Origin of the sequence: Corynebacterium sp. SCR221107 (assembly GCF_027886475.1) — a bacterium.
Lineage (GTDB): Bacteria > Actinomycetota > Actinomycetes > Mycobacteriales > Mycobacteriaceae > Corynebacterium.
The window spans coordinates 1,611,323-1,726,665 of sequence record NZ_CP115670.1; the positions used below are offsets into that span (position 1 = coordinate 1,611,323).

At 59.2% G+C, this 115,343-nt stretch carries 93 protein-coding genes and 1 tRNA gene (1 of these 94 cut by a window edge); 27 read left to right on the top strand and 67 right to left on the bottom strand.

Annotated elements, in window-relative coordinates:
• Nucleotides 1-21 precede the first annotated feature (21 nt).
• The 7 genes from PAB09_RS07030 to metH form a co-directional block, all read right to left on the bottom strand.
• Nucleotides 22-642: an MBL fold metallo-hydrolase gene (locus PAB09_RS07030; RefSeq protein WP_271035314.1), complete on the bottom strand. Its 621-nt coding sequence runs from the start codon at nt 640-642 to the stop codon at nt 22-24.
• A 117-nt stretch (nt 643-759) separates the two neighbouring features.
• Nucleotides 760-1,854, bottom strand: a complete 1,095-nt coding sequence (locus PAB09_RS07035; RefSeq protein ID WP_271033009.1) for an S-(hydroxymethyl)mycothiol dehydrogenase — start codon at nt 1,852-1,854, stop codon at nt 760-762.
• 197 nt (nt 1,855-2,051) lie between these two features.
• Entirely contained in the window at nt 2,052-2,897 is an 846-nt protein-coding gene (gene hisG, locus PAB09_RS07040) for an ATP phosphoribosyltransferase (RefSeq protein WP_271033010.1), read from the bottom strand.
• Between the two features lie 39 nt (nt 2,898-2,936).
• The gene (locus tag PAB09_RS07045; protein WP_271033011.1) at nt 2,937-3,200 is read right to left on the bottom strand and encodes a phosphoribosyl-ATP diphosphatase; all 264 of its coding nucleotides are present in this window, start codon (nt 3,198-3,200) and stop codon (nt 2,937-2,939) included.
• A 28-nt stretch (nt 3,201-3,228) separates the two neighbouring features.
• The gene (locus tag PAB09_RS07050) at nt 3,229-3,912 is read right to left on the bottom strand and encodes an HAD family hydrolase (protein ID WP_271033012.1); all 684 of its coding nucleotides are present in this window, start codon (nt 3,910-3,912) and stop codon (nt 3,229-3,231) included.
• Between the two features lie 241 nt (nt 3,913-4,153).
• Nucleotides 4,154-6,064: a heavy metal translocating P-type ATPase gene (locus tag PAB09_RS07055; RefSeq protein WP_271033013.1), complete on the bottom strand. Its 1,911-nt coding sequence runs from the start codon at nt 6,062-6,064 to the stop codon at nt 4,154-4,156.
• Between the two features lie 335 nt (nt 6,065-6,399).
• Nucleotides 6,400-9,999 (bottom strand): methionine synthase, encoded by a 3,600-nt coding sequence (gene metH / locus PAB09_RS07060; RefSeq protein WP_271033014.1) that lies wholly within the window; start codon nt 9,997-9,999, stop codon nt 6,400-6,402.
• A 286-nt stretch (nt 10,000-10,285) separates the two neighbouring features.
• Between metH and PAB09_RS07065 the strand changes: the two genes are divergently transcribed.
• Both PAB09_RS07065 and PAB09_RS07070 read left to right on the top strand, forming a co-directional pair.
• Nucleotides 10,286-10,435: a hypothetical protein gene (locus PAB09_RS07065; RefSeq protein ID WP_271033015.1), complete on the top strand. Its 150-nt coding sequence runs from the start codon at nt 10,286-10,288 to the stop codon at nt 10,433-10,435.
• A gap of 261 nt (nt 10,436-10,696) precedes the next feature.
• On the top strand, nt 10,697-11,581 hold the full coding sequence (locus PAB09_RS07070; RefSeq protein WP_333780168.1) for a phosphatase PAP2 family protein: 885 nt from the start codon (nt 10,697-10,699) through the stop codon (nt 11,579-11,581).
• A gap of 7 nt (nt 11,582-11,588) precedes the next feature.
• Here the strand turns inward: PAB09_RS07070 and PAB09_RS07075 are convergent, their stop codons facing one another.
• The 3 genes from PAB09_RS07075 to PAB09_RS07085 all read right to left on the bottom strand — a co-directional run bounded on the left by PAB09_RS07075 (nt 11,589) and on the right by PAB09_RS07085 (nt 14,382).
• On the bottom strand, nt 11,589-12,005 hold the full coding sequence (locus PAB09_RS07075) for a hypothetical protein (protein ID WP_271033016.1): 417 nt from the start codon (nt 12,003-12,005) through the stop codon (nt 11,589-11,591).
• A 2-nt stretch (nt 12,006-12,007) separates the two neighbouring features.
• Nucleotides 12,008-13,276 carry a cysteine--1-D-myo-inosityl 2-amino-2-deoxy-alpha-D-glucopyranoside ligase gene (gene mshC, locus PAB09_RS07080; protein WP_271033017.1) on the bottom strand — a complete coding sequence of 423 codons (1,269 nt, stop codon included), beginning with the start codon at nt 13,274-13,276 and terminating at the stop codon, nt 12,008-12,010.
• Nucleotides 13,277-13,518: 242 nt separating this feature from the next.
• On the bottom strand, nt 13,519-14,382 hold the full coding sequence (locus PAB09_RS07085) for an undecaprenyl-diphosphate phosphatase (protein ID WP_271035315.1): 864 nt from the start codon (nt 14,380-14,382) through the stop codon (nt 13,519-13,521).
• A 93-nt stretch (nt 14,383-14,475) separates the two neighbouring features.
• Between PAB09_RS07085 and PAB09_RS07090 the strand changes: the two genes are divergently transcribed.
• The 3 genes from PAB09_RS07090 (at nt 14,476) to PAB09_RS07100 (ending at nt 17,796) form a co-directional block, all read left to right on the top strand.
• Complete coding sequence (locus PAB09_RS07090; protein WP_271033018.1) at nt 14,476-15,501, top strand: hypothetical protein; 1,026 nt, start codon at nt 14,476-14,478, stop codon at nt 15,499-15,501.
• A gap of 65 nt (nt 15,502-15,566) precedes the next feature.
• Complete coding sequence (locus tag PAB09_RS07095; RefSeq protein WP_271033019.1) at nt 15,567-16,682, top strand: quinone-dependent dihydroorotate dehydrogenase; 1,116 nt, start codon at nt 15,567-15,569, stop codon at nt 16,680-16,682.
• A gap of 94 nt (nt 16,683-16,776) precedes the next feature.
• Nucleotides 16,777-17,796, top strand: a complete 1,020-nt coding sequence (locus PAB09_RS07100) for an alpha/beta hydrolase (protein ID WP_271033020.1) — start codon at nt 16,777-16,779, stop codon at nt 17,794-17,796.
• Between the two features lie 48 nt (nt 17,797-17,844).
• Here PAB09_RS07100 and PAB09_RS07105 read toward each other — a convergent pair whose 3' ends face one another.
• Both PAB09_RS07105 and PAB09_RS07110 read right to left on the bottom strand, forming a co-directional pair.
• Nucleotides 17,845-18,249, bottom strand: a complete 405-nt coding sequence (locus PAB09_RS07105; RefSeq protein WP_271033021.1) for a hypothetical protein — start codon at nt 18,247-18,249, stop codon at nt 17,845-17,847.
• Nucleotides 18,242-18,781 carry a YbhB/YbcL family Raf kinase inhibitor-like protein gene (locus PAB09_RS07110; protein WP_271033022.1) on the bottom strand — a complete coding sequence of 180 codons (540 nt, stop codon included), beginning with the start codon at nt 18,779-18,781 and terminating at the stop codon, nt 18,242-18,244. Before PAB09_RS07110 ends, PAB09_RS07105 begins: the two co-directional genes overlap by 8 nt.
• 192 nt (nt 18,782-18,973) lie before the next feature.
• On the opposite strand from PAB09_RS07110, the gene PAB09_RS07115 reads away from it, so the two are divergent.
• The 3 genes from PAB09_RS07115 to PAB09_RS07125 all read left to right on the top strand — a co-directional run bounded on the left by PAB09_RS07115 (nt 18,974) and on the right by PAB09_RS07125 (nt 21,807).
• A tRNA-Leu gene (locus PAB09_RS07115) sits at nt 18,974-19,059 on the top strand.
• A gap of 103 nt (nt 19,060-19,162) precedes the next feature.
• Nucleotides 19,163-20,620: an SDR family NAD(P)-dependent oxidoreductase gene (locus PAB09_RS07120; protein WP_442873746.1), complete on the top strand. Its 1,458-nt coding sequence runs from the start codon at nt 19,163-19,165 to the stop codon at nt 20,618-20,620.
• Nucleotides 20,621-20,790: 170 nt separating this feature from the next.
• Complete coding sequence (locus tag PAB09_RS07125; RefSeq protein WP_271033024.1) at nt 20,791-21,807, top strand: HNH endonuclease signature motif containing protein; 1,017 nt, start codon at nt 20,791-20,793, stop codon at nt 21,805-21,807.
• A 6-nt stretch (nt 21,808-21,813) separates the two neighbouring features.
• On the opposite strand, the gene meaB is transcribed toward PAB09_RS07125, so the two are convergent.
• The 3 genes from meaB to PAB09_RS07140 form a co-directional block, all read right to left on the bottom strand.
• Nucleotides 21,814-22,932, bottom strand: a complete 1,119-nt coding sequence (gene meaB / locus PAB09_RS07130; RefSeq protein WP_271033025.1) for a methylmalonyl Co-A mutase-associated GTPase MeaB — start codon at nt 22,930-22,932, stop codon at nt 21,814-21,816.
• Between the two features lie 146 nt (nt 22,933-23,078).
• Nucleotides 23,079-25,283 (bottom strand): methylmalonyl-CoA mutase, encoded by a 2,205-nt coding sequence (gene scpA, locus PAB09_RS07135; RefSeq protein WP_271033026.1) that lies wholly within the window; start codon nt 25,281-25,283, stop codon nt 23,079-23,081.
• A 6-nt stretch (nt 25,284-25,289) separates the two neighbouring features.
• The gene (locus PAB09_RS07140; protein WP_271033027.1) at nt 25,290-27,098 is read right to left on the bottom strand and encodes a methylmalonyl-CoA mutase family protein; all 1,809 of its coding nucleotides are present in this window, start codon (nt 27,096-27,098) and stop codon (nt 25,290-25,292) included.
• A 218-nt stretch (nt 27,099-27,316) separates the two neighbouring features.
• Here PAB09_RS07140 and PAB09_RS07145 point away from each other — a divergent pair, with 218 nt between their 5' ends.
• Entirely contained in the window at nt 27,317-28,033 is a 717-nt protein-coding gene (locus PAB09_RS07145) for a TVP38/TMEM64 family protein (protein ID WP_271033028.1), read from the top strand.
• Between the two features lie 42 nt (nt 28,034-28,075).
• Nucleotides 28,076-28,669, top strand: coding sequence for a MarR family transcriptional regulator (locus tag PAB09_RS07150; RefSeq protein WP_271035316.1), 594 nt, complete (start codon nt 28,076-28,078; stop codon nt 28,667-28,669).
• Here the strand turns inward: PAB09_RS07150 and PAB09_RS07155 are convergent.
• The 3 genes from PAB09_RS07155 to PAB09_RS07165 all read right to left on the bottom strand — a co-directional run bounded on the left by PAB09_RS07155 (nt 28,666) and on the right by PAB09_RS07165 (nt 31,185).
• Nucleotides 28,666-29,766 (bottom strand): SPFH domain-containing protein, encoded by a 1,101-nt coding sequence (locus PAB09_RS07155; RefSeq protein ID WP_271033029.1) that lies wholly within the window; start codon nt 29,764-29,766, stop codon nt 28,666-28,668. The two genes, PAB09_RS07150 and PAB09_RS07155, sit on opposite strands and share 4 nt — an antisense overlap.
• A gap of 6 nt (nt 29,767-29,772) precedes the next feature.
• Nucleotides 29,773-30,201 (bottom strand): NfeD family protein, encoded by a 429-nt coding sequence (locus PAB09_RS07160; RefSeq protein WP_271033030.1) that lies wholly within the window; start codon nt 30,199-30,201, stop codon nt 29,773-29,775.
• Between the two features lie 135 nt (nt 30,202-30,336).
• Nucleotides 30,337-31,185, bottom strand: a complete 849-nt coding sequence (locus PAB09_RS07165; protein ID WP_271033031.1) for a DUF3097 domain-containing protein — start codon at nt 31,183-31,185, stop codon at nt 30,337-30,339.
• A 54-nt stretch (nt 31,186-31,239) separates the two neighbouring features.
• On the opposite strand from PAB09_RS07165, the gene PAB09_RS07170 reads away from it, so the two are divergent.
• Nucleotides 31,240-32,055, top strand: coding sequence for a hypothetical protein (locus PAB09_RS07170; RefSeq protein ID WP_271033032.1), 816 nt, complete (start codon nt 31,240-31,242; stop codon nt 32,053-32,055).
• Between the two features lie 82 nt (nt 32,056-32,137).
• Here PAB09_RS07170 and PAB09_RS07175 read toward each other — a convergent pair whose 3' ends face one another.
• The 3 genes from PAB09_RS07175 to PAB09_RS07185 form a co-directional block, all read right to left on the bottom strand.
• Nucleotides 32,138-33,250, bottom strand: a complete 1,113-nt coding sequence (locus PAB09_RS07175) for a ferrochelatase (RefSeq protein WP_271033033.1) — start codon at nt 33,248-33,250, stop codon at nt 32,138-32,140.
• Nucleotides 33,251-33,429: 179 nt separating this feature from the next.
• Nucleotides 33,430-35,259, bottom strand: coding sequence for a DIP1281 family NlpC/P60 protein (locus PAB09_RS07180; RefSeq protein ID WP_442873649.1), 1,830 nt, complete (start codon nt 35,257-35,259; stop codon nt 33,430-33,432).
• A 997-nt stretch (nt 35,260-36,256) separates the two neighbouring features.
• On the bottom strand, nt 36,257-36,769 hold the full coding sequence (locus PAB09_RS07185; RefSeq protein WP_271033034.1) for an Rv1476 family membrane protein: 513 nt from the start codon (nt 36,767-36,769) through the stop codon (nt 36,257-36,259).
• A gap of 691 nt (nt 36,770-37,460) precedes the next feature.
• Between PAB09_RS07185 and can the strand changes: the two genes are divergently transcribed.
• The 3 genes from can to PAB09_RS07200 all read left to right on the top strand — a co-directional run bounded on the left by can (nt 37,461) and on the right by PAB09_RS07200 (nt 42,025).
• The gene (gene can, locus PAB09_RS07190) at nt 37,461-40,280 is read left to right on the top strand and encodes an aconitate hydratase (protein ID WP_271033035.1); all 2,820 of its coding nucleotides are present in this window, start codon (nt 37,461-37,463) and stop codon (nt 40,278-40,280) included.
• Between the two features lie 259 nt (nt 40,281-40,539).
• A complete protein-coding gene (locus tag PAB09_RS07195; RefSeq protein WP_271033036.1) occupies nt 40,540-41,112 on the top strand; it encodes a TetR/AcrR family transcriptional regulator in 573 nt (190 codons plus the stop codon).
• 193 nt (nt 41,113-41,305) lie between these two features.
• Nucleotides 41,306-42,025, top strand: coding sequence for a glutamine amidotransferase (locus tag PAB09_RS07200; RefSeq protein ID WP_271033037.1), 720 nt, complete (start codon nt 41,306-41,308; stop codon nt 42,023-42,025).
• Here PAB09_RS07200 and PAB09_RS07205 read toward each other — a convergent pair.
• Nucleotides 42,022-42,282 (bottom strand): DUF1990 family protein, encoded by a 261-nt coding sequence (locus PAB09_RS07205; RefSeq protein ID WP_271033038.1) that lies wholly within the window; start codon nt 42,280-42,282, stop codon nt 42,022-42,024. The genes PAB09_RS07200 and PAB09_RS07205 overlap by 4 nt on opposite strands.
• A gap of 513 nt (nt 42,283-42,795) precedes the next feature.
• Here PAB09_RS07205 and PAB09_RS07210 point away from each other — a divergent pair.
• Both PAB09_RS07210 and PAB09_RS07215 read left to right on the top strand, forming a co-directional pair.
• Nucleotides 42,796-43,065, top strand: a complete 270-nt coding sequence (locus PAB09_RS07210; RefSeq protein ID WP_271033039.1) for an ACT domain-containing protein — start codon at nt 42,796-42,798, stop codon at nt 43,063-43,065.
• Between the two features lie 18 nt (nt 43,066-43,083).
• Complete coding sequence (locus PAB09_RS07215; protein ID WP_271033040.1) at nt 43,084-44,448, top strand: PFL family protein; 1,365 nt, start codon at nt 43,084-43,086, stop codon at nt 44,446-44,448.
• Between the two features lie 89 nt (nt 44,449-44,537).
• Here the strand turns inward: PAB09_RS07215 and PAB09_RS07220 are convergent, their stop codons facing one another.
• The 7 genes from PAB09_RS07220 to PAB09_RS07250 form a co-directional block, all read right to left on the bottom strand.
• Nucleotides 44,538-45,176, bottom strand: coding sequence for a DUF4126 domain-containing protein (locus PAB09_RS07220; protein ID WP_271033041.1), 639 nt, complete (start codon nt 45,174-45,176; stop codon nt 44,538-44,540).
• Nucleotides 45,177-45,238: 62 nt separating this feature from the next.
• Nucleotides 45,239-45,547 (bottom strand): hypothetical protein, encoded by a 309-nt coding sequence (locus tag PAB09_RS07225; protein ID WP_271033042.1) that lies wholly within the window; start codon nt 45,545-45,547, stop codon nt 45,239-45,241.
• Between the two features lie 283 nt (nt 45,548-45,830).
• Nucleotides 45,831-47,462 carry an ABC-F family ATP-binding cassette domain-containing protein gene (locus tag PAB09_RS07230; RefSeq protein ID WP_271033043.1) on the bottom strand — a complete coding sequence of 544 codons (1,632 nt, stop codon included), beginning with the start codon at nt 47,460-47,462 and terminating at the stop codon, nt 45,831-45,833.
• Between the two features lie 114 nt (nt 47,463-47,576).
• Complete coding sequence (locus tag PAB09_RS07235) at nt 47,577-47,993, bottom strand: hypothetical protein (RefSeq protein ID WP_271033044.1); 417 nt, start codon at nt 47,991-47,993, stop codon at nt 47,577-47,579.
• A gap of 30 nt (nt 47,994-48,023) precedes the next feature.
• Nucleotides 48,024-49,184 (bottom strand): enoyl-CoA hydratase-related protein, encoded by a 1,161-nt coding sequence (locus tag PAB09_RS07240; RefSeq protein ID WP_271033045.1) that lies wholly within the window; start codon nt 49,182-49,184, stop codon nt 48,024-48,026.
• Nucleotides 49,106-49,861 (bottom strand): 3-hydroxyacyl-CoA dehydrogenase family protein, encoded by a 756-nt coding sequence (locus tag PAB09_RS07245; protein WP_271033046.1) that lies wholly within the window; start codon nt 49,859-49,861, stop codon nt 49,106-49,108. Before PAB09_RS07245 ends, PAB09_RS07240 begins: the two co-directional genes overlap by 79 nt.
• Before the next feature lie 84 nt (nt 49,862-49,945).
• Nucleotides 49,946-50,719, bottom strand: coding sequence for an acetyl-CoA C-acyltransferase (locus PAB09_RS07250; protein ID WP_271033047.1), 774 nt, complete (start codon nt 50,717-50,719; stop codon nt 49,946-49,948).
• On the opposite strand from PAB09_RS07250, the gene PAB09_RS07255 reads away from it, so the two are divergent.
• The gene (locus PAB09_RS07255; protein WP_271033048.1) at nt 50,718-51,431 is read left to right on the top strand and encodes a 3-oxoacid CoA-transferase subunit B; all 714 of its coding nucleotides are present in this window, start codon (nt 50,718-50,720) and stop codon (nt 51,429-51,431) included. The two genes, PAB09_RS07250 and PAB09_RS07255, sit on opposite strands and share 2 nt — an antisense overlap.
• Before the next feature lie 113 nt (nt 51,432-51,544).
• Here the strand turns inward: PAB09_RS07255 and PAB09_RS07260 are convergent, their stop codons facing one another.
• From PAB09_RS07260 to PAB09_RS07290, 7 genes are all read right to left on the bottom strand, one after another.
• On the bottom strand, nt 51,545-51,961 hold the full coding sequence (locus PAB09_RS07260) for a metal-sulfur cluster assembly factor (RefSeq protein WP_271033049.1): 417 nt from the start codon (nt 51,959-51,961) through the stop codon (nt 51,545-51,547).
• Nucleotides 51,958-52,404 (bottom strand): Fe-S cluster assembly sulfur transfer protein SufU, encoded by a 447-nt coding sequence (gene sufU / locus PAB09_RS07265; RefSeq protein ID WP_271033050.1) that lies wholly within the window; start codon nt 52,402-52,404, stop codon nt 51,958-51,960. Before sufU ends, PAB09_RS07260 begins: the two co-directional genes overlap by 4 nt.
• Before the next feature lie 3 nt (nt 52,405-52,407).
• Nucleotides 52,408-53,688: a cysteine desulfurase gene (locus PAB09_RS07270; RefSeq protein WP_271033051.1), complete on the bottom strand. Its 1,281-nt coding sequence runs from the start codon at nt 53,686-53,688 to the stop codon at nt 52,408-52,410.
• 197 nt (nt 53,689-53,885) lie between these two features.
• A complete protein-coding gene (gene sufC, locus PAB09_RS07275; protein ID WP_271033052.1) occupies nt 53,886-54,644 on the bottom strand; it encodes a Fe-S cluster assembly ATPase SufC in 759 nt (252 codons plus the stop codon).
• 50 nt (nt 54,645-54,694) lie between these two features.
• Complete coding sequence (gene sufD / locus PAB09_RS07280; protein WP_271033053.1) at nt 54,695-55,885, bottom strand: Fe-S cluster assembly protein SufD; 1,191 nt, start codon at nt 55,883-55,885, stop codon at nt 54,695-54,697.
• A 4-nt stretch (nt 55,886-55,889) separates the two neighbouring features.
• Nucleotides 55,890-57,335: a Fe-S cluster assembly protein SufB gene (gene sufB / locus PAB09_RS07285; protein WP_271033054.1), complete on the bottom strand. Its 1,446-nt coding sequence runs from the start codon at nt 57,333-57,335 to the stop codon at nt 55,890-55,892.
• Nucleotides 57,332-57,988 carry a helix-turn-helix transcriptional regulator gene (locus PAB09_RS07290; protein WP_271035318.1) on the bottom strand — a complete coding sequence of 219 codons (657 nt, stop codon included), beginning with the start codon at nt 57,986-57,988 and terminating at the stop codon, nt 57,332-57,334. The genes sufB and PAB09_RS07290 overlap by 4 nt, the downstream gene beginning before the upstream one ends.
• 691 nt (nt 57,989-58,679) lie before the next feature.
• Between PAB09_RS07290 and mptB the strand changes: the two genes are divergently transcribed.
• The 4 genes from mptB (at nt 58,680) to PAB09_RS07310 (ending at nt 63,689) form a co-directional block, all read left to right on the top strand.
• Nucleotides 58,680-60,623: a polyprenol phosphomannose-dependent alpha 1,6 mannosyltransferase MptB gene (mptB, locus tag PAB09_RS07295; RefSeq protein WP_271033055.1), complete on the top strand. Its 1,944-nt coding sequence runs from the start codon at nt 58,680-58,682 to the stop codon at nt 60,621-60,623.
• Between the two features lie 59 nt (nt 60,624-60,682).
• A complete protein-coding gene (locus tag PAB09_RS07300) occupies nt 60,683-61,654 on the top strand; it encodes an ABC transporter ATP-binding protein (RefSeq protein WP_271035319.1) in 972 nt (323 codons plus the stop codon).
• A gap of 6 nt (nt 61,655-61,660) precedes the next feature.
• Nucleotides 61,661-62,473 (top strand): ABC transporter permease, encoded by an 813-nt coding sequence (locus PAB09_RS07305; protein WP_442873650.1) that lies wholly within the window; start codon nt 61,661-61,663, stop codon nt 62,471-62,473.
• A 274-nt stretch (nt 62,474-62,747) separates the two neighbouring features.
• Nucleotides 62,748-63,689: a COX15/CtaA family protein gene (locus PAB09_RS07310; protein WP_271035321.1), complete on the top strand. Its 942-nt coding sequence runs from the start codon at nt 62,748-62,750 to the stop codon at nt 63,687-63,689.
• A 475-nt stretch (nt 63,690-64,164) separates the two neighbouring features.
• Here the strand turns inward: PAB09_RS07310 and PAB09_RS07315 are convergent, their stop codons facing one another.
• Nucleotides 64,165-65,097: a heme o synthase gene (locus PAB09_RS07315; protein ID WP_271033056.1), complete on the bottom strand. Its 933-nt coding sequence runs from the start codon at nt 65,095-65,097 to the stop codon at nt 64,165-64,167.
• 1,006 nt (nt 65,098-66,103) lie between these two features.
• On the opposite strand from PAB09_RS07315, the gene tkt reads away from it, so the two are divergent.
• The 5 genes from tkt (at nt 66,104) to pgl (ending at nt 73,608) form a co-directional block, all read left to right on the top strand.
• Nucleotides 66,104-68,197, top strand: a complete 2,094-nt coding sequence (gene tkt, locus PAB09_RS07320; RefSeq protein WP_271033057.1) for a transketolase — start codon at nt 66,104-66,106, stop codon at nt 68,195-68,197.
• 530 nt (nt 68,198-68,727) lie between these two features.
• Nucleotides 68,728-69,804, top strand: a complete 1,077-nt coding sequence (tal, locus tag PAB09_RS07325) for a transaldolase (protein ID WP_271033058.1) — start codon at nt 68,728-68,730, stop codon at nt 69,802-69,804.
• A 354-nt stretch (nt 69,805-70,158) separates the two neighbouring features.
• The gene (gene zwf / locus PAB09_RS07330; RefSeq protein WP_271035322.1) at nt 70,159-71,730 is read left to right on the top strand and encodes a glucose-6-phosphate dehydrogenase; all 1,572 of its coding nucleotides are present in this window, start codon (nt 70,159-70,161) and stop codon (nt 71,728-71,730) included.
• Nucleotides 71,731-71,766: 36 nt separating this feature from the next.
• Nucleotides 71,767-72,717: a glucose-6-phosphate dehydrogenase assembly protein OpcA gene (locus PAB09_RS07335; protein ID WP_271033059.1), complete on the top strand. Its 951-nt coding sequence runs from the start codon at nt 71,767-71,769 to the stop codon at nt 72,715-72,717.
• A 177-nt stretch (nt 72,718-72,894) separates the two neighbouring features.
• Nucleotides 72,895-73,608 carry a 6-phosphogluconolactonase gene (gene pgl / locus PAB09_RS07340; protein ID WP_271033060.1) on the top strand — a complete coding sequence of 238 codons (714 nt, stop codon included), beginning with the start codon at nt 72,895-72,897 and terminating at the stop codon, nt 73,606-73,608.
• Between the two features lie 171 nt (nt 73,609-73,779).
• Here pgl and secG read toward each other — a convergent pair whose 3' ends face one another.
• The 30 genes from secG to pyrR form a co-directional block, all read right to left on the bottom strand.
• The gene (secG, locus tag PAB09_RS07345) at nt 73,780-74,016 is read right to left on the bottom strand and encodes a preprotein translocase subunit SecG (protein ID WP_271033061.1); all 237 of its coding nucleotides are present in this window, start codon (nt 74,014-74,016) and stop codon (nt 73,780-73,782) included.
• Between the two features lie 622 nt (nt 74,017-74,638).
• A complete protein-coding gene (ppc, locus tag PAB09_RS07350; protein WP_271033062.1) occupies nt 74,639-77,401 on the bottom strand; it encodes a phosphoenolpyruvate carboxylase in 2,763 nt (920 codons plus the stop codon).
• A 177-nt stretch (nt 77,402-77,578) separates the two neighbouring features.
• On the bottom strand, nt 77,579-78,355 hold the full coding sequence (gene tpiA, locus PAB09_RS07355) for a triose-phosphate isomerase (protein ID WP_271033063.1): 777 nt from the start codon (nt 78,353-78,355) through the stop codon (nt 77,579-77,581).
• A 170-nt stretch (nt 78,356-78,525) separates the two neighbouring features.
• Entirely contained in the window at nt 78,526-79,740 is a 1,215-nt protein-coding gene (locus PAB09_RS07360; protein ID WP_271033064.1) for a phosphoglycerate kinase, read from the bottom strand.
• A gap of 238 nt (nt 79,741-79,978) precedes the next feature.
• A complete protein-coding gene (gene gap, locus PAB09_RS07365) occupies nt 79,979-80,983 on the bottom strand; it encodes a type I glyceraldehyde-3-phosphate dehydrogenase (RefSeq protein ID WP_271033065.1) in 1,005 nt (334 codons plus the stop codon).
• Between the two features lie 683 nt (nt 80,984-81,666).
• Entirely contained in the window at nt 81,667-82,653 is a 987-nt protein-coding gene (gene whiA / locus PAB09_RS07370; RefSeq protein WP_442873651.1) for a DNA-binding protein WhiA, read from the bottom strand.
• 143 nt (nt 82,654-82,796) lie between these two features.
• Nucleotides 82,797-83,849 carry a gluconeogenesis factor YvcK family protein gene (locus PAB09_RS07375; RefSeq protein WP_442873652.1) on the bottom strand — a complete coding sequence of 351 codons (1,053 nt, stop codon included), beginning with the start codon at nt 83,847-83,849 and terminating at the stop codon, nt 82,797-82,799.
• Nucleotides 83,850-84,259: 410 nt separating this feature from the next.
• Complete coding sequence (gene rapZ, locus PAB09_RS07380; RefSeq protein ID WP_271033066.1) at nt 84,260-85,159, bottom strand: RNase adapter RapZ; 900 nt, start codon at nt 85,157-85,159, stop codon at nt 84,260-84,262.
• Between the two features lie 277 nt (nt 85,160-85,436).
• The gene (uvrC, locus tag PAB09_RS07385; RefSeq protein ID WP_271033067.1) at nt 85,437-87,590 is read right to left on the bottom strand and encodes an excinuclease ABC subunit UvrC; all 2,154 of its coding nucleotides are present in this window, start codon (nt 87,588-87,590) and stop codon (nt 85,437-85,439) included.
• Nucleotides 87,591-87,976: 386 nt separating this feature from the next.
• Nucleotides 87,977-88,501 (bottom strand): PH domain-containing protein, encoded by a 525-nt coding sequence (locus tag PAB09_RS07390; RefSeq protein ID WP_271035325.1) that lies wholly within the window; start codon nt 88,499-88,501, stop codon nt 87,977-87,979.
• Nucleotides 88,502-88,740: 239 nt separating this feature from the next.
• Nucleotides 88,741-89,208, bottom strand: coding sequence for a 6,7-dimethyl-8-ribityllumazine synthase (ribH, locus tag PAB09_RS07395; RefSeq protein WP_271033068.1), 468 nt, complete (start codon nt 89,206-89,208; stop codon nt 88,741-88,743).
• 146 nt (nt 89,209-89,354) lie between these two features.
• Nucleotides 89,355-90,626, bottom strand: a complete 1,272-nt coding sequence (locus PAB09_RS07400) for a bifunctional 3,4-dihydroxy-2-butanone-4-phosphate synthase/GTP cyclohydrolase II (protein WP_271033069.1) — start codon at nt 90,624-90,626, stop codon at nt 89,355-89,357.
• Between the two features lie 308 nt (nt 90,627-90,934).
• The gene (locus tag PAB09_RS07405) at nt 90,935-91,528 is read right to left on the bottom strand and encodes a riboflavin synthase (RefSeq protein ID WP_271033070.1); all 594 of its coding nucleotides are present in this window, start codon (nt 91,526-91,528) and stop codon (nt 90,935-90,937) included.
• A 332-nt stretch (nt 91,529-91,860) separates the two neighbouring features.
• Nucleotides 91,861-92,976, bottom strand: a complete 1,116-nt coding sequence (gene ribD, locus PAB09_RS07410; protein ID WP_271033071.1) for a bifunctional diaminohydroxyphosphoribosylaminopyrimidine deaminase/5-amino-6-(5-phosphoribosylamino)uracil reductase RibD — start codon at nt 92,974-92,976, stop codon at nt 91,861-91,863.
• Nucleotides 92,976-93,659 (bottom strand): ribulose-phosphate 3-epimerase, encoded by a 684-nt coding sequence (gene rpe / locus PAB09_RS07415; RefSeq protein WP_271033072.1) that lies wholly within the window; start codon nt 93,657-93,659, stop codon nt 92,976-92,978. Before rpe ends, ribD begins: the two co-directional genes overlap by 1 nt.
• 205 nt (nt 93,660-93,864) lie before the next feature.
• Entirely contained in the window at nt 93,865-95,445 is a 1,581-nt protein-coding gene (locus tag PAB09_RS07420; protein WP_271033073.1) for an RsmB/NOP family class I SAM-dependent RNA methyltransferase, read from the bottom strand.
• The gene (gene fmt, locus PAB09_RS07425) at nt 95,442-96,383 is read right to left on the bottom strand and encodes a methionyl-tRNA formyltransferase (protein WP_271035326.1); all 942 of its coding nucleotides are present in this window, start codon (nt 96,381-96,383) and stop codon (nt 95,442-95,444) included. Before fmt ends, PAB09_RS07420 begins: the two co-directional genes overlap by 4 nt.
• Before the next feature lie 147 nt (nt 96,384-96,530).
• Nucleotides 96,531-97,046 carry a peptide deformylase gene (gene def, locus PAB09_RS07430; RefSeq protein WP_271033074.1) on the bottom strand — a complete coding sequence of 172 codons (516 nt, stop codon included), beginning with the start codon at nt 97,044-97,046 and terminating at the stop codon, nt 96,531-96,533.
• Nucleotides 97,047-97,600: 554 nt separating this feature from the next.
• Nucleotides 97,601-99,646, bottom strand: a complete 2,046-nt coding sequence (locus PAB09_RS07435) for a primosomal protein N' (protein ID WP_271033075.1) — start codon at nt 99,644-99,646, stop codon at nt 97,601-97,603.
• A gap of 64 nt (nt 99,647-99,710) precedes the next feature.
• Nucleotides 99,711-100,943, bottom strand: a complete 1,233-nt coding sequence (metK, locus tag PAB09_RS07440) for a methionine adenosyltransferase (RefSeq protein WP_271033076.1) — start codon at nt 100,941-100,943, stop codon at nt 99,711-99,713.
• Nucleotides 100,944-101,277: 334 nt separating this feature from the next.
• Nucleotides 101,278-102,561 (bottom strand): bifunctional phosphopantothenoylcysteine decarboxylase/phosphopantothenate--cysteine ligase CoaBC, encoded by a 1,284-nt coding sequence (gene coaBC, locus PAB09_RS07445; protein WP_271033077.1) that lies wholly within the window; start codon nt 102,559-102,561, stop codon nt 101,278-101,280.
• Nucleotides 102,562-102,926: 365 nt separating this feature from the next.
• Nucleotides 102,927-103,205 carry a DNA-directed RNA polymerase subunit omega gene (rpoZ, locus tag PAB09_RS07450; RefSeq protein ID WP_271035327.1) on the bottom strand — a complete coding sequence of 93 codons (279 nt, stop codon included), beginning with the start codon at nt 103,203-103,205 and terminating at the stop codon, nt 102,927-102,929.
• Between the two features lie 64 nt (nt 103,206-103,269).
• Nucleotides 103,270-103,842 carry a guanylate kinase gene (gene gmk, locus PAB09_RS07455; protein WP_271033078.1) on the bottom strand — a complete coding sequence of 191 codons (573 nt, stop codon included), beginning with the start codon at nt 103,840-103,842 and terminating at the stop codon, nt 103,270-103,272.
• Nucleotides 103,843-103,845: 3 nt separating this feature from the next.
• Nucleotides 103,846-104,169 (bottom strand): integration host factor, actinobacterial type, encoded by a 324-nt coding sequence (mihF, locus tag PAB09_RS07460; RefSeq protein WP_271033079.1) that lies wholly within the window; start codon nt 104,167-104,169, stop codon nt 103,846-103,848.
• Between the two features lie 612 nt (nt 104,170-104,781).
• Nucleotides 104,782-105,609, bottom strand: coding sequence for an orotidine-5'-phosphate decarboxylase (pyrF, locus tag PAB09_RS07465; protein ID WP_271033080.1), 828 nt, complete (start codon nt 105,607-105,609; stop codon nt 104,782-104,784).
• 307 nt (nt 105,610-105,916) lie between these two features.
• Complete coding sequence (gene carB / locus PAB09_RS07470) at nt 105,917-109,258, bottom strand: carbamoyl-phosphate synthase large subunit (protein ID WP_271033081.1); 3,342 nt, start codon at nt 109,256-109,258, stop codon at nt 105,917-105,919.
• Nucleotides 109,259-109,280: 22 nt separating this feature from the next.
• Entirely contained in the window at nt 109,281-110,429 is a 1,149-nt protein-coding gene (gene carA / locus PAB09_RS07475; RefSeq protein WP_271033082.1) for a glutamine-hydrolyzing carbamoyl-phosphate synthase small subunit, read from the bottom strand.
• A 152-nt stretch (nt 110,430-110,581) separates the two neighbouring features.
• Nucleotides 110,582-111,934 carry a dihydroorotase gene (locus PAB09_RS07480; RefSeq protein WP_271033083.1) on the bottom strand — a complete coding sequence of 451 codons (1,353 nt, stop codon included), beginning with the start codon at nt 111,932-111,934 and terminating at the stop codon, nt 110,582-110,584.
• Nucleotides 111,935-111,978: 44 nt separating this feature from the next.
• Nucleotides 111,979-112,920, bottom strand: coding sequence for an aspartate carbamoyltransferase catalytic subunit (locus PAB09_RS07485; RefSeq protein WP_271033084.1), 942 nt, complete (start codon nt 112,918-112,920; stop codon nt 111,979-111,981).
• 7 nt (nt 112,921-112,927) lie between these two features.
• Nucleotides 112,928-113,494, bottom strand: a complete 567-nt coding sequence (gene pyrR, locus PAB09_RS07490; RefSeq protein ID WP_271033085.1) for a bifunctional pyr operon transcriptional regulator/uracil phosphoribosyltransferase PyrR — start codon at nt 113,492-113,494, stop codon at nt 112,928-112,930.
• A 1,123-nt stretch (nt 113,495-114,617) separates the two neighbouring features.
• On the opposite strand from pyrR, the gene PAB09_RS07495 reads away from it, so the two are divergent.
• Nucleotides 114,618-115,343, top strand: the start of a protein-coding gene (locus tag PAB09_RS07495; protein WP_271033086.1) for a DUF1731 domain-containing protein. The gene runs 837 nt beyond the window's last position; 726 of the gene's 1,563 nt are visible here — the first part of the coding sequence; its start codon is at nt 114,618-114,620; its stop codon lies beyond the right edge, outside the window.

Here is a 115,343-nt window from a genome sequence, read left to right on the forward strand (position 1 = left end):
CGGAAGTTCAGCGCTGAAAAATTAGTAACCACGAGCGATATATTCATCCAGCCGCGCCGCTTCGGCCCCGATGGTGGTGGCATCACCGTGACCAGGCAGGACGGCAGTTTCTCCAGGAAGAGTAAAGACCTTTGTGCGCAGCGAGTCGATAATCACCTCGAAGCTGGAGTACTTGCGGCCAGTTGCTCCGGGACCTCCGTTAAACAGCGTATCGCCGGACAACAGGGTCTTTTCCGCGGGAAGGTAAACCACCACACATCCGGGCGAGTGGCCGGGGGTGTGAATGACCTTGACGGTCTGACCTGCCACAGTAAACGTGTGACCGTCGGCAAGCGGGATAAATGGGGCATCCCCATTGCTTTCTTCCCACAACACTTGATCATCCGGATGCAGGTAGACGTCAACTCCATAATGCTGCGCTACCTCCGGAGCAAGCTCACAGTGGTCATTGTGAGCGTGCGTCAGCAAGACAAAAAGCACCGTGCGTTCGCCAACTGAATCGTAGATGGCCTGCGCATCATGCGAAGGATCGACGATGATGACCTCATGACCCGTGCCGATGAGATAGACGTTGTTGTCAACGTCCCACTCCCCGCCGTCAAGACGGAACTTACCGCTGGTCACAAGCTTTTCGATGGACAAGTGAGGGCTCATAGGTGATTCCTTGGGTCTAAGATTGATCCGACTATTCGACCGACCCGAGCAGTGGGGTGTCCACGGATAGACACGTGGCCGCCTGAAGGCCGGATGGGAAAGGGATTAGAGTTCCACGACCGAACGTAGCACCTTGCCGGTCTTCATGGTGGCGAATGCCTGTTCCACATCCCCCAAGCCCACACGCTCAGAAACGAAGTCGACCAGCGGGAACCGGCCCTGGAGGGATAGATCGACATACATGGGGAAGTCGCGCTCCGGGAGGCAATCCCCATACCAGGATGACTTCAAAGAACCCCCGCGGCCGAAGAAGTCGATCGCCGGAACGTCAAAGCGCGCCGAAAGGTTGGGGACGCCGACCAGCACCATGCGCCCTGCGAGATCGCGGGCATAGAAAGCTTGACGGCTGGTAGACACAATCCCCACGGCATCGATGGCCACATCGGTTCCGAATCCGCCAGTAAGCTCCCGGATCGCCTCAATGACCTCTTCCTCGCTCTTGCCAGCGCCGCAGACGGTGTGGGTGGCGCCAAACTGGATGGCGGTCTCAAGCTTGTCTGGGTCGAGATCGACGGCGATAATCGTGCTTGCACCTGCGAGCTTGGCGCCGGCGACGGCAGCCATGCCGACACCACCGCAGCCAAAGACGGCCACCGACTCACCGCGCTTGACGTCGCCGGTATTGACTGCCGCACCCAAGCCAGCCATGATGCCACAGCCGAGCAGACCGGCTGCGGCCGGATCGATAGTTGGATTGACCTTCGTGCACTGTCCCTCGTGGACTAGGGTCTTTTCCGCAAATGCGCCTATACCAAGCGCTGGGGTCAGCTTGGTGCCGTCCTCCAAGGTCATCTTCTGCGAAGCGTTGTGGGTGTTAAAGCAGTACTGTGGTTCCCCCTTCTTGCAGGCACGACACTCACCGCACACGGCGCGCCAGTTCAGCACCACGAAGTCCCCCACCTCGACATGGGTGACGGCCTCGCCGACAGACTCCACCACGCCGGAGGCCTCGTGGCCAAGCAGGAATGGGAACTCATCGGCGATATCCCCCTCGCGATAGGCAAGGTCAGTATGACACACCCCGCAGGCTTGGATCTTGACGACCACGTCGTGGGCGCCAGGGTCAGGAATGACGATGTTAACAGCCTCAACGGGGGCGCCCTTGGTACGGGCGATGATTCCGGTTACGATTTCGCTCATACCGGTCAGACTACAGAAAGTTTTTGTCGATGCCCACTTTTCAGAGGAGAATTCTATAAAAAGAACACTATTGACAATATTGTGCAATTCTATTCATGACGAAAAGCGGGACTTAGCTGCACATACGTATCCCCCTTCGCCCAGCCAAAGGGGACTGAGAAAAGGGGGATGCGAATGGCGGTTTTTATGCAGAGCGACTATATACGAGCGATCCGGATCTCGGATGCCAAAATCGCCTGGGCACCAAGGGCGGCCAGCTCGTCCATGATGTGATTGGCCTTCCCGCGCGGCACCATTGCGCGCACGGCCACCCAATTCTCCCTAGCCAGAGGGGATACCGTCGGGCCAGAGATGCCGGGGGTAATCGCCTCGGCCGCCTCGAGGTTGCCGCGATCGATGTTGTAGTCGAGCATGAGGTAATTCTGCGCGTGAAGTATGCCCTCCAGACGGCGCAGGAAAACCCGCTGTTCGTCATCTACTTCGACACCCTTGCGACCAACAACAACGGCCTCAGAGTCACAGATGACCTCGCCGAAAGGCTCCAATCCTTGCTTGCGAAGTGTGCGTCCAGTCGAAACAACGTCGGCGATAGCATCAGCCACACCGAGGCGAATAGAAATCTCAACCGCCCCGTCGAGACGGATCACTTTTGCATCGATGCCTCGACGCTCCAGATCGGCGCGCACGAGGTTCGGGTATGACGTGGCAATACGCTTTCCCTCCAACATGTCCACGCTCCACTGTTTATCGTTGGGAGCAGCATAGCGGAAGGTGGAGGCTCCGAACCCCAGCGGCATGACCTCGGCCACGTCGGCCTTGGAATCGGCGGCCAAGTCGCGTCCGGTGATGCCAAGGTCTAGTTGACCACCGGCGACATAGATGGCGATGTCTTTCGGGCGCAGGAAGAAGAATTCAACGTCGTTGGCCGTATCAACGACGTTGAGCTGCTTAGACTCGCCGCGGCCGGCATAGCCAGCCTCTTTCAAGATTTCTACGGCGGCCTCGGACAATGAACCCTTGTTGGGGATCGCGATTTTCAGCATGAGTGTGGCAAAAACCTTAGTTTATGAGGGGCGAGAGTTCTAGAGGTACTTGTAGATATCTTCCGGGGTCAGCCCGCGCTTGAGCATGATGACCTGGCACCAGTACATGAGCTGGGAGATCTCCTCAGCGAGCTCCTCTTCGGACTGATACTCCGCGGCCAGCCACACCTCGCCGGCCTCTTCGATGACCTTCTTGCCCAAGGTATGCAGCCCGGAGTCCAAAGCTTTCACGGTGCCAGAGCCCTCAGGACGGGTCTCGGCGCGCTCACGGAGTTCTTCAAACAGGCTGTCAAAATTCTTCACGGAAAATAGTATGGCACACCAGCCATGACTAGGCGCTGATGACCTCGTACCAATCGCGCAGCTTCTGCGCGCTCACCCCCGTAAATTCGACGCCACCGTGCAGTTTACGCATGGGATATACCCCGTCAGGCAGCTTGAGGGTCGACGATTCAGGAAGCCCGATGACCCGACATCCGGCGGCGACGGCGCCTCGCATACCAGCTGCGGAATCTTCAAATACCAGGCACTTGCTTGGATCGACGCCGATCACCTCGGCGGCCTTGAGGTACATGTCAGGAGCCGGCTTAGGAGTCTCCACCTCGTCGCCGCACACGGTGGTGGCAAACAACTGCTCACCGATGACTTCAAAAGGTGCTTGGGCAACGAGTCGTTCAGTGTTGGTGGCGATAGCCATCGGCACCACCTCGGTGTGCAGCTCGGTCAACAACTCGCGCACGCCAGCGCGTAGCACCAGCTTTTCTCGCATGAGCGCAATGACGCGGGTGTACAGAAAATCGCGCCAATAGTTGCGATCCAAGGTGGCTGGATCGTGCCCACCGTTGCGGGCTGCCAGCTCGAAGGTGAAGTCGAAGTTGGTGCCAACTGTGGTAGCCCGTTGTTCCACGGTGAAGCGCTTGCCCAGATGCTCGCTCATCGCGTAGGTGGCTTCGCCCCACAGCGGTTCGGAATCAACGAGGGTTCCATCCATGTCCCAAATAATGGCATCAAACATGCCACCTACCTTAGCGCCACGTGCGCCGAACCCATCTCCATGGCGTCGACTCCGCGTTGCAGCCTGGCGATGCTTGATCACCCGAGTGCCTTGTGCGCTAAGCCCTACAGCGCTGCCAAGGGTGCGATCGCTTAAGCAGATACGGTGAAAACGGTTGTTGGGCCAGACAAGCAGTAAAGAGATTGCTATTCCCGACCAGACGGTTTCGGCCCGCCCACCTGGCCTTGTGTGCACCGTTTGGCTAGTGGTGGGCTGCATCGTCAAAATCGGACAGAGACTTGTTCGTCATACCCACCCGTGCCGCGTTCGAGATGGCCAATACATCGATGAGTTCTTGTGCGATTGCTCCCATGAGTGGAGTAAATAGGCCAAAGACAGCCAAGATCATGCCAAGAATAGACAGCCCCATGCCGCCGATGACGCTTTGTAGGGCAATCCGCCGCATACGGCTGCCAATGTGGAGCAGGTCGTCGAGGCGTTCAAGGGAGGAGTCTAAAACCACGGCATCGGCAGCTTCGCTGGTGACATCGGAGGTCGCGCCAAAGGCGATGCCGGCAGAGGCGGCGGTCATCGCCGGGGCATCATTGATGCCATCGCCGAGGAATAGAGTGGGACCGAGCGTGGTCTTTTCCCGAACGATCGCCAGCTTGGCCTCCGGGCTCATGCCCCCATGCACTTCGGTGATGCCTACTTGCTCAGCAAGGTGACGCACCTCGGCTTCCCGGTCGCCGGACAGAATCATCATCTCTTCAACTCCATGCTTGCTGGGCAGATGCTCGATAAAGCTGGCTGCAGACAGCCGTGGCTCATCACGAAACTGAAGGGTCGCGGCGTAGCGGCCGTCGATGAGCACGACCGATTCCATGCCGGTTGCACCGGGCGGAAGCAACGCGGTCGAAGAAGGGTCGATTTTCTCGCAACCGACCCGGTTGGTGATATGGATTTCGCGCCCGGCCACCGTGGCGGACAGGCCTTGGCCTGGATGTTCAGATATGGAGTCTGTTTCCGGAATGGCTAGCTTGAGTCTTTCAGCCTCGCGAACAATCGCCTGCGCCAGCGGGTGCTTGGAATACTTCTCAACCGCAGCGCATAAGGTCACCACTTCGTCAGCGTCTCTACCCGGTGCCGTGAAGACATTGGTCACCGATGGACGCCCATATGTCAAGGTTCCAGTCTTGTCAAACATGACGATCTTGACACGTCCAACGTCTTCGAGCATGGCCGGGTTCTTGACGATGATTCCGCGCTTGGCCGACAAAGAAATCGCGCCAATGATGGCAACAGGTACGCCAATGAGCAATGGGCAAGGCGTTGCGATGACCAACACCGCCAGAAAGCGCGAGGGATCGCCCGACATAAGCCAGCCAATTGTCGCCAGCGCGAGAGCAATCACCGTATACCACGCACCGAGCCGGTCGGCCATACGCCGCATCGGCGGGCGGTTATTCTCAGCCTCCTTAAGCACACCGACGATCTTGGCGTAACGCGAATCCTGTGCCGCCGCGGTGGCCTCGATGACCAGCGCCACCTCTCCATTGATGGCACCAGAAATCACCGCCGAGCCCTGAGATTTGGGCACCACGTACGGCTCACCGGTCAAGTAAGACTCGTCCATGGCACCGCGGCCTTCCATCACCTCGCCATCGACCGGGCACAGTTCATGCGGTAAAACGACCACCCGATCACCCACGAGAACCTGATCGGCGTGTACATCATCCGTGCCCGAACTCAAGGATTCTCCCCTGAGCCGGTGCGCCACGGTCGGACTGCGCTTGGCCAAGGCGTCGAGGGTGGCGGAGGCACGTTTACTGGCGGCATCCTCGAGAGCCTCACCTCCGGAGAGCATGAGCACAATGATGGCGGCAACAAGCCACTCACCCATCGCCACCGCGGCGATAATCGACATTGCCGCAAGCAAGTCCGCACCGCCGCGCGCCTTGATTGCTCCTTTGATCACATCGATGGTCAACGGCACGCCACCGATGACAACCATGACCACCAGTGGCCAGTTGCCCGACCAAGACTGAAAGTCAAACCCAAAGCGCAGCACCACATGGATGCAGATGGCAAGCAGCGTGGCGGTGGCGATCATTCCTTCGGAAGAAGTGAGAAACTCCCGCACACCCCGTGAGGAATTGTTCGTGGCGTTCATGCCTTCAATTGTGGCTCATTTCCACTAGGAAATCACCGATGCTTAGGCTATATTTCCCAAGGTGAGATAGAGTACCGACACCATATTCAAGCACAGCCTAACCAAATTTTGATTCGCTTAGTGAAAATAAGAGGGAAGCTATCTTTTATGAATCGAAGCGGGTCTGTCCGATGTCACGATTGCCTGTGTCAGCGTCACAGCAAGGATGGAAAGTTGCTTGCCGACGCCACCAGCGCGCCACCGCTTGCCGTTTCTTTGTCCCTTCCGATTGCATCTGAGCACGAGAAAAGGGACCGACCGTTTCACAATCGATCCCTCCATCCGCAGCTTAAAAGCTAGACGTTAAAGTACTTCGCCTCCGGGTGGTAGAGCACGAAGGCATCTGTGGACTGCTCCGGGTGCAGCTGGTACTCCTCGGACAGGGTCACGCCGATGCGCTCGGAGTCAAGGAGCTTGACCAACGTTGCACGATCCTCGAGGTTCGGGCAGGAGCCATAACCAAATGAGTAGCGAGCACCGCGATAGTCCAAGTCAAAGAACTTGGACACATCGTGAGAATCCTCATCTCCGGCATGGTTTCCGTCGGAAAGCGCAAGCTCAGCGCGGACACGCGCGTGCCAGTATTCGGCAAGCGCCTCTGTAAGCTGGACGCCGACCCCGTGCACCTCCAGATAGTCACGGTAGTTATTATCGGCGAAAAGCACGTTCGCGAAATCGGCGATGGGCTGCCCCATCGTGACCAGCTGCATGGGGAAAACATCGACCGTGCCGGTCTTTTCGGCCAATTCCCGGGAACGGATAAAGTCCGCGATGCACAAGAACTTTCCGCGCTGCTGGCGCGGGAAATGGATCCGCGCAATCTCGTTTGCTTCTGGGCGTGGCTCCTCGAGCAGGATAACGTCATCGCCCTCAGATACCGCCGGGAAGTAGCCGTAGACGACCGCAGCGTGATCGAGAATCCCCTCGGACTTGAGCCTATCGATCCAATAGCGAAGGCGCGGGCGACCGTCGGTTTCGACGAGCTCCTCATAGGAAGGACCCTCCCCGCCGCGGGCGGACTTCAGCCCCCAGCGCCCCATGAACAACGCGCGCTCATCCAGCAGCGGGAGGTACTCATTCAAGTTCAAACCCTTGACAATGCGGGTTCCCCAGAATGGCGGTGTGGCTACTGGAACATCCTCGGCAACCGCGGAGCGGGCCGGAACCTCTACCGGCTCGGCGGCGGCCTTGCGCTCAGCAGCGATGCGCTTGGAGCGCTCGCGACGAGCTTTACGCTCCTGCTTCTTCTTCTCCAGCTCGATCGCTTCCGGCGAAAGGGGATCCAAGCCCTCGCCGCGGGCGGCGGCCATGAACTCGTTCATCAGCCGCAGGGACTCAAAGGCGTCCTTGGCGTAGTGAACTTCACCGTCGTAGACCTCGGTGAGGTCATCTTCGACATAGGCACGCGTGAGCGCCGCACCACCGAGGATGACTGGGTATCCGGAGTCACCGGAGGCGTTCATCTCCTGAAGATTTTCCTTCATGATGACCGTCGACTTCACCAGCAGGCCCGACATGCCGATCGCATCGGCGTTGTTTTCTTTCGCCGCCTCCAGGATGTTCGAGATCGGCTGCTTGATGCCGATATTGACCACGTTAAAACCGTTGTTGGACAAGATAATGTCCACGAGGTTTTTGCCGATATCGTGGACGTCACCCTTGACGGTGGCGATGACGATGGTTCCCTTTCCGCCGGAATCGTCGGAAGCCTCCATGAACTGCTCAAGATAGGCCACGGCCTGCTTCATGGTCTCGGCGGACTGCAGCACGAAAGGCAGCTGCATCTGGCCGGAACCAAACAAGTCGCCGACGGTCTTCATACCGTTGAGCAGGTCGTCGTTGACGATGTCTAGCGGGGACTTCTGCCTCATGGCCTCGTCAAGGTCGTCCTCGAGCCCATTCTTCTCGCCGTCGATGACGCGCTGAGCGATGCGATCGAACAAAGGCATCGCGGCCAGCGCCTCTGCGCGGGCGTCCTTGGCCGATGCCGCGGACACGCCCTCGAACAGGGCCATGAAGGTCTGCAACGGATCATAGTCGTCGGTGCGCCGGTCGTAGACCATATCGAGGGCGACCTTGCGCTGCTCCTCCTCGATCCGATTCATCGGAAGGATTTTGGAGCTGTGCGCGATCGCGGAATCCAGCCCGGCCTCGATGCATTCGTTGAGGAAAACTGAGTTGAGCACCTGGCGGGCAGCAGGGTTGAGGCCAAAGGAGATGTTCGACAAGCCGAGCGTGGTGTGCACGCGGGGGTGACGCGCCTTGATCTCGCGGATCGCATTGATGGTCTCAATGCCGTCGCGCCGGGTCTCCTCCTGGCCGGTAGAGATCGGGAAGGTCAAGGTGTCAACGATGATGTCAGACTCGTCGAGACCCCAGTTCTGCGTGATATCGGTGATGAGTCGCTCGGCGATCTCGACCTTCTTCTCCGCGGTGCGGGCCTGGCCCTCCTCGTCGATAGTAAGCGCGACCACGGCCGCCCCGTGGCGCTTGACTAGGCGCATGATGCGCTGATAGCGGGAATCGGGGCCGTCGCCGTCCTCGAAGTTAACGGAGTTGACCGCGCAGCGTCCGCCCAGGTGCTCGAGTCCGACCTGGATGACGTCCGGCTCAGTGGAGTCGATCATGATCGGCAACGTGGAGCTGGTAGCCAGCAGGGAGGCAAGCTTCCCCATATCCTCACGGCCATCTCGACCGACATAGTCCACGCAGAGGTCGAGCATGTGGGCACCATCGCGGGTCTGCTGCTTGGCGATCTCCACACAGGTGTCCCAGTCACCCGCGAGCATCGCCTCGCGGAAGGCCTTGGACCCGTTGGCGTTGGTGCGCTCACCGATCATGGTGATGCCCGTGTCCTGGGCGAGGTTCACCGAGGTGTATAGAGAGGACACGGCATCGTCCTCGGCGGGGTGGCGCGGTGCCTGCACGGCGGCAGGTTCGGTGTCGCTACCAACAACCGCATCCCGAACGGCGGAGATGTGTGCCGGGGTGGTGCCGCAGCAGCCACCGACCATGGACAGGCCGTAGTCCTGCACGAATCCGCGCAGCGCCACGCCCAGCTCCGCGGCCGACAGCGGGTACTCGGCGCCATTCTTGCCCAGCACCGGAAGGCCAGCGTTCGGCATGACCGAAACCGGGATCTGCGCATTCTGGGACAGGTAGCGCAGGTGCTCGCTCATCTCCTCAGGGCCGGTGGCGCAGTTCAGGCCGATCATATCCACCCCTAGGTGTTCGATGGCGGTCAGCGCAGCGCCGATCTCGGAGCCTAACAGCATGGTTCCGGTGGTCTCCACGGTCACGTGGCACACCAGAGGCAGGCGAACGCCAAGCTGCTCGAAGGCTTCCTGACAGCCGTGCACGGCGGCCTTGACCTGCAGCAGGTCCTGAGCGGTTTCGATGAGGATGGCATCCGCCCCACCCTCGACCATGCCTAGGGCAGCCTGGGTGTAGTACTTCTTCAGGTCCGTGTAGGGGGCATGCCCCAACGAGGGAAGTTTGGTCCCCGGCCCCATCGAGCCGAGCACAAACCGACGCATGCCATCGCGGCCAGGACCCATCTCATCGGCAACCTCTCGGGCGATCTTGACACCCTTGTAGGCCAGTTCCCGGCAGCGATCGGCGATCCCATAGTCGGCGAGGTTCGGAAGATTGCAACCGAAAGTGTTCGTCTCCACGAGATCGGCGCCGGCCTCAAAATAGGCACGGTGAATAGAGGCGACGACGTCTGGGCGGGTGTCGTTGAGGATCTCGTTGCAACCCTCAAGTCCCAGGAAGTCCTTGTCTACGTCCAAGTCGAAGCCCTGAAGCTGCGTGCCCATGGCGCCGTCGCCGATGAGAACGCGAGCCTTCATCGCGTCGAGGAATGCGGATTTGAAATCAACAGTTGCGGTAGTCATCGACTAGACAGCTTAGTATGTCTGTCAATGCTGGCCGAACTGACCCTCACACCATGAATAAAAAGGTCCCCCCTTTTGCCTTCTGACTCGGTGCCGACTTTGCCGTCACACACCCGCGAGCCGCGCTTGCGCTGCAAACCTTTGACTCAGCTGGTACTGATAAAAAATACGTGCCCGTCACCCGCAAACTATAGGCGCAACGCAACATGCATAATACTTTCACCACTTCCCTCTTTCGTCGAGCCTTCCACCCACGCCCACACCGCACAGCACCCATCATCAGCGAATGGGACGCTCACGAATGCGCGGGGCCCGCAGCTTAGCGACGCACACCGGCGCGCTGACCGTAAGCGTGGCCTGCGCCGCGTATGGCGTCATCGCGCCGGCACAGGCGGCGAGTGCACAAGCCAGCCCACTCGTCTCCCGCTATGCCTGATCGTCCCTTCCGCCTGTCGATCACGAGGGAGCACCACAACCAGAGCCCTTTGGGCCGGACTACTTCTTCGGCTACATCTCGGACGTAAGCTCCTACCCTGGCGGCATCTATTACAGCGTCGTGAGGGGGTTCAATGACCTGCGCGACAACCACCCTGAGTTGATGCAATCCAACCTGGACGGCGTGATCACCATCAATAATTCCGCAAGCAAGCAACGCATCGCCGAAGCCTAGGCCGACGCGCGTGTCAGCGCTGGCGATTTGTTGGCGCAGTTCTCCGATGCCTTAGGGCCGACGCTCGGCGCATATGTGCGCCAATCCATTGCCGAAAACAGGCTGCCCAAAACGCACGCTCTGCTCGACTCTGGCTTCCTCTCCCGCGCCCAAGGTCCGGCAGCCTCAACATGGGTGGAGAAGTCCTTGTTCAACAACCCACGTCCCTTCGTCGTTGCCCCAGACTCCATCCAGCGTTATAACACCGACGGCGAGGATTTCTACGACTTTGGCTCATCGGCTTCCTTTCCCTCCGGACACGCCAATCAAGCCGCCCTCATGACCACCCTTCTAGCGGTGGTCCTCCCTGAGCTTGGCCCACAGCTGCTCGCCCGCGGCTCGGTTGCGGGCCAATCACGAGTGGTTCTTGGGGTGCACTATCCGCTCGATGTTATCGGTGGCCGCATGACCGGGATGGCGGCTGCCGCCGATCGTTGGAACGATCCCAAGATGCGCGACGCGCTGACTCAGGCTGGCGCGGAACTGCGCACGGAACTTCAATGGCGCGCCGGGATGCCGTTGGCACAGGCGGTGATCGAACAAGAAATGGCGGGCACTGGCTACCTCAGCGATGCCGAAGCCAGCACCATCTATGCGCAGCAGGCAACCTATGGTTTGTCCGCCGCCTACGATCAACAGGCTCCCATGATCGTCCCGCAGGCGGCCCCTGACCTGCTCATCAACCGATTCCCGCAGCTGAATTGGGAGCAACGCGCTCGCGTCATTTCAGCCACCGCGTTGCCGGAGGGAAGTCCGCTCGACGATCAGACGGCTGCTGGCTCGTGGCAGCGCATCAACCTCGCCGCTGCCTTCGCAGCAAGCGTCACGCTTGACGCCGAAGGCGGGTTGGCAGTCAACGGCCAAGCCGTCTAGGGTCGGGCTACTGCTCGTCCTCGATGTCAACGAGGTACTGCTCCCACGTAATAAGCTTGGACGTTGCCTCTGCGGGTAGCCCAAGCTGCGCGAAAGCGGCCTCGAGAATCTCCCACAGGTCGTGCATCTCCTCGACCTCGACCACGGGTTGCTCGCCTTGAGCATTGAGATCTACCACGGTGGCGTAGAAGTCGCGCAAGTGACCTTCGACCTGCTTATCCACAACCTCTGGCTCGAGACCATCGAGGGCAAAAAGCAGCCTGTTAAACGCGACGCGCAACGCAGGCAGCAACTCGGCATTCATCGTTGGGTCCCAGTTTTCCGAATCGGAATAGGAACCGTCTGCAAACGTCTCGAAAAAACCGAAAACCTCATCCACCTTGCTGGCCAGGCGAACTGGCAAAGTCGATGCTTGCTCGGCCACAATTATCTCCTCAATAGACTGACGCCAAGCAGAGCATCAACGGCATCTCGAACTAACTGACCCGCCTCAAAAGAGGTATCTTCGGCGGACTGTGCGTCCTCGGCCGTAATCGCCTCCGCCCAGGCATCGATGAGCCCCAGCGCACGAGGGGTGTCGAGGTCGTTGGCCAAACAAGAACGCACTTGCTGGATCAGCTCGGCCGCCGCTGTCAGGGAGGAGGAACAGCTTGCCGCCAGACTCCACTGATAAAGGCGTGCTTCCGCCTGGGTGAGCACCTCAGTGGACCAATCGCGCGCCTTGCGGTAGTGACCGGCGTAGACACCGAGACGGATCGCCGAGGGGTTATGTCCACCCGCAACCAGCTCGGAGACGAAGACGAGGTTGCCTAGGGACTTGCTCATCTTGACCCCATCGAGCGAGATCATGCCGGTATGGACGTAATGGGATGCCATGCGGTCGTGACCGTAGGTGGCCTCGGCGTGGGCTGCGGAGAACTCATGATGCGGGAAAATAAGGTCGCTGCCGCCACCTTGAATGGCAAAGTGCGAACCCAAGCGATTGGTGGCGATCGCCGAGCACTCGACGTGCCAGCCTGGACGCCCAGCACCGAAGGGCGCCTCCCAGCGTGGTTCACCAGGGCGAGCTGCCCGCCAAATCAAGGCATCGAGGGGATCCTTCTTGCCTGCTCGCTGCGGATCGCCGCCGCGCTCGGCGAAGAACTCTTCCATGAGCGCGCGAGAATAATTGGACTCGTAGCCAAACTGGGAGGTCGCGCTAATAGATGCGTAAATGTCCGGGAACTCATCGTCGTCAACGACATAGGCCGAACCGTTGTCCAACAGCTTTTGCACCATGTCGATGACTTCATTCACGCTCTCCATCGCGCCAACATATTCGCGTGGCGGGATGACAGAAAGGTTGGTCATGTCTCCGCGGAAACGATCGATCTGGCTGGTGCCAAGCTCGCGCCAGTCAACCCCGTCCCGTGCGGCGCGCTCGAACAGAGGATCATCAACATCGGTGATGTTTTGGACGTAGTGAACGCTATGCCCGTTGTCGAGCAGCTGCCTAAAAATAAGGTCAAACGTCAGATAGGTAGCAGCGTGTCCGAGGTGCGTTGAATCATAAGGGGTAATGCCACAGACATACATCCCCACCTCTTGTTCAGACACCTCGACAGGCTTGATGACCTGATCGGCGGTGTCGAAAAGATTGAGCGCCACGGGGGCGCCGCTGACAGTAGGGATCGTCGGTTCGGGCCAAGAATGCATAGCAACTACTCTAACCCGATTGTTTTTTCTTGCACACTGCAGGCACGGTTAAGCAAGAAATACTCCCGCATCTGCTCCTTTCGATCCCTTCTACTGTCGGCACCTTCTTTCGGCGCTGAGTGTGGTTTCGGGCGGCGAGTATGGCTATCAAAAAAACCCAAAAGGCACCGGCTTTCCACCACTCTCGTATGCGAGCGAGCAATGTGCGGAAAATCGATGCCTCCACAGGCTGCGCCAGAATCTTAGGCCGTCATAACACCCGCAGCCAGCAGTGCCATGACAATAAGTCCGGCCGGAATGCGGTAGGCAGCAAACCAGCTAAAGGAATGATGAGACACAAACTTCAGCAGCCACGCGATTGAGGCGTAACCCAAAACAAAGGCAATGGCGGTACCCACGAAAAGCTGAGCGCCGCTAGCCGCCTGACCAGCTGCCGGGTTGAAAGCGTCGGGAAGCGAAAAAAGGCCTGAAGCCAGCACCGCAGGAATGGCCAAAAGAAAGCTGAAACGGGTGGCCACCTCACGATCCAAACCGAGGAACAAGCCAGCGGAAACCGTACCGCCGGAACGCGAGACGCCTGGGATCAGTGCCAAGCACTGGGCAAGACCCATCCAGATGGCGTCACGCATGGAAAGTTCATCGAAGGAACGTTCCTTACTGCCCCACTTTTCGGCGGCAATGAACACAAAGCTAAACAGAATCAACACCGTCGCGGTGATCCACAGATTGCGCAGCGCATCGCGGATGTAGTCTTTGGCAAGGAAGCCGATGATGGCGACCGGAAGCGTGCCGACGATCACCATCCAACCCATGCGATAATCAAAACCGCGGGCGTCCCTATTAAATAAGCCCTTGAGCCAACCCGTGAAAAACTTCCAAATGTCCTTGGCGAAATAGACCAAAACGGCCGCCTCGGTACCCAGCTGAATCACGGCAGTAAACGATGCGCCAGCATCTTCCCCCCAGAAAAGCTCGGAGATAATACGTAGGTGTCCGGAGGAGCTGATCGGAAGAAACTCGGTCAGCCCTTGGACAATGGACAAAACAATTGTCTGCGCCCAAGACATCGATTCCGTGCCGCCTTGAGCCAAAGTGGAGGTAAACATCACTCGCACAACGCTACTACGCGAGCGCCACCTAGGGGGTTATACACCCTGACCGTGGTAGATTGTGAGCTTGTGAAACTAGCCTCGCGTACCTTGAAATCAGCCCGCGTTCCGCTTGTCGGTCTCATCGCCACCTCGCTCATCACCTTAAGCGCCTGTGGCAATGACGCCACCTCTTCAGACATCGACACCTCTTCCATGGGCAACGCCACCGCTGTGGCATCACCGGCATCGCCCAACCCTGATGGCACCGTCATCACGTTGGATCCGGCCTATGCAAATGTCGAAGATATGGAGCGAGTCGGCGATATCGTGGCGCTGCGTTCGGGGGACCAACTCGCCGTGGGCACCGTGAAAGAATTCGCGGACTCGAAGGCGCCCACATTCAAGGTTTCACAGGAATGCGCGGACATGACCGCTTCCACTGAGAATTTCATCCTCGCGTGCCCGGAAGGGGTGTATCGCATTAAGGCTAGCGACCCGGACCTAGACGACGTAGTCACAAGCGAGCACAACCTCTCCACGGCGGTAGAAACGTCCACCGGCGAGATTGTCGCCGGAATCAAAGATAAGGCCGAGGTCGTCGTAATCAAGGACGGGGAGGAAATTGACAACTTCCCCGTCGAATATCCCACCGACGAAATGAAGGCTGTCACCGTGGAGGGCAAACCCGACGCCATAATCCGCACCAACAGCAAATACACCATCGCTCAGGATATCGACTGGCACGAAGGCTCGGCAGGTGCCATCTTGCGGGTGGGCAAAGGCGTCGGGCAAATCGCCTCGGCCGAAAAGGGGCTATTCCTCGCCTCCGACAACACGGGCAACCAGCTTGCTTTGTACTTCGCCGACGATGTCATTCGACTCCAAAAGACAATGGGCGTTCCCGACAGCCCGTGGGCGGTGGCCTGGGACCACTCCAATACCCTGGCCTGGGTTTCGACCACCAAGGACAATCTAATCATCGGCTACGATCCCAGCAACGCCGACCTAGACGAAGTGTCCCGCTATAACTCGGTCGCCGACGTCCGCAACATGGAAGTCCTCGATGACGGCACCATCATCGCTGCCTCTGCCACCGGCGAGGGCCTGCAAGTTATCGAGGCGCAAAAAGGCTAACACCACAAGGCTGAAATACCACTACACACCGCTACCATCGACCACAAGCAAAAGGGCACCACACGATGAGCACTCTCCCCCCGCATCCACTCCGCACAAAGGCCTACAACCTCGCGCTTCAGGCCATGTTCACCATGACCCCCGAGCGAATTCACGGAATCATTAGCCAAGGACTTGGACTACTCAACTCCGTCTATCCAGTCAACCGTGCAATGGGCACGATCGTGGGCGTTCATGATCCCATCCTGCGTCAAGAGGTGTTCGGCACCGTCTTCCCGGCACCACTTGGTCTGGCAGCAGGATTTGATAAGAATGGCACCGCCCCCGATGCATGGTCAGCGGTGGGCTTTGGATATGCCGAGCTCGGTACTGTCACCGCCTCCCCGCAGCCGGGCAATCCCACCCCGCGTCTTTTCCGTCTGCCTGAGGATAAGGCCATTCTCAACCGCATGGGCTTTAACAACCTTGGCGCTGCAGCTGTGGCTGATAACCTGCGTCGCCGGCGCAGCAACGACGTCATCGGCATCAACATCGGCAAGACCAAGGTGGTTCCGGCTAGCGAGGCAGTGGAGGACTACCGCCGTTCAGCCTCCCTGCTTGGTGACCTAGCCAACTACCTCGTGGTCAACGTTTCCTCACCAAATACGCCGGGATTGCGCGACCTGCAGGCGGTCGAGTCCTTGCGGCCCATCTTGAAGGCGGTACAGGAGTCGACGAAGACCCCGGTGCTGGTCAAGATCGCCCCCGACCTCAGCGATGAGGACATCGATGCCGTGGCAGATCTCGCCCTAGAACTGGGCATCGCTGGCATCGTGGCAACCAATACCACCATCTCCCGCGAAGGTCTCAAGACCGATGCACACAAGGTGGAAGCTATGGGTGCTGGCGGTATTTCGGGCGCGCCGCTGACCGAGCGCTCCCAGGAGGTGCTCAAACGGCTGTACGCCAAGGTCGGCGATCAACTCGTACTCATTGGCGTCGGTGGCATCACCACCCCGCAGCAGGCGTGGGAGCGCATCGCTGCAGGCGCCACTTTGCTGCAGGGCTACACCCACTTCATTTACGGAGGTCTCGACTGGATCCGTGATATCCACCTGGGCATCGCCGCGCAGCTTCGCGCCTATGAATACTCGAATATCTCCGAAGCTGTTGGTTGCGGCAAGCCGTGGACCCTAGGCTAACGGTCCCCAACTTCTACCCCGTATCGCGGAGTTGCACAAGAAAATCCATGAAAGTTGTTTTCAGACTCCAGATGCGGGGTTAGTATATTTCTTGATGTCTTCTCATAAACTTCTTCGCTCCGGGCGCACCGCGATCGCCTCCGTGGTTGCGACAGCATTGCTTAGCGCCGGAGTAATTGCGCCTGTACCTGCCTCCGCACAATCTAGCCTTGCTCAGATGACCTCGTCCAATTACAACGGCGAATGGCTGGGTGACACGCCGTTTATCACCGGCAAGACTCAGGTGGACGGAAACTTCTGGGTTGTCGATGTGTGGTCACCTGCCAACGCAACCATCGTTTCCAATAATGTCTTGCTTCCTTCGACCAACACACCACGGAGCACGGTCTACCTGCTACCCGGAATCGCCGGTGGCACCTCTGGCATGAACTGGGTGACCAACTCCGATATCAAGTCGTGGGCACAGGACAAGAATGCGAACTTCGTCATGCCGCTCGGGGGAAAATTCTCCCTTTATACCGACTGGGAGGAATCCGATTTCATCCTCGGCGTGAACAAGTGGGAAACCTACATGATCCACGAACTACCACCACTGATCGACGCCGAGTTCAATGGCACCGGCCGGGATGCGATAGCTGGATTGTCCTCCACGGGTGGCGCCGCCCTAGATATCGCGGGTCATGCTCCTCATCGCTTCCGCGCAGCTGCCTCCTACTCGGGCTTTCCGGTACGCTCCGGCCTCACCGGTGGAGCGTTATCTAACTTGCTGATTTCCTCCGGTGGCGGATCCTCAATGAATGCTTTCGGCGTTCCGGGCTCCTCCGATTGGGCCGAACACGACCCAGCAGCGCATCCGGAGCGTTTGATTAACGTCGCCGTCTTTGTCGGATCGGCCGCTGGATTTCCCTCTGGAACCAATCTGACAACTTTTGGCCCTTCGGTTATCGAACGCCTGGCCAACGATAGCTCTAATGAGTTCACCACCCGCGCCCGTGCAGCAGGCGTCACCGTCAACAGGTACGTTGCGCAAAGTGGCAGCCATGATTTTGGGCTGTTTTTCAATCAGCTCGCGGTGTCTTGGGATCAGACCATCCGCCCCGCCATCGGGGCATAAGAAAAGCGCCCCTCGGGGCGCTTTTTCGTGGTGTCTTGCCCTGACTTGCTAAGCCGATCGATGTGCCACAGTACGGCGGAGGATGATGCCACACAAGGCGGCCAAGACGGCATAGCCGGGCAGCCAGTACTGCTCCCACGTGGTAAGTACCGTATTCGGTACAAACCGTGAACCCACGGCCAGCAGCAGGGCTAACGCCAAGGCCACCACCTGCACGGCCGAAGGTTTCTGCTGCTTATTGACAGTGGCGAAGGAGCCGAGCACGGCTGCGGCCAGCAGGATCAGCACGAACCGAGAAGTCACCTCGAACGGCACCATCCAGCCATTGGTAAACACCTCAATCGCCGTGTAGATAAATAGCACCACGGCCAGCGCCATGAACGCACCACCCACACGAATGGCGGGTGGGATGTGCACGAACGCCGGCTGAGCCTGCGTCTGCTTATTACTCATTTTCGTACCAGCCCCACGTGATCGCGCGCCCCAAAGAATGGAAGTTTAGATTAAAGCCCAACACCGTCGCGGTTGCCTCTGGGTCAATGTCGAGCTTGTCGACGGCCACAGCATGCACGGCGAACAGATAGCGATGTGGCCCGTGCCCGCTAGGTGGTTGCGGCCCATAGAATCCACGAATGCCGCTATCACCTTTGAGCGTCACCGCGCCCGGGATCCCCGCGTCTTCCAAGCTTCCTGCCCCCTGCGGCAATCCGGAAACATCGGCCGGAATGTTGAATACCGCCCAATGCCAAAAACCACTGGCTGTCGGTGCATCGGGATCGAAGCAGGTTACTGCGAGGGACTTGGTGCCCTCCGGAAGCTCACCCCAGGAAAGCTGCGGGGAGACGCTAGAAGGCGCGGCGATCTCATCGCTTAGCCGGTGGCCGTCGGAAAAGTTCGCCGAGGAGACGTCAAAAGCTGGAAGCTTGGTCAGTGGCGCGTAGGGATCTGGGCCGGGGAAACGTGGGTCATCCGCATAAGTACTCATAGGCTTTTTCTACCATCTTTGTTGTGAGCATGGCCACTCGATTGTTAAAAAAGTAGCCCATGTCTCCCCCCACTGGAACCACATCGATGTAAGCCCCAAAAATGCCCCACGAACTGCGGATTTGCAAAGTTTTACTTATGCCCATATAGTTTAACGAGTGCCCAGCAGAAAGGCTGAAAGCACAAACACCCAGCCCGGGTGGCGGAATGGCAGACGCGCTAGCTTGAGGTGCTAGTGTCCTACTAACGGACGTGGGGGTTCAAGTCCCCCCTCGGGCACAAGTTCAAAGGCTCCAGCTTTTATGCTGGAGCCTTTCGTGTTTTCGCAATCTACCTTCAAGCGACGATTTTTCCTTCCTCAGGACCTCCTGCTGAAATAGAGATCGTGAGCGACAAAGAACCGATACGCATCGATCCTGCCGAATTAGAAATAGCCCTCAAAGTCCTTACCGAGGCCGGCGACCTGCCCGCCGAGCACCCGGATTCGGTCGCTGTGCAGCATGCGGTTTCCAAGCTTTTTAAGGAAGTCAAACGTAGCCGTCGGAAAGCGGCAAAGAGGGCGCGCCACGAAGCCGACAGGCAGGTGTTGGAGGCCACGGCTACGGCGAACCCCTCCCGCGTCGATGACGAGACCGCTGGCCTACTCATCGCGCCGCTCGGACAACAACCGGTGGCACTCGAAGTCGGTGCCGTAGCGACCCCGCACGGGTTCGCCGGGAAGCTGCAGCGTGCGCAGAACTGTTATGTCTGCAAGAAGCCCTACACGCTCGTCGACTCCTTCCACCACCAGCTATGCCCCGAGTGCGCGGCGGATAACCGCGCCCGGCGCACCGCCCGAGTGGATCTGACCGGCCGACGCGCGCTGCTGACCGGCGGGCGCGCCAAGATAGGCATGTATATCGCCTTGAAACTGCTGCGCGACGGCGCGGATCTCACGATCACCACCCGCTTCCCCAAGGATGCGGTGCGCCGCTTTGCGGCCATTGGTGACAGTATTGAGTGGCTCGATCGCCTGCACGTAGTAGGCATCGATCTGCGCGATCCGGCGCGCGTAGCGCAACTGGCAGAACGGTTGGCCGACAAGCCGCTCGACATCCTCATCAACAATGCGGCCCAAACCGTACGACGCTCCCCCGGCGCCTACTCAGGGCTTGTCGATGCCGAGAATGCGCCCCTGCAGGGCATCGAAAACGACGTGGCCCTCCTTCAGCTCGGCGAGTCCGGCCACCGGCACCCCCAGGCACTGTCCGGAGCCACCGAGTCGGCACTGGAGGCCATCGCACTGGTACAGCAGGCGCTGGTGGCCGGCGGGCTCGATCGCGTGGTCGACGCGGGCGGATTGCACCCGGACCTCGTCAGCCACAACTCCTGGGTCGCCAAGGTCGGCGAGGTGGACCCAGTGGAAATGCTCGAAGTCCAGCTGTGCAACGCCACCGCACCGTTCATTCTCTTCAACCGGCTGCGCCCCGCCTTGGAGGCGGCACAAGCTCGCCGGAAATACGTGGTCAATGTCTCCGCCATGGAAGGCGTGTTCGGCCGTGGGTACAAAGGTCCGGGCCATCCGCACACGAACATGGCCAAGGCGGCTTTAAACATGCTCACTCGCACGACCGCCACCGAGATGTATCAGCATGGCGTGCTGGTCACCGCCGTCGATACCGGGTGGATCACTGACGAACGCCCGCACACGACGAAGACGCGGCTAGCTCAGGAGGGCTTCCGCGCACCACTCGACTTAGTCGACGGCGCGGCGCGCGTCTATGACCCCATCGTGCAGGGTGAAAACGGCGTCGATCTCTACGGCTGCTTCCTCAAGGACTACCGCCCGCACCCGTGGTGAGCGCGCGTTTGACGGCTTTCCGACGCCTACGGTTCCCGACCGCCCGGCCGGGGCCGAAAACTGTGGATAACTAGCCACAGGAATCGTCACTTGTGTCCCGTTTTCCACAGAAAATGACGCCTCGGAAAAATGGGATGAAAAATCTTGCACTGCCCCCTAGCCTGCAAGGCATGGACGAGATCACCAACCACATCGCGCGGATTTTCAACGACCCCTTGCCGCTTTTGCGGTCAATCTTCTATTTGCCTAAGGATCACCTCATCCACCTCGGGATGGACAAGGCGGCGACGAACAAACTGCACACGCTGTCCAAGCTCTACCACGGCAAAACCAAACATCCCCAGATGCGTGCGAAAACGTTAGCGGCCATCGCCGACAACGACCTGCCCTACGCGGCGCTGGCGATAATGGAAACGCGCGCCCGAACCATCCGCGGGCAGGGCGCGAAATGGAGCTTTCGTTTATTCATGGCGCGGCTGAAGTATCGCCGTAAGCGCACGCAAGGCCTCAACTTGGAGGAATTTACCCAGGCTGCCTATGAAGAGGCCGAGAGGCGTTCATCGGCGGCGCGGGCACCGAAAAACCCGCTGCGCATCACCCGCCGCGCCGCCAGCGATTGGTCACTGACACTTACCGGCGAAAAAAACGCCGTGAGCCTTTTGTATGAAGCCCTCCGCGAACTCGATGACCCGATCGGGAAGTTTCTCAACGCAGGCCGGGTGAAAAAGATACTTCGGCCCGTCGTGGTAATTCCGCTGGCGGAGGTCACCACGGTGCTCGACGGCACAAACGATGAAACTGTATTTAGGTGCTCCGACGGCATCACCAAAACCTCCCGGGAACTGGCGGCAGCGGAGCTGGATTCCGAGTGGGGCTTTGCGCTCCTGCATCCGGTTAAAGGGCCGGTGGATCTGTTGCGATCGCAACGCTTCGCCAACGACAAGCAGCGCACGCTGGCGATGGTGGAAAACCCCACCTGCGCGTGGGATGGATGCCGCATGCCCGCCGACGAATGCCAGGTGCACCATATTCATTCGTGGGCGCACGGTGGGCAGACGAACATGTCCAACCTTGCCACCTGCTGCCGCTATCACAATGGCATCAATGACGACGACCCGCACGCACCTACGGTCTATGGCAGGCTCGAGCGGGTCGACGGGAAGGTGCAGCGTATCTTTCGTCCCTGATAGGGTCTAGTCTTCGTCCTTGTCAACCTTGTCGAATGCGCGCAGGATCTTCTCGGCTCCCAAGGTCGGGGTGATCTGCGCGTGGCGCAGCTGATCCTCGACGAGCTTACGCACGGCGATGACGTCGGGGTCGCCGTTGAGGCGCTGCAGGATCGTCTCGTGCACCATTGACCACATCCACTGGACCTGTTGCTCGCGTCGATTGTGCTCGAATGCGCCAGACTCCAGCATGGCCTGGTGGTGATCCTGGACGATCTGCCAAAACTCGTCCATGCCCTCGTGCTCGATGGCGGACATGGTTATCGTTGGCGGGTGCCAGTCGTCGGATTCGGCGCGCACCATACGCATCGCGGCGGCAAGCTCGCGGGCGGCGCGCTTGGCGTTTTTGAGGTTGGGTCCGTCCGCCTTGTTAATCGCCACGAGGTCGGCCATCTCCAGTACGCCCTTTTTAATGCCCTGGAGCTGGTCGCCGGCACCGGCGAGCGCAAGGAAGGTGAAGCAGTCCACCATCTGCGACACAGCTACCTCGGACTGACCCACGCCGACGGTCTCCACCAGGATGACGTCGTATCCGGCGGCCTCGAAAACAACCATCGACTCGCGGGTTGCCTTCGCTACGCCGCCGAGGGTGCCCGCAGACGGCGAGGGGCGGATAAAGGCGTTGTCCTCGCGCGCGAGCTTAGCCATACGGGTCTTGTCTCCCAAGATGGAACCCCGCGTCTTGGTCGAGGAAGGGTCGATGGCCAAGACTGCGACCTTGTGGCCTTCCTTAATCAATTTCATGCCCAAGGCTTCGATGAAGGTGGACTTGCCCACGCCGGGCACACCGGTAATACCCACGCGCAGCGCCTTGCCGCTAAAGGGCAGCAGCTTGACCAGCAGTTCTTGGGCGAGCACTCGGTGTGCCGGTGCGGTGGACTCGAGCAAGGTGATCGCTCGCGACATGAGAGTTCGATTGTGGGTGCGCACGCCTTCAAAGAGTTCGTCGACGTCGATGCGGCGACGGGCTTTCTTGACGATCTCAGGGGCAACAGCGGTCACCTCGCCCAAGTCGGTTCCGGCGGTCGTCATCAACGACCCGAGGTGGTGTTCTAGGAACTCATTGCCGTGGAAACTACTGGTCATCAGTGGGCACTCCTTATGTCGTGCGCGTTGAGCTTGCCCACCGGTAGGCGTCGGCAAGCAAGAAAAGGAAAAAGAAATCAGTAATATGCGCATGCACCGGCCCGAAGAAGCCTCCGGGCCGGTGCACTAGGTGCTGAACTTAGCCTTTAGGCCTCGACGTCCAAGTCGATGCCCAGGTTGGCAGCGAGCTTGGTCAGCATGTCGATTGCGGAATCGGCGATGACAGATCCCGGCGGGTAGATGGCAACCGCGCCGTCATCGTAGAGTTCCTGGAAATCGCCCGGCGGGATGACGCCGCCGACGACGATCATGATGTCCTCGCGTCCGAGCTTGGCCAGCTCTTCCTTCAGCGCAGGCACCAGCGTGAGGTGGCCTGCAGCCAAGGAGGACACGCCGACGACGTGGACGTCGGCATCGACAGCGGCCTGTGCGGCCTCTGCCGGGGTCTGGAACAGCGGTCCGACATCGACATCCATGCCGAGGTCCGCGTAGGCGGAAGCGACAACCTTCTGTCCACGGTCGTGGCCATCCTGGCCCATCTTCGCGATGTAGATACGCGGGCGGCGGCCTTCCTGTGCTTCAAAAGCGTCGGCCATGGCGATGGCCTTCTCGACATTACCCACGGTGCCTTCCTTTCCAACCTCGTCCTTGTAGACGCCGGAGAGGGTGCGGATCTCTGCCTCGTGGCGGCCGAAGACCTCCTCGAGGGCATCGGAGATCTCGCCGATGGAGCACTTGGCGCGGGCGCAGTCCACAGCCAGCTTCAGCAGGTTGTGCTCCAGATCGCCTGGCTCCTTGGTCTCCATGCGAGCGGCCTCGGTCAGAGCGGCAAGGGTGCGCTTGACCTCCTCCGGGTCGCGCTCGGCGCGCAGCTGCTCAAGCTTTGCAATCTGCTCGGCGCGCACCTTGGTGTTGTCGACCTTGAGGACCTCGATCTGCTCGTCTTCCTCAACGACGTACTTGTTCACGCCGATCAGGGCCTGGCGGCCAGAGTCGATGCGGGCCTGGGTGCGGGCGGCGGACTCCTCGATGCGCAGCTTCGGGATGCCCTCGATGGTGGCCTGAGCCATACCACCGGCTGCCTCGACCTCTTCGATGTGCTTGCGAGCGCGCTCGGCGAGCTGCTCGGTCAGCCACTCGATGTAATAGGAACCAGCCCACGGGTCGACCGGGCGCACGGTGCCGGACTCCTGCTGCAGCAGCAGCTGGGTATTACGGGCGATACGTGCCGAGAAGTCGGTCGGCAGCGCCAGCGCCTCGTCGAGGGCGTTGGTGTGCAGCGACTGGGTGTGACCCTGGGTAGCACCCATGGCCTCAATCGCGGTGCGGGCCACGTTGTTGTAGACGTCCTGGGCGGTAAGCGACCAACCGGAGGTCTGGGAGTGGGTACGCAGCGAGCGCGACTTCGGGTTCTTCGGGTTGAACTTGGCAACCAGCTCGCTCCACAGCAGGCGGCCCGCGCGCAGCTTGGCGATCTCCATGAAGGTGTTCATGGAAATACCCCAGAAGAAGGACAGGCGCGGTGCGAACTTGTCCACCTCAAGGCCCACGGACTCGCCGGCGCGGATGTACTCGATGCCGTCGGCCAGGGTGTACGCCAGCTCTAGGTCGGCGGTGGCACCGGCTTCCTGGATGTGGTAGCCGGAGATGGAGATCGAGTTGAAGCGCGGCATCTTCATCGAGGTGTACTCGAAGATGTTGGAGATGATGCGCATCGATGGCTTCGGCGGGTAGATGTAGGTGTTACGAACCATGAACTCCTTCAGAATGTCGTTCTGAATGGTTCCGGCCAGCTGCTCTGGGGCAACACCCTGCTCCTCGGCGGTGACGATGTAGAACGCCAGGATCGGCAGCACGGCGCCGTTCATGGTCATCGACACCGAGACGTTGCCCAAGTCGATGCCGGCGAACAGTTCACGCATGTCGAGAATGGAGTCGATTGCCACACCTGCCATGCCGACGTCGCCAACGACGCGCTCGTTGTCGGAGTCGTAACCGCGGTGGGTAGCCAGGTCGAAGGCGACCGACAGGCCCTTCTGGCCAGAGGCCAGGTTGCGGCGGTAGAAGGCGTTGGACTCAGCGGCGGTGGAGAAGCCAGCGTACTGGCGAATGGTCCACGGCTGGTTGGTGTACATGGTCGGGTATGGGCCACGCATAAACGGTGGCATGCCCGGGAAGGAATCCAGCTGCTGCGCTGCAACGGTCTCGTTGCGATCCTCGCGGGTAAACACGCGCGGGACATCGATGCCCTCTGGGGTGTTCCAGACCTGCTCGCGCAGTGCCTTGGTGTCGCCAGCAGAGGTGGCCTCAGAGGACACAGCGTAGTCAGCGAAATTAGGAATGGTGCTCATGAGTGCTTATGCTCCCAACTTCTCAAGCAGGTCAGACAGGGTCTGAGCCGCATCGATCTTCATGTTGAGGTAGCCGTCCGCCTCAACACCGGTGCCCTCGGCACCAGCAAGCAGAACGGTCTGTGCGCCAGCCTCGCGCAGGGCAGCCAGCGCCTCGGCGCCGGATGCTGCGTACTCTTGGTCGGTACCGCAGATGACCACGATCGGGGTGGCCTTGGCCGCCTCGGTGAACTCAGGGGTGCCGGGTACGACCTGCCCTGGGTTCAAGGCCTCGATGCCGCCGGAAGCCAGCAGGTTGGAGGCAAAACCGGTGCGGATGTTGTGCTTGGCCAGCGGGCCGAGCGGAATGAGGGCAATCTGCGGGCGCTTGCCGTTGACCTCGAAGAAGTCATCGGACCGGTTGCGCAGCGCCTCAAATTGAGCTGCCCAGCGCTTGACGGAGGTCGGCTCGACGCGCAGGTCCTTCGGCAGCGGGGCTTCGTTGAGGTTCGGGAACTCGTTGATAGCGGTGATCTTGCGGACGCGGTGTGCAACGGCGTCGCGGATCTTCTCGTAGCTCTCCTCGAGCTTGGAGGTGATAATGCCTGCCTTAAGCACCTCAGAGAAGCCACCCTTGGCCTCGATCTCCTGGAAGACGGCCCACGCCTTTTCTTCGAGCTGGGAGGTGTACTGCTCAACGTAGTAGGAGCCACCGGCCGGGTCGACGACGTGACCGAGGTGAGACTCCTCGAGCAGCAAGAGGTTGGTATTGCGGGCGATGCGGTGCGCAAAGGTGCGCGAAACACCTGGCAGACCGCCTGGGATTGCCCAGTCGAAGGTGAGAACCTCGACGTCTGTTGCGCCACCCACGCCTGCGGCGAAGGCGGAGACGGTGCTGCGCAGCATGTTCACCCACGGATCGCGCTGGCTGAACATGGCCGGAGCTGTCAGGGCATGCAGCGGGCCGGACCCCTTCTCGGCGGCGCCGAGGATCTCGGCGACGCGAGCCCACAAAGTGCGGGCTGCACGCAGCTTTGCGATCTGACCAAACTGGTCATCGGTAATGGCGTAGCGGAAGGACAGCTGATCGAGTGCCTGCTCGACAGTCAGTCCGGCGTCGGTCAGGCGACGCAGGTACTCAACGCCAGCGGCGATGGTAAAGCCCAATTGCTGGGCATAGCTGCCACCCTGGTTAGAGAAGGAAACACCGTCCACCAAGATCGCGCGGGTGTTTTCACGGGCGGCGGCTTCCTTGGCCAGCTCCACAGCTGTGTCGATGTCGACGCTAGCGGAGCCATCCACGGCGGAGGTCAGCGGGGAGGCGCCCAGCTCGATGCGAGCCGGGGTCTTGCCCTGCTCATCGACGAGAGCGTACAGCGCGGCGGCTGCCTCCTTTGTGCCGGCGCCTGCGTTGAGGCGAACCGGAGCAAGGTCAAGGTAGACACCCTTAAGCAGCTCGGCGACCGGTGCATCTCCGTAGATCACTAGGTCAGTGGTGCCGTTTTCGAGTGCGGAAAGAACCTGCTCATTGGTGGCGGATGCGCCGAAGGACTCGGTGACACCCCACCCCTTGCCGGCAGCGCCAGCGCCCTGGGCACCACGAGTGAACGGGAATTCACCTGGAACCGGGACCTCTGGAAGTTCATCCTGACGGGTGTACAGCGGATTAACGTCGATCCCGTCATAGGTGGTCTTGATAAGTTTGCGCCAGATATCGAGCGGAACGTCTGCAACGTCCTTCTTCTGTACGCGTGCGAAGACTCCAGCAACGGCCTTGTACCAGGCCTGCTGTTGCTGTGGGAAGTCTTCGATTAGGGAATTCCGTGCATCACTCACGTAAAACCCACTCCCCTCGCATAATCGGCGCGGCCCAAGGTGGGCGCGCCTTTAGAGCTGTCAGTAAAAGTGCGAAATCGCAACGCCGTCTCATTACCCTGACGAAGGCATTGCATTTCACAACCGCTACCTATCCTAGTACGCATCACAGTGGTTTTTTTGCTTAGCGTGGGTGGTTGTGGGAAATCTTGCACCCCCAACCGGCTACCCTAGTCCGTGTGGGAACCGCAATGGGATTTTTGTTCGGACTTTTTCGCGACGCCGTAGCCTCGATTCGCGGATGGTCTGTTACTCGAAAAACTGCCGGCCTAGCAGCGCTTATTCTGCTGGTTTACATGCTTGTTGGTTTCGATGTTCCCCCATTGTCGAAGTTGCAGGAATGGTCCCGAACAATGGGCGCCTGGTTTCCGTTTCTTTTTGCAAGTTTCTACGTATTTGTAGTTCAGTTTCCGGTTCCCAGGACCTTCTTTACCTTAAGCTCCGGCGTGTTGTTTGGTCCCACCCTTGGAATTTTCGTGGCCTTGACCTCAACCACGCTCGCGGCCGCGTTGAATGTGTCCGTCATTCGGTACTTTCTCGGTGATTGGATGCGGCCTCGGCTCACTCATCCCGCGGTGGCCGGAATCAATCAGCACCTGGCCCAACGCGGCTGGCTTGCGGTGGCCTCCTTGCGCATGATCGCCGCAGTTCCATTCTCCATCCTTAACTATGCGGCAGCCCTGTCGTCGGTGCCTGTTTCGAGTTTTACCCTTGCGACGCTGATAGGTTCTGCCCCAGGCACCATTTCCACCGTTCTTCTTGGCAATACGCTCACTGGAGATATGGATCCGAGATTAATTGCCGTCGCCGTAGCACTTACCTTGCTGGGGTGCACTGGTTTGCTTATAGACGCCAAGGCCCCCCTCAAAGGTCAAGACTCAAGCATGGATTACTGACTTAGGCTAAGGTGGGTGCAGTAATACGGAGGAGAGTCCATGATGTTTGCCATTCACGCTCGTTATCGAGGTCGCGAGCGGCGTCGCGCTGACTTTGTGCGTCAGTCGGCGCGCGCATTATCCACGCTTCCCGACGTTTCCGAGTTCGATGTGGTCGGGGTCGAAGACATCCGCGCCATCATTTACACTCCGGAGGCCATGTGCGACACCACCATGGCGCTTCTTGCCGCTGGAGATTGGGCCGTCGGGCTCGCCGTTTTGGTCGACGATGGGCTACCTGACAAAGCCATCGCCACCGAGCAGGTCCTGAATCTGGCCAGCACCACTCTCGGCGCGCATGCGCGCAGCGGTCAGGTCAAAGTAGGAGTCAAGCGCGGCAACCGGAAGGATCCCGCGTGGAGTGCCGACATTCAGGCTGCTTTCACCATGTTGGCCCATATATTGTCAAAGCGCACCGCCGAAGGCCGTGAGGCTACTTCCTTGGTGCGCTCTGGAATGAATCAAAACGAGGCCGCCGCCGAGCTGGGAATTTCCAAGCAAGCTATGAGCCAGCGTCTTCAGGCCGCCGGTTGGCAGGCGGAGATGGCCGGTTATCGCTTGGCCATCTCCTTGCTCAATCGAGTGGGCACGTCTTAGGCTGGGTCTTCCACCGGCTTGTTTGCCACGGCGTTGGCCGCGGCCACAGCGGCTGCGATCTCCGGATCCGATTCGGTCTTAAACCAATCTTCGTGGTTGTCCTCCTCAAGCGAAACCGCGGCGTGCTTAGGTGCCGGTTCGTAGCGGAAGACCCCGTCGGCACCCTTGTCGGCAAAGGACCGAGCAAACTGCTCGAGTGAGTCGGAGAACTGGCTGGGGATCATCCACATTGTGGATGCCTGCCCCTCGGCCATCTTGGGCAATTTATCCAGGTACTGGTAGGCCAATACCTCAGGCGTAAGATGCGAGGCCGCGATGGCTTCATTGACCTTCTGGATCGCTCGGGCCTCACCTTGAGCCTGCAGGTATTTTGCTGCTCGCTCACCTTCTGCCCGCAGGATGGTTGCCTGGCGCTCGGCCTCGGCGGCAAGAATAGCCGCATGCTTTTCACCTTCGGCGGCCAAAATCTTTGCTTGTTTTTCGCCCTCGGCGGTGCGAATGTCCGATTCCCTGCGTCCCTCGGCGGTCAGGATCATGGCGCGCTTTTCGCGGTCGGCTTTCATCTGCATTTCCATCGACTGCTGAATCGATGGTGGCGGATCGATGGCCTTGAGCTCTACTCGGCTGATGCGCAAGCCCCACTTGGTGGTCGCGGCATCGAGCTCGCCGCGAAGGCGTCGGTTGATGACTTCTCGGGAGGTCAGGGTTTCCTCGAGCGTCATTCCACCGACCACGTCGCGCAGCGTGGCCACGGAGATTTGCTCAACACCGACGATGTAGTTGTCGACACCGTAGATGGCCTTCGCAGCATCATTGATCTGGAAGGTGACAACCGTGTCGATGGCGACTGTCAGGTTGTCCTGGGTGATGACCGCCTGAGGTGGGAAGGACACCACGCGTTCGCGCGTGTCCACCCGCTGGCGGACTCTGTCGATGAACGGGATGAGCAGCGTTATGCCGCCTGAGACCGTCCGGGTATAGCTTCCGAGGCGTTCGATAACGGCCGCCTCTCCCTGGGGAATAAGGACAATCGTGCGCGCCACGATGGCGACAATAAGTACGAGCAACGCCACAACGGCGATCAAGCCAAAGCTCATCGGCTCTTATGCTCCTTTCCACACAACCGCAGTTGTGCCATCGATTTCAACGACTTGGACGACCTCGCCGGGTGCGAAGTTGTCGGTGTGGGATAAGGCTCGTGCCGACCAAATGCTTCCGTCGAGCCGGACTTGGCCACCGTTGAAGTCAGTGCTTTCTAGAACCTGCGCCTTCGTACCAATGAGGGAGTTTGGCGAGGTGTCTAGAACCTTGGTGGTGTGCATACGCTTGCGTAGTGCCGGTTTGAGCAATGCGAGAGTACCCAGGGAGGAGACGCCGAAGATCACGACCTCCGCCCATAAGGGGATATCAAATAAAGCCACGCCGCTGACCACGAGCGCTGCCACGCCAAGCATGAGCAACGTCAATTCACCGACGAGCAACTCCGCAGCCGCAAGTACTAATGCAACGATTAACCAAATAAGTGCTCCCACGTCCACAGGATAGCGAAACAACACTACCCCCGCAGAGTCACAACCTAATCGATATCAAATCGCAACTTATGGAGCATCCTTGAGTTCATAGGTTAAGAGAGGTTAAGTGATGGGCTGGGAATCAGGTCTACAGTCTTAAAGGAGATCCTCTTTGGACAGCTCCGGGGTGGTGACGAAGTCGACGAGCCTTTCCACGGCGCCAATGAGTGTGGAATCGAGATCACGGAAGCTGGTGACTGCGTTGTAGACCCGGTTCCACCCCTCCCGGGTATCCCCCCAGCCCAGGCGCTGACACATTCCCGTCTTCCAATCCTGCCCGTAGGGGATCTCCGGCCAGGCGCGCAACCCCAATCGCTCCGGCTTGACCGCCGCCCAAATGTCGATGAAGGGGTGTCCGGTGACCAACACGTCCGGCCCCACCGATTCGGTCAGCCGAGTCTCTTTCGAACCCGTCACCAGGTGGTCAGCGAGCACCCCGATGCGGCGACCTGGTCCGGGCTGAAATTCCGCCAGCCGGGCTGGCAGATTGTCGAGACCTTCGAGATATTCCACGACGACGCCTTCCACCCGCAGGTCATGCCCCCAGATTTTCTCCACGATGGCAGCGTCATGGATGCCTTCGACCCAAATGCGAAACGGCGCGGCAACTTTTGCCTCCACGTGCGCAACTCTTCGAGAACCGGACTTCGAGCGCTGCTGCGCCGGGTCTTTTGTGGGCACATAGCGGGTCAGCGTGACCCTTTGGCCGTCGATGAGAAAGGCACCCTCGCGAAGCTTGAACAGTCGCTGAGTTCCGTGCCTGTCTTCAAGCCGAATGAACTCGCCGTCGTAGGTTTTCTCGAATCCCACGACAGCGCCAACGTAGCCGTCGGCAAGCACTTCGGCAACGAGGCCGGGTTCGGCCGGAACCTTGGGGTAGGTTGCGGGGACATTTCGGGCATGTCCTTTGAGGATGTCGCCGGAGTATGGGTCGCGAAAAGTCATAAGTAACCAGACTACTTCGCTTTTTGACTGTTCTGGATTAGGCTTGCCCGAGTTATGGATTTCAGGAGACACGTCTATTCGCCCATTCAGAACCAGGCGCTGTGGTTGGCGGCCAACCTTTACGGGCACGAATCCTTTGATGACACCGAATATGCCTTAACTGAGCTCGGCGGTGCGCAGCATATGGCGGGTAATCCCTTTGGTATCGCGCCTGTGCTGAAGTTGATCCGTAATTACACGGCGGGTTTTAGGCAGCAGTTTTCCGCTCAACCGGCCCTGGCGATTACCCTTGCGGGGCCTGGAACCCCCGTGGGTCTTCCGGCAGGCACGCCCGCAGCGCTGGCAGCTACCAATTCTGGTGGCGCCATCATCGTCAGCACTGACGACGCTCGCGCCTACGGGTGCCTGGTGCCCACGCCGCTGCCTGAAGGCACGCAGTGGCTGTGGTTCGAGTTAGACGGCTATCCCCCAGCACCTGCCTATCTCCTGCCAGGTGAAGCTGATCAACTCTTGACTCAGGCAACCAACGAGGCCGCCACCCTGATCGACGACGGCAGGCGCTATCTCGGCGTTCAGGTCACCAGTGAGCTTTCGAATCCACGCCTGACGGTTGGAACCTTGACCGACTACTACGAAGCTCCCGGGCTTCCCGATTCCATTGCACCCCGGGCAGCAAAGCTGATCTCCCGCGCAGATAGGGTCTCGGCGATCGTAGAAACGGTCACATCAACAATCGGAGATCACGTGTTTGACCCCCAGCTGCTGGGGCTTGGCCGCCACATCCGTCAGGCCCGCATGAGCGCGGTGACCTATGCCACCGTGGAATGGGCCAGGGATTGTACTCAGCGCGCACACGATGCGAGTCGCTAGCCCTCTGTGTGCCAAATAGGAAACCACCCCAGGAAGGGACCTGTGTGGTCTCGTCACTGGGGCGGTTTTCTTCGTTGTTGCCCTAGGCCAGCTTGCGCGGGCGGGTGGGACAGCATCCCGGCTCGCACACATTGCCGTTGAGGCTGCAGCCCTTAGAAACGACCATGCCTTCGTGCCGTGCCGACGCGGGTTCGAGGGACTCCTCGATCAAATCCACCACCATGGCAGCGAAGCTGGGCAGCGGGCCAACGGTTGCCGCACGTTCGACGACCATGCCGTGCCGTCGAGCCTGGTCAGCTAGTTCATGATCCAGATCCCAGACAACTTCCATGTGGTCAGAAATGAAGCCGACCGAGCAAATGACCATCGCCTTCGTCCCCGCCGCATGCAGCGCGTCCTCGTGGTCAAGGATATCCGGTTCCAGCCACGGCACGGAACCATCCCCGGAGGCCGACTGCCACACGAGGTCATAGTCCTCAATGCCGGCTTGCTTGGCGACGAGACGCGCCGCCTCGGCGACTTGCCTCGAGTACAGCGTGCCATCCGCTGGCGTACCGGAGGCCTCGTCGGCACGCACGGGGATCGAGTGGGCGGTAAAGACGAGTCGAGCCTCGTCACGCAGCTGCGCGGGCACACGAGCGAAGGCCTCGCTGACTGCGGTGGCATTGTCGGCCACAAAAGTCGGGTGATCAAAAAACTGGCGCACCTTGAAGAAGTCCGTCGGCTCAAAGCCCGCCCCACGCTGGGCCTCCCGCATGGCAGCGATGTCTTCGTCATACTGCTTGCATCCCGAGTACCCGCCCCAAGCGCTGGTGGCAAACACAACCGCGCGGCGAACGCCGGCTTTGGCCAACTCGATCGCCACATCGTTGGCGTAGGGCTTCCAGTTGCGATTGCCAAAGTAGACGGGCAGCTTGATGCCACGGCGGGCCAGTTCCGCCTCGACGTTTGCGATGATCTCGCGGTTAAGTTCGTTGAGCGGGCTGAGGCCATCAAAGTGGTTGTAATGCTTGCCGACCTCATCGAGCCGCTCCGGCGGGATGCCTCGGCCACGGGTCACGTTTTCCAAAAACGGGCGGATGTCCTCTGGCCCCTCGGGTGCGCCGAAAGACAAAACGACAAGCGCTTCAACATCGGCAAGCGCCCAGCCAGGTGCTGTAGGGGTGTAAGTGCTTCGTCCACCATCGGTGTGCATGCAGGCTACCGTATCACTTCTTATCCCAAAGGCTGAAAACGACCCTACCTCTCTTCGTCACCACAAAGTTGGACGATTCTCTTGCGAAAACTAGGCCAAGACGTTAGCAAAAAGGGGCATATCCTTCTCCATCGAATGGAGGAGATATGCCCCTATAAGGGTTTATAGGTCAAGCCACTTTAGTTAATCAGGCGCACGGCATACGGGCTCATGCCGGACCAACGAACCGGAGCAATGCGCACCGTCGACCCCGAGTTCGGGGCTTCGATCATCTGGCCGTCTCCGAGGTAGATTGCAACGTGGTTTTCGGCGTTGGGACCGTAGAAGATAAGGTCGCCGCGCTTCATCTCCGACGGGTCAATCTTGGTACCCTTTTGATACTGGTAACCAGTGTAGTGTGGCAACGAGATGCCAACTCCGGCGAAGGCATACAACACGAGGCCAGAACAGTCGAAGCCGACCTTCGAATAGTCACCATAGCTGTCCGCAACGCCGCCGTCGCGGATGCCTCGCGTCGGACCGTTTGCATCGCCGCCACCCCAGGCATAGGGCACGCCGATCTGGCTCATGGCGCGCGCAATGACAGTCTCGGTTTTTTGGCTTGCCGAAGCGTCAGAGACCAGCTCCGAGGCCTTCGAGGTTACCGAGTCGGTCGAGTCAAGCTTGACCACATCAAGGTCGGCGAGGACAGAGTTGGCATTATCCGCGGTCTCAGTGGACTGAACTGCAGCAATTGGGCCCTGCGTGGTGGACTGAGTTTCCTGTGCCGCGTCGGCCGCAGCCTGCAGCGCCTCGCTGGAATTCTGTGAAGACTCATCTGGGGTTTGACCATCAGCGGTTGTGGCCACATAGGGGTCATCCAAGCTTGTGTGATCAGCCTGGGAAGCGCCGACCAAGGCTGCTGCCGCAACAGTAGCTGCGGTAGCAGCGGCCGCCTGCGCGGCCTGAGCTTGCTGCTCATTTTCTGCCTGCTTGGCAGCCTCCTCTTTGGCAGCCTGCGCGGCTGCAGCCTTCTCCTCGGCCTCCTTTTGAGCCTGCGCGCGGTTAGCCGCGGCCGCTGCCGCGGCTGCAGCAGCGGCGGCCGCCTCCTCCTGGGCCTTCTTTTGTGCCTGCGCCTCAGCCTCCTTACGGGCAGCCTCGGCAGCGGCAGCTTCTTCCTCGGCCTTCTTGCGGGCAGCCTCGGCCTCTTGGTAGGCCTCAAAATCCGCGCGCTGCTGGTCCAGGCCCGCAGCTGTTGCCTTAGCTGCGTCGAGGTCGGACTGTGCCTGGTCACGACCGGCGACGAGGCTTGCATACTCGGCCTGCTTCGTCTCCAGCTGCGCGGAGGCGTCATCGATGGCCTGCTGCGCCTGCTTTTGAGCGTCCGCTGCAGCAGCTTCCTGGGCCTCGGCGTAGTTGCGAGCCTCACGCAGGCGCGATTCCTCGTTGGCCTGCTGGGTGCGCAGGCGATCAAGGTCATCGATGACCTTGCGTTGGCTTTCGGCAGTCGTTCGGAGATAGGTCTGACGATCCAGGGAGTCGTCGCTGTTGGCATTGCCCGACACCCCTGCGACACCGGGTGAAGTTGCCCCCTGCCGGTACGCGCTGCGCGAAACCTCGTCGAGCTTTGCCTGCGCCTCGACCATTTCGGCCTGAGTCTGGTCGAGAGCCGCCTTTGCCGCGGTAACACCCTGGCGGGCCTGTTCTGCTTGCGCCTGGGCATCGTGGAGATCGACCAGCGCCTTGTTGACCGCCTCCCGAAGCCCGCCCATCTCGAGCTCGAGGTTGTTGATCTCGGAGTCCTTCTCCGACAGCGACGATGCCATCTGAGCCAGGGACTGTTCAGCGGTTACTACCGCACCGTTGGCCTGTGCGATTTGTTCATCGGTTGGGTTGACCGGCTGTGCGACCACTGGAGTAACTCCAGCTACGGTGGCTGCTGACAGTGCCACGCCCATGAGCGCGGTGACAGACCGCAGGGCGACCTTTCGTCGTAGGTTGACGTTGCGCACGCATTCTCCTTTTGCCATTGACCAGCCTCGTGACTTGACTTTTACCCGCGCGCGTTCGCCTATTTGCTTTCCGACGTCGCCAGCACCATCTCGGTACGACTTCATCTGCTAGGCAACTGACCCCAGTCACAACTGGGATGAGTCACCCGCCAAAGCACTATGAGTGCAAAAACGCAGGCCCCGGGTCAAAACCTGTGGGGCGTACTCGCGGGCAAAACTGCCCCGGGTACGCGTGACTTATGGGTCGACCCTTGTTGGCTTTGGCACCTAATCTCCGACCAGGCTCCCGATGCGTGCTTCCCCACATGCCCGAGGCCTCGTGAAAATCAAGTTTCAAGAATCGACTCATAAGTCGACAACAGAAACTCTAAAACACCAACACACCAATGTCTGCATTCTTTTAATTCTTGACCCGTAAACCCCACTGGTCACATCAGCAACTCAGGCGCGTGACCTGCGAGTTATGCGTTACATAACGTGTATGTGAATTAGCTCACAACTCAAATAAATTTCGGCACGTCGGCGGAATCCGACGTTAATCAAAGTGTTACAAAATTCCGCGCGAAGCAAAAGCCGGTAGAAGTCAAGTCTTGGTGCTTGCATTTTGTCATCAACCTGCACGCAAGGCCTAACGTCGTTTCTTGAGTCAATCCTTAGGACTTGATTTTCTCGGGTGTTTGATTGAGTGGGCTACCATGGTTGCCCCGCACCTAGCTGACTGCACAAGTTGCATGAGCTCCCATGGGCACTTTCGTTATCGAATGCGCTTCTGGATAGCGAGGTCATCACAACGCGTTGGCTCGCGGGATAGTTGCCCGGATTTTGCTAACTGTCAGGTTGACCGAGTTTGCCATAGGAGTAGAACGACGCCTTTTTTACAACGCCAACACAAAGTGCCGTCGATTGCTGTTTAGCAGATGCGCCCATCGGCCCCTAATGGCAATCACCACAAAGTCCGCAACACCCCGGTTCTTATCCCTCCGGTGGGGCGATCATGCTGACAGCGCCTCCGCACCTACGCGCGCTCAGCGAGGCGTCCCGGAGCGCCCAGCCTGCGAACCAGACTCAGGGTGAGGACAACGCCAAGAACGAGCGTGGCGATGAGGGTGACAACGATTCCTTGATCTGCCACGGTGTCGTGAGTGATCGTGTCGACGAAGGCCTTTGTCGCCGCCGGATAATCGGCGGTGGCAAAGAACTCTTGTTGGGCCGCTTCAATCTCAGCCCGGCTATACAGATCACTGACGATGGCCCCATTGCCGGGCGCGCGCACGATCACGGTATCCAATCCAGTGTCGTCGAGAAGCACTTGGGCGATGTCGCGGACATCCGCATGCTGACCTGGATCCGCGTCAAAAGCAACGAATCCCAGGGAACCGAAGTCTTGAGCTTGCGCGTAGGCGATTGCCTCTTTCAGGCCAGATCCCATGCCTGCTGCCACATCAGGGTTCATCGCGGCATCGATCGCCACTTGATCGTCGGAAAGCTCGCCAACGAGCGCAGCCACATCAACAGACTCTGGTACCACGAAGCAACCTTGCCTTTCTGCTAGACATGTTTGTCTGTAGGCCACAAACAGATGTGCGTCACATAGCTGGCGTCTTAACCATTGTCACGCGATCAACGGTTCCACAGAATTTCGCAGGCACTGCGCCTCCACAATGTCGTGGCCACGCCAGATTCCTGGAGCCCAACCTTCCTATTCTTTACGCGGTAGCGTTGAAAAACACCCACGCCGCAGTATCAGCGCCACAGTGAAGGATCCGCGGTTGCACAGCCCCCGGAGCCGACAGGGCACTAGAGACAATAGCTAATGTTGGACACTGTAAATTTGGCCTACCCGGCTCAACGCTACCGTACCTTCGTCTGATTCAAGGTCCGGGGGCACCGTTGCGGTGGGGAAAAGAAGGCAGCTTTCGGCCTGCATTGTTACCGTCAGAAAGCAACTTTGCCGACCAACAACGACAAGCGGGGGTAGCGCCACATACCCCTCCATGGGTTTGTAGTCACCCGACGCACAAAAGTTGCCGTGTCGGGGGTGAAACCGCATACAACAGAACGCCCGTACTGTTAAACTTGGCGCCAGGCGACGTTTCGCGTGCCATTTACGCAAACGAGGCATATTTCTGCGTGCGAACACCAGCCAATGCAAGCCTTTTCGCACGTGTGAACAGATTCCCAACTGATCACCTATATCCAAATGGAAAGTGGAGCTCACTGTGACTGAAAGCAAGAACTCCTTCAACGCCAAGCAGAAGCTTGAAGTTGGCGAGAAGTCCTATGACTACTTCGCCCTCAGCGCTGTTCCCGGCATGGAGAAGCTGCCGTACTCCCTGAAGGTTCTCGGCGAGAACCTCCTTCGCACCGAGGACGGCGCCAACATCACCACCGAACACATTGAGGCTATCGCGAACTGGGACCCGACTGCAGAGCCGAGCATCGAAATCCAGTTCACCCCTGCTCGCGTTTTGATGCAGGACTTTACCGGTGTTCCTTGCGTGGTTGACTTGGCTACCATGCGTGAGGCCGTCAAGACCCTAGGCGGCGACCCGGAGAAGGTTAACCCTCTCAACCCTGCAGAGATGGTCATCGACCACTCCGTTATCGTCGAGGCCTTCGGTTCCACCGACGCCCTGGCTAAGAACGTTGAGATCGAGTACCAGCGCAACGAGGAGCGCTATAAGTTCCTGCGCTGGGGCTCCAAGGCGTTCTCCAACTTCCGCGTCGTTCCTCCGGGAACCGGCATCGTCCACCAGGTCAACATCGAGAACCTGGCACGCGTCGTCTTCGACAACGAGGGCCTAGCTTACCCTGACACCTGTATTGGTACTGACTCCCACACCACCATGGAAAACGGCCTGGGCATCCTGGGCTGGGGCGTGGGTGGCATCGAGGCCGAGGCTGCCATGCTCGGCCAGCCCGTCTCAATGCTCATCCCGAAGGTGGTCGGCTTCAAGCTCACCGGCGAAATCCCTGCTGGCGTGACCGCCACCGACGTGGTTTTGACCATCACCGAGATGCTGCGTAACCACGGCGTTGTCCAGAAGTTCGTCGAGTTCTACGGCAACGGCGTGAAGTCCATTCCGCTGGCTAACCGTGCCACCATCGGCAACATGTCCCCAGAGTTCGGCTCCACCTGTGCGATCTTCCCGATCGACGAGGAGACCACCAAGTACATGCTGCTGACCGGTCGCTCTGAGGAGCAGGTTGCCCTAGTCGAGGCCTACGCAAAGGCACAGGGCATGTGGCTGGAGCAGGATGCTCCGGAGGCTGAGTACTCCGAGTACCTCGAGCTCGACCTGTCCACCGTGGTTCCTTCCATCGCCGGCCCGAAGCGTCCTCAGGACCGAATCCTGCTGACCGAGGCTAAGGCTCAGTTCCGCAAGGACCTGTCCAACTACACCACCGACGAGGTCTGCATCGACGAGTCCACCGTTGAGGCTCGTCGCATGACCAGCGAGGGTGGCAACGTCACCCCTGAGTCCGGTGACGTCACCGGTGGCCTCAACGGCGCCCGCCCAGGCCACGGCGAGTCCGCAGCCATCGGCTCCACCGGCCGTCCTTCCAAGCCGGTGGTCGTCGAGTCCGCAGCTGGCGGCGAGTTCACCCTCGACCACGGCATGGTTGCTATCGCTTCCATCACCTCCTGCACCAACACCTCTAACCCTTCCGTCATGATCGGCGCTGGCCTGATCGCCCGCAAGGCCGCAGAAAAGGGCCTGACCTCCAAGCCTTGGGTCAAGACCATCTGCGCACCGGGTTCCCAGGTTGTCGACGGCTACTTCCGTCGCGCTGACCTGTGGAAGGATCTGGAGGCGCTGGGCTTCTACCTCTCCGGCTTCGGCTGCACCACGTGTATTGGTAACTCCGGCCCGCTGCCGCAGGAGATCTCCGCTGCTATCAACGAGCATGACCTGACCGCTACCGCAGTCCTGTCCGGTAACCGCAACTTCGAAGGCCGCATCTCCCCTGACGTGAAGATGAACTACCTGGCCTCCCCGATCATGGTTATCGCCTACGCCATCGCCGGCACCATGGACTTCGACTTCGAGACCCAGGCCCTTGGCCAGGACCAGGACGGCAATGACGTCTTCCTCAAGGACATCTGGCCCTCCACCGAGGAGATCGAGGCCACCATCAACCAGGCTATCTCTCGCGAGCTCTACGAAGAGGACTACAAGGACGTCTTCCTGGGCGACGAGACCTGGCAGAACCTGCCGGTTCCGGAGGGCAAGACCTTCGCTTGGGATGAGTCTTCCACCTACATCCGCAAGGCTCCTTACTTCGATGGCATGACCCTCGAGCCGCAGCCGGTCACCGACATCAAGGGCGCACGCGTCCTGGCTAAGCTGGGCGACTCGGTCACCACCGACCACATCTCCCCTGCTTCCTCCATCAAGCCGGGCACCCCTGCCGCTCAGTACCTCGACGCCAACGGCGTTGCGCGCGTGGACTACAACTCCTTGGGTTCGCGTCGTGGTAACCACGAGGTCATGATGCGCGGCACCTTCGCCAACATCCGCCTCCAGAACCAGCTGGTTGACGTTGCCGGTGGCTACACTCGCGACTTCACCCAGGAGGGCGGCCCGCAGGCCTTCATCTTCGATGCTTGCCAGAACTACAAGGCAGCCGGCATTCCGCTGGTCGTCCTGGGCGGCAAGGAGTACGGCACCGGTTCTTCCCGTGACTGGGCCGCAAAGGGCACCAACCTGCTGGGTGTCAAGGCAGTCATCACCGAGTCCTTCGAGCGTATCCACCGCTCCAACCTCATCGGTATGGGTGTCATCCCGCTGCAGTTCCCTGCTGGCGAGTCCCACGCATCCCTCGGCCTGGACGGCACCGAGACCTTCGATATCACCGGTATCGAAGAGCTCAACAATGGTGTCACCCCGAAGACCGTAAAGGTCACCGCAACCAAGGTCAACGGCGATGTCGTTGAGTTCGACGCGGTAGTCCGCATCGACACCCCTGGTGAGGCTGACTACTACCGCCACGGCGGCATCCTGCAGTACGTGCTGCGCCAGATGGCTAACTCCTAAGGAAACGCTTGGGAGCGTTCCCTCCACGTGGACGAGCCAATGCAAGACACCAAAGGATAACCACCGATCACCCTAGTCTGTGACCGGTGGCCTTCGGTGTCGCTTTTGAGGGGTCGAACCGCCGTGTTCGGCCCCTCAAGCCATAGGGTTTTCCCACAGGAATTCCCTTTTCAGACTTGATTTCTAACTTCATTCGAAGCAGTACTCATGCTTCACCCACTCACATATCCACCGATCGAAGCCATCGAAGGGAGCACTCATGCCGGTTGTGAGCAACGCCGAGCTCAACTCACGTCGCAATGAGATCCTAGAAGGTGCTCGTAAATGCTTCGCGGAACACGGATTCGAGGGGGCTACCGTGCGCCGGCTGGAAGAAGCAACCGGCAAGTCTCGCGGTGCTATCTTTCACCACTTCGGCGACAAAGAGAACCTCTTTCTGGCGCTTGCCCGCGAGGATGCTGCTCGTATGGCCGAGGTGGTCGCCGACAACGGCCTCGTGGAAGTCATGAGGGACATGCTTGCCCACCCAGAACGCTATGACTGGCTTGCCACCCGGCTTGAGATTACGAAGATGCTGCGCACCGATCCGGTTTTTCGCGCAAAGTGGCAGGCCCATCAAAAGGTACTCGACGAGGCCGTCATGCGCCGCTTGGAATCCAACGCTAAGCGCGGTTCCATGCGCAGCGATGTACCCATCAGCGTCCTGCACACCTATCTCGAGGTGGTCATGGATGGCTTTATCACCCGTCTCGCCTCAGGCGCGCCCACCGAGGAACTAGAGGCAGTACTCACTCTGGTTGAAAGTAGTGTTCGCGCAAGCGTTCACTCCTAGCGAGCCACTGAGCACAAGACACCTTCCTCGAACAAGCTGACGGAATTATCCCCAGTATCAGGTTTCAAAAAACCACACCACAAGCGAAAACATCAGTTTTTCATGCTGCCCTCTTTACCTGCATAAAGGCAGCGAACACGTTCTTTTGTGCCAATTTTCACAACTTTAGCCTTTATTACTAAGATTTCTCTTTATGGTCAATATCCTGCTTGTTTCTCCTCGCACCGGCGAGGATATCGCTGCTGCTGAATACGCTGATGTCTTAAAGGCCACCGGCCTTTCCGCTCACCAGCTCACCCAGCGAATGCTCGACGATGAGACCAAGCAGGTGGGCAATACCGGCGAGTTCAGCGGAATCATTGTCGGCGGCAGCCCATTGCTTGTGACCAGCGAAGAATACTCTGCGTGGCAACACAAGGTCCACGAGGAGCTCAACTCCCTGCTGGAGATCCCAAAGCCAACCTTCTTCCTCTGCTTTGGCAACACGCTTGTGGCACATCTGAATGGGGGCCAGATTAATCGGGAATTTGCCGAAGATTCTGGAGCAACCGTGGTTCAGTTGACTGAGGCTGGCAAGACCGATCGCCTCACCAAGGGCCTTCCTGACGAATTCCTTGCTTTGACTGGACACACGGAAAACGCCGTGACCACCGGGCGCGGTGCACAACTGTTGGCTTCGGGTCCTTCGTGCCCAGTGCAGATCGTGCGTGCCAATGAGACCTCATGGGCATGCCAATTCCACGCCGAGATGGATGCCGCGGCTATGAAGACCCGCATGGATTTCTATTTTGACTACGGGTATTTTTCTCCTGACGAGTACGACTCCATCCTGTCTGAGATCAATAAGCACGATTATGATCCAGCCCACCAGGTATTACGCAATTTCGTCGATATCGCGGCTGGTATCCGTTAGCCACCTGCCACGGATTGATAGGCCCGCAGGTAGCGCGCGGTGATGATCTTTTGCCCCAGTCTAGCCACCGGGCTTAGCAGTCTGGCTGGCCGCCAGGCCGTATTCGAAATGGATGCCACACAAACTTCGACGCGGTCATCGCGGTCGAGGCTGATGATAAAGGCTTCTTCCCCGTTTTCGATGTGACGCCGCAGGGTGCCGTAGACGAATACGTAGGCCGCCTTGAGGCCAAGCCCCAATTCGCTCAACTTCGTCACGTGACTATCCAAGGGCGCCACCAGCGCCATCTGGTACGCGCGACAACTCTTCTTTCGCACCCGCCAGGCAATCGTCGTAAAGCAAGGTATCGACGGGGATGCTGCACGCATTAAAAATAGGCCCCCACCGCAGCCGAACCAGGCTGCCCTCCCGTGATGCCTGGAACCCGGCGCCGCGGTGCACGTCAAGACGCCGGTGCGCCGCCACCACCCGCAGGAAGCAGTCACGCCCCCCAGCCCACCTCTATGCGCGAGATGGCACTGGTGTACTCTGTGGCCGGCAGTGGCAAATCCAGTGCCACAGCAAGACTCGACAACACGAGTTCCCGTGGGTAGGTCAAGGAATAAAAGGGGCTCACCACACCAACCTTAAGTCTCCGACCAACGCACCGCACCCATTCACTTGCCATTTTGTCCAAGAAAGCAACTAACGCCTGCACAGTTCGCTCAGGGTCTGTCATATGGTCACGCCAAGATGAATCACTTGCCTGTCGTGGCGTAACATGAGAAAACATGTTTGCCATTATGACCGTCACGGGTGTTGACCACACTGGAATCATCGCTGCCGTATCCACCGCATGTGCGGAGCTGAACGTTAATATTCACAACGTCGCCCAGACACTGATGGGTGAGTACTTCACCATGATCCTGCATGTCGCCTTCGATGAGAAGGAAGTCGATATCGCGACAATCCAAAAGCGCATGGACGAGGTCGGCGAGAAGGAAGCGCTGGTCATCCGCATCCAATCGCAGGCCATCTTCGACGCGATGAACGTCATCTAAGCGAGGCCAGCGAAACCAATGACGATTCAACACTCCACCTCGAACATCCTCGAGACCATTGCGATGATCGAGAAGTATCGCCTCGACATCCGCACCGTCACCATGGGAATCAGCCTGCTGGACTGCATCCGCGGCTCCCTGGAAGAAACCTGCGACGCGATCTACGACAAGATCACCACCAAGGCGGCCAACCTCGTGTCCGAATGCGAGGGCATCGAGCGCGAGCTCGGCATCCCGATCGTGAACAAGCGAATCTCGGTGACCCCGATCGCACTTATCGCCCAGTCCGTCGAGGGCTCACCCGTCGAGATCGCCAAGGCGCTTGACCGCGCGGCCAAGGCCGTGGGCGTGAACTTCATCGGTGGCTACTCCGCCCTCGTGGAAAAGGGCATCACCCCCGGTGACGAGCGGCTCATCCGCTCCATCCCCGAGGCACTGACGGTCACCGATGTGGTCTGCTCCTCGGTCAACATCGGTTCCTCGCGCGCAGGCATCAACATGGACGCCGTACGTACGATGGGCCAGGTTATCAAGGAGGCCGCCGAACTCACCAAGGACAACTCCGCCATCGCCTGTGCGAAGCTCGTGGTCTTCGCCAACGCCGTGGGCGATAACCCGTTTATGGCCGGCGCCTTCCACGGCGTCGAGGAGGCCGACTGCGTGGTCAGCGTCGGCGTCTCCGGCCCCGGCGTGGTCAACCGCGCACTCGGCGATCTCGATGGCGCTTCCCTCAACGAGGTGGCCGAGGCCATCAAGAAGGCCGCCTTCAAGATCACCCGCGCTGGCCAGTTGGTGGGCACCATGGCCTCGGAGCGACTCGGAGTGCCTTTCGGCATCGTCGACCTCTCGCTGGCCCCCACCGCGGAGCTGGGTGATTCCGTTGCCCACATCATGGAGCACATGGGCCTTGCCCAAGTGGGCACCCACGGCACCACCGCGGCTCTCGCGCTGCTCAACGACGCCGTGAAGAAGGGCGGCATGATGGCCTGCTCGCGTGTGGGCGGCTTGTCCGGCTCCTTCATTCCCGTCTCGGAGGACAAGGGCATGATCGACTCGGTGCGTGCGGGAAATATCTCCATCGAGAAGCTCGAGGCGATGACGGCGATTTGCTCTGTCGGCCTGGACATGATCGCCATCCCTGGGGACACTTCCGCCGAGCTCATCTCCGGCATGATCGCCGACGAGGCGGCCATCGGTGTGATGAACCATAAGACTACCGCGGTGCGTGTCATCCCTGTGCCCGACACCAAGCCCGGCGACGAGGTCAACTTTGGCGGCCTGCTTGGCTATGCCCCAGTCATCCCCGTTTCCACCGTGGACAACTCCGAATTTATCCACCGTGGCGGCTTCATCCCCGCCCCCGTGCACGGCTTCCGCAACTAGCGCAGCCTTGAAGCTTCAAAGGCCCTGCGCCACACCTTAGATTTGGTGTGTGAGGCAGGGCCTTTGAATATGCCGCCAATGCAGGCAGCCTAGCTTATATCTTGCGAAGGCAGCGTCCTAACGTGCTGAATTCCTTCAGCTCGGCGTGTTCGCTGCTTGCCGACGTACCTACGGTAGCGGTAGACCAGCCAAACCAGGGGCGCGACCGCTATTACCAGCACTGCGATTACCAACGCCGGGGCAAACACCGCCGCAAAGCTCAGGGACGCCGACACGACATCTTCCGCCGTTGAGACTACCGGGGCGCCCACCCCAAGGGTTGTGGCATTGACGGCCGGGCGGGCGGTGGTCTTCAGCAGGTGCATCACAAGGGCCATGACGAATCCAATGCCAAGCATGAGCCAGGTCTTCGGTTCGGCAAACACACTCGAGGAGTTTACGGTCTCCTCCGCGAAGGCCGATGCGAACATGAGCCCGCCAGAGGTCGGCCTAATGAGGGTCTGGATGATGTCGTTGACTGAGTCGATGGCGGGCACCTTGTCCGCAACGATCTCGATGAGCAATAAGACTCCGACGATGCCAAGCAGGATCGGATCAGTCAGCCACAGCCACCCCTCGGGCAGGCTGACAAAGTCCGTGTACCGGGCCAGCAGCCCGTACACAAGCAACGGAATGTAGGCGTTGAGGCCGGAGGCAGTGGCCAAACCGATAGCGGTTGAGATTCCCATAAGGAAAGTCAATCACAAGTCCCCTGCATAGACCTACACCCGCATAGCTTCGGTGGAGCAAGCTACTGAGCGTGGTCCTTCTTCTTGATGCCGCCGACGAGGAATGCCAGCGGGCCGAAGGTACCAACGACGCTGGTAACCACGCCCCATACTACCTTCGAACCGCGGATGCGTTCCTTAGGTAAGTGGTAGAGGAAATGCCAGGCCGTTGCCTTCAGCGCCAGATCGATCGGCACCGCCACGGTAATGATCTTCCTTTGGCGATCGGTCAGGTCGCTCCACTTCTTGTGGCCGCCCTTGTGGCGACAGTGGCACTTGCCCCCGCAGCACTTATTTTTCTTATTGCCAGCAGATTTTTTCGAACACTTCATGCCACCGATTCTACACCGTGACCACTCCGAAGATTCGGGAACTGCGCCAGCATGGACAGCACGTCAACTTACGTGGGTCTCCGCCCTTCACACCTGGTGTGCTGGTGAAGGTCGTGCTAAAGGCCACGAGACACGCGAGTACTTAAAAAGCGCCCGACACCTCCCCGCGCTAGTGGCCCTCGGCGCAAGATATGGCGTGGGCGACGATTGCAGGCGCTGCGCGGGTTATTGCGGGCAAAACGGCTGAAATTGGCGCCGATTAGCTGCGCTTTTGTAGGTTGCGTTAGGCAAGCTCGACGATTTCCATATAGGAGTCATTCCATAGATCCTCGTCGCCGTCGGGAAGCACGATGACGCGCTCCGGCTCGAGAGCGCGCACAGCGCCGGGATCGTGAGTCACCAAAACGACGGCACCCTTGTAGGTACGCAAGGCATCGAGGACCTGTTCGCGGGAGACCGGATCCAAGTTGTTGGTGGGCTCGTCGAGCAGCAGGACATTGGCGCGCGAGCTCACCAGCGCAGCCAGCGCAAGGCGTGTCTTCTCACCACCGGAGAGGGTGCCAGCGGGCTGGTCGAGCTGTTCCCCAGAAAACATAAACGCACCCAGCAGGCCGCGCAGGTCCTGCTCACCTGCCTCGGGGCAGGCTTCGATGGTGTTTTCCCACACGGACTTGTTGGGGTCGATGGTGTCGTGTTCCTGGGCGAAGTAACCGATTTTGAGGCCGTGGCCGGTAACGATTCCGCCTTCGCCGTCGGTGCGTTCCACGCCCGCCAAGAGCTTCAGCAGCGTCGTCTTGCCCGCGCCGTTGAAGCCGAGCACCACCACGCGCGAGCCCTTGTCGATGGCCAAGTCGACACCGGCGAAGACCTCCAGCGAGCCGTACATTTTGGTCAGCCCCTTGGCAAAAAGCGGGGTCTTGCCGCACGGAGCCGGCTCCGGGAAGGAGATGTGGGCTACGCGATCGGCCACGCGGACCTCATCGAGGCTGCCCATCATGCGTTCCGCACGGGCGAGCATCTGCTTGGCGGCGGCGGCTTTGGTGGCCTTCGCACCCAAACGCGCGGCCTGGTCGCGCAACGCGGACGCTTTCTTCTCCGCGTTGGCGCGTTCCCTGCGGCGCCGTGCCTCATCGGTTGCGCGGGCGTCCTTGTACTTAGCGAAGCTCATGTTGTACACATCGGCCTCCGCACGCACGGCATCCAAGAACCACACCTTGTTGCACACGGCGTCAAGCAGTTCCACGTCGTGGGAAATCATGATGAGCCCGCCCTCGTGCTTGGAAAGGAAGTCGCGCAGCCAGGTGATGGAATCGGCATCCAGGTGGTTGGTCGGCTCGTCAAGCAGCAAGGTGGTCTGGGACTTTCCGGAACCGGCCGAGGCGGCAAAGAGGATCTGGGCCAACTCCACGCGGCGGCGCTGTCCGCCGGACAGCGTCTTGAGTGGCTGGTCCAAAATGCGCGCGGGCAAACCCAAATTGTCGCAAATCTGGGCGCATTCGCTGGCTGCCTCATAGCCGCCGAGTTGGTGGTAGCGCTCCTCCAGCCGGGAGTACTTCTTGATCGCGGCGTTGCGCTTGCGCTCGTCCTCGGTGGTCTCCATAATTTCTTGCTGGCGCTCCATATTGCGCTGGATGGAGTCCAGCCCGCGGGCGGAAAGCACACGGTCGCGGGCGGTTTGCTCAATGTTTCCCTCGCGAGAGTCCTGGGGCAGGTAGCCGATCTCCCCGCTGCGGGTAACCGAGCCAGCATACGGTTCGGTCTCCCCCGCCAGGATGCGCATCGTTGTGGTCTTGCCTGCACCGTTGCGGCCAACGAGTCCGATGCGATCGCCTGGTTGCACCCTTAAGTGTTGCCCTGGAGCATGAAGGAGGGTGCGGGCACCGACGCGAACTTCGAAATCATTGGTCACAATCACAAACAGCCACCTTAGCAGATACAACTTCGGTTCTTTTGCTTGCCGACGCCCACAGGTTGCAGGCCGTTAGGCGTCGGAAAGCACGGCGGTAGGCACGTTGTTCGGCGCCTGTAATTACCCGGATAGACGAGCCAGCGCGCTGCGGATCTTTGCCACATTCTCTGGCTGCGCCACCAATTGATGGGCAAGCTCGGCGCTGCGCCGATACAGCTCGGGCTCGGATGCCTGCGGCTTGGATACATCGCCGGTAAAAAGCCGCGCCAACGCCATCACGCTTCCGCGATCGGCGCCGTCGAAGCCCTCGGCGAACCACCTGGTGGCTAGCTTTGGCGCCGAACGCATGTCCAAGGCTACGACTGCAGGTTGTGGCGGGCGATAATCAATGCTTAAGTCCCAAGCAAGCCGCACGGCCGCTTCGAACACCAGCTGCCCACTTGCCACGATCTGGTCGGCGTCGGTCAGCAGTCCCAACTCCCAGGCCGGATATGCCCCGCGCGCCGGGGTGGCCTCGGCCGAAAAGGCAAGGGCCACCGCAATGGCATCCGTTCGTCCCTGCTGCTGCTAACGGATGACCTGCTGGATGGGCCCGCCCCACCCGGCAAACAAACCAACCTCACGCTCGGGAAATCCAATCTTGGTATCCCACTGCACCACCGCGGCATCGCAATGCAGCTTCAGCTCCGCTCCGCCGCCCAAGGCAAATCCTTCGAGCGCGGCGACCACCGGCACCGGAGCATATTTCAGCCGCTGCAAGGCCGCGATGCCCCGCTCGATGAATCCGGATTCGCCAGCTACCTTGGGTGCGGACGATGCTGTGGTGCCGGCAGCAGGGGTGGACTTCGCTTGACCGGTGCTGCCACCGGCCGCAATCTCCCCAAGAATCTTCAGATCAGCACCGGCGGAGAAAACCCCTGGCCGACGGTTGGCAATGACCAGCGCCCGGAAGCGGCCTTCCTCGGCAAGCTCACAAGCAGCCTCGACGGCGCTGAGAACCCCCGCGGTGATGGTGCCCAGCTTCGTTGTGAGCAGGAGTATTCCAACCTCTCCCTCCAACACAATGCTCGAATCCTCATTCATGTACAGCGCATCGTCGACGGAGAGCTGGGCTGCGCTGCGCACCTGGGCACCGGGAGATCGCGCGCTCACCTCACCTTTGGAGCTGAGGACAGAACTAGGCTCGGGATAAAAGCCGCCGGCCTTCATAGCCTGTGTGAGCAATGGCGGCATCGCCAGCTCCCGTTCGCCGGGCTTTGTTTGGTTGTAGTCGTTGATCAGTTGAGCCACGGTATCTAGGCCGAGGCCATCTGCTAGGGCAAAAGGCCCCTTTTTCCAGCCATAGCCCAGCTGCAAGGAAACGTCGATGTCCTCGACTGTAGTGGCGATTTCTTCTGCGACTTCGCAGCAATACACCAGGGTGGTGAGGAATACGTCGCGGGCACACCGGCCAGCGACAAAGTCTTCTTGGAGCAGCTCCGAGAGCTGTTTTCTTCCTTGGCCCGCATGGCGCTCATCGACGCGCCGATAGTGAAGCTTATCTGGGGTACTAAAGTCGATGACTTCCCCGCTGCCACGGTAGAAGCCGGAATCTCCGGTGCGTCCGGTGAGGCCGCGTTCGATAAGTTCAGCAAATATTTCGTTGTTTGCTATGTTGAATCGCCGGTACGCATCATGGGCACCGACTGCACTGGGGGTTGAGCCCCACACGTCGGGGACGAGCTGCAATCCAACGTAGTCGAAGAGCCCAAAGTTCCGGTGCGTGGAACCCCGAATGGTCGCGCGGCCACGGCGTCGGAAAGCTCAAGGGGAATGCCCTCGTCGAGGGCGATCGACGCCGCCGCGGCCATCCATAGATTACCGACGCGATTGGCGATGAAACCCGGGGTATCGCGGCACACGAGCGTGTGCTTACCCAATTGCTGGTCAAGCACCGTTCGAAGCCAGGCGCCAACCGCTGGATCATTGTCAGGGCCCACGACGAGCTCGACCAGCTTCGTGCCCCGTGGAGGATTGAAGAAGTGTGTGATGAAGAACCGTCTTTTCATCGACGCACCCATCTGACTATTCAGGGTATCCAATGGGATTGTGGAGGTGTTCGAGGAGATCACCGTGCTTTCGCCCAGGTGAGGTTCGAGCGCGGCGTAGAGGGCGAGCTTGGCGTCCACATTTTCATAAATGGCTTCAATCACCCAGTCGGCATTGCTAACCGCCTCGAGGTCGTCTTCCGTGTTTCCCACCGTGATATTGTCGGCGAAACTCGGGTGGGTAAAGCCCTTTCGCTTGATTTGGATATCACGCCCCGCCGCAGCACGGGCATTGCGATCGGGAGTAGCGCTGGCCACATCCAATAGACAAACCTTCGCCCCCGTGCTGGCGAGCAATGCCGCGATTCCGGAGCCCATTGAGCCGGACCCGATAACCACTGCCTTTCTCACAGGCTTTTCAAGAAGAGGCACTGGAACTGGTGCTGTTGGAGGTGTCACGGCCTAAACCCCCTCAATGACAAGCGCAATGCCTTGACCCCCGCCGATACACATGGTGATCAGTCCGTAGCGGATGGAGTTTCGCCGCATGTGGTGCAAAGCCTTGACTGTCAGGATCACTCCCGCCGCGCCGACCGGGTGCCCGAGCGCGATCGCGCCACCAAGCGGATTGACGATTTCCGGATCGAGGTTCAGCGCGCGGGAAACCGCCAACGCCTGGGCGGCGAAGGCCTCGTTCGATTCGATCACCCCGATGTCCGAGAGCTGAAGGCCGGCTGCCGCCAATGCCTTAGGCACCGCCGGGATGGGCCCGAGTCCCATGAGGTGAGGGGGCACGCCCGCTACTGCCCAGGAGACGACACGGGCCAGCGGCTTGAGCCCTTCGCGCTCGACCGCCGAACGAGAGGCAAGCAACACCGCTGCAGCACCGTCGTTGATGCCCGACGCGTTTCCTGCAGTCACCGTTCCTTGGCTTTGAAAGGCCGGAGGCAGCGCCGCGAGCTTATCAAGTGTTGTCGCGCGCGGGTGCTCGTCGGTATCAAACACCGTCGTGCCGTTCTTTGTGTTCAAGGTAACGGGAGCGATTTCTTCGGCAAATAGTCTCGCCTCGATCGCTTCTAGTGTCCGTGACTGACTCGTGGCTGCGCACAGGTCCTGATCTTCGCGCGAGATTCCGTGCTCGCGGGCGATGTTTTCGGCGGTGACACCCATGTGACCGCTTCCGAATGGACAGTGCAAGGTTCCCAATAGCCAGTCACTGACGGTTCCGTCACCCATGCGCTTTCCGCTTACCCCGGAACAAGCTAGGGATAAGCCTATCGAAATTGTTCGTCTGCGCGATAAAGTCGATCACTCCACAGAAACTAGGGCCGCGCTTCTCCGCGAAGACGGCAAGGGATGGAACCGCATCGGCATAAGCGTTCGTGCCGCACAAGAATTGCGGGATGGTGAATACGTCAACCTTGGTGTGGGCATTCCTACCGAAGCAGCCAGCCACGTGCCAGAAGGAATTAGCGTTGTGCTGCACGGTGAGAATGGAATCCTCAATATCGGCCCGTTCCCTACAGAGGAAGAAGTCAATGCCGATCTCATTAACCCAGGTAAGGCCACCACCACCCTGAAACCGGGTGGTGCCACATTTAGCTCCTCAACGAGCTTCTCCATGATCCGCGGCGGACACGTCAACACCGCAATTCTTGGGGCCTTCCAGGTCTCCGAGCGCGGAGACATCGCCAATTGGGGCATTCCCGGCCGCAAGATGAACGGCATGGGCGGTGCGATGGACCTCGTCAAGGGAGCACAACGTGTCATCGCCGTTCTCGAGCACACCGAGAAAAACGGCACCCCTCGCCTCCTGCATGAATGTACCTATCCGCTCACCGCAGCCGGAGTCGTCGAAAGAATCATTACCAGCGCCGCGGTTTTTGATGTCACCGACGATGGCCTGAGACTCGTCGAGCTAGCGCCCGGAGTCACCCTCGAGACATAGCCGCGAATACCGAAGCACACTACTCGATTGCTGAAAACCTCATCCGACACTAGGACAGGCTCGTTGAGCAAAAATTCAAGCGCCCCTTCTAAAAAGGGGGCGCTTATCATTTCCTAGACGCTAAACCCGAGCGCGCGTAGCTGCTCACGTCCGTCTTCAGTGATCATGTGCGGACCCCATGGGGGCATCCACACCCAATTCAGCGTGAGCTTGTCCACCACGCCATTTCCAACGACAGCGGACTGAGCCTGATCCTCGAGGATGTCGGTCAGTGGACAGGCCGGAGAGGTCAAGGTCATGTTGACCTGCGCCTCGTTGCCGTTTTCGATCCAAATATCGTAAACCAAACCGAGGTCTACGACATTGATGCCGAGCTCGGGGTCGATCACGTCGCGCAGATACTCTTCAACATCTGCAGCCTTGGCGAAGTCCTCGTCGGACTGGGGCGGACGCTGAGGCAACGTCTCTTCGGCGGCGTCGCCGAGCGAGGAGGTTACCTGCTCCTCCACCGGGGTGTTTTCTTCACTCATTTGTTCTCCAATGCTTCGGAAGCCGCTGCTTGGAACGCCTTCCATCCAAGCAACGCGCATTTCACGCGTGCGGGGTACTTCGACACGCCGGAAAAGGCGATGCCGTCGCCGATCAAATCCTCGTCACCATCGTATTTGCCACGAGAGGTGATCATCTTTTCAAAGTCGCCTAGCTTGGCCATGGCATCGTCCACAGTCTGGCCAATGATCTCCTCAGCCATGACAGAGGTTGATGCCTGACTGATGGAACAGCCCTGGGCCTCATAGGAAACGTCTTCCACCGTGGAACCATCCTCCGACAGCTTCACTCGAAGAGTCAGCTCGTCGCCACAGCTGGGGTTCACGTGGTGGACCTCGCAGTCATGCGGTTCACGCAACCCCGCATACTGCGGGTTCTTATAGTGATCCAGGATAACTTCCTGATACATGGACTCGATATTCATGAATTAGTCCTCGATCCCCCAGAACTTCTTTGCCGCTATGATCGCCTCCACGAGCGCGTCGATCTCCTCAGTGGTGTTGTAGAGGTAGAAGGACGCACGCGCAGTCGACTGGGCGTTAAGGCTGCGATGAATCGGCCACGCACAGTGATGACCCACGCGGATGCACACACCGTAATTATCGAGCAATTGGCCAAGGTCGTGCGGGTGGATGCCATCGACGACAAAGCTAATGGCACCACCACGGTTGTCTGCTGTGGTGGGACCGATGATGTGCAGCCCCTTGATGGCACCGAGCTTTTCTAGGGCATAAGCCGTGAGTTTATGCTCGTGTGCAGCAATGTTGTCCATGCCGATTTCCTGCAAGAACGTCACGGCTGCGCCGAGTCCCACCACCTGAGAGGTCATCTGTGTCCCGGCCTCGAAGCGTTGCGGCGGGGCGGCAAAGGTGGTCTTTTCCATCGTCACCACCTCGATCATGGAACCTCCGGTCAAAAACGGTGGAAGCTGATCGAGGAGCTCGGCTTTACCATAAACGGCACCGACACCGGCTGGACCAAGCATCTTGTGCCCCGAAAACGCGGCAAAGTCAACGTCAAGCTCATGGAAATTCACCGGCATGTGTGGCACGGATTGGCAGGCATCCAAGACAACGAGGGCGTTGACCGCACGGGCGCGACGAACCAATTCCGCAACATCGGCAACGGCGCCTGTAACGTTGGACTGGTGTGTAAACGCCACGACCTTGACCGAGGAGTCAAGCTCCAAGGAGTCGAGGTCGATACGTCCGTCGGCGGTGGACTTGTACCACTTGAGGGTGGCTCCTGTACGCCGGCACAGCTCCTGCCACGGGACAAGGTTCGCGTGGTGTTCAAGCTCAGTGACAACGACCGTGTCACCTTCCGTAACCTTTAGGGCACCCGCTCGATCATCACCTAAGGTGTATGCGACAAGGTTTAATGCCTCCGTGGCGTTTTTGGTAAAGGCCAACTCGAAGGGGTCGGCTCCGACGAACGCGGCAATCGCTTCGCGTGCATCTTCGTAGGCATCGGTGGCTTCCTCAGCGAGCTGGTAGGCGCCGCGGTGTACGGGGGCGTTGGTGTGGAGTACGAAATGCTCCTCCGCGCGCCAGACCCGCTCCGGGCGTTGCGACGTTGCTCCGGAGTCGAGGTAGACCAACGGCTTGCCATCGCGCACCGTGCGAGACAGTATGGGAAATTCCGCACGGATCTTTGCAACGTTGAGCTCACCGTTGTCGAGGAGGAAAGAAGTCTGCGTATCTGACATGTAGGTGTCGATTCAAAAGTAGTAAACGAAGGTGGGATACCTTCCCGTTACTCACGCATAACGCTTGCCTTACCCGGAAAAATTCCGCAATGACAAGGCAAGCGAGAAGTGATGCGAAGGCCGGTATCCCAACGATAGTGCCGCAGCGGTCGCTGTAGCCGACAACCTAGCGGCTCAATTGTCTGCTTGCCGAAGTACTACTTCAGGAAGCGGTCGTAGCCGTTGGCCTCCAGCTCATCGGCGAGCTCTGGGCCACCGGAGGTGATGATGTGGCCGTTGGCAAAAACGTGTACGAAGTCAGGCTGGACGTAGTTCAGGATGCGCTTGTAGTGGGTGATCATCAAGATTCCGCCATTGGTTTGCTCCTGGTAGCGGTTGATTCCCTCAGAAACGATGCGCAGGGCGTCGACGTCGAGACCGGAGTCGGTCTCGTCCATCACCGCAAACTTCGGCTTCAGCAGGTCTAGCTGAAGTACCTCGTGGCGCTTCTTCTCGCCACCGGAGAAACCCTCGTTCACGGAGCGCTCGCCGAAGGACTTGTCGATGGAAAGCCGATCCTGGGCCTCCCGGACCTCCTTGACCCACTCGCGCAGCTTCGGTGCCTCGCCACGCACGGCGGTTGCGGCAGAGCGCAGGAAGTTAGCCATCGAAACGCCCGGGATCTCGGTCGGATACTGCATGGCCAGGAATAGGCCGGCGCGGGCGCGCTCGTCAACCTCGAGCTCAAGGATGTTCACGCCGTCGAGCAACACCTCGCCCTCGGTGACTTCATAGCGTGGGTGGCCAGCCAGGGTATAGGCCAGGGTGGACTTTCCGGATCCGTTCGGGCCCATGATGGCGTGAGTCTCACCGGAATTGATGGTGAGGTTGACGCCCTTCAGGATCTCCTTCGGAGCGGCATTTTCATCGTTTGGGATGACCTGGGCGTGCAGGTTGCGGATTTCAAGAGTGCTCATCAAAGTTCTTTCAAGTCTATGGGTTAGCGGTGGGCTTGAGTCGTGCGCTTTTAGTTCTTTGCCTGCTTACCCTGCAGGCTGGCAAGCTCGGCGCTGACGCGGTTTTCCAGCTCTTCGCGGATCTCCGCAACGGGGATGCGGCCGATGACCTCGGAGAAGAAGCCGCGGACGATCAGGCGACGAGCTTCCTCTGGCGGGATGCCACGGGACATCAGGTAGAACTCCTGCTCGTCGTCGAAACGGCCGACGGTGGCTGCGTGGCCGGCGCCGACGATCTCGCCGGTCTCGATCTCAAGGTTCGGCACGGCGTCGGCGCGTGCGCCTTCGGTGAGCACCAGGTTGCGGTTGGCCTCGTAGGTGTCGGTGCCCTGTGCGTTAGAGCGGATGAGCACATCGCCCACCCAGGCGGTGCGGGCTTCCGGCTTGTCAGAGTCCGGATCGGCCTGAAGCGCACCCTTGTACAGTACGTTGGAACGGCAATTCGGGACAGCGTGGTCGACGAGGAGGCGCTGCTCGAAGAACTGTCCATCGTCGGCGAAGTAAACGCCGAGCAGCTCCGCGTCGCCGCCGGGGGCGGTAAATTGCACGCGCGGGACCAAGCGCACGATCTCACCACCGAAGACGGCGGTGTTGTGGCGCAGAGTGGCATCGCGGCCCAACTGTGCCTGCTGGCCAGACAGGTGAACTGCGTCGTCATTCCAGGAGGCGTCGACGATGACGGTGAGCTTGGCATTGTCGCCCACGACGAACTCCACGTTGTCGGCGTGGGTGCCAGAGCCGGTGTAACGCAGATCCACCACGGCGCTGGCACCTTGCTCCACTTCCACGACCAGGTGGCCGAAAGAGGTAACCCCTACACCCTTGCCCTCGACGGAGATCACCACGGGCGCGGAGTTGACGCTGTCCTTGGCGAAGCCAATGTAGGTCGCCTCGCTGGCTGAGCTGAAAGCCTGTGCGCCTGTGCGATCGATGGGGGCGCCGGTGCGTCCCACGCGCGGATCGTTCAGCGCGACGGTCTCGGTGGTGACACCTTCGGCACCGCTCGGGACGGTGACGGACACTGCCGGAGTGGTGGCTTCGGCGAAGGTGCCGTCGTGAAGCCCGCGCAGGCGACGCAGCGGGACGAAACGCCAGACCTCATCCTTGCCGTGCGGGACGGCGAAGTCCTCGACGTCGAAGGAACGGAACAGGTCACCCTTGGTGTTGTGGACCGTTGCGTTTTTCGGTTGTACGGAGGTCATGAAACTAGCCCACCGATCCTTCCATCTGCAGTTCAATTAGGCGGTTGAGCTCGAGGGCGTACTCCATCGGAAGCTCCTTGGCAATCGGCTCGACGAAGCCGCGGACGATCATGGCCATGGCCTCGTCCTCGGCGATGCCACGCGACATGAGGTAGAACAACTGCTCCTCGGAAACCTGGGAGACGGTCGCCTCATGTCCCAGCGAGACGTGGTCATTGCGAATGTCGTTGTAAGGGTAGGTGTCCGAACGAGAGATGTTGTCCACCAGCAGCGCATCGCACTCGACGTTGGAGGTGGAGTGGTGGGCGTTGGCGTTGATGCGCACCAAGCCACGGTAGGCAGCACGTCCACCGCCGCGTGCCACGGACTTGGACACGATGTTAGAGGAGGTGTAAGGAGCCATGTGCACCATTTTGGCGCCGGTGTCCTGGAACTGGCCTTCGCCGGCGAAAGCGACGGAGAGCACCTCGCCCTTGGCGTGCGGGCCGGTCATCCACACGGCCGGGTACTTCATGGTGACCTTGGAACCGATGTTGCCGTCGATCCATTCCATCGTCGCACCCTCTTCGCACTTGGTGCGCTTGGTGACGAGGTTGTAGACGTTATTCGACCAGTTCTGGATCGTGGTGTAGCGGCAGCGGCCGCCCTTCTTGACGATGATCTCGACTACCGCGGAGTGCAGGGAGTCGGACTTGTAGATCGGAGCGGTACAGCCCTCCACATAGTGGACGTAGGCATCTTCGTCGACGATGATGAGCGTGCGCTCGAACTGACCCATGTTCTCGGTGTTAATGCGGAAGTAGGCCTGCAGCGGGATCTCCACGTGAACGCCCTTGGGCACGTAAATGAAGGAGCCACCGGACCACACGGCTGAGTTGAGCGCGGAGAACTTATTGTCACCTGCCGGGATAACGGTGCCGAAGTACTCCTTAAACAGCTCCTCATGCTCCTTGAGGGCGGTGTCGGTGTCGACGAAAATGACACCCTGGGACTCCAGGTCCTCACGGATCTGGTGGTAGACCACCTCGGACTCGTACTGGGCGGCGACACCTGCAACGAGGCGCTGCTTCTCGGCCTCCGGGATACCCAGCTTGTCGTAGGTGTTCTTGATGTCCTCTGGCAGCTCTTCCCAGCTGGTGGCCTGCTTTTCGGTGGAGCGGACGAAGTACTTGATGTTGTCGAAGTCGATGTCGGAAAGATCGGCACCCCAGGTTGGCAGGGGCTTCTTTTTGAACAGGCTCAGCGCCTTGAGGCGCTGCTCCAGCATCCACTCGGGCTCATTCTTCTTGGCGGAAATGTCACGGACGACATCCTCATTGAGGCCACGACGGGCCGCAGCACCGGCGGCATCCGAGTCATGCCAACCATAGTTGTAAGGACCGATGGACTCGATGATCTCGTCGTCGGTGGAAGGTGCAGTAACACCAGGGTTTGTAGTCGCCTGAGTCATGAACCGCTCCTTTCTTCGGGAGTTCTGGGTGAGTTTTTCACGATAGGAGTGATGGGAATATTCGTAGTGCAAATGCCGTGTCCGTCGGCAATGGAGGCCAAAGGCTGGACATGATGGCCCAGCAGGCTGGCGATGACCTCATGTTCCGCCTCGCACAGTTCGGGGAATTCCGCCGCCACGCCGGCTATCGGGCAATGGTGTTGGCAGATTTGCACACCCTGGCCAGCGTTGGTGACGGTGGCTGCGTAGCCGTTCTTGCTAAACGCGTCCACCACGGCCTGCGCTGCTTGTTCCAGAGAGTCCGCGTCCTCATCGGCTGGCGTTTGCACCCCTGCTACTATCTGCGCTGCGCGTTTGCGGGCAAAGGCCTTGACGGCCTCATCCCCGCCCGTCTCTCGAAGCGTAGACAGTGCTTGGGCGGCAAGCGAATCGTAGTTGTGTCCGAAGTGGCCACGACCCTGATCCGTGAGCCTGAAGGCCTTGGCGGGACGTCCGCGCGCCTTTTCTCCTGCCACTTTTCGCGGCGGGGCTACTTCGGCGAGGCCTTCGTCGACGAGGATGTCTAGGTGTCTTCTGATTCCGGTGGCTGAAAGCCCCAAAACCTGGGAGAGATCAGTCGCTGAGCTTGCACCCCGTTGAAGCAGAAGCTGCATGATGTGCTTGCGGGTTTCGCCGTCGGTGGTGCGCGAATCGCCTGCATGGCTCTTGGCACGCCCGGCCACAGCTCCACCACCAGTCTGGTTGTGCGTTCGCGCTACCTGCGGTTTCGTATTTGCTGTCATATCGGGGATCTTCACCTCCTGCACTACTCAAGTCCTAACACCTTTAGACAACACTAGTGTTCCTTAAATCTATTCCGCCTATCAACCCCCCATTTGCGCCAACTTTTCACACTCACATTTTTGAAACCACATTCCACCCCTGTGGCACCACTGCCTTTCAGCAGGTAGACGGCACCTTCCTTAGCGCGAGCCTTACCCTGCATGCCCCGTTTGAGTTCGAAAGTAGCCGTCGTTTTTTTGCTTTCCGACGCCTACGGTTCGCACTCCCCAATACAAGAATTCAAGACACAGAGGGCTCAGACGTTTCCCTGGACTTTGTCGTTAAAGAAAATCCGCGTCGTGAAGACTCGTCGCGCCACCGGGAAGCAGTTGGCGTCGGCAAGCAGCAAAAATGCGGCGAAAGACCGAAAGTGGAGTGGAAGAATCCAGCACCGCAGCAAACAACCCTCCTGCCCCTTGGATTGGAGCGTTGAACAAACGAAGCGTATGCCACGTACCGATAGAAGGCTGCCCGTGAGGCGCTCGCCGTGCAATAACAGGTTCCTCGCTAGACTTGACCCTCGTGAAGTATGGTCCGAAGGCTTTGTGGAAAGCCCTAGTTGGGGAGCTGCCCCGCATGGGGCGGGCCGGTTCGCGCAGCTCCAGCCTGCACGCCTCCGAGGAGGATCTACTCTTTGTCACCGACCAAGAATCGGCTCGTGCCACCGAGGCTGAACCCGCCGCCGAGCAAGCCACTCGCACCACGCGCGCCCCTGAGGCACAGTCCGGGAGATCCCCGAGAAACGAGGCATTCGGCACAGGAGTAGCCTCCCCGCCTTGTGGCGAGGACGCACAAGCCCTCGCGGACAGTGCAGCCTCCCCCGAAAACGGGCCAGTGAAGACCCCTTCCGGCGCGGATGCCGAAGCCCACACGCGCACTCGTGACCATTCAGAAAAAACTCCATCCGAGATCCAGGTAGTCACACTTTCTCCATTGGCTTTCGGGCAATTGCGTCGATTCGCCTTTCTTCGGTGGACCGGCACCGTCGGGGCTTTACTCCTTGGAATCGGCGGGCTCGGCGCGGGCGCGCTACCGGTTGTTGATAACCCTTATACCCATGCCCCCTTCGGCTCCATCATGGGGCGCATGCTGCAGACATCGATGATGCTGTGCTTTATCGGCGTAGGCCTGTTGGTCCTTGCCTGGCTTGGCATGTCGGCCTTTTGTGGCGTGCAGTTTCGCCACAGAAGCCGCATTGATTCCGTGGTCAGCGTATCCATGCTGCGGCGAACCTTTATCGCGTGGACGCTGCCCATTGTGGTCTCGGCGCCGATGTTTACCCAGGATATCTACTCCTATCTCGCCAACGGCAAGATCGTACGGCTGGAAATGGATCCCTATTCCGGCGGACCAGTGGACCTCTTGGGTACCGATGATCCCCTCGCGCGCAGCGTTCCTTTTATTTGGGCGCACTCCCCCTCGCCCTATGGGCCGGTATCACTGGGAATCGCGGAATGGATTTCGATTGCGACCGGCGACTCCATAGCGCTTGGGGTCATCGCCCATCGACTCGTCTCCATCGCGGGCGTGTCCATCGCCGCGTGGGCCATGTACCGACTCGCCAGACGATGCCGCGTACTTCCCCAGGCAGCGTTATGGCTGGGCATACTCAACCCCCTGACGCTGCTGCATCTGATCGCAGGCATCCACAACGAATCCATCATGCTCGGCCTAGCGCTTGCTGGCTTCGAGGTCGGCCTCATCGGCTGCGATCGCATTCGGCTCGAGTTACATCGCAGCGGTTGGCTTCTGGTCGGCGCATCCGGGTTTCTCATCTCGTGCGCAGGCATGGTCAAGGTGTCAGGGTTTATCGGGCTTGGCTTCGTGGGCGTGGTGCTTGCCCGAAGCCTGCACGCGCGAGGCCAGCGTCGAGGCATAGCACTCATCGTCGCCATCGCAGTCCAGGCTGTCGTCTTGGTAGCCAGCATCGCGATCGTCACGATTGCCAGCGGCATCGGCATCGGCTGGATTACCGGACAAGGCGGAGCGGCGACAATTAGAAGCTGGATGTCGCTGTCAACCTCGGTGGGTGTTATCTCCGGCTGGTGGGCCATGGTACTGGGCCTAGGTGATCACACGGAAGCCATCCTTTCATTCACGAGGTTGATCGGCGTCGGCATCGCGGTCGCTTTCATGCTGCGCATGCTCCTTGCCAGCTTCGCCGGGCGCATCAACGCCATTGGCGCGTTGGGGGTATCCACCTTGGTTTTGGTGATCTTCTTCCCCGTCGTACACCCCTGGTACATCCTGTGGGCCGTTTTCCCAACCGCGCCGTGGGCCAACCGCCTGTTTTTCCGCTTCGCCGTCGTGGTGTACTCGGTGTTTGTATCCTTCATGGTGCTGCCCCGCGGCATGGGGCTGCCGCCGGGCACGGTTGTCTCCATCTACGTCGGTTCACTCGCCGGATTCCTGTGTCTTATCACCTTCGCGATGTGGATTAACCGCCGTCGGGGAATCATGTCCTAAACTGTTTGTTCGTGACGCACGAGAACTTTAGCCCAGCACCAAGCGGGCATCGTGGGCAGATTCCTGTGGATTCGCGTGACAGCAATCAACTCGCACCGGCCCTGGTAATCAAAGACCTAGTAAAGACTTATGGCAACAAACAGGCCGTCGCAGGCCTGAGCTTAAGCGTCCAACGAGGCGAGATCCTTGCCTTTCTCGGCCCCAATGGCGCTGGCAAGACCACCACCATCGAGATCTGTGAGGGCTTTACTAAGGCAACGTCAGGACAGGTTCGCGTCCTTGGCATTGATCCCAGCCAACACCCGGATGAGGTGCGGCGCCGCATCGGCATCATGCTGCAAGGCGGTGGCAGCTATTCCGGAATCAAGGTCGGTGAGATGATCAAGCTTGCCGCCTCATACAACGAGAACTCGCTCGATCCTGAGTGGCTGCTCAAACTTGTGGCGCTAGAAAATGTTCGCAACACCACCTACCGGCGCCTTTCCGGTGGCCAGCAGCAACGCCTCTCGCTTGCACTAGCTCTGATCGGCCGGCCCGAATTGGTGTTCCTCGATGAGCCAACTGCTGGACTAGATGCCCAGTCCCGGCTTTTGGTGTGGAAGATCATCGAGAAACTCCGCGAGGATGGGGTCACCGTGGTGCTTACCACCCACCTCATGGACGAGGCTCAAGCTCTAGCCGACCGCGTGGCCATCATCGATCACGGCAAGCTGGTCGCCTGGGGAACCATCGATGAGCTTCGCAATAGAGGCGCAAAGACCCACCACCTCAACTTCTCCACCGCCACCGCGCTCGATCTCTCGCAGGATTTTACTTTCGAAGGTAGCTCCATCGCCGGGCTTCACACGCTCGGCGTCGCGGAGAGACGACCGTTGACCTACACGAGCAACAAGCCGGCTACCCCTGCGCTTATTACTGCCATCGCCACGGCCGCGAAGGCACAGGACGTGCTCATTACCAATCTCGATTCCGAAACCAGCTCGTTGGAGGATGTCTTCTTAGACATCACCGGCCGCAGCCTGAGGAGCTAGATCATCATGAAAAAGACTTCTGAAAGCTTTACCGCCGACGAGACCCTCGACCCCACCGAGTTCACCTTCGCGCCAGGCACGTTTTCACCCAACCCACAGCGAGCCTCGGTTGGTGCCATGCTGCTGGCACAGGGAAAGATCGAAGCTACCTTGTTTCTGCGCCACGGCGAACAGCTCTTGCTCAGCTTTATCATTCCGCTGGGGATGCTCATTGCCGTTGCCACTTTGCCCATCATCGACGATCCGGATCCGTTACACAAGGGATTCCCGCTGATGTTGGCGATAGCTGCGATGAGTTCCGGTTTTACCGGCCAGGCCATTTCTTTGGCCTTCGATCGTCGCTATGGTGCACTGAAACGCACCGGCGCCAGCGGGGTGCCCAGCTGGACGATTATCGTCGGCAAGATCCTCGGCGTGGTTGCGGTCTCGGTGCTCCAGCTCCTCGTGCTGGGTACGGCTGCTCTCCTTTTGGGTTGGCACACCACAGGCAGCGGGGCTTTCTACGTGACATGCGTGTTTTTTCTCGGAGTGGCCGCGTTTACGTCGCTCGGCATGGCCATGGGTGGCACGCTTTCTTCCGAGCTTGTTTTGGGGCTTGCCAACCTGATGTGGATCGCCTTGATTGGCGCTGCGGCCCTTTTGTTGTTCCGCGCCCCGGACAATCCAAGCCCGGCTTTCCAAATCGTGCCAAGCATTTCGCTTTCCGACGGCATCCTCTATGCATCAGAAGGCAACTGCCCGGGAGTGCAACTAATCATTTTGCTTGGCTGGCTCATTGTGGGAACCGCGATCGCCACGAAGTGGTTCCGCTTTTCCTAGTCTTGTGGAAGATATGCTCTTCCGGCGCCCATTGAACACCCACACCCACCCAGCCTGTACTTTAGGTTTTAGAGGCAAAAGCACAGGCCACATGTAATTTTCGGCCCGTTCCAAACCTTAGTTGGGAGCGGCTCTCCCACTTTCGTGGGATATGCCACGCCCGTTTGGGGAATTCGGACACCGGTTTTTGGTTGGTGCTCCATTAGTATGGGTATTCGTGACTACTACACCAACGACTCCCTCATCCGGACTCCTTGGGCGTTTTGCCCCGGCCATGTCCACGCAGAAGAAGCTCGCGCTGGCATTGCTGATCGCGCAAGGCGCCATCACCATTACCGGCTCCATCGTTCGTGTTACCGGTTCCGGCCTGGGCTGCGATACGTGGCCGAACTGCCAAGAAGGATCTCTGGTGCCCGTCCAAGGGGCTGCACCCGCTGTGCACCAAGCCATCGAGTTTGGTAACCGCATGCTGACCTTCGTCCTGGTTGCCCTCGCCGTCTCCGTCCTCATCGCCGTACTTTCTGCACATCGCCGCAAGGAAATCGTCAACCACGCCCTTTTCCAATGCTTCGGCATTGTCGTGCAGGCGGTCATCGGCGGCATCTCGGTTCTGCTGGATCTGCAGTGGTGGGCCGTTGCCCTGCACTTCCTGCCCTCAATGATCCTCGTGTGGGCCGCAGGCATCCTTTACACCCGCATTCAAGAACCCGATGATGGCACCCGTCGCACCGTGCTGCAAAGCAGCACCCGGGGCTTGAGCTTTATCTCTGCCGTGGTGATGTCAGCGGTGTTGGTGACCGGCACGATGACTACCGGTGCTGGCCCGCACTCCGGCGACGAGGGCGTCGGCATGGAGGGCCGCCTCGAAGTAGACATCGATATGATGGCGCACGTTCACGCCTGGGTGATGTACGCCTACCTCGCAATCACGGTGGTGCTCGTGGCCTTGCTGATCTTCCAGCGCGCCCCGCAGCGCTCGCAACGTCTCGGCTGGACCTTGATCTTCTTCATCATTGTTCAGGCTGCCGTTGGTATCGCACAGTACCGGCTGGGAGTGCCCCTGTGGACGGTTCCGCTTCACATCGGTCTGTGCTCCTTCGTCGTAGCTTTTAGCGCCTTGCTCTTTGCCACCGGCGTCGAGCGCATGGGACCGAACACGTGGGTTACGGGCAGCCCCGAGGGGGACACCAAACGCGCTGCTCTAGCCAAGGTATAGCCCAAACTAGCTTCACTGCTTTCGTTTCGACCTCAATCCGCCTCCCCAATCATCTGGGGAGGCGGATTTGTGCTTTCCGACGTTCCCAGGCCGCACCCCGCACCGTGCTTGTCTTCGTGGAGCGTGTAGTTGTTATCTGCGTCGGCGATGACGGATGTTGTGGGCTCTGATGGGTCACTTGTACCCGACTGCCTGCCTCCACAGGCTCGTCGCAACGTTGGCGAGCCCCACCGCCTACTTCCCTAACGCATTCTCAGGCGTGCAATCAGAGTGTGCTCGCGCATCTCCACGCCTTCCAAGCACCCGGGCACCCGGACACCGCGGTCGTCGGCAAGCAAAAAACGCCACAGCCTGCGAGCGATGAGGCTGTGGCGGTTGCGGCCGAAACGTGGCCAACGTGCAACTTAAGGCAACTCGCACCACTGGAGGTAGGACCGCCCACCTAGCGGCTTCGCGATACCTGTGAGTCCAGTGTTTAGAAGAAAGTGGTGGTCCAACCCAGCATGCTTCCGATGGTCGGGAGGCCGAGCACGGCGTCAACGGACAGGCCAACAAATAACAAGGCGAGATAGTTGTTTGAGAGGATAAAAAGCTTCAAAGGCTTGACGGGAGCGCCATTTTTGATGCCGTTATGGAGCACGATTGCCATCACCAAGAACCAGATGCCTGCAACCACCGAAATGACGGCGTAAATCCATCCGGCGGCCGGGATCAATAAGAAGGTCGTGACAATGGTGGCGAGGGTGTACCAGACGATTTGCCTCGTCACCTGCTCGGCGGTGCGCACCACAGGAAGCATGGGCACGCCAGCAGCGGCATAATCATCCTTATACTTCATGGCCAATGCCCACGTGTGCGGAGGGGTCCAGAAGAAGATGATCATAAACAATACGATCGCCTGCCACCACTGATGCGGCACCCCTTCTGGCAGATTGTCGGTTACTGCCGCCCAGCCAACAACAACCGGCATGCATCCGGCGGCCCCGCCCCAGACGATATTCATATGGGTGCGACGCTTCAGGATCTTGGTGTAGATCAAGATGTAGAACATGATGGTGATCGTCACGAACACGGCCGCAAGCAGCGAATTGCACAGCAGCCACAACCACAGGAAGCTCACGATAGTCAGCGTCCACGCAAAGATCGTAGCCTGCTGGTTGGTGACCTTATGCCGAACCAACGGACGGGCCCGGGTGCGGCCCATCTTTTGATCAATATCGGAATCGGCGACCATGTTAAAGGTGTTGGCAGCTGCAGCTCCCATCCAGCCACCAACGAGGGTGAGCAAGATGAGCAGGATGTTTGTCTCTCCACGCTCAGCCTGAAGCATCGCTGGAATCGTGGCAACCAAAAGGAGTTCGATCACTCTCGGCTTCGTCAATGCGATATAGGCCTTGATCGTGTCCAAAGGACTTCCTCCAGCAAATCTCTAACGTCAAAGAAACGTGCCACCCTTTTTGATGACACATCAGGCACCGACTAGTCGGTTACCGAGCATAAAAAGTTCCCAGCACCACACCAACGACCGGAATCGGAGGCGCAACGCTCCCATTATTGTGCGCTGCGCAGGGGTAATTGAGGGCCCCAAACAGCGCTTCGTATCCCACATGAGGAAAAGTTTGCGCGGTAGATCGCTGACCACAGCAGGGGGCTGGGTTTTCTTAGCCTCACAATGGTAGCCCTTTATTTCAGGTTTGTTGAAACGACACTCCTCAACCCCACCCCGCCGGGGTTATCCACCATTGGTATCCGATGGATGGGAACAAAAGTTGGATACACACAAATCCAGCAGCTGGCCACCCCACGATGAAACAGGCCCAGCCCAAGCCTGCCTCCACATTGTGCACACAATCTCCAATGCCCCCTCGATAGTCACGGAGATGGGAAATAGAATGCATTCGCCCTACCCTCGGTCACTTCTCTTCCACCACCACGTAGATTGCACAACCTGTTAATTTTCTTTTGCACCTCTCGCGCACGAGTGAAGAATTGTGATTGCTAGGACCAGCAGCGCGCTCATTAATGCAGGTCACAAATAATGTGGTCGAAAAGTTGTGTTTCCCACACAAAGAAATGACCGATTTTGCCCGAAGCGGTGTCCCTTTGTAGAGCCAAGGCGACTACAATAGTAGAGGCGTCATTTTCTTGATGATCCGCATACTGCATTCCTCATACCGATCACTGATCCACACACGTGGTGCGCTTCCGCCGAAATCGGCATGGTGCCCGCTGTGCCCACAGTGCTCACGGTGATCGAGGAAGGTCGGCGCCGCGCCAGAATCCAGTTCCTGGATTGTGACACCGCTTTCTTGATACGGGGGCGATCCCCAATCAACTCCGCAGTGCCGGGGCAGTATGGTGGCCCGCTCGAAATCCCGATGTGAAATTCCCTATGCATAATAAGGACGGAATTCGTGACTTTGTCTCCTGAGCTTCAGGCTCTCACCACTCGCAACTACCCTGCCGATTGGACCGACACCGACACCCTAGCCGTGGACACCGTCCGCGTGCTGGCAGCCGATGCCGTTCAAAAGTGCGGTTCCGGACACCCGGGCACCGCGATGTCTCTGGCGCCTTTGGCATACACCCTGTTCCAGCGAGTGATGAACCTCGACCCGAACGACACCGAGTGGGCCGGCCGTGACCGCTTCGTACTGTCTTGTGGTCACTCTTCCCTGACTCAATACATCCAGCTTTACTTGGGCGGATTTGGCCTCGAGCTTGACGATCTCAAGGCGCTGCGCACATGGGGTTCTTTGACCCCAGGGCACCCGGAATACCGCCACACCAAGGGTGTGGAAATCACCACCGGCCCGCTCGGGCAAGGCCTCGCTTCCGCGGTCGGCATGGCCATGGCAGCCCGTCGTGAGCGCGCACTATTCGACCCCGCAGCCCCCGCTGGTACTTCGCCTTTCGATCACTACATCTACGTCATCGCCTCCGACGGCGACCTGCAGGAAGGCGTTACCGCTGAGGCGTGCTCGTTGGCAGGCACGCAAGAGCTGGGCAACCTCATCGTGTTCTGGGATGACAACCACATCTCCATCGAAGAGGACACCGCCATTGCTTTCACCGAAAAGGTCGTCGACCGCTACAAGGCATATGGCTGGCAGGTTCTCGAGATCGAGGGCGGCGAGGACGTCGTCGCTTTCGAGGCTGCTGTCGCAGAGGCAAAGAAGGATACATCCCGCCCGACCTTCATCCGCGTACGTACCGTCATCGGCTACCCTGCCCCGAACAAGATGAACTCTGGTGCGGTTCACGGTGCCGCCCTAGGCGATGCCGAGGTTGCTGGCACCAAGGAGGCATTGGGCTTCGATCCAAACAAGACCTTCGACGTTGCCGATTCTGTCATCGAGCACACCCGCAAGCTGACCGAGCGCGGCGCCGCAAAGCACGCCGAGTGGCAAAAGTCCTTCGACGCATGGGCTGCCGCCAACCCCGACAACCTCGCACTTTTCGAGCGTCTGAGCAAGCGTGAGCTTCCGGAAGACTTCGATGCGCAGCTTCCTACCTGGGATGCCGACCCGAAGGGTGTTGCAACCCGTAAGGCCTCTGAGGCTACCTTGCAGGCACTGGGCAAGACCCTGCCTGAGCTGTGGGGCGGTTCCGCCGACTTGGCCGGCTCCAACAACACCGTCATCAAGGGCGAACCTTCCTTCGGCCCGGCCTCCATCACTACCGAGACCTGGAGCACCGAGCCCGGTGGACGCAACCTGCACTTCGGCATCCGCGAGCATGCCATGGGCTCGATCATCAATGGCATTGCGTTGCACGGTGGCACCCGCGCCTACGGCGGCACCTTCCTCATCTTCTCCGATTACATGCGCCCGGCTGTTCGCCTGGCAGCCCTGATGGGCACCGACGCCTACTACGTCTGGACCCACGACTCCATTGGCCTTGGCGAGGACGGCCCGACCCACCAGCCGGTCGAGCAGCTTGCTTCGCTGCGCGCCATCCCCGGCGTTTCCATGCTGCGTCCCGCCGACGCAAACGAGACCGCAGCAGCATGGCGCGCCGCATTGCTGTACAAGGAGTCGCCCAAGGGTCTGGCCCTGACCCGTCAGAACGTCCCCGTTTTGGAGGGCACGAAGGAGAAGGCTCGCGAGGGCGTCGTTCGCGGCGCCTACGTTCTGGTCGAAGGCTCCAAGGAAACTCCTGACGTTATTCTCATGGGTACCGGCTCCGAGGTTCAGTTGGCCGTCGAAGCAGCGAAGACCCTCGAAGCCGAGGGCGTGGCTGCACGAGTGGTTTCGGTTCCTTGCCTGGATTGGTTCCTCGAGCAGGACGCCGAGTACCAAGAGTCGGTCCTTCCTACTGCGGTCACGGCACGAGTTTCCGTCGAGGCTGGCATCGCGATGCCGTGGTACCGCCTGCTGGGCACCAAGGGCCGCGCGGTGTCGCTCGAGCACTTCGGCGCATCGGCACCCTATGAGAAGCTCTTTGAGGAATTCGGCATTACCGCCGAGGCCGTCGTCGCGGCCGCACACGAGTCGCTAGACGCCTAGAGTCACACAGCGTCTAAGCAACGCCATCTCGCTTTGTTTGGGACCGGTGTTGAGAGGGTCATCAATTGAATGAAAGCTCAGTTGGTGGCCCTCTTTTTGCACCGCCGTGTTGTGGTCTAACAACTGGGGAAACTCTGGATGAGCTTCAGGAAATGAAACGATAGCTTCCTTTCGCGGACTCAGATGCACCCAAGAACCTGGCATCATGGTTGATTTCCTGCCCGTCTCCGAGCTTTCTTCGCGCCGACAGGCGGGGGAAATTTCTCCGGCCGCATTTCCGTTGCGCACGGTAGGGCCGTGCAGAGATCGTTTCCTCATGGCAGATGATCGCGAGTGACAGCCGTGATGTGCCTTGGCATGGCCTAGGGCTTGGCAACCTGGAATGAAAGACCCCTCCAATGCCTTTCGATATTCCTGCCCAGCATGTCCGTCGTCGCCGGTGTGCTTCCAGAGTTGTACCCAGCCGCGACCTTAGAATTTTGACATTTACTTCCACTTTTCCTTCATATTTTCGAAAAGGATGATCCTTTATGAACGCAATTGACAAACTTGCCCAAGCTGGCACCTCCACCTGGCTTGATGATCTGTCCCGTGAGCGCATTACGAGTGGAAACCTCAAGGAATTGCTTACCACCAAGTCCATCGTCGGCGTGACCACCAACCCAGCGATCTTTGCCGCAGCAATGAGTAAGGGAACGGCATACGATGCACAGATTGCTCAGCTCAAGGCCGCAGGCGCATCCGTCGATGAAGCCGTCTACGCAATGAGCATTGACGACGTTCGCGATGCGTGCGATATCTTCGCGGAGACTTTCGAGGCCTCGGGCGGCGAGGATGGACGCGTGTCCATCGAGGTCGACCCGCGCATTTCCGCCGACGCCGAGGCCACCCTTGCCCAGGCTCGCGAGCTGTGGGCCAAGGTCGATCGCCCGAACGTCATGATCAAGATTCCTGCAACCCCTGGCTCCCTGCCAGCCATCTCTGATGCTTTGGCAGAAGGAATTAGCGTCAACGTGACCCTGATTTTCTCCATCGAGCGCTACCGCGAAGTTATCGCTGCGTACATCGATGGCATCAAGCGTGCCGCAGCCGCCGGAGTGGACGTGTCGTCCATTTACTCCGTGGCCTCTTTCTTCGTCTCCCGCCTCGACACCGAGGTCGACCGCCGTCTCGAGGAGATCGGTTCAGCTGAGGCACTCGCCCTGCGCGGCAAGGCTGGCGTGGCCAACGCGCAGCTGGCCTACGCCCTGTTTGAGGAGGAGTTCGCCAAGGCCGAGCTACCTGTTGGCGCCAATGTACAGCGCCCGCTTTGGGCCTCGACCGGCGTGAAGAACCCGGAATACTCCCCCACGCTGTACGTCACCGAACTTGCCGGACCTCACACGGTCAACACCATGCCGGAAGCAACCATCGACGCCGTCCTTGCCGCCGACGACATTCGTGGCGCCACCTTGGGCGATGCCACCGCTGCCGGCACGATGGAAGCCATCGCCGCCGCTGGAATCGACTTTGCCGACGTGTTCGAGGTTCTCGAGCGCGAGGGTGTGGACAAGTTCGTTGCAGCGTGGAACGAACTGCTGGAAAAGATGGGCGCTCGCCTGGCCTAATTATTGGAACTAACCCGGCGGGGTAGATACATCCCGCCGGGTGCGGACAGGTCAACGTCGGAGAGCTAGCGTGCGACTTGTTGTCGCGCACCCTCATCCAGCACCTTCCTTAGCGGCGACTCGAAGATGCGGAATTTTTTCCCAGCTGCCCGCACCAAGCGCCCATTTCACGGTGCCCTCGCCCAGCTAGCACGAGCACGCAAGGTTGGTGCACAAGGCAACTGGCACTCTGATTGCAATAATCTGTGAGCAATCGGGCAAAAACAAGCCTATTCTCACACACGACGGTGTGGATGGGTAAAATCCAAGGACGTGAATGAACCAGTGACTACTAGCAATCCATTTGAAGGATTGATTACTCCTTCGGACTCGAGCGAGCCTTCCGATGCCCGGTTCGGCGACGAGACATGGAGCAACCCTCTTCGAGACAAGCAAGACAAGCGTCTCCCCCGCATCGCCGGGCCTTCTGGCATGGTTATCTTCGGAGTCACCGGCGACCTCGCGCGCAAGAAACTCCTGCCCGCCATTTATGACCTGGCTAACCGTGGCCTCCTGCCCGCTGGTTTCACACTCGTCGGCTACGGTCGCCGCAACTGGTCCAAGGCGGAGTTCGAGGCCTACGTTGAAAAGGCCGTCAAGGCTGGTGCCCGCACCGACTTCCGCGATAACGTGTGGGCACGTCTGGCCGAAGGCATGGAATTTGTCACTGGCAACTTTGACGACGATGCCGCCTTCGATAACCTAGCCACTCGCCTGGGTGAGCTTGATGTTGAGCGAGGTACAGCAGGTAACTGGGCGTTTTATCTCTCCGTACCGCCGGACAACTTCTCCGATGTTTGTCATCAGTTGCAACGCTCGGGCATGGCCCAGGGACCAGGTGCCTCATGGCGTCGCGTGATCATTGAAAAGCCCTTCGGGCACGATCTAGAGTCCGCCAAGCAGCTCAATAACCTCATCAATTCGGTATTTCCCGAAAGGTCGGTCTTCCGTATCGACCACTACCTGGGCAAGGAAACCGTCCAGAACATCATGGCATTGCGTTTTGCCAACCAGCTTTTCGATCCGTTGTGGAACTCCCACTACGTTGACCACGTGCAAATCACGATGGCCGAAGACATCGGTCTCGGTGGCCGCGCAGGCTACTACGACGGCATCGGCGCTGCCCGTGACGTCATTCAAAACCACCTCATTCAACTATTGGCTTTGGTGGCCATGGAGGAACCGATTGACTTTACCCCGGAGGAACTCCAAGCAGAAAAGATTAAGGTGCTGCGCGCAACCACACCGGTAGAACCCTTCGCTCGAACTACAGCCCGTGGCCAGTACTCCGCCGGCTGGCAAGGATCCGAGTTCGTTCCTGGTCTACGCGACGAGGAGGGGTTCGATCCTGACTCCACCACCGAAACCTATGCGGCCTGCACGCTGATGATCAATTCCCGTCGCTGGGCCGGTGTCCCCTTCTATCTCCGCACAGGCAAACGCCTCGGCCGACGGGTCACCGAAATCGCGCTTGTATTCAAGGATGCGCCACACCAACCCTTTGATGCCGGAACCAGGCATGCCCAAGGCCAAAATGTGGTGGTCATTCGCGTCCAGCCCGACGAGGGCATGCTCATGCGCTTCGGCTCCAAAGTCCCCGGCTCAGCCATGGAAGTCAGGGACGTCAACATGGACTTCTCCTACTCTGAGGCGTTTACCGAAGAATCCCCTGAGGCTTACGAGCGCTTGATCCTTGATGCCCTCCTCGACGAGGCGAGCCTATTCCCGACCAACGAAGAGGTTGAGTTGAGCTGGAAGATCCTGGATCCGATTTTGCAGTATTGGGCCAAATCCGGACGCCCGGAGGAGTACCCGGCGGGTACCTGGGGACCAGAGTCCGCCGACCGCATGCTGGCACGCGAATCCCGCGTCTGGCGCCGCCCTTAGCCGCCACCGAGTGGTTGATTTTCAAAAGGAAAAGCCATGATCTTTGAATTACCGGATTCAAACACCCGGGAGATCGCGAAAACGCTCGTGCGTATTCGCGACACCGGCGGCCAGGTCACCACCAGCCGCGTTCTCTCGCTCATCGTCATCGCCCATCAAGAGGATGACGTCGAGGCCGTCATCAGGGCGACAAACGAGGCCTCCCGCGAGCATCCCTCCCGTGTCATCGTTCTTATCCAAGGCGATGAGTCCGCAGAACCCTCACGCATCGACGCAGAGGTCCGTATCGGTGGTGACGCTGGCGCCTCGGAAGTGATCCTGATTAACCTTGACGGCAAGGTGTCGAAGAATCTCGTCCACGTGGTCACTCCGCTGCTACTGCCGGATACCCCCATCGTTGCCTGGTGGCCGTATTCCGCTCCGGTGGATCCCGCATCCGATCCCATGGGCCAGATTGCACAGCGCCGCATCACCGATTGTTTCTTCGATGTCCACGAGGATGCTCTCTATCATCGCAAGAACCACTATGTTCCAGGTGACAGCGACATCGCCTGGGCACGGCTGACGCCCTGGCGCGGAGTAGTTGCCTCAGCGCTCGACCAACCGCCACACGAAATGGTTCAAGAAGTGCGCGTGGCAGGTCCGGTGGGCTCCCCGAGCGTCGACTTGGCGGCCGGATGGTTGATGGATCGCCTGGGTGTTCCCGTATCCAGGCTCGTCGACCCGCAGGCTGGAGCCTGCGATGCCGATTCCATTCCGGTAAGCCGCATCGAGCTCGATCGCCCTTCCGGGACGGTGGTTCTCGAGGTGCTGCCGGATCAGCAAACGCTTGCGGTTTCATTCCCAGGAAAGGAACCGGCCTTGGTTGCCATTTCGCGCCGCACGACTGCAGACTGCCTCGCCGAGGAGCTGCGTCACCTCGATCCCGACGTGGCCTATCAGCGGGCCTTGCTGGGACTTGCCCACGTGGCGTACCCGGAAATCTAGTTCTACGCCCGCGCTGATTCGCGCGGGCTTTTTCGGACCCTTGTCGCTCTTAACCCGAGGCCAAACGGACATCAATCCGTCCGACCCCACCTGTCTAGGTTAAGCTGATAAGAATTCACTCGCTGTTCCCACAGACACGAATGAGACACAATTTCAATCGAGAAGAGGAGTTTTAACGTGGAAGTTGTTGCCCAACCGGATGCGGAGGCAGTTGCCGAAGAGGCGGCTAAACGTTTTGCGAAAGTGGTTCGAAAGGTTGCCAAACGCGGCGGCGTCTCGGGTGACGGAATCGCGCGCATCGTCCTGACAGGCGGTGGCCCCGGCATCGCTATGCTTCGGAAACTGGTCAACCACGACATCGACTGGGAACGCGTTCATGTCTTCTTCGGCGATGAGCGCAACGTGCCGGTAACGGATCCAGAATCCAATGAGGGCCAAGCCCGCGAGGCGCTCCTCGAGCACGTTGATATCCCAGAGGCAAACATCCACGGTTATGGGCTAGGCGGTGTCGATCTCAACGCCGCCGCCGAAAACTACGAAGCTGTGCTCGCTGACTTCGCACCAGACGGCTTCGATCTGCACCTTTTGGGCATGGGCGGTGAGGGCCACATCAATTCCTTGTTCCCGCACACCCCCGCGGTCAAGGAAAAAGAACACCTCGTGGTGGCTGTGACCGATTCGCCCAAGCCACCGGCTGAGCGTGTGACATTGACCCTGCCTGCCGTTCATCGTGCAAAGCGCGTGTGGATCGTTACTGCCGGCACCGCCAAGGCCGAGGCCATCAAGGCCGTGGTCGATGGAAAAAAGGCCGTCGACTGGCCCGCCGCCGGGGCGACTGGCACGAAGGAAACCCTTCTGATCGTAGACAAGGAAGCGGCCTCCTTGCTCTGATAGGCCTACAGACTCAAAAGACCTCGCCGCGGGTGCCCGAGTAGCGAGGTCTTCACTTGCGCAGGTGACTTTCTGCGCACAAACTAGAAAGCGGTGGCGTATCGGCCACCGCTTTCGCAATAGTGAGCTGGAAACTTGGGGGTTCTCAGTACCCAAGCGAGTCCCGAAATCCTAAGACCCGTAGGCCTGGATCAGGTTCAGACCAATAATGCATGCGATCCAGATCAGGCCGGTGAAGATGGTCACGCGATCTAGGTTCTTTTCCACCACTGTGGAACCGGACAGGTTAGACTGCACGCCACCGCCGAATAGCGAGGACAGGCCACCACCCTTGCCCCTGTGCAGCAGGACGAACAAGGTCATTATCACGCACGAAATGATCAGAATAATTTCTAGCGCCAGTGTCATACAATTTCCTCAATCTAGCGAACTCATAAAGCTATGAACGCGACAATCGCCAACAATTCCACACCGCTGCTACGCAGGTTCCAACGAATCTTCACACAGCTAAGGTGCAAGCGCAAACTGAAAGTCTCGCAATCCCTGCCTGCCAGAAGCCACGCGCCCAGCCACAAAAATGAGGACTGTGCGCATGCGCAGCATAACGAAGGAAATTATACACGATATCAATCCCACGCTTAGCCACCGGCAGTGTGTTTGACCAGCGCGTCGTGGTTATTCGTATCGTGGTCTCCGTTATTCCTGAGAAAGTCACGGTAGTTATTTACTTCAGTCACTCATGACTACACGTACCATCTCTTCTTTTATTGTCCGTCTCACAATAGGCAGCAGCGTGGTGTGTGGTTGGGTTGCGCACCGTAGGCGTCGGTCAGCGTGACCAACGCAAAGAAGACCCCACGCGGTAAGCTTTCATCCTCTTCACGGCCGTGGGGTCATTAGCCTTGGCGCACCCACGTTTTTCGCAGATGTGTCTTGCATTCGGCTACCAAGTCAAACGCCGTTGCCCATCGAAGCCAGGATTGTCTAGGTATAGGACACGTGGTGTCCTCGATGGGCTCGGGCGTGTTGTCTAGCCAGAATTGCGCAAAGCTGTGGCAAGCCCGTTCATGGTAAGACGGATGCCATATCCGACGTTTTCGGCTGCATTGCCTTCGCGGTATTTCTTGAGAAGTTGCCACTGGATGGCGTTGAGCGGAAGCAAATAGGGGAAACGCGATCGCACTGAACGCTCGAGCAATGGGTTGTCATCGAGTAGACCGGTATGACCCGTGATAAGGGCATACATATGCTTGGTCAGCTCAAATTCCGCCGCGATCGTGTCGTAGATACGACAAGCCGCAGCCTCATCAGTGACCAATTGTGAGTAGAACTGGGCCACGGACATCTCCGCCTTGCTCATCACCTGCGCCATATTCGAAAGCACCGAATTGAAAAATGGCCAGTTCCGGTTGAGCTCTTGAAGCTTCGCCAAACGGGTTTCGCGTTCATCCGTCCCCAACCACTGATCAAAGGCGGTACCCATTCCGAACCAGCCCGGCAACATCACACGCGACTGCGACCAGCTCAACACCCACGGGATCGCACGCAGATCCGACAAGGAGGACGTCTGTTTTCGAGACGACGGGCGCGAGCCGATATTCAGCGAACCGATCTCAGCCAGTGGCGTCGACCCAGTGAAATAGGCGATAAACCCAGGGTCATCGTGAGCTAAAGCTGTGTACTTGGCTTTGCTGAGGTCGGAGATCTCTTGCATGATCGAGTAAGCCTCTTCATGGTGGGAGCCCAGATCATCCACATTAAGCAAGGTAGCTTCAATGGTCGCGGCAACGAGGGCCTCAAGATTGCGCTGTGCGGAGGCCTCCGAGCCATACTTCGCGGAAATGATTTCGCCCTGCTCGGTGATGCGGATCGTGGCATTGACGGCTCCGCTAGGCTGAGCCAACACGGCCTCATAGGAGGGGCCACCGCCACGGCCGACGGTGCCGCCACGCCCGTGGAAGAGGCGGATGTCGATGCCATTGGCCCTAGAAAGCTTCACCAATTCGGTCTCAGCGGCATACAAGGCCCAGTTCGCCGCAAAGTATCCGCCGTCCTTGTTGGAATCCGAATAACCCAGCATTACTTCCTGAAGATCCCCACGCTGCGCTAGGTAGTCCCGGTACAGCGGAATCTCCCATAGTTCGGCCAGAATTCCTGCGCCTGCGCCCAGATCCTCGATGGTCTCGAACAAAGGCGCCACATCCATCGCGCCGACGAGGTGTCCATCGAGAGCCTCAATCAGCCCAAATTCCTTGAGCAAGATCATTGGCTCGAGGATGTCGGAGACGCTTTCCGCCATGGAGATGATGGTGTGCGGGATCATGCGTGGACCAAACTTGGCCACCGCTTCCCCTGCCGCGCGGAAGATATTGAGCTCACGCACTGTGGCCTCATCAAAGCCTTCCCATTTCTGTCCCAACAAAGGGCGCGGGCTAGCCAGTTCGCGCAGCAGCACCTCGCGCTTTTCGTGCTCGTCCAATCCACGATAGTTGTCGCTGACTTTGGCGGCAGCGAAGACCTCGGTGAGCACGTCCTCGAAGGACTCGGAGTTTTGCCGAAGATCCAGTGAGTACAGATGGAATCCAAAAGACGACGCCGCGGCGCGCAAGGCAGCGAGGCGATCGTCGGCGATAAGCTCGTCGTGGGATGCCCGAAGGGAGGTATCGATGACATCGAGATCTGCGAGGAAATCCTTGGAACTGGCGTAAGGCTCGTGCTCCAGGAACCAGGTTCCCACGACAGCGTCGGGGCTGATTTTGTCCGCTAGCGTCGCCATGATACGCCCGCGCAAACCATGAACCGCCCGCCGATAAGGTTCATCCACGCGACCGGGGATATCGTTTCGCCCTTTCGCAGCCAGCGCTAAGAGCTCGTCGGTGACAGTGGTCATGCGATCGGAAAGGCTAAGCTCGTGTTCGAGCTCATGAAGCTCGTCGACATAATAGGACAAGACGGTCTCCGCCGCGCGGTGGGTAGCATAGTTGAGCGTCTCTGCGGTGACGTAAGGATTGCCGTCATGATCGCCGCCGATCCAGGAACCAGGCTTGATTACGACATTATCCACCTCGTCCACGCCGAACCGGTCACCTAGTTCTTGGGTGACCCGGCGGTTGATTTCCGGAATTGCTTTGAGCAAGCTGAGCTTGTAGTAGCGCAAGCCCACTTCCACCTCATCCTTAATCGTCGGACGCGCCACACGGATGAGCGCTGTCTGCCACAATACAGCTAACCACCTCCGCATTTGCTTATCGACGTCCGCCAAGCGCTTTTCCGTCAGCGCGTTCGGTGCTGCCTCAAGCACTGCACGTCGCTGCGCCAAAAGCGCGGACATGTGTTCTTGGACATCGAAGACCGTACGGCGACGAGTCTCCGTCGGGTGCGCCGTCAAAACCGGAGCAACTTCGGCCTTGCGGGCAAAGTCGGCGATGGAGGCTTCGGGGACGTGGGCGTCGGCAAGCTTGGCCCACGTAGCTTCCAGCGAAGAATCTGCTGGCGGGGCGCCTTGTTCCAACAGCGCTTGGGCATGCGTTGCATCGTGCATATCCTCGACCACATTGGCCAATAGCGCGAAGTGATTGAATGCGCGAACCACTGGGATCGCTTCCGCGGGGGTCATATCCTCGATGGAGGAAAACAGCTCTTCCATAGTGGCTTGGCCCTTGGCCACCTGGAAGGACTTGCGCCGAATGTTTTCCACCCGATTGAACACCTCCTCCCCTTCTTGCTCGGCGATAATGGCACCGAGAAGGGCGCCTACATAGCGGATGTCCTCGACTAATGGATCATTGGACATAGATTAGTTCCTTCGGTCGTGGTGGGAACACTTAAAAACAAGTTCAAAGACGCTCGCCGCCCGTCGACGAAGCGCGGGCGGCGAGCGTTTTGCTACAGGTGGTGACAATCGCCACTTAAGGCGCGAGCCTTTAAGCCATGGCCACCACTGAACATAATCAAGGTTGACAGCTAGATATTAGATTCCTGCGGCGTTACGCGCCAGCGTTGCGAAAGCCTCGCCATCGAGGGAGGCGCCGCCGACCAAGCCGCCGTCAACATCTTCCTGGCCAACGATCTCGGCAACCGTTTCGGCCTTGACGGAGCCACCGTAGAGGATGCGAATGCCAGCTGCGGTGTCTTCATCGGAGATCTCGGCGATGAGCTTACGGATGGCGGCGCAGACCTCTTGCGCGTCAGCTGCAGATGCAACCTTTCCGGTACCAATTGCCCACACCGGCTCATACGCAATGACAGTGTTGGTGAGATCCTCGGTGGACAAACCAGCCAAGGAAGCACGGGTCTGATCAACCACGTACTGGACGTGGGTGCCAGCCTCGCGAATCTCCAGTGGCTCACCGACGCATACGATCGGGTGCATGCCCTTGCCCAGCGCCGCCTTTGCCTTGGCAGCAACAAGCTCATCGGTCTCGCCGTGATACTCGCGACGCTCGGAGTGGCCAACGACTACCCACGTGCAGCCCAGCTGAGCCAGCATCTCGGCTGAAATCTCACCAGTGTAAGCACCGGACTCGTGGACGGAGACGTCTTGCGCACCATAGGTGATCGGCAGCTTGTCTCCGTCAACGATGGTCTGCACGGAGCGAAGATCGGTGAACGGAACGGTAACCGCAACGTCGACCGCCTCGGTGGCATCCTTCGGCAGTGCGAAAGCGAGCTTTTGAACGGTGGCGATGGCCTGCTTGTGGTCCAGGTTCATCTTCCAGTTACCAGCAATAAGTGGCTTACGTGCCATAAGTGGGGTTTCCTTTCGAGGAGGCGACGGAGCGAGAAAGTTTATAGGCGGTGTTTTTGACGAATTGGCTGTGCTGATAGTCGTGCCAATCTCAGCGCACACCGCGCAAGCGGAGGAAACGAGGTGAGCTCAGGAATTGAATGAGCTTACCTTCGGTTAGTTTGGGCCGATTAGGACTCGAGGACCTTCACGCCCGGCAGCTCCTTGCCCTCGAGGTATTCTAGGGAAGCGCCACCACCGGTGGAGATGTGGCTGAAGCCGTTCTCGTCGAGGCCAAGCAGGCGCACGGCTGCGGCCGAGTCGCCGCCACCGACGACAGAGAAAGCACCATCGGCAGTTGCCTTGATGATGGCTTCTGCAACACCGCGGGTGCCGTTGGAGAATGCTTCGAACTCGAACACGCCCATGGGGCCGTTCCAGAATACGGTCTTGGCGGTGCCGAGGACCTCGGCGAACTTCTCAACGGTCTTTGGTCCGACATCGAGGGACATCCAGCCCTCTGGGATTCCGTCGAGTTCCACTACCTTGTTTTCAGCGTCTGCGCCGAACTCGACTGCAGCAACTAGGTCGACCGGGAGAACCAGCTTGTCGCCGTAGGTGGCCAGCAGCTCCTTGCACTTGTCGATCTGCTCTTCCTGAAGCAGCGACTTCTGCACATTGATGCCCTGAGCAGCGAGGAAGGTGTAGCACATGCCACCGCCGATGATGAGCTTGTCGGCCTTCTCAGCCAGGGCTTCGATGACGCCAAGCTTGTCGGAGACCTTGGCGCCACCGAGAACGACCACATACGGGCGCTCCGGATTCTCGACGACCTTCTTCAGGACGTCGATTTCCTTCTGAACGAGGGTGCCTGCGTAGTGCGGCAAACGCTGAGCTACGTCAAAGACGGAGGCCTGGGCACGGTGCACGACGCCGAAGCCGTCGGACACAAAGGCACCATTCTCAGCGGCAAGGGCGACGAGCTGATCGGCGAACTCACCGCGCTCTGCTGCATCCTTGCTGGTCTCACGCGGATCGAAGCGGACGTTTTCGAGCAGGAGGACATCACCATCGTTGAGGCCATTGGCACGCTCGTGAGCATCCTCACCGACGACGTCACCCGCGAGAGCGACGTACTGGCCAAGCGCCTCGGACAAAGCCTCAGCCACCGGAGCCAACGAGTACTTCTCGTTAACTTCGCCCTTTGGGCGACCCAGGTGAGCCATAAGGATCACTCGAGCGCCACCTTCGACCAGAGCCTTGATGGTTGGCAGGGAAGCGTTGATACGGCCGGGGTCTGTGATCTCACGATCCTCGTTCAACGGAACGTTGAAGTCCGAGCGAACCAACACATGGCGTCCCTCAACGCCCTCGTTGAGCAAATCCTGAAGAGACTTTACGGTCATGTTTTCTCCATCCTGGGTATGGTGTAGCGCTAGGCGTTTCTACAATCGACGACTACCCGCTTTTTTGCAGGCTACGGAGCCGGTGGCGCACAGGCGCTTGATGATTGTTCGTACATTAGGTGTACATATGAAATTTTAAAGCTAAAAGTAATGGTCCGGGGTGCGTACGCGAGGTACACACCCCGGACCACAGGGTTAGCCGGGTGCAATCGGTCACAACCGGCCTGTCACCTCGAAATTAGAGGCGCTCGCCGACGTACTCGGTGAGGGTAACCAGCTGGTTGGAGTAACCCCACTCGTTGTCGTACCAGGAAACGACCTTAACCTGGTTGCCGATCACCTTGGTCAGGCCAGCGTCGAAGATGGAAGGACGAGGATCGGTGACGATGTCGGTGGAGACGATCGGGTCCTCGGTGTAGCCCAGGATGCCCTTGAGCTCGCCTTCAGCAGCAGCCTTGATAGCAGCGTTGACAGCTTCGACGGTAACCGGCTTCTTGGCGTTGAAGGTCAGGTCGGTCGCGGAGCCGGTGATAACTGGAACGCGGAGTGCGTAGCCATCGAGCAGACCCTTGAGCTGAGGCAGTACCAAAGCGACGGCCTTTGCAGCGCCGGTGGAGGTAGGAACGATGTTCTGTGCAGCGGCACGGGCGCGGCGCAGGTCGCGGTGCGGTGCATCGTGCAGACGCTGGTCACCGGTGTATGCGTGAACGGTGGTCATGAGGCCATTCTCGATACCGAAAGCCTCGTCCAAAACCTTAGCCATCGGAGCCAAGCAGTTGGTGGTGCAGGAAGCGTTGGAGATGATGTTGTGCTTCGCTGGGTCGTAGTCGGTGTGGTTAACACCCACAACGAAGGTTGCGTCTTCGTTCTTAGCAGGAGCGGAGATGATGACCTTCTTTGCGCCGGCCTCGATGTGAGCTGCAGCAGCGGTTGCATCGGTGAAGAAGCCAGTGGACTCAACTACGATGTCTACGCCCCACTCGCCCCACTTGAGGTTCTTCGGGTCGCGCTCAGCGGAGACGATGATGCGGTGGCCATCAACGGTGATGGACTCATCGTCGTAGGAAACTTCCTTACCCAGACGACCCAGGATGGAATCGTACTTCAGCAAGTGAGCCAAGGTGTGGTTGTCAGTCAGATCGTTGACTGCAACGACCTCGATGTCGGAACCACGCTCGGTCAGGGCGCGGAAGAAGTTACGACCGATGCGGCCGAAGCCGTTGATGCCTACACGGATAGTCACAATAAGTCTCCTCGATAGAGAATGAACAAGATGGCGGCCGAGCGTTGAATTCGGTCCGGATATGTCCGGTTCTTTTTGCCGAATTGCTCGGCTCAACCTCAATTGCCAAGTGTAGCGACGAAAGCCCAAACGTGCAGAACATTTTTTGCTCAACAGATTTCGCAAAACCACATGGGCAACCAAATGGGTGAAAGTGTGAAACCGGCTACGACCTTAAAGAACGGTCGTCACGCTCACAATCCTCGCAAAAGAGACCATTACTCCCCCTAAATTGGTGAGTCAATAGGCCACAACCCACCTCTTATGATTCCGGTTGCACGCCCACCAAATTGCTAGTGAAGCTCGTCACAATATGCCCGAATGGGCACATTCACCTCACTTTCACACACAATTTGGCTCGAAATTGCTCTCAAACAACACAAATCAAACGAGAATACAACCAATCCAACAACTTGGTTTCGGACATTCCTACAACATGCCCACGGAAGTTGTAGGTACCAACAACAGAAATCGCATCCGCTACTCTCGTCGCATGAGCCACTGTGACTTCCACTCAATCTGAGGATGGACCGACGCCGGGAAGCCCAAGTGTCAGGGGTTCGATGAACGCGGCGAAAGTTTTCCATGCAGAAGAAAAGACCCACACCCAGGATGGTGCAGGTCTCGTCAGTTTCCAGCGGTGGTCACATTTCGTCGAGGATGTCCTCGTTCACAGCGACGTTCGTGTCTGGGATTCCGAGCTCTTGCGCTCGTTTATCTGCCATGGACAGCAAACGCCTAATGCGGCCTGCCACAGCGTCTTTCGTCATCTGCGGGTCAGCTAGGCGTCCTAATTCCTCCAGTGAGGCCTGCCTGTGCTGAACTCGCAGCTGCCCTGCCTCGGCCAAATGGTCTGGTACGTCATCGCCAAGAATAGTCATCGCACGTTCCACCCGTGCGGCGGCCGCGACAGCCGCGCGCGCTGACCGGCGCAGATTGGCATCATCAAAATTGGCGAGACGATTGCCACTCGGGCGAGTTTCTCGTTGTTCCCGCTTCAAGTCCCATTGAATACGGGTCGCGTGCGCACCCATGCGGGAAAGCAATGCCCCCACGGCATCGCCGTCGCGAATCGTAACCTTCTCCACGCCACGGGTTTCTTTCGTCTTTGCGCTAATCCCTAGCCGCCTAGCGCAACCGACCAATGCGAGTGAAGCTTCCGGGCACGGACAAGCTATCTCCAGCCCTGAGGTGCGACCCGGGTCAGAAAGCTGGCCGGCTGCTAAAAATGCACCGCGCCAAGCTGCCTCAGCGTCGGCGATGGTGCCAGAAATAATTTGTGGTGGCAATCCAATGACCTGATGTCCCGAGCGAGTCACTAGGCCTAGCCGTCGAAGAATAGTGTCCGCGTTTTTGGTAATACGCAACAAATGGCGCTGCGACTTTCTCGACGCAGAGATTCCGAGATCCATGACGTGGACGTCTGTATCAAATAGCTCACGAATCTCGCTAGCCACCCGGGTAGCCACGGATTTATTGTCGAGCTCAATCTCAATCACCAAGCTTCCAGCGATGACGTCGAGCGAGCCTGCAAAGCGGATAATGGCAGCAAGTTCGGCATCCCGGGCAGATCCCTTATTCACCGATTGCCTGGCCAGTTCTTCCTTGACTTGCGTCGAGAGCATTGTCACGCCCATCGTCTTTGATACCCGCTCTCCCATTGCCTATTGCGATCTCACAGTGGACCTCAACACCCCGCCCAAGGGTGTTTTCTTCGAAAGAAAAATTGTACCGCACTGGTTCAAACCAATAACTCGCGGCCAAACGGACAGTCTTACAATTGAATTCGACGTGCCTTTTGACATTCATAGGCCAAAGCGGTCGCAAGCTTTGCCGGGTCGTGGCGGTCAGTGAGTAACCCTTTGCCATCATCTTGACGCAGGTCATGAAAAGCGACGGTAGCACCCAAAAGCATTGCTGCGCGCTCGAGATACTGGCGATCACTTTGGTTGGGCATCGCATAGCTGTCCGCTAGGATGAGATTCACTTTTAACCCCTGCGCATGCTGGCTGAGCATGTGAATATGGCGTTCCGCACTAAAACCAGAGGTCTCCCCCGGTTCCGCGGTGAGATTGAGGATGACCACCTTGAATCCTTCGGAGGCGTTGATCGCATCGACTACCCCCGGTACCAAGAGATGTGGGATCACGCTGGAGAACCAACTGCCGGGGCCGAGCGTAATAAGGTCGGCCTCATTGATTGCTTCGATGACTTCCCTGCAGGGCTTCGGATTCTCGGGGTATAGCTTGACTCGGCGTACTTGTCCAATCGTCGAGGCAACAGCGACTTGCCCGCGCACCTCACGCATGATGCGCGGGTCGGAATCGAGACCCGCCACATCGGCTGCAATGTCTAACGGATCATCGCAAACAGGTAGCACCCTTCCTTCAGCCTGTACCAACTTAGCCACGACATCAAGGGCTTTTACCTCATCCTTGAGAACCTCGTACAGGCCTGCGATGAGCAGGTTGCCTGCGGCATGTCCTGCCAATGCGCCGTGCCCACCGAAACGGTGTTGGAGAACGGCCTCCCACATCTTCCCGTCTTCGTCACGAGGAGTGAGCGCCGCGAGTGCCATGCGCAGATCTCCCGGCGGCACATGGCCAAGTTCTCGGCGAATGCGACCCGATGAACCACCGTCATCGGCCACTGTAACCACCGCAGTAATCTTCTCGGAGGGAATCTGACGCACTGCCCGCAACGTTTGGAATAACCCATGTCCACCGCCAAGGCTCACGATGCTTCCCAGAGGTTTTTCTTCGAGTGCACCTGTGTATGCTGGGGGAACTTCGGGGTTCGTCATCTCGGACTTCGAATCTTCGCTCATTGTCTGTTTTTTCCAGTCCGCGCCCACTAGCTGCGCGGTAGTGATATGTGTGTGAAAGATTATGGCGCAATCGGCTGTGTGCCACCGAACTCGGCAGCATCCCAACCTAGCAGCCAGAAAAGCCATTGAGTACTTCTTGCACTGTGCCATCCACCAAACTTGGACATTTAACAGTACATGAGAGCACTCTAAGAACCGCTACTTCTTATTTAGCGTAGTAAAAAAGCACATTTCTTTTTTGGCCAGCTCTTTGTCGGTTCCTGCCACCCGCCAGATGGTGTCCTAGGTCAATTGTGACAATCGTACAACCACGAAACTGGACTCTCCTATCTGCAAGGACGGGCAAGAAAACGGGGAATTTCGATTATCCAGCCCTGTTTCCCGATACCTCCTTTGTGGGGGAACCCACATCAGTTCCGAGTGATATCTCTGTGTACCACTGACACGTCGAGCACATTCGTTTCACGCAGTCGTCGACCGAGTTCCTCCACGATAGCCACCGAACGATGGTGTCCCCCAGTACAGCCAATGGAAACAGTGATGAACTTCTTGCCCTCATGTTTAAAGCCTGACAGCATCCCCGTGAACATTGCCATGAAGTTATTGAGGAAATCCTGGGCGCTGTCGTTGGAAAGGACGTAATCGGAGACTTGGCGATCCACCCCGCGGAAGGGCCGTAGCTCTGGAACCCAGAAGGGATTCGGCAGGAATCGCACATCGATCATCAGGTCGGTATCGCGCGGGGTGCCGTGTTTGAAACCGAAAGACTGCACCGTAACGTGCATAAGCTTGCTGGCGATCGAGGAAAAATTCTGCTCAATCGCTCGGCGCAGGTCATGCACAGAAAGGTCGGAGGAATCGATGACAACATCCGCGCTTTCCCGAAGTCCAGCCATGATTTCGCGTTCGCGACGAATACCTACGATGAGCGTGCTTTGTCCCTGCAATGGGTGTATGCGACGCAAGTTATCAAAACGCTTGATGAGCACGTCATCGCGTGCGTCCATGAACAAGACGATGGGCTTGAGCCCCTTGCGACCTAGGGCAAAGATCACGTCCTCGAGCGAGCCCGCGTACTCCATAGAGCGCACATCGGAAACGACTGCGATCTTCTTTTTTAACAGCTCATTTTCCGCGTTGTTCTCAACGAATTCGAGAACATAGTTCGGCGGCAGGTTTTGGATGACAAACCAGCCCATGTCTTCTAAGACGCGCGCGGCAGAGCTCAAACCGGCGCCTGAAAGACCAGTAATCAGTACCGGCGGGATGGCAGGTTTGGAATGGGTATCGCCGTGCAAGTCATGATTCATAGTTGCGATTCTAACCAAATATGGTGGGTTTGCGCCCGTCGTTGCGTCTGCATTGAAAACAACGATCCGGATGACTGGTGTTCACCCTCCTCGTCGGCAAGCAATACAACCTGTTCCGAAATCTCGCCCAAACCGTCGACCAGCGCAGGCGTTGCACAAGGCACGAATCGGGGCAACGCGCCGAAACGTGCCACGCCTCGAATACGCCAGGCATGTGCTTGCCGACGCCAGCACGGCAAACCTGCCTGGCCATAATCTAGCCGGGGCAAGAACAAGCTTAAGACTCGTTGGAGTCTCGTTGGCTTTCCTGCGCGGTATATTTGGTACCGTTCTCTGGGTGCAAGGCCGCATAGACGTCTGTGGCAAGACCTGCTCCGAACCCTTTGACCTGCTGGATTTCTTCCACCGATGCCTCCTTCAGCTTCTTGACCGAACCAAAGTGCTTGACCAATGCTGTGCGACGCGAGGGGCCGAGCCCTTTCACAGAGTCCAACTCCGACTGGCGCATGCGCTTGGATCTTTGCTGACGGTGGAAGGTGATGGCGAAGCGGTGTGCCTCGTCGCGGATGTGCTGGAACAAGTAGAGCGCCTGCGAATTGCGCGGAAAAATGAGCGGATCCTCCTCCCCCGGCAACCAAATCTCCTCCAAGCGCTTTGCGATGCCGATCAGGACAACATCGTTGACGCCTAGCTCGTCGAGGACTTCGGCGGCACCATTCACCTGTGGTTGTCCGCCGTCGACAATGAACAATTGCGGCGGGTACGCAAACCTCTTCTTTTCCGCTGGGTTGCCTTCACCCTGCTCATCGTCGAAGGTGGATTCCTCGTCGATGCTTGATTCCGGCACCGCAAGCTTGTCTTCTTGATAGCGGGCGAAACGCCGTCGGGTGACCTCGGCGATGGAGGCCACGTCGTTGGAATGCCCATCGCCCGCGGCCTCTTTGATTTTGTAGCGGCGATAGTCCGACTTCTTGGGCAAACCATCCTCGAAAACGACGAGGGAGGCAACGACATCGGTGCCCTGAATATGGGAAATGTCGGTGCATTCGATGCGCAACGGGGCCTCGTCCATGTCCAAGGCCTCTTGGATCTCTTTGAGCGCCTGGGAGCGTGTGGTCAAATCCCCCACTCGCTTCAGTTTGTGCTGACGCAATGCCTCCACCGCGTTCTTGTACACAGTTTCAGCCAACGTCTTCTTATCCCCACGTTGAGGGCTGCGCACGCTTAACTGCGCCCCGCGGATAGCGCTGAGCGCCTGCTCCAGTTGGGAGGTCTTACCCTCAAAGTCGTAAATGAGCACCTCCTTGGGGACCACCTTGTCGGCACCGCGCGTCGCAAGGCGCGCATCTGTTCCCATGGGCGCCTGCTCGGAATGCGAATAGCGATCCACGCCGCGGCGTTGATTGGCCAAGCCCGCTGCCGTGCCAGCCGCCTCCTGTCCCATGCGGTGGGTATCCTCGCTGACTCGGGTGGATTTCTCCTGTTCTACCGCATCGGAGTAGAAGGAGACGAGGAAGTTTGCCACCAAGTCATTCATGGCGGAGTCGGAGTTGTCGACGAGTTCCACCACCCAGCCACGCTGGCCCCGGATACGCCCGGAGCGGACATGGAATAGCTGGATGGAGGCTTCCAATTCATCAGCTGCTACCGCGATGAAGTCCGCATCGGTGCCGTCACCTAGCACGACTGCTTGCTGCTGCGTGATCTTGCGGATCGCCTCAAGGTCATCGCGGTAGCGGGCTGCGTTTTCGAAGTCCAGCTCCTCGGCGGCGGTGTTCATCTTTGCCGTAATCTCTCGCACGACGGGGTCAACGTGGCCGGACATAAACGAGACGAAACCATCGACAATTTCCCGATGATCCTCGAGGCTGATCCTTCCTACGCAGGGGGCCGAGCACTTATCGATGTAGCCCAAAAGGCAGGGACGGCCGAGCTGTTCGTGTCGGTGATAGACACCTTTCGAACACGTGCGCATGGGGAACACGCGCACAGCGAGGTCGAGGGTTTCTCGCACAGCCCAGGCATGGGAATAGGGCCCGAAATAGCGGATGCCCTTGCGTTGCGGGCCACGGTAGAAGAAGGCCCTGGGCACGTCTTCACGCACGGATACTGCCAAGACTGGATAGGTCTTATCGTCGCGGTATTTGACGTTGAACTTGGGGTCAAACTTCTTGATCCACGTGTATTCAAGCTGCAGCGCTTCCACCTCGGAGCCCACGACCGTCCATTCCACGCTTGCCGCGGTCGTGACCATTTGGCGGGTGCGCGGGTGAAGCACGGAAAGGTCCTGGAAGTAGTTGGACAGGCGGGATCGCAAGTTGATCGCCTTGCCCACATAGATGACCTGTCCGTATTCATCGCGGAACTTGTACACGCCGGGCGTGGTGGGAATGGTACCCGGCGCTGGCCGGTAAGTGGTGGGATCAGCCACGAATGAAGATCCTTTGCGTCAATATTTTGGGGGGGATCGGATAGGGAGTCAAGCAACGCAGTTCGGTGCGGTTTGCTCGCCCACACCTGGCTGGAACTCAGTGTGGTGGGTGTGCTCGTCGGCAGTGACCAGCGCCCGAGATTCCTCCGGTTCTCCTTGCCTTTGCACAATGCCACGGGAAACGTACAACTGTAATTTTTGCTTGCCGACGCCTAACGGTGCGGTTACCCCATCCCGATACTAGAACTATTACGTGCCTGCCACCCCTTAGGCTACGTCTTGAGCGAGCTCAGCGAGCGGAAAACACAACCCCCGTAGGCCAGTGGGGCACTGTCTGCGGGGGTTGGATTCAAAGGTACTGCCGGGAAATCGTTACGGGAAGGAGTCTAGTCTTCCGGCATGTACTTACCCTCAAGCTCGCGGAATTTATCCACCGCTTTCACGGTCTCCATGCCGTCGGCGGACTGAAGAGCCCAGAGCGGCACATACTCGAACTCCGGCAGCTCCAATCGCGCCATGCGCGCGCCCTCCGGGAAATTAAGCCCGTAGATGACCGTCCACGGATAAAACTGGCTTCCGAGGAAGTTTCGGACATCGACGCCATCGGAATTTGCGCGCACGCGTGGACGGGATAAGCCGATATAGAAGATGGCGGCAAAGATGATACCTACGAGGAAATATCCCCACTGATCGGCGATGGTCAATCCGGTGCCTGTGTCACCGACGGTGACGATAAGAGCTAGGAAGACATGCAGCGCCACTGTTACCAACGCCAGCACCCAGGCCCACATCTTCATGCGACGGCTTTCCACTACGAGTTCCCAGGGCTTATCGGTGGTCAAGGCAGCATCGGCGGCCACGTAGCCCAAGATCTCATTGTCGCTCAGCGTAGGGTGATTCTTCTCGTCCATCTGAATTCTAATTCCTGGGGATTCGTATGTGGGTGGCACCGATGCATCCACCGGCACCAACAGTGAGGTAATCATAGCCAGCTCAGCCATGAGTTGAGAGACTGTGCACCACAAAAATGCGGTGCGAGTGCTTCCCGAAAATCCTACGCCGACAACGGTGGTAGAAGAAAGTTCGATCCTACCTCCGGATGACCAACGTACCCATGACCGGGGCGCCTCGGCTTCCGGGCGTCCTTTTTTCAGGAGAGCTCTCGAAGCAGCAAAGCGGTATGCAAGGCGGCGGTCATTGCCTCAGCACCCTTATCCTCGACCGAATTGGGAAAACCAGCACGATCACGGGCCTGCTGTTCGTCGTTGGTGGTCAGCACGCCGTTTCCGATGGGTTTGCCCGTATCCAAAGCGATGCGGGTAAGCCCTTGGGTAACGGAGTCACACACATAATCGAAGTGCGGGGTACCACCGCGGACGACGCACCCCAAAGCAACGACAGCATCGCAGGACTGTGCGAGCTTTTGAACAACCACCGGGAGTTCTAAAGCCCCGACGACCCGGCACTCCACGACCTCAGCACCAGCCTCTCTCGCGGTGGCGATAGCGCTTTCGTGGAGGTTATTACAGATGTCTTCATTCCACATGCTGCTGACTACTCCGACACGCAGACCCTTTGCCTGAATGTCATCGACCTGTGGCAGTCCCTCTTTGCTCATGACTTCCTCCCCGAAACTTTGACCATTTCTCAAACCCATTCCGATGATGGGCTTAATGCAGTTGTGCAAGTTTGTGCTTTAACGTGGACGATGGCGTGGCGGAGTCCCTGCCGCCTCCACCACCTTCCTGACGAAGCGATCCCTGTTTAGGCCTTGACCGCATGCTCCGCGTCATAGGCCGCTACCCAAGGCAGCACATGATTCATGCGGTCACGCTTGGTGCGTAGGTAGTTGACATTATCGGCCGTTACTTCGACCTCAACCGGAACGCGCTCCGTCACGGGAACGCCAAAGCTGTTGAGCTCATCGATCTTTGCAGGATTGTTGCTCAGCAAGCGCACCGATGAAATACCCAGATCCTTGAGGATCTGCGCGGCAACGGAATACTCCCGGGCATCGACCGGGTGCCCCAGCTTCAGATTGGCATCGACGGTATCGTCACCCTCGTCTTGGAGGTGATAAGCCTGCAGCTTAGCTAGGATTCCAATGCCACGTCCTTCATGGCCGCGCATGTAGATAAGCACGCCACAGCCATTGTCCACGATCGCCTTGAGGCTGGTGTGGAGCTGGGGACCGCAATCACAACGTCGGGAAGCAAAGACATCCCCTGTCAGGCATTCGGAGTGCACGCGCACGAGGACCTCCTCCTTGCCCTGAGGATCGCCGTACACGAGAGCCACGTGCTCAATACCATTGACAAGGGAGCGATATCCGAAAGCGCGGAAGGTGCCGAACTCGGTCGGCAGCGTCGTTTCCGCACCCCGCTCTACCAAGACTTCGTGCACGAGCCGCCAGTGGCGCAGCTGCTCGATGCTGATGAGCTTAAGGTCATGCTCGTCGGCGAAACGGCGCAGCTCCGGCAAGCGCGCCATATCAGTCGGATCCTCCTCCGACACGACCTCGCAGAGCACACCCGCAGGGCGCAGCCCCGCGAGACGAGCAAGATCGACGGCCGCCTCGGTATGACCTTCGCGCACCAGCACGCCGCCTTCCTTCGCCCGTAGCGGCACAACATGACCAGGGCGAGTGAAATCCGCACGCACGGAATCAGGGTTTGCGAGCCTACGGATGGTTTCCGCGCGGGAACGGGCCGAAATACCAGTGGTTCCCGTGGCCGCATCGACGGTGACGGTATATGCGGTGTCGCGAGCATCCTCATTTTTTGAGGTCATCGGCGGCAGGCCCAAGCGATCGCAATCAGACTCGGTCAACGGCGCGCAAATATAACCGGAGGAATAACGAACCATAAAGGCCACCAGCTCGGGAGTGGCCTTTTCGGCGGCGAAGATGATGTCGCCCTCGTTCTCACGGTCTTCGCTATCGACAACCACCACGGCCTTCCCCGCGGCGATATCGGCGATGGCCTCATCTACTGAGTCCAAACGCACCTTTTCCGATGCCTGTTCTTCTCTAGTCACGGCTTTACACTCTACTTACTTGGGACATGACCACGAATGACCGGGGTCGTATTCCCTTTCTCTGATGGATTCGAAAGGGCACTTTGAATATCTTTTACACGAATTGGAAATGAAAACGGCAACAGCCGCATATGTCGCTTACGTCCGTCGCCTTGGGGCCGTCGGCAAGCCTGCAACAACCGCCAACAAAAACACGCTCTGCAAACGATTGCCAGCCTACGCCGCGCAGCGCCACCGTGGGCTCACAAGCGTCGCAGAGAGCCTATAAGGGGGCGACCCGCGAGCAGGTTGGGCGACACGTCCAACGCTTAAGAATTGTTGGCAAGCATCTTTTCGACATACTTGGCCACGACGTCTACTTCCACATTGACAGTGGCACCCACGGTCAGGCCACCGAGAATCGTCTCCGCCAATGTCGTAGGGATGAGCGAGACCTCAAACCAATCCTCCCCGATGGCGCTGACGGTCAAAGAGGTACCGCTAATCGCGATCGACCCCTTTTCTACCACGTAGCGGGCAAGCTCTGAGGGAAGCTTGAAGCGAAGCACATCCCAATGTTCACTGTGCTCACGGGACAACAAGGTGGTAACCCCATCGACGTGGCCTTGCATGATGTGCCCGCCCAGGCGTCCGGTTACCGGCATCGCCCGCTCCAAGTTGACCGGAGCGCCCACGACGAGCTCCCCTAATGCGGAGCGGTCGAGCGATTCTTGCATCACATCCGCCACGAAACCGGCATCATCGAATTCAATAACGGTCAGGCACACGCCGCTGACGCAAATGCTGTCACCGGCGTGTACATCAGAAACCACCTTGGTGGCGTTAACCCTCAGCCGGATGCTATCGCCAAGCTGCTCTATTCCGGCGACGGTTCCCAATTCCTCAACGATTCCTGTAAACATAACCCTTTTTCATTTCTGGTTTTTCTATTCTTAATCTATGACTTGGCACAAGGCCAGCACCGCTGCCTCCCGAGTTCTGCGAATCTCGAGCCTCATGGTGTCGAAGGCAGGTACCGATTTCTACTAATACGCTATTTGCTCACGCTGTAACGTGATTTTCGCCACCAAAAATGGCCGCGATCTCCGAAGGCCGTGGCCATGCACGCGGCATGCAGAAGACACCTTTACCTATCTCACGCCTAAGACAACGCCACTGCCACCTTTTTATTTCACGGTGAATGCTTGGCCAATAGGGGTGAAAGTCATTGGCAACACCGGGAAAGTCTATGGCCTCAGTGTGCGTAGGAGCTTCGCCCATCGTTGACAGCGGCAAGAAGGCTCATCACATCCTGGCCAAGAACCTGAGTATGGATCCGCTCGAAGCGCACGATCTCAGTCATGCTTTGTGCGTAAGGCCATGTGGATAGACTCTTTCCCCGCCCCAGCAAGGCTGGGGCCTGATAGTCCTGGACGAAATCAACGAGTCCTTGTTCGAAAAATGAGCTCACCAGTCCGGCACCTCCTTCGACGAGAACATCCCTGGCACCCGTTTCCCACAGCATTTGCAAGGCTTGCTCGATCGTTGAGGCATGGATAATGCTCGTGCCGTCGGCCATTCCTAGGTGGAACTCGTGTCCTAAGGTGCGCGTACCGATCACCACCCTCACAGGCTGGTGCTCGTACAGCGTGCCGGCGGCTGCCTCAGCCGTATCATATCCGCGGCGCGCGCTCAGCCTCGGGTTATCCGCCACCACGGTCCCGGTACCCACGATGATCGCATCGCGCTGGGCACGGTCATGGTGTACGAAGGCGCGCGCCACCTCACCGGTGATCCATTGGCTGGTTCCGTCTGGGGCTGCGATGTATCCGTCGAGGGTGTGCGCCCATTTCACCGTCACCGAGGGGCGATGATTGCGGATGGAGGCAAGCCAGTATTGCAAGGTTGGGACGGTGACACCGATAAAGGTCACCTCAACCCCGTGTTCTCTCAAAAACTCGGCACCACCTTGCGCCTGCGGATTCGTGTCGGCAGTAAGGTAGAAGACCTTCGCGATCCCGGCCTCCAGCAGCGCGTGGCTGCATGGGCCGGTTCGCCCCGTGTGATTGCACGGCTCGAGAGTTACGGCTATAGAAAGGCCTTCAGGAGAGATTCCCTTTTCGGCAAGCTGGGTCAAGGCATTGATTTCAGCATGGGCTCCGCCAGCCGGAGCAGTCGCGCCCACCGCGAGCACGCCCCGCGCATCAAATAGTGCTGCGCCCACCGGCGGATTCGGGCTCGTGTTCCCTTTTACCTCCTCTCCTGCCTCAAGTGCCGCCAAGACCGCAACCCCCACGGTTGCACCCCAGGTGGCTGAGACTTCGGCAACGAGCGAGGAAAAGTCCAGCCCTGGAGCCTTCTGCTGCGTCATTATGCCAGGGTAGCTAGTTCGCGCAAGGTGTCCACGGCATCGTTGGGCACCTCGGCACCATAGACGGCAGACCCTGCGACGAAGGCATCACAGCCGGCGGCTGCGGCGGCCTCGATGGTCGAGGCGCTGATGCCGCCGTCGATCTCGATGATCACATCCAGTCCCCGGGAATCGATCTCCTTGCGCAGGGTGCGAACCTTATCCAGCTGCTCCGGCATGAACTTCTGTCCGCCAAAACCGGGCTCCACGCTCATCACCAGCACCTCGTCGAACTCGTCAAGGTCGGCGAGGTAGGGCTCGATGGGGGTTCCGGGACGCAGCGAAAATCCGGCCTTGACCCCTTGGGAACGCAGGTAACGCGCGAGCGAAAGTGGATCATCGGTTGCCTCGACATGGAAGATGACGCAATGGGCACCGGCGTTGATGTAGTTGTCCACCCACTTTTCCGGGTTTTCGATCATCAGGTGCACATCCAGCGGCTTATCGGTGTGGCGAGACACTGCCTTGGTGATATCGGCGCCGAAGGAGAGGTTGGGGACGAAGTGCCCGTCCATGACATCGACGTGGATCCAGTCTGCATGCGAGACTGCCTCGAGCTCGCGGTCGAGCCGGGAGAAGTCAGCAGCAAGGATCGAAGGGGAGATGATGGGGGCGCGACGCCCAGTGGTCGAAGCGTTAGTCATGGGTCATAGTCTACAAGTTTCACCCTTGACTATTGCCTAGACTATTTGCTTACCTACCCCATTTCCGCCCGCCCCTGGGCGCACGGTGGCTATTTCGTTACCGCGGCATTGCTCGCTTGCCGACGCCCGCAGGGCCGATGACGGCGACGCGTCGTGGCCGTCGGCAAGCAAACACTGACGCAAGCAAGCAGGCAGTAGCCCGCCGCTATTTCTTGCGCAGGACCGCGAAGAACATCGCATCCGTGCCGTGCCGATGCGGCCACATCTGAATGGACTTGTCCTCACCGGCATCAGGCAGGTTCGGCACCAGCGCGTGGGCATCGAGTTCCTCGACGGGAAAGTTTTCCAGAGCATAGTCAACGATCCCGCGGGTCTCGCGCAGGTCCGGGGAGCAGGTGGAGTACACGACGACACCACCGGAACGGGTGAGCTCAATCGCGGACGACAGCAGTTGTTTTTGCAGCTTGTTGAGCTCCGCGATGTCGGATTCCTGCTTGCGCCAGCGCGCCTCCGGACGCCTGCGTAAGGCACCAAGACCCGAACAAGGTGCATCGACAAGCACGCGGTCGAAGCCGGGTTCGAGCCCACTGTCACGTCCGTCTGCGTGATGGACGCGCACGGGAAGCCCGTTGACTGACTTCTCGATCAAACGCGCACGATGTTCTTGGATCTCAATGGCATCGACGGTGGCCCCATCGATACGGGCTAGACACCCTAAAAGCGCCGCCTTGCCGCCCGGTCCGGCACACAAATCAAGCCAACGGCCATGATCTTCCCCGGTTACCGGCGCCTCGACGAGACTGCGTGCAATGAGCTGGCTCCCCTCATCCTGCACGGCGGCTAATCCCTCGCGCACGGGGTCAAGCTCACCGGGATTTCCGGAGTCAAGATAGACGGCATAGGGCGAATACTGCCCTTCCTCACCGCCGGTGATCAACGCCAGCTCCTCGGCGCTGATTTCGCCTGGACGCGCTACGAGGTGTACCTTCGGCCGCTGGGAATCAGCATCCAAAGCTCCCTCGAGCTCAGCAAGGCCGAGGATCTTGGCGAAGCTGCGTGCAATCCATTCGGGATGGGCGTGACGAAACGCTAGCGCGGCTATTTCGCCAGCCGGCTCGAGTGTTTCCAGCCACTGTTCTGGCGTCTTGCTCGTAACCGATCGCAGGATTGCGTTGGTAAAACCTTTCGCTTGGCCTTGTCCGATATCGGCGACGATGCGCACTGAGGTATCCACGGCCGCGTGTGGCTCGACGCGGGTGTAGAGCAGTTGATAGGTGCCCAGGCGCAACGCTGCCAGCACTCCCGGATGGATCGAATCCAGTGGGCGGGAGGAACAGGCGGCAAGCACCGCGTCAATGACCCCTTGATTGCGAAGGGTGCCGTAGGTCAGCTCCGTAGCGAACGCGGCATCCCGGCGCTTGAGGCCTTCTTGATTCAAAAGCTTGGGCAAAGCGAGGTTGGCATAGGTGCCTTCCTCGTTGGCGCGGAAGATGACATCAAAGGCCACCGCACGCGCCAAGTCCACATCGATGAAGATTCCGCGCAGCCCGTCGGGAAGCGGTTTGGCGCCGCCGGCCCGCTTGTCGCGATGCTGTGGACGGCGCTGGGTGTTCGGCTGTGAGCCGTCCCGACGCTGCTGATCGCGTTTTCCGGCGCCGCTACCACGGTTGGACTTGGACCGGGATTGTTGGCTGCGCCCAGCCCCCCGCGAAGCCTGAGAGTTTTTCGAGGCAGCTTTGCTGCGGGAACGAAAGCCTCCCGCGTTCTCAGTAGGCTGATTGCTCATTCGAAGATCACTCCCTCGGTCTCGTGCAAGCCCCGCGCCCAATCGCTGGCCTGCATCCGCTTCTTTCCCTGCGCCTGTACGTCCCCAAGCTCAATATTGTTACTTCCCGTGCCGACCACGACACGCTTCTTCTCTACCCGCACGTGCCCTGGGGCCAATTTCTCGCCGGGATCGTCGCTGATGGTGATCGGGCCGACCTTGAAACGCTGACCTGCAAGCTGGGTCCACGCCCCCGGCACCGGGGTCACCGCCCGAATGTTTCGCTCGATATGGGCCGCGTCCTTGTGCCAATCGATGCGAGCATCCTCGACGCTGATCTTGCCCACATGGGTTGGTTCACCACGTTGTGGCTTCGGCGAAACGGTCCCATCGGCAATGCGATCCATCGTCTCCCGCAGCAGCACCGCGCCTTTAAAGGCAAGCGTGGTCAGTAGCGAATCCACGGTATCCGTAGCGCTGATCGGTTGCTCCAACACCCCGTAGACCTCGCCGGTGTCAAGCCCTTCATCAATGCGGAAGGTTGAGGCGCCGGTGACGTCGTCTCCGGCAGCGATGGCGGCCTGCACGGGGGCTGCGCCACGCCAGCGCGGCAGCAGCGAGAAATGCAGGTTGATAAAGCCTTCGGGCACCATATCCAGGATGTCACCCGGGATCAGGTTCCCGTAGGCAACTACTGGAACGCAGTCCGGCGCAAGCTCACGCAACCGGGCGCGAAACGCCTCGCCGTCCGCTGTACCGCCCTTGAGCGTGGCCGGTGTGAGGACTTCAATGCCCTTGCGTTGAGCCAACGCCGCCACCGGCGAGGGATGCAGCGTTCGACCGCGCCCCTTCGGGGCATCGGGGCGGGTAAGGACTGCGATGACCTCGTGTTCGCTGGCGAGCAGTTCTTCTAGTGCTACCACCGCAGGTTCCGGAGTACCGGCAAAGATAAGGCGCATGTATGTCTTCTTCGTCTTGGATGAAAGGTACTTCACGCGTGCCCAGCTCCCCGGGGATTCCAGACGGGCACGGACGCCAGAAGGCGGGACACGTTTTGCTTGTGCACCAAAGTCTAGCTTCTCTGGGGGTATCCCGGGCTTCGCCGCCTAGTGCTCGCTGTTAAACCACTCGGAACGACGGATGGTGGCCATCGCTTCCTTGCGAGCGTCTTTTTCCAGGCGGCGAAGGAACAGAACCCCGTCGAGGTGATCAGTCTCATGCTGAATACACCGCGCCATCAGACCGGAAGCAACCATGGACACTGGGTTGCCGTGCAGGTCCTGCCCCGACACCTTCACGGTAGCAAAGCGGGTGGTCTCAGCCGAGATATCCGGGATCGACAAGCACCCTTCGGGCCCCGTCTGGGTTTCCTCACCGATAGCCTCCCACACGGGGTTGATGATGTGCCCGCGTAGGCCGTCTTCCACATGGCTGCAGTCATAGACGAAAACCCGACGCAGCACGCCGACCTGATTGGCGGCAAGACCCACGCCGCCGGCGACATCCATCGTCTCCAGCATGTCTTCTACCAAGGTCTCCAGTGTGTGATCGAACTCGGTGATTTCCTCGGCCCTCGTGGTAAGCACCGGATCGCCAAAAAGCCGGATATCCAAAACGGTCATCTGTGTCTACGACTCCTCTCGAAAATACTGACATTCCTCGGGCAGTTCTGCCCCTACCTTCGGCCGCATACGCCCTACGCCACGTGGTTTCAACAGCAAGCGGTCACATGCGCACTCCCCCGCCTCAGGCGGGTGAGGAACAGATCGGCGTAACGCTGTCGCTGTTGGCCAAAACAAAACGTAACTAGAAAAGCCTACACACATTGCTTTCCGTGCGCCGTGGCGGACCCCCACAGCGCCAGCCCGCACGGCTTGTATCCGATGCTTAAGACCATTCCGGTTTCATGGGCATTCTCATAGACAGCGACAGCAGTGAATTCACTTCTACCTCGGTTTCCTCAGAAGTGGCTCCGTTTCTCCGGGCACCATTGTGCAACAAGAATCGCTCGCGGAAATTCCTTACCTTTCAGGCTGGGTACCCACATTCAGTCTTCCGGTTGCCAACGGCCAGTGCTTTCCGACGTCCACAGCTCGCCTTCCCCCGCACGAATTATTGGTGGTAAGTGTCCAACAGGAAACGTCGGAGAGCACGAAGCAACAGCGACTGCACACCGCTAGCCAATGGTGATGGGATCTACCTGAACGCGCAGGGGTAGCTGGTCCTTTTTTGCGGCCCGCGCCACCAAAGCGTTCTTGAGCAAGGTACCCAATTGTCCGCGTGGTCCCAAGGGAGTGCGGATAAGCACCCTTTGCGGCGGACCAAATTGGGACTCATCGTACTCACCGGGCAGCTTGACGCCTGGAGGCAAATCAACCGGCCCCAAAATCTCCGCGTGGGGCGGCAGCTCCACCTGCGCGAGGAAAGCATCAATCGACGAGTTTGCTCCGTCGATCGCAGCCACATGAGCTGCCGGCGGGAAATGCACCTCCCGCCGCGCAGCTAGTTCCGCCTTGGCCTGGCCAACTGGGTCGTAGCGGATCAATGACTGCACCACTGCCAGCCCCGGATCAGCAACAATGACCACTTCCCCGCCCCGGTTGCCAGGACAAACCTGAGAGGCAACGTGCATCCATTTCGAAAAAGCATCCTCGGTGGCCCGCAGATCTTGGCGCCCCAGAAGCGCCCACGTATCGAGCAAGACGGCCGCGCCATACAGGTCACCACGGACCCTGGGCTCGGCGCCGGGGGTGGCCACAACAATGCGTGGATGCGCATCAATCTCATCTACGATCCTGTTGCCTCCGCTGGTTACCACTGGAACCTTCGGGAAGGCACGCCCAATCTCCTCCGCGGTGCGGACCTGTCCCACCACCACAGCACGGATCTTGGTTGACCCGCAATGCCCACAGCTATGGTGGCTATCGGGCCGTCCGCACCAACCGCAGGTAGGCACCGAAGCCACCACCGCCGACGCACCTGACCCAGCTGATGGCGCAGGCGGGATCCCTAAAGGACCATTGCAATAACGACACCGCGACGGCTGACGGCAATTGGCACAGCTCAAGGTGGGCATATACCCCTTGCGCGGGACCTGGATCAAGACCGGCTCGCCTCGATCGAGGGCAGTCCTAAGCGCCCAAAATGCAGCTCCCGGCATGCGCGCATATCGGGCTTGCGGGTCCCGCTCTAAAGCCTTATCCGAGTCGGCGGCAGCGTGGATGTAGGGCATCCGGGTGCGGATAGCCTGCCTCGACGCTACCAAGTCATGCGCCCAACCCGATTCCACCAATAGCTGCGCTTCTGCGGTACGTGAGGAAGAGCAAATGAGAAACGATGACTTTTGCTGCACCGAGCGGGTAGAAAGTACTTCTCGGGCGTGCACATAGGGTGCGCGTTGCTCAACGAGGTTGTCATCACCATCGTCTTTGATGATGCATAACGCGAGGTTTTCCAGTGGAGCGAATGCGGCACTCCGAGTACCGATAACGATGCGCGCCTGACCGTGGAGTACGCAACGAAAGCGCCGATACCGCGCCTGAGGACCCAGGCCTGCAGACAGCTCCGTTATCTGTTTCTTCGACACATGCGCCTCGAGTGCCTCCGATAAGGCGTTGACATCTCGCTGGTCAGGGACGACAACCAAAACGCCCTTGCCATCGATGGCTACCTTTGCCGCAAGGGCAGCAACCCCTTCGGCCCAATCATCACCAGGGGCTAGTTGCCACACCGCCCTCGCCGTGGAACCGGCCAAAACAGCATCCACGAACGACTGCCCGTGCGCATACCCGGACCAGATAGACAGATCCGGTTCCTGCGCACTACCGAGTTCCTCCCATGGAGTGTCTACCGCGGAGGCTTCCGCCTGTGCATGCCGAGGCGGGATGGCAAGGCGAATGAGATCCGAAGTAACCCCCGCGTACCGGTTTGCCAGCGAGGAGATGAGCGTACTCATGAAATCCGGCAGCACGACCTCGGGCGAGATTACTTTTTCGAGGTATTTGAGTTTGTCCCCATGCTCACTGGTGGCCACACGATCAAGCACGATGGCATCGGCCAGCCTGCCAGCAAAACGGATCCGCACCCTCACCCCGCGCTGTACCGAAGAATCTTGACTACTATCCACGAGGTAGTCGAAGGGGCGATCAAGGTGCGCTATGCCCAATAAAGGCAACACCCGTGCCACCGGCAGCGTGCTGGCGGGTTCACGGGTGTTGGTCATGCAAGCGATGGTACATCACGGCTGCGACACGAAGGATCACTGCTGGTGCCCTCGAATTCTACGACTAGTCGAGGTTGAGCTCGGCACGCAATGCGCCCGCGCGATCCGTGCGCTCCCATGGCAGATCCAGGTCGGTGCGACCGAAGTGGCCATAGGCAGCCGTTTGGGCATAGATCGGGCGGAGCAGGTCGAGCTCGCGGATGATGGCCTTCGGCCGAAGGTCGAAGACGGCCTGCACTGCTTCTTGAATGTGCGAATCTGTCAGCCCATGCTTGGCAGTGCCGAAGGTCTCAACATAGAGTCCAACCGGCTTGGCGCGCCCGATGGCATAAGCGACCTGGACCTCGGCGCGATCTGCGAGATCGGCAGCCACGATGTTCTTCGCGACCCAGCGCATGGCATAGGCGGCGGAGCGATCCACCTTGCTCGGATCCTTGCCGGAGAAAGCACCGCCGCCGTGGCGAGCCATGCCACCGTAGGTGTCCACGATTATCTTGCGGCCGGTCAGGCCCGCATCACCCATCGGGCCACCGAGAATGAAGGAGCCCGAAGGGTTGACCAGAAGGGTGTAATCGGTGCTCAGGAACTCCTTGACACCGGCATCCTCCAAGACCCACTCGACCACGTTGGTGCGGAGCTGTTCGTAGAGCCATTCCTGCGTGCAGGTTTCGTCATGCTGGGTGGAAACGACGATCGTATCCACCGCGCGAGGGCGGCCCTCGTCATCGTATGCAAGGGTCACCTGAGTCTTGCCGTCTGGGCGAAGGTGGTTAACGATGCCCTCCTTGCGCACCTGGGTCAGGCGACGCGACAGGCGATGCGCTAAGTCAATAGGCAGGGGCATAAACGAATCAGTCTCATTGGACGCATACCCAAACATGAGTCCCTGGTCACCAGCGCCGGCCTGGTCGTCCTCGTCGGCCTGCTCGCCGGAACGAACCTCCTGGGAGTTGGTTACTCCATCGCCAATTTCCTGGGATTGTTCACCGATGGCAATGTTGACGCCGCAGGTGCGACCATCGAATCCCACATCGGAGGAGGTAAAGCCGATTTCAACCAGCTTTTCCCGAACAAGCTTGGGGATTTCAACATAGGCCGAGGTGCTCACCTCGCCCACCACGTGGACCTGTCCAGTGGTAACTAAGGTCTCAACGGCGACCCGGGCGTGCGGGTCCTTTTCGAGCAGGGCATCCAGGATTGTGTCTGAGATGGCATCACAGATTTTGTCGGGATGTCCCTCGGTCACGGATTCACTGGTGAAGAGGCGGAAAGCAGTCGCCTGGGAGTTCAAAGTCACGTCGTAATTCCTTCGAAAGACAATGGATGGGAACAAGTAGCGACATGCGCGCCACACTGAGGTTTGTTTGCCCTATGAGTACTCGAACACTTGCTGGTGCCAGTACCGGTAAGGGTGCGCGGCGGATCAGCCATCACCACGCTGTACCTCCAGAACAAATTAGACCAAGCTGTCTAAAATTGCAAGTTTGCTTAGTTCAGTCGAGATTCCAGGATCCACCCCGCCAGCTAACCTCACCCGCCTGACCACGCGTTTCGGCGATAAACAAATTAATCCAACTGTCGCCACAGCAGGATCATTGGAACACGATGCGGCACACCACGGTGTCGCTTATTTACCTAGTGACGCGATGCGACTCGATGGCTTCAATAATTTGTGCTGCTACCTCGGTTTTGGAACCAGCAGTCACGGTGAAGACCTCACCAGTTGCCGACACCAAGAATCCCTCGTTGACGGATTGACCGAAAACCTTGCCCCCGGACACGTCATTGCACATCAAAAGGTCGCAGCCCTTCTTCACGACCTTTTGCTTGGCAAAATCGAGCACACTGTGTTCATCGTCGCCTGTCTCGGCGGCGAAGCCAATAATCGTGGCAGACTCTTTTACTCCACCGCTGATGCGTGCCTGCACCAACTCCCTTAAAATGTCTGGGTTTTCAACCATGTGGATGGTGCTGAGTGACTCTTGGGCATGCCCCTTCTTCAACTTGGAGGCAGCGGGGTTTTCTGGGCGGAAATCCGCCACGGCAGCGGCCATGATAATCACATCAGCGTCTGCCGCATGCTCGAGCATCGCTTCTCGCATTTCTCGCGCGGAAACTACCTTGTGGACGAAGGCACCGCTGGGTGTTTCCAGGTGCTCAGTAGCGCCAGCAACAATGGTAACCTGTGCCCCCTTGTGTGCCGCGATTTCGGCGAGGGCGTAGCCTTGCTTGCCCGAGGAACGATTGCCGACGTAGCGCACCGGATCAATGGCCTCTTGTGTGCCGCCTGCGGAAATGAGGACCTTCTTGCCTTCAAGAGTTCGCTCGAGTGGGTAGCCCGCCGCGCGGGTGCGCGCCAGGGCGGCGATCTGGGAAGGCTCAGGCAACCTGCCCGGTCCGGTATCCTTTCCCGTCAAACGTCCGTGCGCAGGTTCGAGCACCGTGATGCCACGCGCACGCAATGTGGCCACATTGGCTTGGGTGGCTGGATTCATCCACATTTCGGTGTGCATCGCTGGCGCCAGCACCACCGGACAGGTAGCCACGAGAAGTGTGGCCGACAGCAGGTCGTCGCCGCGACCACTAGCAACGCGTGCCATGAAATCAGCCGTGGCGGGTGCTACCACTACGAGATCAGCGGTTTGGCCAATCTTTACATGGCGCACCTCATCAACGGCATCGAATACGGTAGTAGACACAGGGTTGCCGCTGAGGGCCTCGAAGGTAGCTTGCCCAACGAACTTCAACGCCGACTCAGTGGGAACCACCCATACATCGTCCCCAGCCTCTTTGAAGTCCCGAATCAGGTGGCACGCCTTGTAGGCGGCGATTCCACCAGCCACACCAACAACAACTTTTCGCGGCGCTGACTTTTCTACCACTGCGTTCACTGCGGGTACCTCCACTCCTGCCATACTTTCCCCTTTCATGATTGCGCTGACCCAGCTTCATCTCAACCCTGTCCACACGCACACGCGTGTGGTACCCGTTAGGGTCTCGACTACCCTTCGACACCGTGTGTTCCGGCGTTGGTTACGCACGTGGGGACAACTTAACGTGGCTGAATTAGCCAGCTACGCAACCAAGCCATTGTACGTGAGCACGCGACCTTGTCGGGGGTTTCAAAAAGGAGTAGCCCCGACACCCCTACTCCTTGGCCGAGGTAAGGATAGGAAAAATGCGTCAAACCCTCGTGTCCACAAGTAGCGGTTACTTCTGGACACGAGGGTTTTTGTCGTTGCACTAGTTGTTCAGGTTGCCAACCTTAGTATTAGTAGCCTTAACCTTCTTCGTGATCGAGCAATCCAGCCTCGATCTCGCGCAATGCGATCGACAGTGGCTTTTCCTGACCCACCGGAGTAACCAGTGGGCCCACAAACTCAAACACACCGTCATCGGCTTGCTGATAGTAGCTGTTGATCTGTCGAGCACGCTTGGCCGCAAAAATGACCAAGGCGTACTTCGAAGAAACGCGCTTCAGCAATTCATCGATCGGTGGAGCGGTAATGCCCGTTGGCGGATCAAATACGCCGTCGTTGCTTTCGTTGACGTCAGTCACGTTACTCACAGTCACCTTTTCTTCAAGCTTATTTTTTGGGGAAGCATGGTTCCCGGAAGGGATTTTAGCGCCCAAGCAGGATGTCACGGATAGCCGCGACCGTATCATCAACGTTGTCGTTGACAACCACATAGGTGAACTCATCCTGTGCGGCGAGTTCGTGTCGAGCAGTTTCAAGACGCCGCTCGATGACGTCCTCGGGTTCCGTTCCACGGCCGGTGAGGCGCTCCACGAGCACCTCCCATGACGGTGGGGCCAGAAAAACAGTTGCGGCCTCTGGCTTTAGTGCCGCGACATTGCGCGCACCTTCCAAGTCGACCTCTACGAGCACCGGGCGCCCCTCCATTATGGCGTCCTCAACGGGCGCGGCAGGGGTGCCGGATCGTTGCAACCCACCGTGAATATCTGCCCATTCGAGCATTTCTCCACGATCGATCTTTCTCTGGAACTCTTCCGGAGTCACGAAGAAATAATCCCGTCCGTCTACTTCACCCGGGCGCGGGGCCCGAGTTGTCATCGAGACGCTGAAGTATAGATTGGGTACCTCTTCGCGGAGGCGACTAACCACGGTGGATTTTCCCACAGCAGAAGGCCCAGCCAGAACTACCAGCCTGCCGTTTTGGTTATCGCCCGACACTGATTAATCCTCCGAGAAGCCGAAACGCTCGAGCAGAGCGCGACGCTGACGGTCACCCAGACCGCGCAGACGACGGGTCTGAGCGATCTCCAGCTCCTCCATGATCTCCTTGGCCTTAACCTTGCCAACCTTAGGAAGGGACTCGAGCAGCGCGGAGACCTTGGTCTTGCCGATGATCTCGTCGGTGGAAGCCTTGCCAAGCACCTCCTTGAGGGTGATTTCGCCGCGCTTGAGCTGCTCCTTCAGCTCTGCACGTGCCTTGCGGGCCTCGGCAGCCTTAGCAAGGGCTTCCTTACGCTGCTCATCAGTCAACTGGGGAAGGGCCACGGGGTTCCTCCGATTCAAAGTTCTTATTAATTACGGGTTTGACGTGTTACACGCCGAGAATCAACCATACACACCTGCGTCAAAACAGACAGCTCCAAGACGATGTGCGCTTGTCTCATCCAATCAAGGATCAGGATTCCGCAACTGCTAGGTATTCCGTTTCCGCTTTTAAGCTGGCACTGCCGCCACCTCACGTTGCACCACCGATTCAAGGCAATGGACAATAACAACGATAAGGGCAACGAAGACGCCAACCTAAAAATCTATTGAAATCCAGGCCATGTATGAGCGATTTCCGCCTAGTGTACCACTGATTGACAAAAGTCTAGGTAAAGGGGCATAAATTATCCAAACCCGCAGGTCGCACCCTCAACAACGACCTGCGGTTTTAGATTCGAATAACACCGTGGTAATTAAACCAGGTTCTTAAGAATCACGCCCCTCCCATGTGCCCACACCCCATCGTGGCAACGTTCATTGCTGCGGTTTCCTCCCCAGGAAGCGAGGTTTGGGAAAACCCACCCGGTGACGACAAAGTCATCCGGGTGGGCAAGTTATTAACCAGGGCTTATTACATCCTCGAAGCTGCTTTTCAGAGGGCGTATCGGGTCTTTATTTGAATTCCTGACCTGCTAGTTCGACAGCTTCGCTGAGCGCCGTGACGCTCGGGCCTTGCTTCAAAATAGCCCGCGAAATGTTGGGGAATCCGAGTTCTTCGACTCCCCGGGTCAGTCGAGCTACGTCCGCGGCGGTTGCCCCCTGCGCACCCACGCCGGGCAGCAAAATGGGACCATTGAGCGCGGACAGCTGCGGCGGTGTGGCAAGAGTGGCGCCAACCACGACGCCGACATTGCCATAGTGCCCGCCATCGAGTTTGTTTTGTGCATTGGACTGTGCCACGGCATCGACGATTTGCTGCGAAATGGAACGTCCCTGCGCATCGACCTGATCTTGAAGCGCGCGGGCTTCAGGATTCGACGTCGCAGCGAGAACAAACACACCGCGATTGTTCTTCATCGCAAGCTCCAGCACCGGGGTCAAAGAACCGTATCCCAGATATGGCGATACGGTAACCGAATCCGCTGCCAGCGGGGATGCGGGATCCAGCCAGGCCTGGGCATAACCGGCCATCGTCGAGCCGATGTCGCCTCGTTTGGCATCGGCCACAGTCAAGGTGCCGGCGGAGCGAAGCTCCGCCAGGGCGTCTTCGAGGATGGCAAAGCCGGCGGAGCCATAGGCCTCATAAAACGCCACCTGCGGCTTGACCAAAGCCACCTTTCCTTTGAATGCTTCTACGCAAATGCGAGTGAACTCCGCCAGCCCGCGCGCATCATGGCTAAGGCCCCATGCCTCCAAAAGTCCTGCGTGCGGGTCGATTCCAACGCACAGCCGGCCATGCTTTTTACCTGCCTTAACGAGGCGATCACCGAAAGTCTCCATAAATTTTTGCCTTCCCGGCGCACTCAGAATACGAGTCCGCCTTTAATAATGTGACATTTCTTTAATAGGCTGCACGGCAGAACCAGTTCGTTCGTCGTACGGGCTCGGTGCTTTTCGACGCCAACCAGCTAGGGATACATGCCTAAACGATGCGGCGCGTAGTCGACGTCGGAAAGCAATCTCAACGCACTTCCAGCGCCTCACTATGGATGATCATTGCGGCCTGACCCCACGATCGTGAAACGTCGGGGCCCTTGTGCTGAAACGGCTGTCGCGAGTACTCGCGACAGCCGTTGGACTCATGCCTTTAAGCGGAGTGATCCAGCTCCTGCAAGGCGCGGACGTTGATCTCACCCTGGCGCAGAGCTTCGATGCCTTGCACCGCAGCGGTAACACCTTGCACGGTGGTGACCAAGGAGACACCCACATTGACTGCGGCTGCGCGAATCTCATAGCCATCATGGCGGGCGCCCGCCGAACCGGCTGGGGTGTTTAAGATCAGGTCAACCTCACCGGCGTTGATGAGATCCACGATGGAGCGCTTGCCGCTTTCGGTACCAGCGCGGGTCTCGCTCTGCTTGGCCACGGTTTCACAGGTGACGCCGTTACGGCGCAGCATCGCGGCCGTGCCGGAGGTGGCAAGGATCCGGAAGCCCATGGATGCCAGGCGCTGGATCGGGAAGATGAGCGTGCGTTTGTCGCGGTTAGCCACGGAAACGAAGACGGTTCCCTCGGTAGGCAGCGGGCCGAACGCACCCAGCTCGGCCTTGCCGTAGGCGGCGCCGAAGTTGTCAGCCAGGCCCATGACCTCACCGGTGGACTTCATCTCGGGGCTGAGCAGGGTATCCATCATGCTGCCGTCCGGGCGACGGAAGCGGTTGAACGGCAACACTGCCTCCTTGACCGCGATCGGCGCATCCAGCGGCAGGGAGCCACCGTCGTAGTCGGAAGGAATCAGACCCTCCTCGCGCAGCTGCGCGATGGTGGAACCGGTCATGATGCGAGCAGCTGCCTTGGCAAGATGCACGCCGGTGGCCTTCGAGACGAAAGGCACGGTGCGGGAGGCACGCGGATTCGCCTCGATGACGTAGAGAATATCGTCCTTGAGGGCGTACTGGACGTTCATGAGGCCCTTCACACCGATTCCGTGGGCCAGAGCCTGAGTCGAACGACGGACGTTTTCGATGTCCTCTGGGCCAAGCGTCATTGGCGGCAGCGCACACGCGGAGTCGCCAGAGTGAATGCCGGCCTCCTCGATGTGCTCCATCACGCCCGCCAGATAGACCTCTTCCCCATCGCACAAGGCGTCGACGTCAATCTCGATTGCCGAGTCAAGGAAGCGGTCGACGAGCACCGGGTGGTCCGAGGTGATCTCGGTAGCACGCTCAATGTAGTCCGCCAGCGAGGCCTCGTCGTAGACGATTTCCATGCCACGACCGCCCAGAACGTAGGACGGGCGCACCAGCACCGGGTAGCCGATGCCCTTGGCCACGGCCTTTGCCTCCTCAAAGGTGGTGGCGGTGCCGAAATCAGGCGCGGGAAGCCCCGCCTTGTGGAGCACCTCACCGAACTCGCCACGGTCCTCGGCCAGGTTGATGGCCTCCGGGGTGGTGCCGATGACCGGAACACCGGCATCGCGCAGCTTCTCGGCAAGACCCAGCGGGGTCTGGCCGCCGAGCTGAACGATCACGCCAGCCACGGTGCCGGACTGGGACTCAGCGTGGTAGACCTCCATGACGTCCTCGAAGGTCAGCGGCTCGAAGTAGAGGCGATCTGCGGTGTCGTAGTCAGTAGAGACGGTCTCCGGGTTGCAGTTGACCATGACCGTCTCATAGCCGACGCGGGACAGCTCGAGGGCTGCGTGGACGCAGGAGTAGTCGAACTCGATGCCCTGACCGATGCGGTTCGGGCCGGAGCCCAAGATGATGATCTTGTCCTTCTCGGTCTGCGGACGAACCTCGGACTCGGCCGCGGGGTCAAGCTCATAGGCTGAATAGTGGTACGGGGTGGTGGCCTCGAACTCGGCGGCACAGGTGTCCACGGTCTTAAACACCGGGCGGATGCCCAGCGACCAGCGCAGGCGACGCACGCCATCCTCACCCGCAAACTCCGGGCGCAGGGCGGCGATCTGCCGGTCGGACAAACCAAAGAACTTCGCGCGGCGCAGCAGCTTTTCGTCGAGCACCTTGGCATCGACAAGCTCGGCGCGGAAATCGACGAGTGCCTGAAGCTCCTCCAGGAACCACGGGTCAATGCCGGAAGCCTCGTGGACCTGCTCCACGGTGGCTCCCAGGCGCAGCGCCAGCTCAGCGTCGTACATGCGACCTTCGGTTGGGCGGACGAGGTCCTTGAGCACGGCGTCGACGTCATGGGCGCGCTCGCCTGCGAAGGACTCATCCGGTACGGTCCAGAAGCCAGCCTGCTTGTTCTCTAGGGAGCGCAGGACCTTGTTGAGCGCACCGATGTAGTTGCGGCCCAAGCTCATTGCCTCGCCCACGGACTTCATCGTGGTGGTCAAGGTGTCGTCGGCGCCGACGAACTTCTCGAATGCAAAGCGTGGAGCCTTGACCACGACGTAGTCCAAGGTCGGCTCGAAGGCCGCCGGAGTCACGCCGGTGATGTCGTTGGTGATCTCGTCGAGGGTGTAGCCGATGGCCAGCTTGGCGGCGATCTTTGCGATCGGGAAGCCGGTAGCCTTGGACGCGAGTGCCGAGGAGCGGGACACGCGTGGGTTCATCTCGATGGTGATCAGACGGCCGTCATTGGGGTTGACGGCGAACTGAATGTTACACCCGCCGGTGTCCACGCCCACCTCACGGATGATGGCGATGCCCTGATCGCGCATCTTTTGGTACTCGCGGTCGGTCAGCGTCAGCGCTGGGGCAACGGTCACGGAGTCACCGGTGTGCACGCCGAGGGCGTCAACGTTTTCGATCGAACAGATGACCACCACGTTGTCGGCGCCGTCGCGCATGAGCTCGAGCTCGTATTCCTTCCAGCCGAGGATGGACTCCTCGATGAGCACGTTAGCCTCCGGCGAAGCGGCCAGGCCGCCGCCGGCGATGCGATCGAGATCCTCTTCATTGAAGGCAAGACCAGAGCCCAGGCCGCCCATGGTAAACGAGGGGCGAACGACGACGGGCAGGCCGAGCTCGGCCACGGTCTCGTGTACCTCGTCCATGTTGTGGCACACGCGGGAGCGGGCGGACTCGCCGCCGATCTTGGCCACGATGTCCTTGAACTTCTGGCGATCCTCGCCACGCTCGATGGCCTCGATGTCGGCGCCGATCAGCTCCACGCCATACTTCTTCAGCGAGCCCCGGCGGTCGAGCTGGATCGCTGCGTTCAAAGCGGTCTGGCCACCGAGGGTAGCCAGAACGGCGTCGATCGGGTGGCCCTGCTCGATCTCCTTTTCGAAGATCTTTTCAATGTATTCCGGCTGGATCGGCTCCACATAGGTGTGGTCGGCGAACTCCGGGTCGGTCATAATGGTCGCCGGGTTGGAGTTGATGAGGGTGACTCGCAGCCCCTCCTCCTTGAGCACCCGGCAGGCCTGGGTACCGGAATAGTCGAACTCGCATGCCTGGCCGATCACGATGGGACCGGAACCGATAACCAGGACGTGGTTGATGTCAGTGCGCTTTGGCATAAGTTTCTTCTAGCTCCTGGTCTTACTTGTTCGCAGCCTTGACGGACTGCATGAGTTCAATGAACTGGTCGAACAGTGGGTTGGCATCGTGCGGGCCGGCGGCGGCCTCCGGGTGATATTGCACCGAGTAGGCCAAACCATTCTTCAAGGCCACACCCTCGACTGTTCCGTCGTTGAGGCAGGTGTGGGTGACCTGGGCGGTGCCAAACGGGGTCTCGAATTCCTTGCCAGCCTCACCCTTGAGGGCGAATCCGTGATTCTGGGCGGTGATGTCGATCTTGCCCGTCACATGGTTAAGCACCGGCACGTTGATGCCGCGGTGGCCGAACTTCATCTTGTAGGTTTCCAGCCCGAGCGCGCGACCCAAGATTTGGTTGCCGAAGCAGATGCCGAACAATGGCAGCTTCGCGGCAAGGATCTCGCGAACGATGCCCACCATCACATCAGCGGTGGCCGGGTCGCCAGGACCGTTGGAGATGAACACGCCATCCGGGTTGAAGGACTGGATCTTTTCGTAAGGCGTATTAGCGGGAACGACCACGGTCTTGATGCCGCGGGCGGCAAAGTTGCGCGGGGTGTTCGTCTTGATACCCATGTCGTAGGCGACCACGGTGAAGGTTGCCTCGCCAACCGGTTCCACGACGTAGGTGTCGTCGGTGGAGACTTCGATAGCAAGATCGGATCCGGCCATAGACGGCTGGGACTTCACGATTTCAAGGAGCTCCGCATCGGGCTTATTCGCATCCTCGCCGGAGAAGACGCCTGCGGCGATGGAGCCGAAGTTGCGCAGGTGGCGCACGATGGCGCGAGTGTCAACGCCGGAGATTCCGACGATGCCCTGGGCAATCATCTCATCTTCGAGGCTGCGCTTGGCGCGCCAGTTGGACACGCGGTGGGACAGGTCGCGGATCACAAGGCCCGCCACCCAGATCTTGTCGCCGTGGGACTCGCCGTCCTCATCATTCCACCCGGTGTTGCCGATCTGCGGGGCGGTGGCCACGACGATCTGACGGTGATAAGAAGGGTCGGTCAAGGTCTCCTGGTAACCCGTCATGGCGGTGGTGAACACTGCCTCACCCAGGGTGGTGCCGGTGGCACCAAAGCTTTCTCCGCGGAACACGCGGCCGTCTGCCAATACGAGGACAGCTTCCGAACGGGGTTTGGACGTCACTGCGTCGCCTTTCTGCTGATCTTTGTGGATCGAATCTCTTGAAAGAGTTTCTTGCTCTGCGCCCACATGAGCGAGTGCATATTATTTTGTTGTCTTATTATATTGCCGAAGGGGGCGGCTGTAGAATCCACAGTCGCTGCCCCATCACGGCACTACACGCGCGGGCTTGCGGGCTGGCCGTTCTCACAGGTCACACGGCCCCGAAGCACGGTGGCCACGACCTTAGTGTCAAACTCCATACCTTCGTAGGGCGTGTTGTTTGCCTTCGAGGCCATCTCCTGGCCACTGACGACCCAGCTCTCACCCTCCTTAACCACGGTCAAGTTTGCTGGCTCCCCCACCTCGATGGGGCGGCCGTGGCCAGGCAGGCGCACGATCTGCGCAGGGCACTCGCTCATCACCTTTGCAACGAATCGCCAATCGGCAAGACCCGGCTTGACGAAGATGTCGGCGATGATCGCCAGCGAGGTCTCCAGCCCGATCATGCCTGGGCGGGCGTGCTCAAACTCGCAGCACTTGTCTTCGGAGCCATGCGGGGCGTGATCGGTGGCAACACAGTCGATGGTGCCGTCGAGCAACGCGTCACGCAGGGCGATCGTGTCGCGCTGCTCACGCAGGGGTGGATTGACGCGATACATGCCGTCATAGGTCTCGAGGCGCTCGTCGGTCAGCAGCAAGTGGTGCGGAGTGACCTCGGCGGTCATCGGGATATCGTGCTGCTTGGCCCACTTGAGCAGCTCCACGGTGCCCTCGGTCGAGGCGTGGCAAATGTGCATGCGGCTGCCATAGTCGCGGGCCAAAATGGCATCGCGGGCAACGATGGACTCTTCGGCCACGCGTGGCCAGCCGCGCAGACCGAGCCGAGCAGCAACCTCGCCTTCGTGGGCGGAGGCGCCCTCGGTCAAGCGTGGATCCTCGCAATGCTGTGCCAGCAACACATCCAAACCGCGAGCGTATTCAATAGCCCGGCGCATAATTAGGGGATTGTCCACGCATTTTCCATCATCGGAGAACATGCGAACCTTCGCCTCTGAACGGGCCATCATGCCCAGCTCCGTAATTTGCTTGCCCTCCAAGCCCTTGGTGATGGATCCGACAGGGTGCACATCGCAGAGGTTGATGTCTTGCCCCTTGTGCCAGACGGACTCAGCGATGATCGGCTGGTCCATGACCGGCTGCGTGTTTGCCATCGTAAACACAGCGGTAAATCCGCCCTTGGCCGCAGCAGCCGAACCCGTGGCGATCGTTTCTGTGTCTTCCCGACCAGGCTCGCGCAGGTGAACGTGCATGTCCACCAGTCCCGGAAGTAGCACTCCTCCTTGTCCGTCGACGTAGCGGTCGGCTTCTAAGACCTCGGTGCCAATCTCGGTGATAACACCGTCAGTCACCAGCACGTTGATTGGATCTCCCTCTCCATAGGGACGAACGTTGGTGATGAGGAGGGAACCTGACTCTACTGGCGCTAAGTGTCCGGTGGCTGGGTAGTTAGTTTCGTTGTTGGACATCGGTGTGATCCGTTTCCTTCCTAGTCCAGTTCTTGAATTCCGGGCTAGAAGCCTGGGGTGTCGGTAGATGCGATGAGGCTAAACAGCACGGCCATACGGGTGAATACACCGTTGTGAACCTGCTGCAGCACGGCGGTGCGCGGGGCATCGGCAACTTGGAAGTTGATTTCCATACCTCGCAGCATGGGGCCTGGGTGCATGACGATGGCGGAATCTTTGAGCTTGGATTCTCGTTCGGCGGACATGCCGTAGAGAGCGGCATATTCGCGATGCGTGGGGAAGAAACCGCCATGCATGCGCTCTTGCTGGACACGCAGCATCATGACCACGTCGGCGTCGTAGATCTCTGCATCCATGTCGTAGGAGTAGCTCACCGGCCAGTTTTCCACGCCTGCGGGCAGCAGCGTCGGAGGTCCAACGAGCACGATCTCGGCGCCCAGCTTGGACAGGAGGTCCACGTTGGAGCGCACGACTCGTGAGTGCAGGCAGTCACCGACGATGACGACCTTCTTGCCTCCCACATTGCCAATGCGCTGGCGCATGGTTACAGCATCCAGCAGTGCCTGAGTCGGATGCTGATGCGCGCCATCGCCAGCGTTGATCACGGAAGGTCCCTCGCCGCCGGGGGCGACCCATTCGGCTAGCTGCTGGGCCGCGCCCGAAGACGGGTGTCGAATGATGATGGCGTCAGCACCGATGGCGGTGAGCGTCAAGCCGGTGTCCTTGAGAGACTCGCCCTTCTTCACCGAAGAGGAAGAAGCGGAGATATTGATGACGTCCGCACTCATCCACTTACCGGCGGTCTCGAACGAGGAGCGCGTGCGTGTGGAGTTCTCATAGAAAAGCGTGAAGATCGTGCGTCCCCGCAGGGTCGGCAGCTTCTTGAGTTCGCGACCTTCGATGGCCTCGCGGAAACGATCCGCTTCGTCCATGAGCTCGAGGATTTCATCTTTGGACAGATCGGCGATGGAGAGTAGGTGCTTCACGGTACTCTCACTCCCCCTTCTTCATGAGCAGTACTGCGTCGCGGCCGTCGATGGCCTTGTTAAGCACGGTTACGTCTTCAGTGCGTGCTGTTGGGATATTCTTGCCCACATAGTCGGCGCGGATGGGCAGTTGCCGATGCCCACGATCGACGAGGACGGCGAGCTGAATTTGCTCGGGGCGACCGATGTCACGCAGCGCGTCGAGGGCTGCACGGATGGTGCGACCGGAATACAGCACGTCATCTACCAGAATGACGGTTGCTTGGTCGATGCCGCCCTGCGGAATGGTGGTCGGCTGGAGAGCGCGATGGGGCTTTCCGCGAAGATCATCGCGGTACAAGGTGATGTCGATCGAGCCGGTCGGGACTTCAACGCCCGTGAACTCGGCGATCTTTGCGGCTAGGTCTGCGGCCAGTGGAACCCCACCCGAGGGAATTCCTAGAAGGACAACGCGGGATGCGTCACCGGAATCGAGGGCCGTCTTTTCAATAATCTGGTGCGCGATGCGTGCAACGGTACGTGAGACGTCGTCGCTGCTTAGCAGTTCGACGGACTCGACGCTGTTATCGCTCATCGTGACCTCCTTCCCCGCCTCTCTGTGCGGTCCGTTAAAGGATGTCGACCCCTCCCCGAAAGGGAGGAATGAACACGAAATTGCTGTTCTAAACCAAATTTTTCAAAGCGCGTCCGCTCCACGCCACGTTGTAATAAAAAGTCGTGCAAGCACAAGACTTTAGTCATCGAGCGGTTGGGCATTGGAAGACGAACTCACCTTAGTCGCCTAGCTTATCAGCCTTTGGGGCACTGTGAGAACAACAAATGCCCGGAATGCAGATGCCTACACCCGCGTCGGGGTGGTTCGGTGGCCGCCAATCACCGACTGGTTCCCTTACTCGGCCCTTCACGGGCGAGGCCAACCGTGCGCGGCTGCGCCTTTGTGTGAATTACTGCGGACTTAACAACGATGCGCGGGTGCCACATTCCTTTCCCCACCATGCTAAACCAGCACTGCTCGGTCATTACCTAACTTCCCTGCCTCCCGATTTCATAGTTTTCCCGCTAATACCGCCCCTGGTTTCATCTCATTGCTTTTCCAATATTGACGGCCTACCAAGCGCCTTAATTTTTGATTCCCAGCCATTCCCGCTCATTCCCATTTTCCCGCCAATTCGCAGTCATTCCCAGTCATTGAGTCATAGACCTTGCCTTTCTCCGCAGGAAACAGGATCCCCAGCCCCTTGACTTTCTTGCCTTCCCCTTCTTCCCGTGGTCCGCTCTGCCATCCTGGATCCACCGGCGCCGACTTTTTTTGCTTGCCGACGCCTACCTGGCGGACACATTCGACCGGGACAACGGGCGGCGCTGGGAGCGTCGCCAAGCAATCACCATGCCAGCTCCGAAATCGTCTCGGCGTGAGAATCCCGAGCAACGCGGTCCCTTGTCGCGCCGCGGCTGCATGAACACTACTTGTGACCACTGCTTGTTCGAGAGTGCTATGTTTTTCTTCTCAAACCTAACTGTCTTAGGCAGGGGAACTGTGCCACTACGGCTACACTTGCACCCAAACCTCTGCATTTTTCGAAAGCAGGAGTGCTTCAGTCCTAGAACCCACGGCTCGCGTGGAGGGACTTCGACCTCGGAGCTGGACTGCAGAGGAATCGCTGAGCATTTCCGCACCACCTTCGGAAGGACGCGCTATGAGCCTGGAAACCTCCCACATCGTGCCCGCCTCTCGCGAGCAGGTGTGGCAGTGGCATACCCAACCTGGTGCGATCGCACGCCTCACGCCGCCATTCTTGCCAATGGTACCGCGACGCGAGGCCGAGAGCTTGGCTGATGGAACCACTGTGTTTTCTATGCCCGCGGGGCTGCGCTGGGAGACACGCCACGACCTGTCCGGCTATGTCAAGGGTTACCGCTTTACCGAGGTGTGTGTAGCCTCCCCCATCAAGGCTTTGGCCAATTGGCGCCACGTTCACGGTTTCGCCGAGCACACCCCATCGACCAAGGAGCGAGAAAAACTCGGGCCTCTCGCCGATCCGGCGTTCCTCGGCGGGAATTCGGATCAGGCATACACGTTGGTCACCGACGAGGTATTCTCTCGGTTGCCGGCCGCCACCATCGAGCCATTATTTGCTTATCGTCAACAGCAGCTGATCGCCGATTTTCGATTTGCGCAAAGGCTCAACGCTCAATTCGATGCGGTTCCGACGCTTTCTTCAGGCGCGCACAAGCCCCTCACCATCGCCATCACGGGCGCCCGAAGCAACACCGGGCGGGCACTTTCAGCACAGCTGAGCACGCTGGGCCACAAGGTCATCGCACTGATTCCCAGTACGGATCCAACCGCCGTGCAATCACACGAGGAAAAGGGCAACCAACGCCCCGCAAAGGTCGGCATCTTCAATGTGAAGCAACCAAAG

Bases quoted from the DNA above. Each gene is read 5' to 3' on its own strand.
- PAB09_RS07035 (WP_271033009.1), bottom strand. From the start codon at position 1,854: ATGAGCGAAATCGTAACCGGAATCATCGCCCGTACCAAGGGCGCCCCC.
- hisG (WP_271033010.1), bottom strand. From the start codon at position 2,897: ATGCTGAAAATCGCGATCCCCAACAAGGGTTCATTGTCCGAGGCCGCC.
- PAB09_RS07050 (WP_271033012.1), bottom strand. From the start codon at position 3,912: ATGTTTGATGCCATTATTTGGGACATGGATGGAACCCTCGTTGATTCC.
- PAB09_RS07055 (WP_271033013.1), bottom strand. From the start codon at position 6,064: ATGAACGCCACGAACAATTCCTCACGGGGTGTGCGGGAGTTTCTCACT.
- metH (WP_271033014.1), bottom strand. From the start codon at position 9,999: ATGACTACCGCAACTGTTGATTTCAAATCCGCATTCCTCGACGCGATG.
- PAB09_RS07065 (WP_271033015.1), top strand. From the start codon at position 10,286: ATGGGACGCTCACGAATGCGCGGGGCCCGCAGCTTAGCGACGCACACC.
- mshC (WP_271033017.1), bottom strand. From the start codon at position 13,276: ATGCATTCTTGGCCCGAACCGACGATCCCTACTGTCAGCGGCGCCCCC.
- PAB09_RS07085 (WP_271035315.1), bottom strand. From the start codon at position 14,382: ATGTTTACCTCCACTTTGGCTCAAGGCGGCACGGAATCGATGTCTTGG.
- PAB09_RS07095 (WP_271033019.1), top strand. From the start codon at position 15,567: ATGAGCACTCTCCCCCCGCATCCACTCCGCACAAAGGCCTACAACCTC.
- PAB09_RS07100 (WP_271033020.1), top strand. From the start codon at position 16,777: ATGTCTTCTCATAAACTTCTTCGCTCCGGGCGCACCGCGATCGCCTCC.
- PAB09_RS07105 (WP_271033021.1), bottom strand. From the start codon at position 18,249: ATGAGTAATAAGCAGACGCAGGCTCAGCCGGCGTTCGTGCACATCCCA.
- PAB09_RS07110 (WP_271033022.1), bottom strand. From the start codon at position 18,781: ATGAGTACTTATGCGGATGACCCACGTTTCCCCGGCCCAGATCCCTAC.
- PAB09_RS07125 (WP_271033024.1), top strand. From the start codon at position 20,791: ATGGACGAGATCACCAACCACATCGCGCGGATTTTCAACGACCCCTTG.
- meaB (WP_271033025.1), bottom strand. From the start codon at position 22,932: ATGACCAGTAGTTTCCACGGCAATGAGTTCCTAGAACACCACCTCGGG.
- scpA (WP_271033026.1), bottom strand. From the start codon at position 25,283: ATGAGCACCATTCCTAATTTCGCTGACTACGCTGTGTCCTCTGAGGCC.
- PAB09_RS07150 (WP_271035316.1), top strand. From the start codon at position 28,076: ATGTTTGCCATTCACGCTCGTTATCGAGGTCGCGAGCGGCGTCGCGCT.
- PAB09_RS07155 (WP_271033029.1), bottom strand. From the start codon at position 29,766: ATGAGCTTTGGCTTGATCGCCGTTGTGGCGTTGCTCGTACTTATTGTC.
- PAB09_RS07165 (WP_271033031.1), bottom strand. From the start codon at position 31,185: ATGACTTTTCGCGACCCATACTCCGGCGACATCCTCAAAGGACATGCC.
- PAB09_RS07170 (WP_271033032.1), top strand. From the start codon at position 31,240: ATGGATTTCAGGAGACACGTCTATTCGCCCATTCAGAACCAGGCGCTG.
- PAB09_RS07175 (WP_271033033.1), bottom strand. From the start codon at position 33,250: ATGCACACCGATGGTGGACGAAGCACTTACACCCCTACAGCACCTGGC.
- PAB09_RS07180 (WP_442873649.1), bottom strand. From the start codon at position 35,259: ATGGCAAAAGGAGAATGCGTGCGCAACGTCAACCTACGACGAAAGGTC.
- PAB09_RS07195 (WP_271033036.1), top strand. From the start codon at position 40,540: ATGCCGGTTGTGAGCAACGCCGAGCTCAACTCACGTCGCAATGAGATC.
- PAB09_RS07200 (WP_271033037.1), top strand. From the start codon at position 41,306: ATGGTCAATATCCTGCTTGTTTCTCCTCGCACCGGCGAGGATATCGCT.
- PAB09_RS07210 (WP_271033039.1), top strand. From the start codon at position 42,796: ATGTTTGCCATTATGACCGTCACGGGTGTTGACCACACTGGAATCATC.
- PAB09_RS07215 (WP_271033040.1), top strand. From the start codon at position 43,084: ATGACGATTCAACACTCCACCTCGAACATCCTCGAGACCATTGCGATG.
- PAB09_RS07220 (WP_271033041.1), bottom strand. From the start codon at position 45,176: ATGGGAATCTCAACCGCTATCGGTTTGGCCACTGCCTCCGGCCTCAAC.
- PAB09_RS07225 (WP_271033042.1), bottom strand. From the start codon at position 45,547: ATGAAGTGTTCGAAAAAATCTGCTGGCAATAAGAAAAATAAGTGCTGC.
- PAB09_RS07245 (WP_271033046.1), bottom strand. From the start codon at position 49,861: ATGGGCTCCGGAATCGCGGCATTGCTCGCCAGCACGGGGGCGAAGGTT.
- PAB09_RS07255 (WP_271033048.1), top strand. From the start codon at position 50,718: ATGCGCTTTCCGCTTACCCCGGAACAAGCTAGGGATAAGCCTATCGAA.
- PAB09_RS07250 (WP_271033047.1), bottom strand. From the start codon at position 50,719: ATGGGTGACGGAACCGTCAGTGACTGGCTATTGGGAACCTTGCACTGT.
- PAB09_RS07260 (WP_271033049.1), bottom strand. From the start codon at position 51,961: ATGAGTGAAGAAAACACCCCGGTGGAGGAGCAGGTAACCTCCTCGCTC.
- sufU (WP_271033050.1), bottom strand. From the start codon at position 52,404: ATGAATATCGAGTCCATGTATCAGGAAGTTATCCTGGATCACTATAAG.
- PAB09_RS07270 (WP_271033051.1), bottom strand. From the start codon at position 53,688: ATGTCAGATACGCAGACTTCTTTCCTCCTCGACAACGGTGAGCTCAAC.
- sufC (WP_271033052.1), bottom strand. From the start codon at position 54,644: ATGAGCACTCTTGAAATCCGCAACCTGCACGCCCAGGTCATCCCAAAC.
- sufD (WP_271033053.1), bottom strand. From the start codon at position 55,885: ATGACCTCCGTACAACCGAAAAACGCAACGGTCCACAACACCAAGGGT.
- sufB (WP_271033054.1), bottom strand. From the start codon at position 57,335: ATGACTCAGGCGACTACAAACCCTGGTGTTACTGCACCTTCCACCGAC.
- PAB09_RS07290 (WP_271035318.1), bottom strand. From the start codon at position 57,988: ATGCAGCTTCTGCTTCAACGGGGTGCAAGCTCAGCGACTGATCTCTCC.
- PAB09_RS07305 (WP_442873650.1), top strand. From the start codon at position 61,661: ATGAAAAAGACTTCTGAAAGCTTTACCGCCGACGAGACCCTCGACCCC.
- PAB09_RS07310 (WP_271035321.1), top strand. From the start codon at position 62,748: ATGTCCACGCAGAAGAAGCTCGCGCTGGCATTGCTGATCGCGCAAGGC.
- tal (WP_271033058.1), top strand. From the start codon at position 68,728: ATGAACGCAATTGACAAACTTGCCCAAGCTGGCACCTCCACCTGGCTT.
- PAB09_RS07335 (WP_271033059.1), top strand. From the start codon at position 71,767: ATGATCTTTGAATTACCGGATTCAAACACCCGGGAGATCGCGAAAACG.
- secG (WP_271033061.1), bottom strand. From the start codon at position 74,016: ATGACACTGGCGCTAGAAATTATTCTGATCATTTCGTGCGTGATAATG.
- ppc (WP_271033062.1), bottom strand. From the start codon at position 77,401: ATGTCCAATGATCCATTAGTCGAGGACATCCGCTATGTAGGCGCCCTT.
- tpiA (WP_271033063.1), bottom strand. From the start codon at position 78,355: ATGGCACGTAAGCCACTTATTGCTGGTAACTGGAAGATGAACCTGGAC.
- PAB09_RS07360 (WP_271033064.1), bottom strand. From the start codon at position 79,740: ATGACCGTAAAGTCTCTTCAGGATTTGCTCAACGAGGGCGTTGAGGGA.
- PAB09_RS07375 (WP_442873652.1), bottom strand. From the start codon at position 83,849: ATGAGCGAAGATTCGAAGTCCGAGATGACGAACCCCGAAGTTCCCCCA.
- rapZ (WP_271033066.1), bottom strand. From the start codon at position 85,159: ATGAATCATGACTTGCACGGCGATACCCATTCCAAACCTGCCATCCCG.
- PAB09_RS07390 (WP_271035325.1), bottom strand. From the start codon at position 88,501: ATGGACGAGAAGAATCACCCTACGCTGAGCGACAATGAGATCTTGGGC.
- ribH (WP_271033068.1), bottom strand. From the start codon at position 89,208: ATGAGCAAAGAGGGACTGCCACAGGTCGATGACATTCAGGCAAAGGGT.
- PAB09_RS07405 (WP_271033070.1), bottom strand. From the start codon at position 91,528: ATGTTTACAGGAATCGTTGAGGAATTGGGAACCGTCGCCGGAATAGAG.
- ribD (WP_271033071.1), bottom strand. From the start codon at position 92,976: ATGACGCAGCAGAAGGCTCCAGGGCTGGACTTTTCCTCGCTCGTTGCC.
- rpe (WP_271033072.1), bottom strand. From the start codon at position 93,659: ATGACTAACGCTTCGACCACTGGGCGTCGCGCCCCCATCATCTCCCCT.
- PAB09_RS07420 (WP_271033073.1), bottom strand. From the start codon at position 95,445: ATGAGCAATCAGCCTACTGAGAACGCGGGAGGCTTTCGTTCCCGCAGC.
- fmt (WP_271035326.1), bottom strand. From the start codon at position 96,383: ATGCGCCTTATCTTTGCCGGTACTCCGGAACCTGCGGTGGTAGCACTA.
- def (WP_271033074.1), bottom strand. From the start codon at position 97,046: ATGACCGTTTTGGATATCCGGCTTTTTGGCGATCCGGTGCTTACCACG.
- PAB09_RS07435 (WP_271033075.1), bottom strand. From the start codon at position 99,646: ATGACCAACACCCGTGAACCCGCCAGCACGCTGCCGGTGGCACGGGTG.
- coaBC (WP_271033077.1), bottom strand. From the start codon at position 102,561: ATGGCAGGAGTGGAGGTACCCGCAGTGAACGCAGTGGTAGAAAAGTCA.
- pyrF (WP_271033080.1), bottom strand. From the start codon at position 105,609: ATGGAGACTTTCGGTGATCGCCTCGTTAAGGCAGGTAAAAAGCATGGC.
- carB (WP_271033081.1), bottom strand. From the start codon at position 109,258: ATGCCAAAGCGCACTGACATCAACCACGTCCTGGTTATCGGTTCCGGT.
- PAB09_RS07480 (WP_271033083.1), bottom strand. From the start codon at position 111,934: ATGTCCAACAACGAAACTAACTACCCAGCCACCGGACACTTAGCGCCA.
- pyrR (WP_271033085.1), bottom strand. From the start codon at position 113,494: ATGAGCGATAACAGCGTCGAGTCCGTCGAACTGCTAAGCAGCGACGAC.